The organism is Curvibacter soli (assembly GCF_029211125.1).
In the GTDB taxonomy this organism is placed as follows: Bacteria; Pseudomonadota; Gammaproteobacteria; order Burkholderiales; family Burkholderiaceae_C; genus Curvibacter_A; species Curvibacter_A soli.
This window is the reverse complement of sequence record NZ_JARGEN010000029.1, coordinates 1-81,270: the sequence shown is the minus strand read 5'-3', so window position 1 is coordinate 81,270 and position 81,270 is coordinate 1. Positions and strand designations below refer to the sequence as shown.

Below are 81,270 nucleotides of genomic sequence, written 5' to 3'. Positions count from 1 at the left end.
ATATTCACCCCCGAAAAGGAATATGGCCAAATGGTATCACTAATTAATCTAACTAAACAGTATTGGGCTCATACCCGAATTGGAAAAGACTAACTCTTGCGTACGACCGAGGGGGTATGGTTGCGTTCGCATTTCCAACCTGTTTGGTTCCGGCTCTGCCGGCTTGGGATGAATCCCGAGGGCGCCAGGAGAGGCCGGCTGCCGAAATAAAGCCCTCAATTACCCCCCACTTTTAGAGAGAAAGCCTGTGTTTGCGCTGGTTCACGACCCCTGGCCAGGGCGATTCCAGTCGCGCCGCAGAAGGAAGACACACAGGCTTACGATGCTGCCTTCGCCCAGGCCGCACGGGTGCTGCGCGCGGGCGACCTGCTGGCCATCTTCCCAGAGGGTGGCATCACCCGCGACGGCCAGTTGCAGCCCTTCAAGGGCGGCGTGATGAAGATCCTGGAGCAGGCGCGTGCCGATGGGCTGGAGGTGCCCGTGGTGCCGATGGCGCTCGCCGGCCTGTGGGGCTCGTTCTTCAGCCGCATCGAGCGGGGGGCCGCCATGGCGCGGCCCTTGCGGCGTGGCATGTTCAGCCGCGTGGGGCTCAGCGTGGGCCCGGGCCTGCCGGCCGCGCAGGTGTCGCCCGAGGCACTGCAGGCCCAGGTGGGCGCGCTGCTGGCGCAGGGGGGGGGCCAGTCTGGAGGCTGTCATGGAGCCATAGCTTTCCTGTGTTAAACACGGGCCGGCGGCCCGCGTGCCGCGACCTCATGAGCGACATGCTGCAAATCATCCCCCTGACCGTACTGACCGCAATCCTGGTTTTCATCGCCAGAGAAGTCCTGGAAACCATGCGCCGCCACAAGGGCGAAGTGCGAGAACGGCAGGCCCTGCGCTCGCTGCTGGCGCGCGAGTGCGAACTCAACCACGGCACGATCAAGGCCATCCGCCACATCGTGCGCACGATCCACGAGGATTCGGCGAGCGACCCGCGGGTGGAGTTCTCGTTCGAGTTCCTGCGCGGCGGCAGGACGATGTTTCGCGTGCAGGCCAGCGGCACCGACATCAAGACCGGCTCCGTGCTGCCGCCCACCCACCGCAGCCTGATGACCTCGTACCTGCTGCGCGTGGCGACCATCGACCGCGAACTGTACGCCGTGCTGCAACCCGCCTACGACGCGCTGGCCGATCTGGAGCACGTGCGCGAGAACCTCATCTACTACGTGGCGCCCGAGGATGAGCAGGACGCCATGCATCTCGATGGTTTCCTGCGCTTCGCCGATGAGGAACTGAACCGCATCCACGGCCTGCTGGGGCGGCTGTACCAGGCCTGCGCGGGCCAGCCGCTGAGCACGCACCGGCTGCGCTGAGCGTGGGCTGAAAGCATCCGTTGCCAGCATCCGTGGCGCCGCCGGATTCGCACGGTGTTTTAAGCCTCTGCCGCAGGTACTGCCTGCGGTGGCAGCTATCAATTCAATAGTAGAGGAGGTGCGGTGATGAACAAGGGCTTGCGTCTTTCCGAGCAATGGTTTCGCCGTGGCCTGTGGCTGGTGGCGTTCGCGTTCGCATGGTTCCTCTCGGGGTTGGGCAGCACCATCGTGGGCGACCTGCCGCGCGTGGAGCAGCGCCAGACGCTCGACGACTTCATGGCGCCGCAGGCCGCCGCCCAGGCGCGCGCGGCCATCGCCGGCGCGCGCCGGGCCGAGCAGAACGCCCAGGCCGCGCTGGAGCAGGCGCGGCTGAAGGCCCGCGCGGCGCAGGCCGAGCAGCGCTCCGCCCGCGAGACCTTCGACAACTGGCTGGCCGCGCGCCGCGCCACCGGCAGCGTGGGCGAGAACGCCGAGCTGCAGGCGCGCTTGCAGGCGCTCGACGGCCTGCAGGCCGCCGCCCGCCAGGCCCAGGCGCGCGCCGAGGCGCAGGAGCAGGCTGCGCTCGACGCCCGCCAGGCCGCAGCACGCGCCCAGGACATGCTGGCGCAACTGGAGCAGGGCGCCCAGGAACAACTGGAGCAGGCCCGGCGCCGCCAGGAACTGCGCGTGTTCGGCTACCGCCTGGCGCTCACGCTGCCGCTGCTGGCGGTGGCGGGCTGGCTGTTCGCGAAGAAGCGCAAGAGCACCTACTGGCCGTTCGTGTGGGGCTTCATCTTCTTCGCGCTGTTCGCGTTCTTCGTCGAGCTGGTGCCCTACCTGCCGAGCTACGGCGGCTACGTGCGCTACGCCGTGGGCATCGTGGTCACGGCGCTGGTGGGGCGCTACGCCATCGTGGCGCTGAACCGCTACCTGGAGCGCCAGAAAGAAGCCGAGGCCCTGCCCGATGCCGAGCGCCGCAAGGACCTGGACTACGACGTGGCCCTGGCGCGGCTGGCCAAGGGCGTGTGCCCCGGCTGTGAGCGCGCGGTGGACCTGAAGGACGGCAAGACCGACTTCTGCCCGCACTGCGGCATCGGCCTGTTCGCCAGGTCCGGCGCCTGCGGCACGCGCAGGAGCGCGTTCGCCCGCTACTGCCAGGCGTGCGGCGCCGCCGCTACGCCTGCGCCGTGACCACGGGCCGACCGAAGAATGGATAGTTCGGGTCGTTGTAGCCCGGCGTGGAAGGGTGGCCCGGCGCGACCAGGCCGTCGATGAAGGCTTCGTCGTCCGGGCCGATGGCAACGTCGAGCGCGGGGAAGTAGTCCTCCCACTGCGCCAGCGTGCGCGGGCCGGCGATCACGGCGCTCACGATCGGGTTGGCCAGCACCCAGGCCACGGCGAACTGGCTCGGGCGCACGGCGCGGGCGGCGCAGTGCTCGCCGATCTTCTGCGCGATCAGGAGCGACTCCTGGCGGAACTCGGTTTCGAGGATGCGCTTGTCGCCGCGCCCGGCGCGCGTGTCCGGCCCCGGCGGGCGGCCCGGCGCGTACTTGCCCGTCAGCACGCCGCGCGCGATCGGGCTGTAGGGCACCACGCCCAGGCCGTAGTGGGCGCAGGCGGGCAGGATCTCCACCTCCGGCTGGCGGTTGAGCAGGTTGTAGTACGGCTGGCACACCACGGGCTGCGGCACGCCGGCCTGCCGGCACAGGCGGATGATCTCGGCGATGCGCCAGCCGCGGAAGTTGGAGACGCCGAAGTAGCGCAGCTTGCCCGCGCGGATCAGGTCGCCCAGCGCGCGCACTGCCTCCTCCAGGTTCTCGCCCGCGTAGTCGCGGTGCAGGTACAGGATGTCGATGTAGTCGGTGCCCAGCCGCGCCAGGCTCTGTTCCACGCCCTGGATGAGCCAGGGGCGTGAATAGTGCGAATGGTTGGGCGCTCCGTCCGTGGGGCTGCCAATCTTAGTGGCCAGTACCCAGTCGGGGCGTGCGCCGCGCAGCAGCGGCGCCAGGGTTTCTTCCGAGCGGCCCTGGTTGTAGACGTTGGCGGTGTCGATGAAGTTGACGCCGTGCTCGCGCGCGGAGGCGACGATGCGCGCGGCTTCCTCCTGCGGCGTCTGCTGGCCGAACATCATCGTGCCCAGGCACAGGGCCGAGACGCGCAGGTTGCTGGTTCCGAGGCGGCGGTAGTCCATGGGAGTGTCTCCGATAAGGGGTGGTTATAAGGGGGCGGTTAATCGGGCGCGCGCCGGCGCCTGAAAGAGAGTAGCAGCAGCACGATGCCCACGCATACGGCAACGATGCCCAGCGCCGGGAACACCGGCACGCCGAACCATACAGGGCTCATGGCCATCAGGTGCGGCGCCAGGCCCAGGATGGCCGCGGCGGTCACCACCGCGATCGCCAGCCGCGTGGCCGAGCGCTCCAGCGCCCCGGCCAGCCAGCCGATGTGGTGGATCTCGATGTCGGCGCCGATGCGCCCCTGCCGCAGCCGGTACATCAGCAGCCGCAGCGTCTGCGGCGCCTCGTCGGCCAGGTCGTACAGATCGGCCAGCACGGCCTCGCGCTGGCGCCGCAGCCGGCGCAGCGAATAGCGTGCGCCGAGCTGCTCGCGCACGATGGGCGCGGCCACCTCCACCACGTCGAACGTGGCGTCGAGCTGGCGCAGCATGCCCTCGGCGGTGACGAAGGACTTGAACAGCAGCGCCAGGTCGGGCGGCAGCAGGATGGAGGTCTCGCGTGCGATGCCCATGAAGTCCTGCAGCGCCTGCGCCAGCGACAGCGGCTGGCTGCCGTGGCGGGCGACGAAGTTCTCCACCGTCGCCTCCAGCCGCCCCAGGTCGTGCGCCGCGCCGCTCGACCACGCCAGCAGCACCATGGTCACGCCCTGCGCGCTGCCCTCCACGATGGCGCGCAGCAGCACCACGAGCTGCCCGCGCCGCCGCTCCGACAGCCGGCCCACCAGTCCGAAGTCGATGAAGCCCACGCGGTTGCCCGCCAGCGCCAGCAGGTTGCCGGGGTGCGGGTCGGCGTGGAACAGGCCGTCCCTCAGCGCCATCTGCAAAAAAGCGCGCGCCCCGCGCCGCGCCAGCACCGCGCCGTCCAGGCCCGGCGTGGTGGCCACGGCGGCGCCCTCCACGCCATCCAGGTAGTCCTGCACCAGCAGGCGCGTCGAGGTGCATTCCCACGCGATGCGGGGCAGCACGATGTCGTCCTGACCCGCGAAGTGCGCCGCGATGGCCTCGCAGCTCTGCGCCTCCTTGGTGAAGTCCATCTCGTCGCGCACTGCGGTGGCCAGTTGGCGCGCCACCACGCGCGGCTGGTAGCGCGCCAGCGCCGGCCACTGGTCTTCCAGCAGGCCGGCCAGGTGGGTCAGCAGGCGCAGGTCGGCCTCGATGCGCGCGCTAAGGCCGGGGCGCTGGGCCTTCACCACCACCGCGCGACCGCCGGGCGTGCCGTCGGCCAGCACCGCCCGGTAGACCTGCGCGATGGAGGCCGAGGCCAGCGGCGTTTCCTCGAACGCCATGAACACCTGGGCGATGGGCGCACCCAGGTCGGCCTCGATCTGCGGGCCGATCTCGCTCCACGGCACGGGCGTGACGTGGCTGTGCAGCTTCTCCAGCTCCTGCGTCCACTCGGGGCCCAGCAGGTCGGCGCGCGTGGCCAGCAACTGGCCGATCTTCACGAAGGTCGGGCCCAATTGCTCCAGCGCGCGGCGCACGCGCTCGGGCCGGGTGGCAGTGGCGATGCCAGCCTCCGTGCCGCCCGAGTCCGCAGGCGTGTGGCGCTTCAGGCCCAGTTCGCCCACCAGGTCGTCTAGCCCGAAGCGCAGCAGCACGGCGACGATTTCCTGCAAGCGGGCGCGGTCGCGCACGGCGACGACTGCGGTCTGGAGCATGGCGGTGGTTTCCTTGGGGCGGATGGCGATGCTGCACATTGTGCAGGCCCGCCGCAGGGGCCGATGGGCGAGCGGATTGCCGGGCTTGCCCGCATGGACCTGGAAACAGCAGTTGACCGCTTTGCATCCCTTGCCAGGCCGCAGGAAATCGAGCGTTGCCGGCTTCGATGGGGTTCACCTCGTGGGTGAGAGCGCCATGCGGCATTGCTCCTCCTTGCGGGCAACCAGCCCGCCGCGTCGTCGCGTCTTGCCCGGCACCCCGATCACGGCACTGGCAGGCGCATCCAACCGCCGTTTCCAGGATCATGGAGTGCGGTGCTGTATCGCGGAAGATCGAAGACGGAAAAAGGCTACCAGGCCAGTTGCAGCGCGCGCCCGCGCGTCGGGAACTCGAACGGCTGGCGCTCGGCGGGCAGGTCGTCGCTGGGGCCGTGCTCCGCCGGGTCGAGGAAGTCGCTCAGCACGTCGTCGCGGATACGGATGAAAGCCGGGTCGCTGCGGTTGCGCGGGTGCGGCAGCGGCACCGGCACGATGCGGTGGATGCGCCCGGGGTGCGGCTGCATCACCACGATCTGGTCGCCCAGGAACACGGCCTCTTCCACGTCGTGCGTGACCAGCAGCATGGTGATGCGCTCTCGCTGCCAGATGCGCTGCAGCTCGCCCTGCAGGCGCGAGCGGGTCAGCGCGTCGAGTGCGCCGAACGGCTCGTCGAGCAGCAGCAGGCGCGGGCGATTGACCAGCCCGCGCGCAATGGCCACGCGCTGCGCCATGCCGCCCGAGATTTGGTGCGGGTACGAGCGCTCGAAGCCTTGCAGCCCGACCAGCGCCACATGGGCGGCGATCAGGGCGCGCTTTTCCTGCGCGCTCAACGGCGCGTTGCGCAGGCCCACGCCGATGTTCTGCTCCACCGTGAGCCAGGGGAACAGGCGGTGGTCCTGGAACACGATGCCGCGCTCCAGGCCCGGCCCGTGCAGCGTCGCGCCGCCCAGGGCGATCTGGCCTTCGTAGGCGGCGTCTAGGCCCAGGATGAGCCGCAGCAGCGTGGACTTGCCGCAGCCGCTGGCACCCACGATGCTGACGAACTGGCCGCCCGGCACGTGCAGGTTGATGTTCTGCAGCACCTGCAGCACGCCGCCCTGGGCCTGGGTGCTGGCGTAGCGTTTGCCGAGGTTGCGGATGTCGAGTTGGTTCTGGTCGATGGTGGTCATGGGATGTGTATCGAAAAAATCAGGCGCGCCCGCCCCAGCGCGCCAGCCGGCGCTCCAGCAGCCGCGCGCTGGCATTGGCGAGCCAGCCCACCAGGCCAATGACCACCATGCCGAAGATCACCAGGTCCATCTGGAAGTGTTCACTGCCTTCGATCAGCAGGTTGCCCACGCCGTGCCCGGCCACCAGCAGATATTCGGCGCCGATGGTGGCCAGCCACGAATAGATCAGCGCCAGGTAGATGCCGGTGAAGATCGACGCGATGGACGCCGGCAGCACCACCTGCGTGACGGTCTGCCAGCGCGTGTAGCCATAGACCTGTGCCACCTCCAGCAGCGGCGCGGGCACGTTGCGGATGCCGCCCGCGGTGTTGACTACCACCGGCACCAGCGCCGCCAGCGAGAGGAACACCACCTTGGCCATGTCGCCCAGGCCGAACCAGACCGAGATGAGCGGTATCCACGCGAACAGCGAAATCTGCTTGAAGGTGTTGAAGCTCGGCCCCACCAGCCGGTTGAAGCGTGGCCACAGCCCCAGCAGCGCACCCAGCACCAGCCCGAGCGCGGTGCCGATGAAAAAACCCGTGAACTCACGCGCCAGGCTGGCCGCGAGCGCGCGCCACAGGCTCCCGCTGGCAATCAGATCCCAGCCGGTGATGGCCACATTATCTGGCGACACCAGCAGCGCGGAGTTGACGATGTCCAGCCGTGCGGCCAGCCACCACAGCGCAATGGACGCCAGCGGCAGCACCAGCCCGCGCCAACGGCCCGCGCCGCGCGGAGCCAGCGGGGCGGTGGTGGCCAGCTCGGCGGAATCGAGCGTGTGCGTCGTGGAAGCCATCAGTGCGCCCCGCCGATGAAGCGCCGTTCGGCCAGGTCCAGCAGCCGATCGATGACATAGCCGATGGCGCCCACCACGATCACGGCAGCCATCACCAGATCGAGCTGGAACAACTGCCGCCCGTAAACGATCAGGTAGCCCAGCCCTTCGCTGGAGGCCACCAGTTCCACCACCACCAGCGACAGCCAGGCCTTGGTAAAGCCCAGCCGCAGGCCGGTGAACAAGGTGGGCAAGGCGCTGGGCAGCACGATTTCCAGCACCTGCTGGCGCCGCGTGTAGCCATACACCGCACCCACCTCGCGCAGTGCCTGCGGCGCCTGGCGGAAACCCTGCAAGGTGTTCAGCGCCACCGGCACCAGCGCGGCCTTGGCAATCAGGATGTACTTCAGCGGCTCGCCGATGCCCACCAGCAGCAGCACGAACGGCAGCCAGGCCAATACCGGAATCTGCACCAGCGCGTTGAAGCTGGGCAGCGCATAGGCTTCCACGCTGCGCGACAGGCCCATGACCGTGCCCAGCAGCAACCCGAGCACGCTGCCGGCGGCAAAGCCCACCAACACGCGCTGCAGGCTGGCGCCGGTGTGGAGCCACAGGTCGCCGCTGGTCGCCAACTCGCGCAGCGTGTCCGCCACGAATTGCGGCGAGGGCAGCACCTGCGGCGGTATCCAGCCCCGGTCGGCGCCGGCCCACCACAGCGCCAGCAGGGCCAGCGGCAGCAGGAAGGGCTCCAGCCAGCCGCCCGCGCCGCGCAGGGCATGCCAGAAAAGGGCTGCGCCATGAGCCGTGGGCGTTGGCGTTGCCGCGGGCGAGGCGGCGAGGGCGCTGGCGGCTTCTGTCATGGTTCAGCGGACGGTGGCCACAAAAGCCGATCCGGGCAGCGGGCGGCCCTTGGCGTCGAACGCGGGCCAGCGTTTTTCCAGCCCCTGCTTCTTCAGCGCGGCCTGGAGATAGCGGGTGTCGAACCAATCGTCCACGCTGACCTCGCGGCGGATCAGCTTGAGCTTGAGCGCGTCCTGCACCACGGCCTTGTAGCGGGCGATGATGAAGGCATCGACCAGCGGCGAATTGCGCACGGCCAGGTCCTGTTGATCGAACTCCGCCGCCCACGATGCGACGGGCGTGCCGCTGCGGGCCCAGATGTCGAACAACGCGCTGCGGTTCTTCTCGTCGGAGGACCAATCGGCCGCCTTGACGAACACGTCCACCACGCGCTGCACCTCGGCCGAATGCTCTTTCGCGAACTCCTCGCGCACCAGCAGCGCGGCCTGGCGCGTCAAGGCCGGGTCCTGCCCCTGGGTGGTGTAGATCACCTTGGCCAGGCCCTGGTCGCGCAGCTTGAACCACTCGTAGCCGCCGAAGGCCGCGTCGACGCCGTTGGACACCAGCGCGGCCTGTGCGCTGCCGGCGTCGAGGTTCACCACCTTCAGGTCGCGCTCGGTCAGGCCGTTGGCGGCCAGCGCCTTGATGGCGACCAGGTGCCCGTTGGTGCCACGGAAGATCGAGACCTTGCGGTCTTTCAGATCCTGGATGCCCTTGATGTCGGAGTGGGGCGGCGTCACCACGTAGAGGTTGTTGCGCGCGCCGCAGGGCAGCAGCAGCTTGGTCTTCAGGCCGTTGGCGCGGCCCACGACCTGCGGCAGGTCGCCCTGGTAGGCGAAGTCGATCTGCCGGTTCGACAGCGCCTCGTTCACCGCCGGACCCGCGCCCTTGAAGAACAGCCATTCGACCTGGATGCCGCTGGCCTTGAATTCGTCTTCGAGCAGGTGGTTGACGCGCACCACGCCGCCCGGCGAGCCGCCCCAGGTGAGGGGATCGCCCCCGCCCGCGGTGGCCACGCCGATGCGGATGGCTTGTGGTGGAGCCGCCAGCGCCAGGGCGGGCAGGCAAGCCAATGCCAGCGCAGCCAGAAATGCGAGCGCGCGCCGGCGCGGTGATGTCGGTGGGGTGTGCATGGTGTCAGGCCCCGTGCGTGGAGGTGGAAAGCTTGCGTTGCACGTCGGTGCCGGCGAAGAAGTGCGGATTGGCCTCGGTGTAGAAGCGGTACGGGTTGCCGAACACGAAGGCCTTGAAGTCGGCGGGCGAAAGCACGCCCTGTTCCACCAGGTCCCAGCTTTCGGCCAGTGGCTCGGTCAGGTCGGGCACGTCCCAGTGGCCGACGTCGGACGACCAGATGGCGTTGACCTTGGCGCCCAGCGGGTTGGCGCGCGTGTTGAAGGCCGCGCCCACGGTGCGGTCGTCGGCCTCGGAGCCGAAGTAGAAGCTGTCGAGCCAGCGCGTGCGGATGTCCTCCACGCGCTCGATGCCGGCGGCGGCGAAGTCGTCCAACTCCGCGCCTTCGGGCTCGCGGCTGTGCGGCAGCGCCGAAATCCCCAGGCTGTCGCGCAGCAGCGTCTCGCGGTTCAGCGGCCGGCCCTTGGTCAACTCGCTGCCGTAGCGCTCGAACAGCGATGCCAGCAGGTCGAGGTCGGCGTGCGCGGGGTTGTAGTTCTGCACCGCATTGCGGTTGCGCTTCTCCCAGCGGTCCACCAGATGGATGTAAACATGCGCGCCCCAGTCGGCCCCGCCTTCGAGCAGGCCCAGGCGCAGACCCGGGAAGCGCCTGGTGACGCCGCCGAAGAACAACGCCTTGGCGAATGCCTGCGAGCCGTCGGCAAAGTGGCCGATGTGGTTGAACATGTAGTTGCTGATGGAGGAACGCCCCGTCCACCCCTGGCTGCCATAGTGCGTGGTGATGGGCACGCCCAGCTCCACTACCTTGGCCCAGAACGGGTCGTAGTCATAGGGGCTGTCGATGCCGTAGAAGTCGGTGTAGCTGGCGCGGCGCGCCACCTCGGGGTGTTGGGCCCTGGGGTATTTTTCGGCCAGGGCCGCGATGGGCCGGCGCACGCCGCCGGCGATGTTGATGACCTTCAGCCCCAGCGTCTTGACGGCAAATTCCAACTCCTCGATGCCTTCTTGCGGCGTGTTCAATGGAATGCCGGCCACGGGCGTCAGGCGATGCGCATGCTTGCGGTACAGGTCGGCGTGGAAGTGGTTGATGGCGCGGTGCAGCGGCTGGCGGAATTCGTCGCCCGCGGCGGCGGGCGCCAGCACGTCGTTGGGGAACAGCACGGAATAGTCGGCGCCCTGTTCCTCCAGCCGCTCGGCCAGCAGGTCGGGCAGGGTGTAGGTGGCCAGATCCAGCGTGTTGCGCGTCACCCGCGCCCACCAGGGTGCGCGCAGGGTGCGGTTGTGCTGACGCTCGGCGGGGGTCTGCTGGTACCAGTCGCGGCCGGCGCCGTCGCGCGTGGCAAAACGCCCGCCCAATGCCTTGCGCAGCGCATCGACCAGGGCCGCGCCGCCGTAGTGCTGCACGTAGTCCTCCAGCGCGGGGGCGAAGTCGTTGACGTGCACGTCCGTGTCGATCACGGGATAGTCAAGCCGTGCCTTGACGGCGACGGAGCGGGATGCGTGGGCGGGGCGCAGGCGGTCATTCATGGCGAGTTCTCCAGGGAATAGTGAGAGGCCTGAGCGTAGGCAGTGCGTTGCACCCTGAGAACGAACGATTCCGCATAATCTCGCGCGCCAAATACATATGGGAATTGCCTATGGCGGGGCCCTGGGACTTGCCCTGGGTGGTGCATGGCATGTCCACGCTGGTGCGCGGGCAGTGCCTCGCACAGGTTTGCCATGCACGGGCTGCTGCTGGTTTTTGGATGCCGCCAGAGAGAAAACGAACGGTTTTCGCGCTCACGCCTGCAAGTTGGGTGGCTTTGGCATATGTCTTGCTAATCTTGGATACAAGGTTGAATGCAAATTAGCAAAACATGCAAAAACATTCCACGCATATGCCGCCCATGGCACAGCAAGGTGGCGATGGCGGCCAGTCCGATGCCGCATGGATCCAGCGCCTGGAACCCAGCTTGCGCGGCAACGCACAAGGCCCGCTGGCGGGCCTGCGCTTTGCCGTCAAGGACAACATCGACGTGGCGGGCGTGCCCACCACTGCCGCCTGCCCCGCATTTGCGCACACGCCCGTTGTGCATGCGGCGAGCGTGCAGCGGCTGCTCGACGCGGGCGCGGAGCTGCTGGGCAAGACCAATCTGGATCAGTTCGCCTGCGGCCTCAACGGCAGCCGCTCCCCTTATGGCGCGGTGCCCAATGCATTCGATGCGCGGTACGTCAGTGGCGGCTCGAGCTCGGGTTCGGCTTATGTGGTCGCCACGGGCCAGGCCGACTTTGCACTTGGTACCGATACTGCGGGCTCGGGCCGCGTGCCCGCTGGGCTGAACAACATCGTGGGTCTGAAGCCGAGCAAGGGGCTGGTGTCCGCGCGTGGCGTGCTGCCTGCGGCGCAGAGCGTGGATTGTGTGTCCATCCTCGCGCCTACCGTCGCCATGGCGGTGCGTGTTCTTGAATGCCTGGCGGGTTATGACCCTGCAGACCCTTATTCGCGGCCACTGCCGATGCATACCGAGCCGCTGTCTGCGGCGTTTCGTTTCGGCGTGCCATCGCAGCTGGAGTTCTTCGGCGACCAGCAGGCCGCCGCGGCCTTTGCCCAGGCCGTCGCGGGGCTGGAGGCGCTGGGCGGCCAGCCTGTGCCCATCGACTATGCGCCGCTCGCCGATGCCGCGGCGCTGCTGTACGAGAGCGCGCTCGTCGCCGAGCGTTACGCGGCGGTGCGCGGGTTTTTCGACGCCGAGCCCGGCGCGGTGATCGAGCCCGTGCGCTCCATCCTGGCGGCGGGCCAGCAGTACGGGGCTGCCGACGTGTTCGACGCCCAACATCGGTTACAGGCGCTGACGCAGCAGGCCAGCGCGATGTGGCGGGGGAAACAGGGCATAGACGTGCTGTGCGTGCCGACGGCGCCTACGCACTGCACGCTGGCTGCCATGCGCGAACAGCCCGTGGAGCGCAACCGCGAGCTGGGCTATTACACCAACTTCGTCAACCTGATGGACTATGCCGCACTCGCCGTGCCCGCCGCGCTGCGGCCGGACGGCCTGCCTTTTGGCATCACGCTGATTGGCCCTGCAGGCGGCGACTGGCAACTGGCGGAACTGGGCCAACGCTTCCACCACGCCACCGCCTTGCCACAAGGTGCCATGGGCCAGCCGTTGCCGGCCCCGCTGTCCATTCCGGCGCTGCGGCCCACGCCGGCCACCCACCTCGAATTGGTTGTGGTCGGTGCGCACCTGAGCGGCATGCCGTTGAACGGCCAGCTCATCGAGCGCCAGGCGCGCCTGACCCAAACCACGGCCACCGCGCCGCATTACCGCCTGTATGCCTTGTCTGGCACCACGCCGCCCAAGCCGGGCCTGGCCCGCGTGGAAGCAGGCGGTGCCGCCATTGCCGTCGAAATCTGGCAGGTGCCGCTGCATGCCGTGGGGAGCTTTCTCGCATTGGTGCCGCCACCGCTGGCGCTGGGCAGCGTGGAACTGGCCGATGGCCGTTGGGTGCATGGCTTCGTCTGCGAAGGCCATGCGCTGCTGCATGCCGAAGACGTGACGCACCATGGCGGCTGGAAGGCGTATCGCGCCCAAGCGAACTAGTGCAGTGTTCTTGTCTTTACTTTCAACGGAGGTACAACACATGAGTTCATTCATTCACCCGGCAATGGCCGCCAGGCAACCGGGCCGGCGCATCGTTCTCCAGGTCGGTGCCGCCATGGCCAGCGCGCTGGCTGCGCCGACCTTGGTGCGCGCGCAGGCCGCGCCCAAGATCCGCATCGGTTTCTGGCCCGTGGCTGCGGGTCTGCCGTTCTTCGCAGCGGTCGAGAAGGGGTATTTCAAAGAGGCGGGCCTGGACGTGGAGCCACAGAAGTTCGCCGGTGCCCAGCAGGTGATGGAGGCCATGCTTGCGGGCCGAAGCGACGGCAGCGCCAACGGCACGGGCGCCGCCAATCTGGCGATCGGCGACATCGCGCAGCCGGGCCTGTTCAAGATTTTCTGTACCAACCCCAGCAATGCCAAGAACGTACTGGAGGAATTCCTTGTCGCCAAGGACAGCTCTGCCAAGACAGTGGCCGACCTCAAGGGCAAGAAAGTGGCATCGGGCCCCGGTATCCAGAACGTGACATTGGCCAAGACCATGCTGGAGCGTGCGGGTGCCAGCGGTGCCTCGGTGGTCGAGTTGCCCATTGGTCAGCATGTGGCGGCCATTGCCACGGGCCAGGTCGATGCCTGCTACACGCTGGAGCCCACCGGCACCGTGGGGCGCCTGAACGGCAGTACGCGCGTGCTCGAGGCCGGTGTGGTGGCGCACTACATCCTGGGCGACCCGCTGGCCCCGTGGCATGGCGGTGCGGCCAGCCTGACGAGCGAATTCATCAAGCAACACCCGCAGGCTGCAGCCCAGTTCGTTGCGGCCTACAGGCGCGGCGTGCAACTGGTGCGCGAGAGGCCGGACGAGGCGCGCCAGTACATGAAGGGCTATACCGCTATCGAGGGCCCTTTGACCAACGAAGTGCCGCTGGCGGCCTACATGCTGCACGATGAGTTCAAGCCCAGCGACGTGGCTTACTTCCAGAAGTTCTATGACTTGTTCACCGAGAAGGGCATCTTCTCGCGCAAAGTCGATGTCGCCCCGCTGATCTACAAGGTGTGATTGCCATGACAACCAAGGCCGTCACACACCCTGTGCCTGCCGCTGGCGCCGCCGGATGGCAACCGCCGGCATCATCCGATGCCGCGCAGCGCACCCCCATCACCGACCGGGTACTGCCTTTCGTGGGGCCTGTGGCGCTGTTCATCATCTGGGACCTGGTGGTGCGCGCGGGGCTCATCAAGGCGATCCTGCTGCCAAGTCCGGCGGACACCCTCGTGGCGCTGGCTGCGGGGCTGGCCGGCGGGCCGCTGCTCACCGACTTTCTCGTGACCGTGAAGCGCACACTGGAGGCCTTCGTCATTGCCGCCGCCGTGGGCATGCCGCTTGGTGTACTGCTGGGCAGCAACGAACGCGCATACCGCAGCGTTGAGTTCCTGATCGACTTTTTTCGCTCGACGCCCTCGTCGGCATTGATCCCGCTATTCCTGCTGATCTTTGGCGTATCGGATATCAACAAGGTGGCGATCGCAGCCTTTGGCGCCTTCCTCATCGTGGTATTCAACAGCGCCTATGGCGTCATCAACGCGCGCAAGCAGCGCGTGATGGCGGCCAAGGTCATGGGGGCCTCGCGCTGGCGCATCTTCAAGGACGTGCTGCTGTGGGAAAGCCTGCAACCCAGCTTCGTGGGCCTGCGTTCGGCCGTGTCGATGGCGCTGGTCATCGTGATCGTGGCCGAAATGTTCATCGGCTCCGAGAACGGCCTGGGCCACGCCATCATCGATGCCCAGCAGGTACTCAATGTGAAGACCATGTATGCGGCCATCCTCGCCGCCGGCGCGCTGGGCTACGTGCTCAATATCGCGTTCTTGGTGCTGGAGCGCCGTATCGTCCACTGGAGCGGCAGGTAAACCACCATGAATGCCACCATCAACGCCCCTGTCTACGCCGATGTGCCTCGGCCGCGCTTCACGCCCGGCCCGGCGGGCACGCACATCACCATCCGTGGGTTGACCAAGTATTTCGCCGGCTGGCCGCTGTACGAGAATTTTGATCTGGACATTCCCAAGGCCAAGATCGTCTCGGTCTTCGGGCCCAACGGCTGCGGGAAAAGTACGCTGATCAACATGATCGCGGGCCTGGTGCCGATCGACCAGGGCGAAATCCTGTTCGACGGCAAACAGCTCTCCGACACCAAGATCGGCTATGTGTTCCAGAACTACCGCGAAGCGTTGTTCCCGTGGATGCGCACCATCGACAACATCGCCTATCCGCTGCTGCTTGAAGGCAAGAACAAAGCCGAGGTAGACCGCCGCATGGAAGAGCTGGTGGCCTCGTTCGACGTGAAGTTCGACCTCAGGCGTTATCCCTACGAGCTGTCGGGCGGCCAACAGCAGACGGCATCGATCATGCGTGCGCTGGCATCGCGGCCCGAAGTGCTGTTCCTCGACGAGCCGTTTTCCGCGCTTGACTTCGAGATGACGCTGTTCATCCGCGAGAAGCTGCAAGAGGTGTTCATGCAGACTGGCACCACCATGCTGCTGGTTTCGCATGACCTGGAGGAGGCCGTGTACCTGGCCGATGAGATCCTGTTGCTGACCAAGCGGCCCACGAAGGTCGCCGAAATCCTGCACTACGAAGACCCGCGGCCGCGCACGGTGGATACGTTGTCGCAGCCGAGTTTTGTTGCCGCCAAGAAGCGCAGCCTGGAAATCTTCCAGCGCGAAGTGCGGCGTTGATGTGAAACGCGCTCGCCAGGCTTGCCCACTGCGTGTGGCCGCGAACCCCCTTGCCGGGGGCGATACCGGCGGCCCGGCAAAGCCGGTTGCGCGGTATCCCTGGCATTGGGCGGCGCCAGTTTCATGCGTCGCGGGTGGCGCGCGAGCGCCATGGATAACTGACATGAAAGGTAGGGCATGAACCCCGAAACCCAGGAACAGTTCGTGGACGCCGCCGCCGCAATGCTGGAGCTGCCGCTGCACGCAGAGCACCGCCCCGGCGTGCTGCGTTATTTCGCCTTGGCGGCGAAGTTTGCCGTGCAGCTCGATGCCGTGCCGCTAGCGGCGCATGACGACAGCGCTGCTGCCTTCGTGCCCGTGGTGCCAAGCGGGGTGCAGCGATGACGCCCGCCGAGTGGCTGCGCCAAGACGCTGCGGCGATGGCCGCTGGCGTGCGCGCTGGCAGTGTGAGCGCCACGGCGCTGGCGCAGGCCGCCTTGACGCGCATCGCGGCGACGGATGGTCGCGTGAATGCCTTCACCGAGATCGCGCAGGAGCGTGCCCTGCAAAACGCGGCGCAGATCGATGTTGCGCTGACCGGTGCGCAGGCTGCGCGCACGCGCAGCCTGCCGTTGCTGGGCGTTCCCTTTGCAGTCAAGAATCTTTTCGACATTGCCGGCGTACCTACGTTGGCTGGCGCGAAGATCGAGCGCGACAGCGCACCGGCCCAGGCCGACGCACTGCTGGTGCAGCGGTTGGAGCGCGCGGGCGCGGTGCTGGTCGGCGCGCTCAATATGGACGAATACGCCTACGGCTTCACTACCGAGAACACGCACTACGGCCCTACTTGCAACCCGCACGACCTGACGCGCATCGCGGGCGGCTCCTCCGGCGGTTCGGCCGCGGCCGTGGCGGCGGGGCAAGTGCCGATCACCCTGGGCTCCGATACCAATGGCTCCATCCGCGTGCCCGCATCGCTCAACGGTATCTATGGCCTCAAACCCACCTTTGGGCGCTTGCCGCGCACGGGAACCTACCCTTTCGTTTCCAGCCTGGACCATCTCGGGCCGTTCGCCCGTTCGGTGCGTGACCTGGCGCTTGCCTATGACGCCATGCAGGGCCCCGAAGAAGATGCCGCCGACCCCGGCTGCGCCCAGCGCCCCGTGGACGCCGTATTGCCGCAACTGGCGCAGGGCGCGCGCGGCCTGCGGGTCGGGGTGCTGGGTGGCTGGTTGCGGCAGCAGGCGCTGCCAGAGGCACTGGCTGCGGCCGATACCGTGGCCATGGCGCTGGGGGCGCAACAATTCGTTGACCTACCGCTGGTGGAGGCGGGCCGCGCTGCGGCGTTTCTTATCACCAACTCTGAGGGGGCGGCCCTGCACCTGCCGGACTTGCGCCAGCGCCCGCAGGATTTCGAGCCGCTGTCGCGTGACCGGTTTTTGGCCGGAACCTTGTTGCCCGCTGCCTGGGTGGCGCGGGCACAGCGCGTGCGGCGCCTTTATGCGGAGCAGGCGGCGCGCGTGTTCGAACGCCTCGACGTCCTCGTCGCTCCCGCCACGCCCTGCGCGGCCACACCCATCGGGCAGGAGTTCTTCGAGTTGAACGGCCAGCGCCTGCCCGTGCGCCCCAACATGGGCCTGCTGACGCAGCCGATCTCTTGCATCGGCCTGCCGGTCTGCGCTGTGCCGGTGTGGGGTGCGCACGAGCGCTTGCCCATCGGCGTGCAATTGATCGCCGCGCCTTGGCGCGAAGACGCCGTATTGCGCGTGGCCGCAGAGCTGGAAGCCACGGGGGTCACGCGGGCGCCCATTGCTGCCCTCGCCTGAGCACCATGCACACTGCCAACGCAATCAATCTGTCGGAAATCGTTGGGGAAGTGCGCGCAGCTTTCGACCGGTACGAAGACGCGCTGGTCCACAACAAGGTGGAAGTGCTCGATGAACTGTTCTGGAACAGTCCGCACACGCTGCGCTATGGCGCAACCGAAAACTTGTACGGGCATGACGCGATCGCAGCCTTCCGCGCCGCAAGGCCATCGCAGGGCCTGATGCGCCAGTTGCTGCGCGTGGTGATTACCACCTATGGACGTGACTTCGCTACCGCCAACTGCGAATTCCAGCGCCAGGGCAGCACTAAAACAGGGCGACAAAGCCAGACCTGGATGCGCACTGCACAAGGCTGGCGCGTCGTGGCCGCGCATGTGAGCCTGTTGGACTGAAATCCGTCGCTGGCGGACGTTTTTTCGTTGGTATGTTTTGTGCATACAAACTTGTATCCTAGTGCAGTGTTCAACGCTAAGCAGCACATGAAACCGCGCCTTTTGACGCATGGCGGCGTTGCAAATCCTCGCGATAGCTACGGCTATCGCTGTGGTTTGCGCCTTGCCCTGCGCCAAAACGCATCGCTTTCATTTGTGCCGCCAAGCATCGAACACTGCACTAGACGATCCTGCGATTTTCCTGTGATTTAGATACCACCTCACCAATGGAGCGCCCCATGAGCCAGTTCAATCGCCGCGAATCCCTCAAATCCTTGGCCGTGCTTGGCGCTGCTGGCACGCTGGGTGTGCTCAGTCCGCTGGCGCGGGCGCAGAAGCCGTTGACGGTGGGGGTGATCTACGTCGGCCCGCGCGACGACTACGGCTACAACCAGGCGCAGGCCCAGGCGGCGGCGGAACTCAAGAAGATGCCCGGCGTGAAGGTGGTCGAGGAAGAAAACGTGCCTGAAACCGTGGCCGTGCAAAAGACCATGACCGGCATGATCGCGCAGGACGGCGCTTCGCTGCTGTTTCCTACCTCGTTCGGCTATTTCGACCCGCATGTCCTGGCGCTGGCGCCCAAGTATCCCGACGTGCGCTTTTCGCACTGTGGCGGCCTGTGGACCGAAGGCATGCCCAAGAACGTGGGCAGCTTCTTCGGCTACATCGAAGAATGCCAGTACCTGAATGGCGTGGTCGCGGGCCACATGACCAAGAGCAACAAGATCGCCTTTGTGGCCGCCAAGCCGATCCCGCAGGTTCTGCGCAACATCAACGCCTTCACCATGGGCGCACGCTCGGTCAAGCCGGGCATCACTTGCAGCGTGATCTTCACCGGCGACTGGTCCATGGCCGTGAAGGAGGCCGAGGCCACCAACAGCCTGGCCGACCAGGGCTGCGACGTGTTCACCATGCACGTCGACGGCCCCAAGGTCATTGTCGAAACCGCGGCCAAACGCGGCAAGATGGTCTGCGGCTACCACGCAAGCCAGGCCAAGCTGGCTCCGCAGGCCTACCTCACAGGAGCGGAATGGAATTGGCTTACGGCCTACAAGACGGTTGTCGAGGCGGCCCAGGCCGGCAAGCCCCATCCGAACTTCCTGCGCGGGGGCCTGAAGGCGGGCTACGTGAAAACCTCCGCTTATGGCCCAGCGGTCAGCGACGCGGCCAAGAAGAATGCCGACGACATCAAGGCCAAGATGCTTGCAGGCGGCTTCGACATCTTCAAGGGCCCGCTCAAGGACAACAAGGGCAAGGAAGTCATCGCTGCGGGCAAGGTGCACAAGCAGACCGACCTGGAGCTGGAAAAGATGAACTACCTGGTCGAGGGCGTGCAAGGCTCGATCGGCTGATTGCCCGGCTGGCCCAGTTTGCGCCGCCATGCGCGCCGTATTCCGCGCAGCCCTGCTGCCCATGCTTGCCATCGCCGCGGCGTTGCTGCTATTCGGCGTGTTTGTCTACGTGGCTGCGGGCGTCAACCCGATCGACGCCTGGACGGTATTGTTCAAAGGCGCGTTCGGTGACTGGTTCTCCTGGCAGAACACATTGCAACGCGCGGCACCGCTGATGCTGACGGCGCTGTGCGTGGCCATACCGGCGCGTGCGGGCCTCATCATCATTGGCGGAGAAGGCGCGCTGGTGCTGGGCGGTCTGGCCTGCGCCGCGCTGCCTTACGTGCTGCCGCTGCCCGCCAATGCCGCTGGTGCCGCGGCCATCTGCGCCGCGGGTGCCGTGGCCGGTGCGTTGTGGGTCATGCTGGCCGGCTGGCTGCGCCAGTACCGCGGCATCAACGAAACCATCAGCAGCCTGCTGCTGGCCTACGTGGCTATCGGGTTGTTCAAGTTCTGGGTGGAGGGCGCGTTGCGCGACCCGGCCAGCCTGAACAAACCCTCCACCCGCACGCTGGCCGCCGGGCTGCAGATCGGCGGCATCGCGGGTTCCGACGTGCACTGGGGGCTGGTGCTCGGCGTCCTGGTCTGCCTGGGGCTTGGGCTCTGGCTGCAATGGACGGCATCGGGCTTTGCCGTGCGTGTCGTGGGCGGCAACCCGCGCACCGCGCAACTGGTGGGGCTGCCTGCGTCGCGGCTGGTGCTGCTGGCCTGCGGGTTGGGCGGTGCCTGTGCCGGGCTGGCGGGTGCGGTGGAGGTGGCGGCGGTACAGACCAACGCCAATGCATCGCTGATCGCGGGCTATGGCTATGCGGGCATCCTGGTGGCGTTCATTGCCAGGCAAAACCCGTTTGCGGTCATTCCGGTGGCCATTTTGTTCGGCGGCTTTGGTGCGGCGGGCAGCCTGCTGCAACGCCGGCTGGGCCTGCCGGATGCGTCGGTGCAGGTGCTGCAAGGCATCGCGTTCGTGCTGATCCTGGCAAGCGAGGCCTTGCGCACGGTGGACTGGAAAGCCGTGCGTGCCAGGCTGCGGGCCGTGTCAGCGCCCGTGCGGCAACAGGCGCAGGAGGGAACGCCATGAGCGCCGACCAGTGGATTGCCTTCGCCGCCGCCATCGTCGGCGGAGCGCTGCGTGTGGGAACCCCTTTCCTGTTCGTGAGTCTGGGCGAATGCCTGACGGAAAAGTCGGGCCGCATCAACCTGGGGCTGGAGGGCGTATTGGTGCTGTCGGCCATGGCCGCGTTCGGTGGCGCTTACTGGAGCGGCTCGGCCTGGGTCGGCGTGCTGGCGGGCGCGTTGGCTGGCGCATTGCTGGCCGCGCTGCACGGCGTGCTGTGTTCGCTGCCGCGCGTCAACGACGTGGCCACGGGCATCGCGCTCATGCTGCTGGGCACGGGCCTGGCGTTCTATCTGGGCAAGCCGCTGATCCAGCCGCAGGCCCCGCAGTTGCCGTCCATCGCGCTGGCCGACTGGAGCAGCAATGCCGCCGTGCGCGCGGCCTTGCAGGTGAACGTGCTGGTGCCCATCGGCCTGATGCTGGCGCTGGCGCTGTGGTGGGGTTTTGCGCGTACCCGCGCAGGCTTGCTGGTGCGCCTGGCCGGGGATTCTGCAGACGCCACCCGTGCGCTGGGGTATTCGGTGGCGGGCATCCGCATCGCGGCCACGACGGCGGGCGGCGCCATCGCGGGGCTGGGTGGGGCATCGCTCACGCTGTTCTACCCCGGAAGCTGGAACGAAGGTATCTCCAGCGGCCAGGGGCTGATCGCCGTGGCGCTGGTGATCTTCGCGCGCTGGAGCCCCTTGCGCTGCATGGGCGCGGCGCTGCTGTTTGGCGGCGCGGGGGCGGTGGGGCCGGCGTTGCAGAGCATTGGCATTGCCTGGGGCTACCACCTGTTCAACACGGTGCCGTATGTGCTGACGCTGCTGATCCTGGTGCTGACCTGTAGGCCGGGCAAGGTGGCCGTGGGCAGCCCGGGCGAGCTTTCTTCGACAAGGAGTTGATCCCATGCATTTCGTTTCCTTGGAGGTCCGCCCATGAGCGGTCTCGGCGGACTCAACAAATCGGCGCAGGGCGTCGTCATCGGCCTGGTGCAGTTGCAACTGCCCAGCGTGAAGACACCTGCCGACCTCGCGGCGCAGACCGCGCGCATCTGCGAACTGGTCGGCAAGGCGCGCCGCAACCAGTCGACCATGGATCTCGTGGTGTTTCCCGAGTACGCGCTGCACGGCCTCTCGATGGACACGAATCCCGAGATCATGTGCACGCTCGACGGGCCCGAGGTGGCGGCCTTCAAGGCGGCCTGCGTCGCGCACCGCATCTGGGGCTGCTTCTCCATCATGGAGGCCAACCCTGGCGGCAACCCCTACAACAGCGGCCTGATCATCGACGACCAGGGCGCCGTCAGGCTGTATTACCGCAAGCTGCATCCGTGGGTGCCGGTCGAGCCCTGGGAGCCCGGCAACCTTGGCGTGCCGGTGTGCGACGGCCCCAACGGCAGCCGGCTCTCGCTCATCATCTGCCACGATGGCATGTTCCCCGAGATGGCGCGCGAGGCGGCATACAAGGGCGCCGAGATCATCCTGCGTACCGCCGGCTACACCGCACCGATACGCCATGCCTGGAAGATCACCAACCAGGCCAACGCCTTCTGCAACCTCGCGTACACCGCGAGCGTGTGCATGTGCGGCAGCGATGGCAGCTTCGACTCGATGGGCGAGGGCATGTTCTGCAACTTCGACGGTACGCTGCTGGTGGAGGGGGGCGGGCGCGTGGACGAGATCATCACCGCCGAGCTGCGGCCCGACCTGGTGCGCGAGGCGCGCACCGGCTGGGGCGTGGAAAACAACATCTACCAGCTCTACCACCGCGGCTATGTGGCGGTGAAGGGCGGCGCACAGGACTGCCCCTACACCTACATGCACGACATGGCGGCCGGCCGCTACCGGCTGCCGTGGAGCGACGACGTGAAGGTGAAGGATGGCACCGGCTGCGGCTTCGCGCCGCCCGAACGCGACTACGCAGGATGAGCCGCGCCATGACCGCCAACACCGCTGAACGCCACGTCGCCGCCAATCCCTATTCATGGCCTTACAACGGCGCGCTGCGTCCCGACAACACCGCGCTGATCGTGATCGACATGCAGACCGACTTCTGTGGCAAAGGCGGCTATGTGGACGTGATGGGTTACGACCTGTCGCTCACGCAGGCGCCCATTGCGCCGATTGGCCGCCTGCTGACCCTGCTGCGCCGGCTGGGCTACGCCATCATCCATACCCGCGAGGGCCACAGGCCAGACCTGTCGGATCTGCCGGCCAACAAGCGCTGGCGTTCAAGGCAGATAGGCAAGCACGGACTGGGCATTGGCGACGCTGGCCCCTGCGGGCGCATCCTGGTGCGCGGCGAGCCCGGCTGGGAAATCATCCCCGAGCTGGCCCCGCTGCCTGGCGAAGTGGTCATCGACAAGCCCGGCAAGGGCTCGTTCTATGCCACCGACCTGGAGATGGTGCTGCGCCTGCGCGGGATAGAAAACATCGTGCTCGCCGGCATCACCACCGACGTATGCGTGCACACCACCATGCGCGACGCCAACGACCGTGGTTTCGAGTGCCTGCTGCTGTCGGACTGCACCGCGGCCACCGATCCCGGCAACCACCTGGCGGCGCTGAAGATGATCACCATGCAGGGCGGCGTGTTCGGCGCGCATGCGCCCTCCACGGCGCTGATCGAGGCCCTGGCCTGAGAGGCTGAAAGGAGCGTGCGCCCATGATTGCCCCCGTCACCCCGCCGTCGTCCGCCACGGGCGCCCTGGCGCTCGACACCTACGCGCTGACCAAGCGCTTCGGCGGCTTCACCGCCCTGGACCATGTGAGCATGCACGTAGAGCCAGGAACGGTGCATGCATTGCTGGGCGAAAACGGCGCCGGCAAAAGCACGCTGGTGAAGTGCGTGGCGGGTTTTCAGCGCCCGGAGGAGGGCAGCATCCTGATCGACGGGCGTGAACGGGACATCGACAACCCCGTCGTGGCGCGGCAGCTAGGCATCGGCATGGTTTACCAGCACTTCACGCTGGCGCCTGGGATGACGGTGGCTGAAAACCTGCTGCTGGCGGGCGGTAAAACGCCCGCGCTGATCGACTGGAAGGCGCAGCGCGCCGGCCTCAAGCGCTTCCTGGCCACCACGCCGTTCAGCCTCGACCTCGATGCAACGCCATCGGCGCTGGCGGCGGGCGAGAAGCAGAAGCTCGAACTGCTCAAACAGCTCTACCTGAGGCCGCGCCTATTGATTCTTGACGAGCCGACCTCGGTGCTGACGCCCCAGGAGGCCGACGAGGTGCTGGGCCATGTACGCGACTTCGCCCGCAGCGGCCACTGCACCGTGCTCATCATCACCCACAAGTTCCGCGAAGTGATGGCCTATGCCGACAGCGTGACGGTATTGCGCCGCGGCAGGGCCGTGCACCATGCCCATGTGGCCGATACCGACCCGCAGCGGCTGGCGCGCGCCATGATGGGCGAAGACTCAAAGCAAAATCAGGCGCAAGCGCACGTAAAACCTTGGCATGCAGCTATCGATGACATAGCGGACGGCGCGGCCGCCGTACTCGACGTGCGGGGGTTGAGCGCGCCGGGCGACCGCGGCACGCTGGCCGTGCAGGGCCTCAGCCTGTCCGTGCGCCCCGGCGAAATACTGGGCGTGGCCGGCGTGTCGGGCAACGGCCAGCGCGAACTGGTGGAGTCCCTGGTGGGCCAGCGCCCGCGCGCTGCCGGGCAGGTGCGTGTGATGGGCCGGCCCTATGCGGCGCGGCGCGCCGAAAACCGCACGCTGCGGGTGCGCAGCTTGCCTGAAGAGCCACTGCGCAATGCCTGCGTGGGCGACCTGAGCGTGGCCGAGAACATGGCGCTGCGCGACTTCGACCAGCCGCCGCTCGCATCGTGGGGGCTGCTGCACTTTGGCCAGTGGCGCAGCCGCGCGCGTCGCTGGATTGCCGAGTACGGCATCAAGACCCAGGGCGAGGACGCGCCCATCCGCAGCCTGTCCGGGGGCAACGTGCAGCGTGCGGTGCTGGCACGCGAGCTGGCTGGCGACATCAACGTGCTGATCGCCGCCAATCCCGTGTTCGGGCTGGATTTCGCCGCTGTGGCCGAAATCCACACGCGCATCGTGCAGGTGCGCGACAAGGGTGGAGCGGTACTGCTGGTCAGCGAAGACCTGGACGAACTGCTGGAGCTGTCGGACCGCATCATCGTGATGAGCGAAGGCCGCGTGGTGTACGAAACCGCCGCCGCGTCCGCAGACCGGCAGGTGCTGGGCGCCCACATGGGCGGCGGGCAGCATTGACACCGCAACCAACGAGAAACACCATGCAGATGGATGCCAACCCCTTCCCCTATGTGTTCGATACGGCACACACGGCGCTGGTGCTGATCGACATGCAACGCGACTTCATCGAGCCCGGCGGTTTTGGCGCGGCGCTGGGCAACGACGTGCGCCTGCTCGAGGCCATCGTGCCAGCCATGCAGGCCGTGCTGGCCGCATGGCGCCAGGTGGGCGGCGCGGTGGTGCACACGCGCGAGGCGCACCAGCCCGACCTGTCGGACTGCCCGCCCGCCAAGCGCAACCGTGGCAACCCCAGCCTGCGCATCGGCGACGTCGGGCCGATGGGGCGCATCCTTGTCGCGGGCGAGCCGGGCAACCAGATCATCGACGCGCTGGCGCCCATGCCGGGCGAGCGGGTGATCGACAAACCCGGCAAGGGCGCCTTCTACGCCACGGGCTTGCACGAATGGCTGCAGGCGCGTCGCATCACGCATCTGCTGTTGGGCGGGGTGACCACCGAAGTCTGCGTGCAGACCTCCATGCGCGAGGCCAACGACCGTGGCTACGAATGCCTGCTGCTGGAGGATTGCACCGAGAGCTACTTTCCAGCCTTCAAGGCCAGTACGCTGGAGATGGTGCGCGCACAGGGCGGCATCGTGGGTTGGACGGCACCATCGGCGGCCTTGCTGCGGGCATTGGCGGGTTTGCCGGGGCGCAACACGCTCTAATATCGGAGACCGTGACCAAATCCATGCCTTCTGTTGTTTCCCCGCCGCCTGCCGCCGCGCCGCCCGCCGCGCGCCGCTCCCGCGCCGAGGGCGTGTACGAACTGCTCAAGCGGGACATCGCCGACTTCCGCCTCGTGCCCGGAGATCGCTTCACCGAGGGCGAGATCTGTGAGCGGCTGTCTGTATCGCGCACACCCGTGCGCCAGGCGCTCTACCGGCTTCAGCAGGAGGGTTTCGTCGAGGTGCTCTACCGCAGCGGCTGGCGCGTGCTGCCATTCGACTTCGACCAGTTCGACCAGCTCTACGACCTGCGCACGGTGCTTGAAACCGAGGCCGTGCGGCGGCTGTGCGCGCCCGCGCCGGGCGTTGACCGTGCGGCGCTCGACGGCCTGTCGTCCATCTGGTTGATTGATGAGAGCGAGCGCAGCCAGGATATGGTGCAGGTGGGCGCTTGGGATGAAGAGTTCCACTGCACGCTGGTGGTTGCCGCAGGCAACGCCGAAATGGCGCGCGTGCACCGCGATGTGACCGAGCGCATCCGCATCATCCGCCGGCTTGACTTCACCAAGCGCCCGCGTGTGGACGCAACCTACGAGGAGCATGCCCGCATCCTGCGCGCGGTGCTGGCAAAACGCGGCGACGAAGCCTGCCGGCTGTTGACTGCGCACATCGGCGGCAGCAAGGCCGAGGTGCGCAAGATCACGCTGCACGAGGTGTATCTGGCACGGCACAGCCATGACGCGCCCGGCGTAGCGCTGGAGAACTGAAAATCGGCTTGCTCAGACCCCGCGTGCCCGGTCGGTCTTGAACTGCTGACGGAATTCGCCGAACCGGCCTGCATCCAGCGCCTCGCGCACCTCGCGCATCAGGTTCAGGTAGTAGTGCAGGTTGTGCACGGTGGTGAGCATGGGGCCCAGCATCTCGCCGCAGCGGTCCAGGTGGTGCAGGTAGGCGCGGGAAAAGCCCTCGCGACCGCCCTCGGCCCACGGCACGCCGGACGCACCGGCGCAGGCGTGGCAGGTGCAGGTGGCGTCCAGCGGCTGCGGGTCGGCCTTGTGGCGCGCGTTGCGCAGCTTCAGCTCGCCATGGCGCGTGAAGATGGTGCCGTTGCGCGCATTGCGCGTGGGCATCACGCAGTCGAACATGTCCACGCCGCAGGCCACGCCTTCCACCAGGTCTTCGGGCGTGCCCACGCCCATCAGGTAGCGTGGCTTGTGGGCCGGCAGCCGGTGCGGTGTGTGGGCCATGATGCGCAGCATCTCGTCCTTGGGTTCGCCCACGCTCACGCCGCCGACGGCGTAGCCGGGGAAGTCCATCGCCACCAGCGCCTCCAATGATTCCTGCCGCAGGTGCTCGAACATGCCGCCCTGCACGATGCCGAACAGCGCGTTGGGGTTGGCCAGGCGCGCAAACTCGTCCTGGCTGCGGCGGGCCCAGCGCAGGCTCATCTCCATGGATTTGCGCGCCTCGGCCTCGGTGGTGACGTGGCCGTCGGTCTCGAACGGCGTGCACTCGTCGAGCTGCATCGCGATGTCGGAATCGAGCACCGTCTGGATCTGCATGCTGACCTCGGGCGACATGAACAGCTTGTCGCCGTTCACGGGGCTGGCGAAGTGCACGCCCTCCTCGGTGATCCTGCGCATCGCGCCGAGCGACCAGACCTGGAAGCCGCCGCTGTCGGTGAGGATGGGCTTGCCCCACTGCTCGAAGGCGTGCAGGCCGCCGAAGCCTTGCATCACGTCCAGCCCGGGCCGCATCCACAGGTGGAAGGTGTTGCCCAGGATGATTTGGGCCCCCATTTCTTCCAGCGAGCGCGGCATCACGCCCTTGACGGTGCCGTAGGTACCCACGGGCATGAAGATGGGCGTCTGCACCACGCCATGGTTGAGCGTGAGCGCGCCGCGGCGGGCGTGGCTGGCGGGGTCGGTGGCGAGGATGTCGAACTGGAGCATCGGCGGGCGGCGTCAGAGCGGCTTGTGCGCCTCGACAATGAACCCTTTGACCGGCTGGCCCTTTTCCAGCCGCAGATCCGTGGCCTCTATCAACACGTCGTCGAAACCCGCAGCCTTGCACAGCGCCTGCACATGGCTGGCCTTGTGCGCGTAGCGCATGTTGTCGGCATGAAGCACGTAGTCCGCTTCGTCGTCCGTCGCGGCTTCACACGAAAACATCAACCGGCCACCGGGGACGAGAATCCGGCAGGCGTTCGGGATGGCTTGACTGAGGTCGCCGACGTAGATGAACACGTCCGCGGCGGTGATGACTTCGTACAGGCTGTCAGGGGTCGCCTGCAGTGCATCCAGCAGGTTTACGTTGTGGAAGCGGTCGTAAACCCCATGCCGTGCCGCCTGCTCGATCATCTTCATGGACAAATCCACGCCAACCAGTGCGCCATCGATACGGCCAAGGCACACGCCCAGCAATCCCGTCCCGCAGCCAAGGTCCAGCACATTGAGTTTCAGACCTGGATAGCGCACCTTGATGCGCTCGGCGATGACGCGCGGCATCTGGTATTGGAGCCCGCGGACAAGGTGCTGGTCGAATTTTTCGGCGAACTGGTCGAACAGCGCCGTTACATCGCCCGCAATCTGGGTCGCGGGTGTCTTGCCTTGTGCGATCTGCTGCCAGAATTTGTATTCTTCATTGTCGGGCGCAAGCGCCACAAGCCGGCGCGCTAGCGTTTGCGATACGCGTTTCTTCTGCAAAGAGATGGCGGCCTTGGTCGCGTCGAGCAGGATATCGGCGTTCTCGGGGTGCGCCTCATGCAGGGCGGTCAGTGCGTCCAATGCCTGGGCCCGCTGGCCCGTTGCGGCAAGGTCTTGCGCAATGAGATGCTGGATCCTGAGATTGCCCGGTACCAGTGCGTCGGCGCGGCGCAGCCACTGCAGTGCCTGCTCCGGATGTTGCGCGCGGTGTGCGATGTCCACGCCATGCATCAGCATATTGGGGTCGTTGGGGGCGAGGTCCACGGCGCGGTGGGCCTGTTCCAGCGCTTCCTTGAACTGGTTCTGGCGTGCCAGCAGCAGCGCCAGCTCGATCACGGCCACACTCCACCGGGGGGCGGCGGCCACGGCGCGGCGCGCGATCTCCTGCGCACCCTTGGCGTTGCCGCTCTTCTCCGCCATGAGCGTGCCCAGGATGAAGAGGCGTGGGTCGCCTGGCGATACCTTCTGCGCCTCGTTGAGTGCCTGGGCCGCAGCGGGCAGTTCCCCACGCGCGATTTGGTCGCGGATGCTGAAAAGCCGTTGGATGAAGGGGTCCGTCGGGGTCGCGGTATTGTTCATGGAAGTAAGGCCGATGTGGAACGTGGGCCGCGCGCATGGCCGTTACAGAAGGCCGTGGGCATTGGAAACGAGCGATTATCCTGCATCACCCCAGGGCCGCCGCGCCAGCAACATCGCGTCGCCATAGCTGAAAAACCGGTACCGTTGCGCGATCGCATGCCGGTACAGCGCCATCACGCGCGCATGCCCCGCGAAGGCGCAGACCAGCAGCATCAGCGTGCTTTTGGGCAGGTGGAAGTTGGTGACCAGCAGGTCCGCCACGCGAAAGCCGAAGCCCGGCGTGATGAAGATCGCCGTGTCGCCGTGCGCCACGCCGCTGGCGGCCCAGGATTCCAGCGTGCGCACGGTGGTCGTGCCCACGGCCACCACGCGGGCGCCGCGCGCGCGGGTGTCGGCAATGGCTTGCTGCGTTGCGGCAGGCACGTCGTAGCGCTCGCTGTGCATGCGGTGCTCGGCGATGTTCTCGGTCTTCACCGGCTGGAAGGTGCCCGCGCCCACGTGCAGGGTGACGCTGGCGCGCCGCACGCCGCGCGCCTCCAGCGCGGCCAGCACGGCGGCGTCGAAGTGCAGCGCGGCGGTGGGCGCGGCCACGGCGCCGGGCTGGCGGGCGAACACGGTCTGGTAGCGGCGCGCGTCCTCCTCGCCATCGGCATGCGTGATGTAGGGCGGCAGCGGCACATGGCCGTGCGCCTCCATCAGCGCGTAGGCGTCGGCGCTGAAGGCGAAGCGAAACAGCGGCCCGTCGGCGTCGGGCCAGCGGCCCAGCAGCGTGGCGGTGAAGCCGCCGTCCATGGCCAGCACCGTGCCCGCGGGCGGTTTCTTGCTGACCTTCATGTGTGCCGCGACCTCCCGGCCCTGCAGCACCCGCTCGATGAGCAGCTCGACCTTGCCGCCGGTGGGCTTTTCGCCATACAGCCGGGCCTTCACCACCTTGGTGTCGTTGAACACCAGCAGGTCGCCCGGCGCCAGCAGCGCGGGCAGGTCGCGGAAGATGCGGTCCACCGGCGGCGCGCCGGTGCCGTCGAGCAGCCGCGAGGCGCTGCGTTCGGGCGCCGGGTGCTGGGCGATGCGTTCGGGGGGGAGGGCGAAGTCGAAGTCGGACAGCGTGAAACGGCGGGCGGCCTCGGGCAAGGGCAGGCGCAGGGCCTCGGGGGCGGAAGAATGCATGGGGCTTGAGGACGGGACGCGTCCGTACCAAGAAAAGAGGTGGAGGGGCAGGGTGGGCCGCGCGGGCGAGGCCCGGGGCTGCCAACGAAGGCAGAATTCTCCCATGTCCGCCGCCGCGCCCGCGAAGACCGCCCTGTCCCCCGCCCGCCGGGCCCTGCTCAAGATGGGGCTGGCGCGCGACATCGACCTGGCGCTGCACCTGCCGCTGCGCTACGAGGACGAAACCCGCATCCGCCGCATCGCCGACACGCGCGACGGCGAGGCGGTGCAGGTCGAGGGCACCGTGCTGCACAGCGAGATCATGCCCGGCGCGCGGCGGCAACTGCGCGTGCTGCTCGACGACGGCAGCGACACGCTGGAGCTGCGCTTCTTCACCTTCTACCCCTCGCACCTGAAGGCGCTGGCCGAGGGCGCGCAGGTGCGCGTGCGCGGCGAGATGCGCAGCGGCTTGGCGGGCCGGCAGATGCTGCACCCCGCCTTCCAGCCCGCCGGCGGCCCGCTGCCCGAGGCGCTCACGCCCGTCTATCCCACGGTGGCGCAACTGCCGCAGGCCTACCTGCGCCGCGCGGTGCAGAGCGGGCTGGAGCACGCCGACCTCGCCGAAACCCTGCCGTCGGACGCGCCGCCCCCTACGGTTCTTCATGGTCAAAACGGCCTCCAGCGCTTATGGAGCCTGCGGGATGCGCTATATTTTTTGCACCACCCCGCGCCCGACGTGGCGCTGGCCGCGCTGGAGGATCGCAGCCACCCGGCCTGGCAGCGCCTGAAGGCCGAGGAACTGCTGGCGCAGCAGCTCTCGCAACTGCAGTCCAAGCGCGAGCGCGCCCGGCTGCGCGCGCCGCCCTTGCAGGCACAGGCGGGCCGCGGCGCGCAGGCGCTGCACGAGCAGTTGCTGGCGGCGCTGCCGTTCGCGCTGACTGCCGCGCAGCGCCGCGTGGGCGAGGAGATCGCCCGCGACCTGGCGCGCCCCGTGCCCATGCACCGCCTGCTGCAGGGCGACGTGGGCGCGGGCAAGACCGTGGTGGCGGCGCTGGCCGCAACGCTGTGCATCGACGCGGGCTGGCAGTGCGCGCTGATGGCGCCCACCGAGATCCTGGCCCAGCAGCATTTCGGCAAGCTCACGGGCTGGCTGGAGCCGCTGCTGGCGCGGCGCGGGCAGCGCGTGGCCTGGCTGGCAGGGGGGCAGAAAAAGAAGGAGCGCGCCGAAATGCTGGCGCTGGTGGAAAGCGGCGAGGCCGCACTGGTGGTCGGCACGCACGCCGTCATCGAGCAGCAGGTGCGCTTTCGCCGGCTGGCGCTGGCCGTCATCGACGAGCAGCACCGCTTCGGCGTGGCGCAGCGGCTGGCCTTGCGCGCCAAGATGCGCGAAGGCCTCGCCGCCGGACCGCCCCAAGGCGATGCAGCTCCCTCGGGGGGCAGCGACCCGCGTGGCGGCCGAGCGTGGGGGGCGTCCGTTTCCGAGCCGCACCTGCTGATGATGAGCGCCACCCCCATCCCGCGCACGCTGGCGATGAGCTACTACGCCGACCTCGACGTCTCCACCCTCGACGAGCTGCCCCCGGGCCGCACGCCCGTGGTCACCAGGCTGGTGGCCGACAGCCGGCGCGACGAGGTGGTGGCGCGCATCGCCGGGCAGTTGGCGCAGGGCCGGCAGGTCTACTGGGTCTGCCCGCTGATCGAGGAGAGCGAGGCGGTCGACCTGGTCAACGCCACCGCCACCCATGCCGCGTTGGCCGAGGCATTGCCGGGCGTGACGGTCGGCCTGCTGCATTCGCGCATGCCGGCCGCCGAGAAGAAGGCCGTGATGGCGCAGTTCACCGAGGGGCGCATGGGCGTGCTGGTCAGCACCACGGTCATCGAGGTGGGCGTGGACGTGCCCAACGCCTCGCTGATGGTCATCGAGCATGCCGAGCGCTTCGGCCTCAGCCAGTTGCACCAGTTGCGCGGGCGCGTGGGGCGCGGCGCGGCGGCCTCGGCCTGCGTGCTGCTGTATTCCACGGGCGACGCGGGCCGGCTGGGCGAGACCGCGCGCGAGCGCCTGAGGGCCATGGCCGAGACCGGCGACGGCTTCGAGATCGCCCGGCGCGACCTGGCCATCCGCGGCCCCGGCGAATTCCTCGGCGCGCGCCAGTCGGGCGCGCCGCTGCTGCGCTTCGCCGACCTGGCGACCGACACCGCCCTGCTGGAATGGGCGCGCGCGCTGGCCCCGCGCATGCTCGACGCCCACCCCGAGCTGGCGCGCCGCCACGTGGAGCGCTGGCTGGGTGGAAAATCGGAATACCTGAAAGCCTGAGAGCATGAACGTAAACACGTTCTGACCGCATGACCCTCACCGAACTCAAATACATCGTCGCCGTCGCGCGCGAGAAGCACTTTGGCCGCGCGGCGGACGCCTGCTACGTCTCGCAGCCCACGCTGTCGGTGGCGGTCAAGAAGCTGGAGGACGAGCTGGAGGTCAAGCTGTTCGAGCGCAGCGCCGGCGAGGTGGCCGTCACCGCGCTGGGCGGGGAGATCGTGCGCCAGGCCCAGAGCGTGCTGGAGCAGGCCGCCGGCATCCGCGAGATCGCCAAGCGCGGCAAGGACCCGCTCTCGGGCCCGCTCACGCTCGGCGTCATCTACACCATCGGCCCCTACCTGCTGCCCGACCTGGTGCGCCAGACCATTGCCCGCACGCCGCAGATGCCGCTGATGCTGCAGGAGAACTTCACCGTCAAGCTGCTGGAGATGCTGCGCACCGGCGAGATCGACTGCGCCATCATGGCCGAGCCCTTTCCCGACGCCGGCCTGGCCGTGGCGCCGCTGTACGACGAGCCCTTCATGGTCGCCGCGCCCCGCCAGCACCCGCTGGCCGCGCGCAAGGCCATCAGCGCCGAAGAGCTGAAAAGCGAGACCATGCTGCTGCTGGGCACCGGCCACTGCTTTCGCGACCACGTGCTGGACGTCTGCCCCGAGTTCGCGCGCTTTTCCAGCAACGCCGAGGGCATCCGCAAGAGCTTCGAGGGCTCGTCGCTGGAGACCATCAAGCACATGGTGGCCGCCGGCATGGGCGTGACCGTGGTGCCGCGCCTGTCGGTGCCGCACGGGGCGCTGGAGCCCCGCCCGCGCCGCACCGCAAGGCACGACGACGGCGCCTTCGTCAAGTACCTGCCGTTCGAGGGCGAGCCGCCCACGCGCCGCGTGGTGCTGGCCTGGCGGCGCAGCTTCACGCGCTACGAGGCCATCGCCGCGCTGCGCAACGCCATCTATGCGTGCGAATTGCCCGGCGTCGAGCGCCTGTCGTGACGCCTGTGCGCGGGCCCGCTACCATGGGGCCATGGCCGCCGGGCCGCCGGGCCGCCGGCGTACCGTTTTTCCACACCACCGAGCCGCGCAACGCGCAACGCGCAAGGAGAGAAGCACCATGACCAAGACCACCGCAGCCCCATCCATCAACATCGGCATCGGCGAGAAAGACCGCGCCGCCATCGCCAAAGGACTGTCGCACCTGCTGGCCGACACCTACACGCTCTACCTCACCACCCACAACTTCCACTGGAACGTGACGGGTCCGATGTTCAACACGCTGCACACCATGTTCATGGCGCAGTACACCGAGCTGTGGAACGCGGTGGACCCGATCGCCGAGCGCATCCGCTCGCTGGGCCACTTCGCGCCGGGCTCCTATGCCGACTTCGGCAAGCTCGCCAGCGTACCCGACGTGCCGGGCCACCCGCCCAAGGCGCTGGAGATGGTGCGCATCCTCGTCAAGGGCCACGAGGCCGTGGCGCGCACGGCGCGCGAGCTGTTTTCCCAGGCCGACAAGGCCGGCGACGAGCCCACGGCCGACCTGCTGACGCAGCGCCTGACGGTACACGAGCAGACGGCCTGGATGCTGCGCTCGCTGCTGGAAGAGTGAGGCGCCGATCGAGCGGCGGCCACGCGCGGTGGGCCGGCGCGGGGGGCAGGCTCGCGCTCTACCTCGACCTGGTGCGCTGGAGCCGCCCCGCGGGCTGGCTGGTGCTGCTGTGGCCCACGCTGGCGGCGCTGTGGGTGGCGGCGGGCGGGTTTCCGGGCTGGCACCTGCTGGCGGTGTTCGTGGCCGGCACCATCCTCATGCGCAGCGCGGGCTGCTGCGTGAACGACGTTGCCGACCGCGATTTCGACCGCCACGTGAAGCGCACCGCCCAGCGTCCCGTGACGACCGGCGCGGTGCCGGTGCGGGAGGCGCTGGCCGTGGGCGCGGCGCTGGCGCTGGCGGCCTTCGCGCTGGTGCTCACCACCAACCTGCCCACCATCCTCTGGTCGCTGCCCGCGCTGGCCGTCGCCATCCTCTATCCGTTCGCCAAGCGCTTTCTCGCCATGCCGCAGGCAGTGCTGGGCGTGGCCTTCAGCATGGGCATTCCAATGGCATTCACGGCGGTGCGCGGCGAGGTGCCGTGGCCGGCGCCGTGGCTGGTGCTGGGCAACCTGTTCTGGGTGCTGGCCTACGACACCGAGTACGCCATGGTGGACCGCGACGACGACCTGCTGATCGGCATCCGGACCTCGGCCATCACGCTGGGCCGTTTCGACGTGGCGGCCATCCTGTGCTTCTACCTGCTGTTCCTCGGCATCTGGGCCGCGGCGCTGGCGGGGCAGGCGCTGGGCGCTGCTTTCTGGCTGGCCATCGCGGCGGCGCTGGCGCAGGTGGCGTGGCATTGGCGGCTGATCCGCACGCGCACGCGGGAGGGCTGCTTCACCGCCTTTGCGCAGAACCACTGGCTGGGCGCCACGGTTTTCGCCGGCATCGTGCTGGGGTATGCAATGCGCTGATACTCCTGGGGAGTATGCATGTGCGCCGCCCGGATTTATTGCGGTGGCTGATATGATGGGGGGGAGTATATGGAAATCCCCCCGCCGCATCCGCCTTCAGTCGGCCCCGAACTCCTGCCCCAGCTCTTGCGCGCGGCGCTCGGCGGCGCGGATGGCGGCCACGAACTGCTGCTTGACCTGGGCCGCTTCGAGCGCGGTGATGGCGGCATGGGTGGTGCCGCCCTTGGAGGTGACGCGCTGGCGCAGCACGGCGGGCGGCTCGTCGGACGCCGCGGCCAGGGCCGACGCGCCCACGAACGTGCCCACGGCCAGCCGGTGCGCCTGCTGCGGCGCCAGGCCCATGTCCACGCCGGCCTGCGCCAGCGCCTCGATCACGTAGAACACATAGGCCGGGCCCGAGCCCGACAGCGCCGTCACCGCGTCCAGCAGGCGCTCCTCATCCACCCACAGCAGCGCGCCCGTGGGGCCGAGCAGGCGCTCCACCAGCGCGCGGTCGGCGGCGTCGGCGCCGGCGCGGGCGAACAGGCCGGTCATGCCCTGGCCCACCAGCGCGGGCGTGTTGGGCATGGCGCGCACGATGCGCTCGGTGCCGAGCCAGCGCGCGATGCTGCCGCTCGGTATGCCCGCGGCCACGCTCAGGTGCAGCGCCCGCGCCACGTGCGGCGCGGCGGCGGTGGCGGCTTCGTGGAAGGTCTGGGGCTTGACGGCCCAGACGGCCACGGCGCAGCCGCCGAGCGCCGTGCCGGCCGCGTCGGCGCACGCATGGGCCGCGATGCCGAACTGCTGCGCCAGCCGTGCGCGCGCCTCGTCCGAGGGCTCGACCACCACGATGCGCGCGGCGGGCAGGCCCTGGCCGGCGAGCCCGCCGATGATGGCGCTGGCCATGTTGCCGCCGCCGATGAAGGCGATGGAGATGTCGGCGGGAAGGGCGGGTGTCGTGCGCATGGCGGTGGCAAACGGGTGGAGTGTCGAAAGAAGGCGCGGGGTCAGTCCGCGAGCGCGAAGGCCGCGATCTGCGTGACCTGGCCGAGGTTGAAATTGTCGTCGCTCACGGCCAGCAGCGTGCGGCGCCCGTCGGGCAGCGGCGGGCCCCAGCACAGGCCCTCGGTGTTGTCGATCTGCGGCAGGCCGAGCGTGGCGAAGTCGGCCACCAGCGTCTTGGCGGCGGGCCGGTGGTTGCCGGGGGCGAGCGCATCCACGCCCAGCACGTCGCCCGCCTCGCGCGTGTCGATGCGGTAGAGCCGCAGCGACACGCCGCGCCCGAGCGCGTAGGAGCGCTCCAGCACCAGCATGGCGTGCGCGTCTAGCATCAGCACCTCGCTGATGCCGTTGTCGGCCATGCCGCCGGGCAGCACGGGCGCGTGCGGCACGGCGTCGGGCATGTAGGCGATCTGGCGCAGCGCGCGGCCGCTCTGCAGGTCCACGCAGGTCAGCCGGCAGGGGCCGCCGGGCACGCCCACGGCGGGCAGCGGGCCGTCCTGCACCAGCGCGCCTTCCATCGCCAGCCAGGCATGGCGGCCATCGGGCGTGAGCGCCAGGCCCTCGAAGCCCTTGTTGTCGCGCGGCCCGCGCCGGCCCGCCCGGTCGGGCGCGAACATCGCGGGCAGGCCGAAGGTGCGCAGCAGCGTGCCGTCGGGCGCCGATTCGCGCAGCGCCGGGCCGAAGCCGCGCGCGAAGTCGCCCTCGGTGGTCCACAGCAGCACCGGGCCGCGCGGCGTGGCGCGCCAGCGCACGGCCTCGGGGTCCAGCACCTCGTCGCCGGCGCCGGCAGCCCTGGCCGATGCCCCGGGCTGGCCGTCGCCGCGCAGCAGGGGGATGGCCGATTGCAGCTCCACCGACACGGCGCCGCCGGCGGCGTCGATGCCGATGCGCGCGGTATAGATGCGCGCGGGCCCGTGCTCGGAGCGGTCGTCGCTGACCAGCGCATAGAGCCCCGTGGCCGGGTCGTAGTCGATGCCCGACAGCCCGCCGACCGTGGTGCCCGCGAACCGCAGGCCGTGGCGCAGCGTGGCCGTGCCGAGCAAGCGCGGGGCGGGCGCCGCTGCCGTGCCGGGCAGGCGCGCCGCGCAGCCCGCGAGCAGCGCGGCGCAGCCGGCGGCGAGCATGCCGCGGCGGCGTGGGAGGAATGCGGTGGGGTCTGCCATGCGCGCCGAGTCTATGTGCCTTTGCGTGTCCTGCGTATTTCCACGGCCCGCTCGCCCGCGCGGGTTGCGCTACGCTCGGCGGCCATGAGATACCTGCTGGCCCTGGACCAGGGCACCACGAGTTCGCGCGCCATCCTGTTCGACCACGCGGGGCAGGTCTGCGCCCGGGCGCAGCAGGAGTTCACGCAGATCTTCCCGCAGCCCGGCTGGGTGGAGCACGACGCGCGCGAGATCTGGGCCGCGCAGCGCGACGTGGCGCGCCAGTGCCTGGAGCGGGTCGGCATGGTGCGCACCGACCCGTGCCGCATGGGCCACGAGCTGGCGGCCATCGGCATCGCCAACCAGCGCGAGACGGTGGTGCTGTGGGAGCGGGCCACCGGCCAGCCCGTGGCCAACGCCATCGTCTGGCAGGACCGCCGCACCGCCGGGCGCTGCGACGAGCTGCGCGCGCAGGGCAAGGCCGGCTTCATCCAGCAGCGCACGGGGCTGGTGCTCGACGCGTATTTCTCGGGCACCAAGCTGCAGTGGCTGCTCGACCACGTGCCCGGCGCGCGCGCACGGGCCGGGCGCGGCGAGCTGGCTTTCGGCACGGTGGACAGTTGGCTGGTCTGGAACCTCACGGGCGGGCGCGCCCACGTCACGGATGCCAGCAACGCCTCGCGCACGCTGCTCTACAACATCCACACCGGGCGCTGGGACGACGCGCTGCTGCGGCTCTTCGGCATCCCGCGCAGCCTGCTGCCGCGCATCGTGCCCTCCAGCGGCGTGGTGGCGCGGTGCGACCCGGCGCTGTTCGGCGTGCCCGTGCCCATCGCCGGCATCGCGGGCGACCAGCAGGCCGCCACCTTCGGGCAGGCCTGCTTCGCGCCCGGCATGGCCAAGAACACCTACGGCACGGGCTGCTTCATGCTCATGAACACCGGCACCGCCGCCGTGCCCAGCCGCAACCGGCTGCTCACCACCGTGGGCTGGCAGGGGCCCGAGGGCGCGCCCCGGCGCACCGCCTATTGCCTCGAAGGCGGCGTGTTCATGGCCGGCGCCACCATCCAGTGGCTGCGCGACGGGCTGCAGATGATCCGCGCCGCGCCGGAGGTGGAGGCGCTGGCCGCCCTGGTGCCCGACACCGGCGACGTGTACCTGGTGCCCGCCTTCGCCGGCCTGGGCGCGCCCGACTGGGACGGCCACGCCCGCGCCATCCTGCTGGGCATGACGCGCGGCACCACGCGCGCCCACATCGCCCGCGCGGCGCTCGAAGCCATCGCGCTGCAGGTGGCCGACGTGTTCGCGGCGATGGAGAAGGACGCCGGCATCGCCCTGCGCGAACTGCGCGTGGACGGCGGCGCCAGCGCCAACGACCTGCTGATGCAGTTGCAGGCCGACTTCCTTGGCGTGCCCGTGGTGCGCCCGCGCATGGCCGAGACCACGGCGCTCGGCGCGGCCTACCTGGCCGGGCTGGCGACGGGCTTCTGGGCCAGCGCGCAGGAGATCAGCGCCCAGTGGGCCGTCGGCCGGCGCTTCGAGCCCGCCATCGGCGCTGCCGCGCGGGCGGCCAAGCGGGCGCGCTGGCGCCAGGCGGTGGAGCGCGCCCGCGGCTGGGCGGCGCATTGAGCATGGAGCGCGCAGCGGGTGGAGGCAGGGGGGACAATGGCGGCCCTATGCGTTGCGCCAGCTCCATCCCATCCCCCCTGCCCACCGATCGGGCCGCGCTGCTGGAGCGCCTGGCTGCCCCGCAGCAGTACGACCTGGCCGTCATCGGCGGCGGCGCCACGGGGCTGGGCGTGGCGCTCGACGCCGCGGCGCGCGGCTTCTCGGTGGTGCTGGTGGAGGCGCTGGATTTTGCCAAGGGCACGTCCTCGCGCGCCACCAAGCTGGCCCACGGCGGCGTGCGCTACCTGGCCCAGGGCAACATCGCGCTGGTGCGCGAGGCGCTGCACGAGCGCACGAACATGCTGCGCAACGCGCCGCATCTGGCGCAGCCGCTGCCGTTCGTCATGCCCGCCTACCACTGCTGGGAAACGCCGTTCTACGGCGCAGGCCTGAAGATGTACGACCTGCTGGCCGGCAAGGCCGGCCTGGGCGCGACCGAGTTCCTGGGCCGCGCGGGCGCGCTGCGCCACCTGCCGACGCTGCGGCCCGACGGCCTGAAGGGCGGCGTGAGGTACTGGGACGGCCAGTTCGACGATGCCCGGCTGGCGCTGGCGCTGGCGCGCACGGCGGCCAGTCGCGGCGCGCTGCTGGTCAACTACTGCGCCGCCCGCACGCTGGCTTACGAGGGCGGCAAGGTCGCGGGGCTGGTCTGCGCCGATGCCGAGACGGGATGGGAATTCACGCTGCGCGCGCGCGCCGTGGTCAACGCCACCGGCGTCTGGGTCGATGCCCTGCGGGAGCAGGACGGCGCGCAGGCGGGCCGCTCCGTGCGCCCCATCGTGGCGCCGAGCCAGGGCGTGCATCTGGTGGTGGACCGCGAATTCCTGCCCTGCGACCACGCGCTGCTGGTGCCCAAGACCTCCGACGGCCGCGTGCTGTTCGCCGTGCCCTGGCTGGGCAAGGTGGTGCTGGGCACCACGGACACGCCGCGCCATGACCTGGCGCGCGAGCCCGCGCCGTTTCCCGAAGAGGTTGCCTTCGTCCTCGGCGAGGCGGGCCGCTACCTGCGCCGTGCGCCGCAGGCGGCGGACGTGCGCAGCAGTTGGGTGGGCCTGCGCCCGCTGGTCAGGCCCGCCGAGGACGCGGGCGCGCAGACGCGCAAGATCAGCCGCGAGCACACGGTGCTCGTGAGCCCCACGGGCCTGGTGACGGTGACCGGCGGCAAGTGGACCACCTACCGCGCCATGGCCGAGGACGTGCTGGACCACTGCTTCGGCGGCGGCCTGCTCGATGCCCGCCCCGGCGGGGTGACGGCGGATCTGCCCCTGGTCGGCGCGCAGGCGCCGGTGCGCCACCGCATCAGCGATGCGCCGGGCCCGCACCTGTATGGCGCCGAGCAGGCGTTCGTACAGCAGTTGCCCGGTGCCGGCCATATGCTGGGCGCGGGGCTGACCGAGGCCATGGTGCGCTTCGCCGCCCGCCATGAGTACGCGCGCACGGTCGAGGATGTGCTCGCGCGCCGCTGGCGCCTGCTGTTCCTCGACGCCCGCCTGGCGGCGGAACTGGCGCCCGCCGCCGCCGCCCTGCTGTGGCAGGAGACGGGCGCCGACCCCGGCCTGGCGGCGTTCCTGGAACTGGCAAACCGCTACGCCACGTTGCCGTTGCAACACAGCGCTTGACGTCCGGTTTCGGCTTTGCCATAATCACTGGCTCCGCCTTCATGAGGCGTTGAATATCTGCCCAAGAGGAAGCGCCGCGAATGGTTTGCGGCGTGGACGACGGGCCCAAGACTGACCTGTGATGTGCCTGCTGCGGTGCAAGCCGCGCGGGCAGTCTTTTCAGGTGCAAGTTGGGAATACTGAAATGATCCAGACTGAATCTCGGTTAGAGGTAGCCGACAATACCGGCGCCAAGTCCGTCCTGTGCATCAAGGTGCTCGGCGGCTCCAAGCGCCGCTATGCCAGCGTGGGCGACATCATCAAGGTGAGCATCAAGGAAGCTGCTCCGCGCGGCCGCGTCAAGAAGGGCGAGGTCTACAGCGCCGTGGTGGTGCGTACCGCCAAGGGCATCCGCCGCGGCGACGGCTCGCTCGTCAAGTTCGACGGCAACGCCGCCGTGCTGCTCAACGCCAAGCTGGAGCCCATCGGCACCCGCATCTTCGGGCCCGTGACGCGTGAACTGCGTACCGAGAAGTTCATGAAGATCGTGTCCCTGGCTCCCGAAGTTCTTTAATCCATCAGCAGGACGCGACATGAACAAGATTCGCAAGGGCGACGAAGTCATCGTGCTGGCCGGGCGCGACAAGGGCAAGCGCGGCAAGGTGGCGCTGCGCAAGGACGACTCCTATCTGGTCGTCGACGGCATCAATCTGGTCAAGAAGCACACCAAGCCGAACCCCCTGAAGGGCACGGCCGGCGGCATCGTGGAAAAGTCCATGCCCATCCATCAGTCCAACGTGGCCATCGTCAACCCCGCCAGCGGCAAGGCTGACCGCGTGGGCATCAAGCTGCAGGCCGACGGCACGCGCGTTCGCGTGTTCAAGTCCAGCGGCGAAGAAATCAAGGTTGCCTGAGGGTAAGAACATGGCAAGACTCCAACAACACTACCGCGAGAAAGTCGCTCCGCAACTGACGGAGAAGTTTGGCTACACCTCTCCGATGCAGGTGCCCCGCATCACCAAGATCACGCTCAACATGGGTGTGAGCGAGGCGGTGGCCGACAAGAAGGTCATGGACCACGCCGTGGGCGACCTGACCAAGATCGCGGGCCAGAAGCCCGTGGTCACCAAGGCCAAGAAGGCCATCGCCGGCTTCAAGATCCGCGAAGGCCAGGCCATCGGCTGCATGGTGACGCTGCGCGGCGTGCGCATGTATGAATTCCTCGACCGCTTCGTCACCGTGGCCCTGCCGCGCGTGCGCGACTTCCGCGGCATCTCGGGGCGTGCGTTCGACGGCCGTGGCAACTACAACATTGGCGTCAAAGAGCAGATCATTTTCCCTGAGATCGAGTACGACAAGGTCGATGCCTTGCGCGGTCTCAATATCAGCATCACCACGACGGCCAAGACCGACGAAGAGTGCAAGGCACTCCTCGCGGCTTTCCGTTTCCCGTTCAAGAACTGAGGTGGCGTGTGGCTAAAGTAGCTTTGATCCAGCGCGAACTGAAGCGCGAAAAACTGGCGGCCAAGTACGCGACGAAGTACGCCGAACTGAAGGCCATCGCGGGCGATGCCAAGCGCAGCGATGAAGAGCGCTACGCGGCCCGCCTGGGCCTGCAGAAGCTCCCGCGCAACGCCAATCCCACGCGCCAGCGCAACCGTTGCGAGATCACGGGCCGCCCCCGCGGCACGTTCCGCCAATTCGGCCTGGGCCGCGCCAAGATCCGTGAACTGGCTTTCGCTGGCGACATCCCCGGTGTCACCAAGGCGAGCTGGTAAGCACAGCAGGAGAGATTCGATATGAGCATGAGTGATCCCATCGCCGACCTGCTGACCCGCATCCGCAATGCGCAGATGGTGGCCAAGGCTTCCGTGTCCGTTCCGTCTTCCAAGGTGAAGGTCGCAATCGCACAGGTGCTGAAGGACGAGGGCTACATCGACGGCTTCGAAGTGAAGACCGAAGGCAACAAGTCCGAGCTTGAAATCGCGCTGAAGTACTACGCCGGCCGCCCCGTGATCGAGCGCATCGAGCGTGTGAGCCGTCCCGGCCTGCGCGTCTACAAGGGGCGCGACGCCATTCCGCACGTCATGAACGGGCTGGGCGTTGCCATCGTGACCACGCCCAAGGGCGTGATGACGGACCGCAAGGCGCGCGCTGCCGGTATCGGCGGCGAAGTGCTGTGCTACGTCGCCTGACTTGAGGAGAAACTGAAATGTCTCGAGTAGGAAAAATGCCGGTCGCCATCCCCACGGGTGTGGATGTGGCGATCAAGGAAGACCAGATCAGCGTCAAGGGCTCCGGCGGTTCGCTGTCGGTGTCCACCCATGCGCTGGTCAAGGTGACGAGCGCCGATGGCAAGCTGAGCTTCGTGCCGGCCAACGAGTCCCGCGAAGCCAATGCCATGAGCGGCACGCTGCGCCAGTTGGTCAACAACATGGTGCTGGGTGTCAGCAAGGGCTTCGAGAAGAAGCTGAGCCTGGTGGGCGTGGGCTACAAAGCCCAGGCGCAAGGCGCCAAGCTGAACCTGTCGGTGGGCTACTCCCACCCGGTGAACAAGGACATGCCAGAGGGCATTACCGTCGCCACGCCGACCCCGACCGAAGTCGTGATCAAGGGCGCCGACCGTCAGCGCGTGGGCCAGGTGGCCGCCGAGATCCGGGCGATTCGTCCGCCCGAGCCCTACAAGGGCAAGGGTATCCGCTATGCGGACGAGAAGATCGTGATCAAAGAGACCAAGAAGAAGTAAGGAGCTGCAACATGTTGACCAAGAAAGAGCAGCGTCTTCGTCGTTCGCGCCAGACCCGCGTGCGCATCGCCCAGCAGGGCATTGCACGCCTGACGGTGAACCGCACCAATCTGCACATCTATGCCAGCGTCATTTCCGGCGACGGCACCAAGGTGCTGGCGAGCGCTTCCACGGTGGAAGCCGATGTGCGCAAGTCGCTGGGCGGCGCAGGCAAGGGCGGCAACGCCGCTGCCGCACAGATCATCGGCAAGCGCATCGCCGAGAAGGCCAAGGCCGTCGGCGTCGACAAGGTGGCCTTCGATCGCGCAGGGTTTGCCTACCATGGCCGCGTCAAGGCGCTGGCCGACGCCGCCCGCGAAGCGGGCCTGCAGTTCTAAGCGGAGCGGAAACCAAAATGGCTAAATTTCAACCCAAGGTGCAAGACGAAGGCCGCGACGACGGCATGCGCGAGAAGATGATCGCGGTCAATCGCGTAACCAAGGTCGTGAAGGGCGGTCGTATCCTCGGCTTCGCTGCGCTGACCGTGGTTGGCGACGGCGATGGCCGCGTCGGCATGGGCAAGGGCAAATCCAAGGAGGTCCCCGCCGCCGTGCAGAAGGCAATGGAAGAGGCGCGCCGCAACCTGGTCAAGGTGTCGCTGAAGAACGGCACCATCCACCACAACGTCACGGGACACCACGGTGCCGCCGTCGTCATGATGGCGCCGGCCCCCAAGGGCACGGGCATCATCGCCGGCGGGCCGATGCGCGCCGTGTTCGAGGTGATGGGTGTGACCGACATCGTGGCCAAGAGCCACGGCTCGTCCAACCCCTACAACATGGTCCGCGCCACGTTCGACGCGCTCGTCAAGTCCACCACCCCGGCGGAAGTGGCAGCCAAGCGCGGCAAGACGGTCGAAGAAATCTTCGCCTGATACGGAGCTGAGCAATGACTACGCAACAAACCGTCAAGATTCAATTGGTGCGCAGCCCTATCGGCACCAAGGAATCGCACCGCGCCACCGTCCGCGGCCTGGGCCTGCGCAAGCTGAACAGCATCAGCGAACTGCAGGACACGCCCGCGGTCCGCGGCATGATCAACAAGATCAGCTATCTGGTCAAAGTTCTTTGAGAGATTCGTGATGGAACTCAACAGCATCAAGCCCGCAGCAGGTGCCAAGCATGCCAAGCGCCGTGTCGGCCGCGGCATTGGCTCCGGTCTGGGCAAGACGGCGGGCCGCGGCCACAAAGGGCAGAAGTCCCGTGCCGGCGGCTACCACAAGGTGGGCTTCGAAGGCGGCCAGATGCCGCTGCAGCGCCGTTTGCCCAAGCGCGGCTTCAAGTCGCACCTGCTGAAGTTCAACGCCGAGGTCACGCTGACGGCACTGGGTCAACTCGGCCTGGCCGAGGTGGACATGCTTGCACTGCGCCAGGCTGGTCTCGTGGGTGAATTGGCCAAGGTGGTGAAGATCATCAAGAGCGGCACGATCAATACCGCTGTGAAGCTCACCGGCATCGGCGCTACGGCGGGTGCGAAGGCGGCCATCGAAGCTGCTGGCGGCAGCCTGGCCTGATGCCGGGGGCGAAGGACGATCGTGGCAACTAGCGCGGCAAATCTGGCCAAGACGGGAAAGTTCGGCGACCTGCGTCGCCGGCTCGTATTCCTGTTGCTGGCGCTGGTCGTGTACCGCGTCGGCGCGCACATTCCCGTGCCCGGCATCGATCCCGAGCAGCTGCGCCAGTTGTTCAGCAGCCAGCAGGGCGGCATCCTGAACCTGTTCAACATGTTCTCGGGGGGGGCGCTGTCGCGCTTCACGGTGTTCGCGCTGGGGATCATGCCGTACATTTCGGCATCGATCATCATGCAGCTCATGACATACGTCGTGCCGACCTTCGAGCAGATGAAGAAGGAAGGCGAGGCGGGCCGGCGCAAGATCACGCAGTACACGCGCTATGGCACGCTCGGGCTCGCGCTTTTCCAGTCCCTGGGCATTGCCATGGCGCTGGAAGGTTCGGCGGGTCTGGTGCTCAGTCCGGGTTTCGGCTTCCGCGTGACCGCCGTCGTGAGCCTCACCGCCGGGACCATGTTCCTGATGTGGCTGGGCGAGCAAATCACTGAGCGCGGCCTGGGCAACGGCATATCGATCCTGATCTTTTCCGGCATCGCCGCGGGCCTTCCGGGGTCCATCGGCGGCTTGCTGGAACTGGTGCGTACGGGCGCGATGAGCATCGTTGCCTCCATCTTCATCGTCGCGGTGGTCATCCTGGTCACCTACTTCGTCGTATTCGTCGAACGCGGGCAGCGCAAGATCCTTGTCAACTATGCGCGCCGCCAGGTGGGCAACAAGGTGTATGGCGGCCAGTCGTCGCATCTGCCGCTCAAGCTCAACATGGCCGGTGTCATCCCGCCGATATTTGCGTCGTCGATCATCCTGCTGCCGGCCACCGTGGTGAACTGGTTCAGCAGCAGTGAGTCCATGCGCTGGCTCAAGGATATTGCCGGGGCATTGACGCCGGGGCAGCCGATCTATGTGCTGCTTTATGCCACTGCCATCGTATTTTTCTGCTTCTTCTACACGGCGCTGGTGTTCAACAGCCGTGAGACGGCGGACAACCTGAAGAAGAGCGGCGCATTCATTCCGGGTATCCGCCCAGGGGATCAGACGGCGCGGTACATCGACAAGATTCTGGTGCGTTTGACATTGGCGGGCGCCATCTACATCACGTTCGTGTGCCTGCTGCCCGAATTTCTGATCTTGAAATACAACGTGCCGTTCTACTTCGGTGGAACCTCGCTGCTGATCATCGTGGTGGTGACCATGGACTTCATGGCCCAGGTGCAGAACTACATGATGTCGCAGCAGTATGAATCGTTACTGAAAAAGGCGAGTTTCAAGACTTCTCTCAATGGTTGAGTTGACGTGGCCAAGGACGATGTCATTCAGATGCAAGGGGAAGTTGTGGAAAACCTGCCGAACGCGACTTTCCGCGTGAAGCTGGAGAATGGCCACGTCGTGTTGGGTCACATATCCGGAAAGATGCGCATGCACTACATCCGCATTCTTCCCGGCGACAAGGTGACCGTTGAGTTGACGCCCTACGATTTATCGCGGGCCCGGATTGTGTTCCGTGCGAAGTAAGCCGGGACGGGATAAAAGTTTTAGGAGAATGAAATGAGAGTTTCGGCTTCGGTCAAGAAAATTTGCCGCAACTGCAAGATCATCCGCCGCAAAGGTGTGGTGCGTGTGATCTGCACTGACCCGCGCCATAAGCAGCGCCAGGGTTGAAGAGTTTTTAGAGGACGCACATGGCACGTATTGCTGGTATCAACATTCCGCCGCATCAGCATGCGGAAATCGGTCTGACCGCCATCTTCGGCATTGGCCGCACGCGCGCTCGCAAGATATGCGAAGCATGCGGCATCGCCTATGCCAAGAAGATCAAGGACCTGACAGACGGCGATCTGGAAAAGATCCGCGACCAGATCGCTCAGTTCACGATCGAAGGCGACCTGCGCCGCGAAACCACGATGAACATCAAGCGCTTGATGGACATCGGCTGCTACCGCGGTTTCCGCCATCGCCGTGGCTTGCCGATGCGCGGTCAGCGCACCCGCACCAATGCCCGTACCCGCAAGGGTCCGCGCAAGGCTGCCGCGGCACTGAAAAAATAAACGGATTGAGAGAGCATCATGGCCAAGTCTCCTGCCAACAACGCCGCACAGCGTGTCCGCAAGAAGGTTCGCAAGAACGTTTCCGACGGCATCGCCCACGTGCACGCGTCGTTCAACAACACCATCATCACCATCACCGACCGCCAGGGCAACGCACTGTCGTGGGCGTCCTCGGGCGGCCAGGGCTTCAAGGGTTCGCGCAAGTCCACCCCGTTCGCCGCGCAGGTCGCCTCCGAAGTCGCAGGCCGTGCAGCCATCGACCAAGGCATCAAGAATCTCGACGTCGAGATCAAGGGTCCTGGTCCTGGCCGCGAATCGTCGGTGCGTGCGCTGGGTGCCCTGGGCATCCGCATCACGTCCATTTCCGACGTAACGCCGATGCCGCATAACGGCTGCCGCCCGCAAAAGCGTCGTCGCATCTAACTGTCCGGTTCGCCCGTTCACTATTCACAAGCCCACCGCCGTTTGCCATAGGCAAGCGGCTCCCGCAGCCAGGTGCTGCGGCAGATGACACAAGGAAATTCAAGTGGCACGTTATCTCGGCCCCAAGGCCAAGCTCTCCCGCCGTGAAGGCACCGACCTGTTCCTGAAGAGCGCCCGCCGCTCCATTGCGGACAAGGCCAAGTTTGACTCCAAGCCCGGCCAGCATGGCCGCACGTCCGGCCAGCGCACTTCCGACTTTGGCCTGCAACTGCGCGAGAAGCAGAAGGTCAAGCGCATGTATGGCGTGCTGGAAAAGCAATTCCGCCGCTACTTTGAAGAAGCCGAGCGTCGCCGCGGCAATACCGGCGCCAACCTGCTGTCGCTGCTGGAATCGCGTCTCGACAATGTGGTCTACCGCATGGGTTTCGGCTCCACGCGCGCCGAAGCGCGCCAGCTCGTATCGCACAAGGCGATCACGGTCAATGGACAGCAGGTGAACATTCCTTCCTACCTCGTCAAGGTGGGTGACGTGGTCGCCGTGCGCGAAAAGTCAAAGAAGCAGAACCGTGTCCTGGAGGCTCTGCAACTCGCGCAGCAGGTTGGTCTGCCGGCCTGGGTGGAAGTGAATGCGGACAAGTCCGAAGGTGTCTTCAAGAAGACCCCGGACCGCGACGAGTTCGGCGCCGACATCAACGAATCCCTCATCGTCGAGTTGTATTCGCGTTGATGCCTTCGCGCCTTTGCGCTTTTTTTCCAAGAAAACCGTTCCTGAACCGCGAGGCATCGCGGTTCAGGTGCTTCACCAGCCTTACCGGTGTAACGAGCCGGGGGTATTGAGAGGAAGTCTGCATGCAAACCACTTTGCTGAAACCCAAGACGATCAACGTCGAGCAACTGGGCCACAATCGCGCCAAGGTCGCGCTTGAACCGTTCGAGCGTGGCTATGGTCACACGCTGGGCAACGCGATCCGGCGTGTACTGCTCTCGTCGATGGTCGGGTATGCGGCGACCGAAGTGACTATCGCGGGCGTTCTGCACGAGTACTCGTCGATCGACGGTATCCAGGAGGACGTGGTTGACATCCTCCTGAATCTGAAGGGCGTTGTCTTCAAGCTCCACAACCGCGACGAAGTGACGCTCTCGCTGCGCAAGGATGGCGAAGGTGCCGTCACGGCGCGCGACATCCAGACGCCGCACGACGTGGAGATCATCAACCCCGACCACGTCATCACCACCTTGTCGCAGGGCGGCAAGCTGGACATGCAGATCAAGGTCGAAAAGGGCCGCGGCTATGTGCCTGGCAACTTGCGCCGCTATGCCGACGAGGCCACGAAGTCCATCGGCCGCATCGTGCTCGATGCTTCGTTCTCGCCCGTCAAGCGCGTGAGCTACACCGTGGAAAGCGCGCGCGTCGAGCAGCGCACCGATCTGGACAAGCTGGTACTGGAGATCGAAACCAACGGCGCGATCACCGCCGAAGACGCGGTGCGCGCGTCCGCCAAAATTCTGGTTGAGCAACTCGCAGTGTTCGCGCAGCTCGAAGGCGGCGAACTGGCTGCATTCGATGCACCGACCCCGCGCGGCAACATGTCGTTCGATCCGATCCTGTTGCGTCCGGTGGACGAGCTCGAACTCACGGTACGTTCCGCCAACTGCCTGAAGGCCGAGAACATCTACTACATCGGCGACCTGATCCAGCGCACGGAAAACGAGCTGCTCAAGACACCGAACCTGGGCCGCAAGTCGCTCAACGAAATCAAGGAAGTCCTGGCTTCCCGCGGCCTGACACTGGGCATGAAGCTGGAAAGCTGGCCGCCCGCAGGCATGGACAAGCGCTGAGTTAGAATCCATACCCCCTCAAAAGCGGGGAAGTGCCTCGGACAGTACCTGATACGGCTGTCCGATTTTTAATAGAGAAGGAAAGCACTATGCGACACGGACACGGACTCCGTAAACTGAACCGCACCAGCGAGCACCGCCTCGCCATGCTGCGCAACATGATGAATTCGCTCATCGAGCACGAGGTCATCAAGACCACCTTGCCCAAGGCCAAGGAACTGCGCCGCGTGGTGGAGCCCATGATCACCCTGGCCAAGGAAGCCACGCTGGCCAACCGCCGCCTCGCGTTCGACCGCCTGCGCGACCGTGACAGCGTGACCAAGCTGTTCAACGTGCTCGGCCCGCGCTTCAAGGCGCGCCCGGGCGGCTACACCCGCATCCTGAAGATGGGCTTCCGCGTTGGCGACAACGCACCGATGGCCCTGGTTGAGTTGCTGGACCGCCCTGAAGTCGAAGAAGTCACGGCTTCCGACGCAGAGGCTGCAAATTAAGCTATAATCTAAATCTTGCCGCGCGGTGGAGCAGCCTGGTAGCTCGTTGGGCTCATAACCCAAAGGTCGCAAGTTCAAATCTTGCCCGCGCAACCACTAGATGAGACCGGTCCCCGCCCAGCGGCTACGAGTAGTAGCTGCTGGGCGGGGCTCTTCATTCTGGCCCAGGTGTCGCCTGGGGGCTGCACAAGTTCGACACTTCCTGAATGTAATTGTTTGATCCCAAGCCGGCAGAGCCGGAACCAAACAGGTTGGAAATGCGAACGCAACCTTACCCCCTCGGTCGTACGCAAGAGTTTTGGTACGTTCCACCGATTCGCGCCCACTTGCACCTGTTCCTGGCAAGGCCAGGAAATGTTGTAACCCATTGGGTCGTAAGGCAATGTGCCTATCGCGTCATCGACGCGAAATGTACTTTCGTACATCGGGAATCTTCGCACAATCTGTCAAGACTTGGCCGCTTAGGTTAACAGGGGTTCTGAACCTGCCGCCTTCCCCTGCCAAGGAAGAAGTGGCAGGCCGTGCAGGGTTGGCAGACCGGAACAAGGAACCGACACCCCCTTGCGGGAGTCCCCACACGGCCCGCCGAAAAGCGTGCGTGTGCTGCGCAAATTAAAAAGCCGCGAACCAATGACCCTGGAAACGGCAGGTGCATAGCGCTCTCACCCACGAGGTGAACGCGATCAAAGCCGGCAACGCTCGATTTCATGCGGCCTGCAAGGGATACAAAGCGGTCAACTGCCGTTTCCAGGTGACAGCAGGGAGGATGGAAATCACTCGCTGCGTGCCACCTCCACCAGGCAGTCGTAGAACGTCGGCGCGCGGCCCAGGTCGGTCAGGGCCTGGCTGGTCAGTTCGTTGACGTTGGTGCCGTTCGCGCCGAACTTGCGCCACCAGATGCCCAGGCCGTGCACCACGCCCGCGCGGGCGCGCGGCGATACCGCCGCGCGGCAGCGGTAAACGCCCCGTGCGTTGAACACCCGCACCATGTCGCCGTCGCCGATGCCGCGCGCCTGGGCGTCGGCGGCATGGATCTCGAGCAGTGGCTCGCCCTCGGCATCGCGCAGGCTCTTCACGTTCACGAAGCTGGAGTTGAGGAAATTGCGCGCCGGCGGCGAGATCATGGCCAGCGGGTAGTCCGCCGAACTGCCGGGCGCTTCGAAGTTGGGCAGGTAGCCGGGCAAACCGTCCAGGCCCTGGGCCGCCAGCCGCGCGCTGTAGAACTCGCAGCGGCCCGAGGGCGTGGCGAAGCCGCCCTCGGCGAACGGCGCTGCGGGCAGCGCCAGCGTGGCGAAGCCGTGGTCGAGCAGGTGCTGGAAGTCCACCGCGCTGCCATACGCCTGGCGGCACAGCGCCTCGTCGTCGTCCTGGAAGCATGGCTCGTCGAAGCCCATGCGCGCGGCCAGCGCGCGGAAGATCGCCGCGTTGGAGCGCGCCTGCCCCACGGGCGCGATGGCCGGGCGGTTCAGCAGCACGTCGGTGTGGCCGTAGGCGGCGTGCACGTCCCAGTGCTCGAGCTGCGTTGTCGCGGGCAGCACGTAGTCGGCATAGTCGGCGGTGTCGGTCATGAAGTGCTCGAGGACGACGGTGAACAGGTCCTCGCGTGCCAGCCCGCGCGCCACCTTGGCCGACTCGGGCGCCACGGCCAGCGGGTTGCTGTTGTAGACCACCAGCGCCTCGATGCGCGGGCCGGCCTCCACCGACGCCTCGTGCAGCAACGCGTCGCCGATGGTGCTCATGTTGACGGTGCGCGGCCTGCGGTCCGCCAGCAGGTCGGGGCGCTGCAATGCGGTCCGCTGCACCGGGAACGCGCCCGAGGCGCTGAGCAGCAGGCCGCCCGCGCGGTGCCGCCAGGCGCCCGTGAGCGCGGGCAGGCAGGCGATGGCGCGCACCGCGTTGCCGCCGCCGCGCGTGCGTTGCACGCCGTAGTTCAGGCGGATGGCGGCGGGCCGCGTCGTGCCCCAGTCGCGCGCCAGGCGGCGTATCTGCTGCGCGTCGATGCCGCAGATGGCTGCGGCACGCTCCGGGCTCCACTGCAGCGCGCGTTCGCGCAGAGCCTCCCAGCCCAGGGTATACCGGGCGATGTAATCGTGGTCCAGCCAGTCGTGCACGATCAGTTCGTGCATCAGCGCCAGCGCCAGCGCGGCGTCGGTGCCGGGCAGCAGGGCGATGTGCTCGTGGCATTTCTCCGCCGTCTCGCTGCGGCGCGGGTCGATGCAGACCAGCCGCGCGCCGTCGCGCTTGGCCTGCAGCGCGTGGCGCCAGAAATGCAGGTTGCTGCCGATGGAGTTGCTGCCCCAGATGAGGATGAGCTTGGCCTCGCAGAAGAACTCCACGCGCATGCCGAGCTTGCCGCCCAGCGTCTGCGTGAGCGCTTCGCCGCCCGCAGACGAACAGATCGTGCGGTCCAGCAGCGACGCACCCAGGCGGTGGAAGAAGCGCCGGTCCATGCTCTCGCCCTGCACCAGCCCCATGGTGCCGGCGTAGCTGTAGGGCTGGATGGCCTGCGCATCGCGCGCCGCAATGGCGCCCAGGCGGCGCGCGATGTCGTCGAGTGCCTCGTCCCACGCCACGGGCTCGAACCGGCCCGCACCTTTGGGGCCCACGCGGCGCAGGGGCTGCAGCACGCGCTCGGGGTGGTAGGTGCGCTCGGTGTAGCGCGACACTTTCGCGCACAGCACGCCCGCCGTATGGGCATGGTCGGGGTTGCCCTGCACCTTCACGGCCACGCCGTTGTCCACGGTGGTCAGCAGGGCGCAGGTATCGGGGCAGTCGTGCGGGCAGGCGCCGCGCACCTGCGTGGCGGCATGGGGGTTGGCGGCGGGCTGTTGCATGGCGAATTTGTGACAATGGGGCGCGGAACGCCCGTAAACTCATCGGCTGACGCGCAAAACCGCCGGTATGGACCTGGCGGATGCCCTGCGGCAACCAAGACGAGGATTTGACCATGGATGCGAAGGGAACGAGCCGGCGGCGCTTTGTCGCCCGTGCGGGAGGGGCTGCGCTGGTGGCCGGCTTTGGGCTGGCGCATGCGCAGAGCGAGAAGATCGTGCTGGGCCAGTCCGCGGCCTTCACGGGGCCTTCCGCGCAACTGGGCCTGCAGTTCAACGCGGGGGCCAGGCTCTACTTCGACCAGCTCAACGCCCAGGGCGGCGTGGGCCGCCGGCTGATCGAGATCGCCCGCCTCGACGACGGCTACGAGCCCGACCGCTGCGCCGAGAACACGCGCAAGTTCATCGCCGACGACGTGTTCGCGCTGTTCGGCTACATCGGCACCCCCACCACGCTGGCGGCGCTGCCGCTGCTCACGCAGGCGCGCATCCCGCTGCTGGCGCCGTTCACCGGCGCCATGGCGCTGCGCGAGCCGTTCAACCGCAACGTGTTCCACGTGCGCGCCTCGTACAACGACGAGACCGCGCTCATCGTCAGGCAACTCACCGGCCTGGGCATCACGCGCATCGGCGTGTTCCACCAGAACGACTCCTACGGCAAGGCCGGGCTCGACGGCGTGACGCTGGCGCTGGCGGCGCAGAACCTCAAGCCCGCGGGCCAGGCCACGGTGGAGCGCAACAGCAACGACGTGGCCGCTGCCGTCAAGACGCTGGTGGCCGCGCAGCTGCAGGCCATCGTGCTGGTCAGCACCTACGGCTCCTGCGCGGCGTTCATCCGGGCGGCGCGTGCCGCGGGCTATGGCGGCACGTTCTACAACGTCTCCTTCGTCGGCACGCAGGCGCTGGCAGACGCGCTGGGCAAGGACGGCGCGGGCGTGGTGGTGTCGCAGGTCGTGCCATCGCCCTACCAGCCGTCCAAGCCGATCACGCGCGAGTTCCTCGACGCCATCCGGAAAGGCGGCGGCGCGGTGCAGCCCAACTATTCGAGCCTGGAGGGCTACATCGCCGCCCGCGTGTGCGCCGAAGGGCTGCGCCAGGCCGGCGACAAGCCCACGCGCGAGGGCTTCGTGCGCGGGCTGGAGGCGATCAGCCCGCAGCACCTGCCGGGCTTTCCCATCACCTACGGCAGCGCCAACCACGCGGGCTCGAAGTTCGTGGAAATCTCGATGCTGACCGGCGACGGCGGCGTGCGCACCTGACTATTGCAGCCGCTCGCTCGCGGCCAGCCCGCGCAGGAACGCCTCGCAGCGCGCGAGCTGCTCCAGGCTCACGTACTCGTCGGGCTGGTGGGCCTGGGCGATGCTGCCGGGGCCGCAGACCACGGTGGGGATGCCCGCGCTCTTGAACAGGCCGGCCTCGGTGCCGAAGGCCACGAGCGTGGTGCGCCGTGCGTGCTCGTGCTGGCCCGCCAGGCGTTGCGCCAGGCGCGTCACGGCGTCGTCGGCGGAGCCCAGGAAGGCCGGCACCTCGCAGATCGTCTCGAACGTGAATCCGGCCTCTGGCGCTACTTTTTTCATAGCTGCTGCCGCAATATCTGCGTGCGCTAGCACCTCTTTTTGCATGGAAATCGCATCCGCCGTGGGCAGGTTGCGGAATTCGTAGCGGAACACCGCGTCGCGCGGCACCACGTTGTCGGCGATGCCGCCGTGGAACTGGCCCACGCTGGCGGTTGAGAATGGCACGTCGAAGCCGGCGTAGCGCGGCTCGTCGCGCTCGAAGCCCTCGGCCATGTCGCGCAGCTTGCAGACCATGCGGGCGGCCATCTCGATGGCGTTGACCGACTGTGGCGTGAGCGACGAATGCGCCTCCCTGCCGCGCACGCAGCACTGGTAGCGGTACACGCCCTTGTGCGCGATGGCCGGCACCATGCCGGTCGGCTCGCCCACGATGCAGGCCAGCGGCGCGATGCCCGCGTCGTGCAGGTCGGCGATCAGCTCGCGCACGCCGAAGCAGCCCACCTCCTCGTCGTAGCTGAAGGCCAGGTGCACCGCGAACGGCGCGCGGCTGTCCAGGAAATCCTGCGCATGGGCCAGCGCCAGCGCGATGAAGCTCTTCATGTCGGCGCTGCCGCGCCCGTAGAGGCTCGGGCCCTCGGGGCCGTCGCGCACTTCGGGCGCCAGCGGGTCGCTGCTCCAGGCCTGGCCGTCCCAGGGCACGGTGTCGGTGTGGCCGGAAAGGATCACGCCTGCCGGCTTGCCTTCGCCGAGCGTGGCGAACAGATTGGCCTTGGCGCGGTCGGCGCTGAAGGTGATGCGACTGGCCACGCCCAGGCGCTGCAGTTCGTCGCGCACGAAGTGGATCAGCTCCAGGTTGGAGCGGCTGCTGACGGTGTTCATGCGCACCAGGGTCTGGGCGAGTTCGAGCGAGCGTGTGGAAACCATGCCCCGCATTGTGGGCGATGCGCGCGGCAGTCAGTCAGTCTAGACTGGCAAGCCAAGGAATGCCGCCATGAAGCTCATCGACTCCATCGTCACCCAGGCCGCCGGCATCGCCGCGCTGCGCCGGGACATCCACGCGCACCCGGAACTCTCCTTCGAGGAGGCGCGCACCGCCAACCTCGTGGCCGCGCGGCTCGGCGCATGGGGCATCCCCGTGCACCGCGGCATGGGCACCACCGGCGTGGTCGGGATCGTGAAGGGCAACGGCACCAGCTCCCGCGAAGCCGGGCAAAACGGCGCGCGACCGCGCGCCATCGGTCTGCGCGCCGACATGGACGCGCTGCCCATGCAGGAGTCCAACGCCTTCGCCCACGCCAGCCGCCACGCGGGCAAGATGCACGCCTGCGGCCACGACGGCCACACGGCCATGCTGCTGGCCGCGGCCCAGCACCTGGCGCGGCACCGCGATTTCGACGGCACGGTCTACCTGATCTTCCAGCCGGCGGAGGAGGGCGGGGGCGGCGCGCGCGAGATGATCCGCGACGGCCTGTTCGAGCAGTTCCCCATGGAGGCCGTGTTCGGCATGCACAACTGGCCCGGCCTGCCCGCCGGCAGTTTCGCCGTGTCGCCGGGGCCGGTCATGGCCTCCACGAGCGAGTTCAAGATCACCGTCCGCGGCAGGGGCGGCCACGCGGCCATGCCGCACCTGGCGCTGGACCCGGTGCCCGTGGCCTGCCAGATGGTGCAGGCGTTCCAGACCATCATCAGCCGCAGCAAGAAGCCCATCGACGCGGGCGTCATCTCCGTCACCATGGTCCACGCGGGCGAGGCTACCAACGTGGTGCCCGACACCTGCGAGCTGCAGGGCACGGTGCGCACCTTCAGCGTCGAAGTGCTCGACCTGATCGAGCGACGCATGCGCGAGATCGCCGAGCACACCTGCGCCGCGTTCGGCATGGGCTGCGATTTCGCGTTCGAGCGCAACTACCCGCCCACCGTCAACACCCCGGACGAGGCGGAGTTCGCGCGCCGCGTCATGGCCTCCATCGTGGGCGAGGAGCGGGTGCTGGCGCAGGAGCCCTCGATGGGCGCGGAGGACTTCGCCTACATGCTGCAAGCCAAGCCCGGCGCCTACTGCTTCATCGCCAACGGCGACGGCGGCCACCGCGGCATGGGCCACGGCGCCGGCCCCTGCACGCTGCACAACCCGAGCTACGATTTCAACGACGACCTGATTCCGCTGGGCGCCACCTACTGGGTGCGGCTGGCGCAGCAATGGCTGGGCCAGCCCCGGCCCTGAACACAACGAGGAGCCAACCCCCATGTCCGACCTGAACGTCGCCTTCGAGGCCGCCGTCGCCAATTCCAAGCTGCTCGACGAGCGCCCCGACAACCCCACGCTGCTGAAGATCTACGCGCTCTACAAGCAGGCCGTGCAGGGCGATGTGCAGGGCGAGCGCCCCGGCTTCACCGACGTGGTGGGTCGCGCCAAGTGGGATGCCTGGAACAAGCTCAAGGGCACGGCGGGCGACGCGGCCCGGCAGCAGTACATCGACCTCATCGAGTCGCTGCGCTAATGCAGTGTTCAACGCCAAGCAGCACATAAAACCGCGCCTTTTGCCGCATGGCGGCGCTGCAAATCCTCGCGATAGCGACGGCTATCGCTGTGGTTTGCGCCTTGCCCTGCGCCAAAACGCATCGCTTTTATCCTGGAAACGGCAGTTGGATGCGCCTGCCGGTGCCGTGATCGGGGTGCCAGGCAAGGCGCGACGACGCGGCGGGCTACTGCCCGCAAGGAGGAGCAACGCCGCATGGCGCGCCGAGCGCGGTGCTGGCAGGTGCATAGCGCTCTCACCCACGAGGCGAACCCCATCGAAGCCGTCAACGCTCGATTTCATGCGGCCTGGCAAGGGATGCGAAGCGGTCAACTGCCGTTTCTAGGTTTATTGGTGCCGCCAAGCATCGAACACTGCACTAGCCGGCGGCGGCGCCATGAGCGCATCGAGCGCCGCGTGGCGTTCGTCCCTGGGCTGCCTGGCCAGCGCGCGCACCGCCGCGTAGAAGCGCGGCCAGTCCGAGCCTTCCCGCGCGAACAGCGCCTCGAACGCGGGCACCAGGTCGTCGTAGGCGGCCAGCGCGCCGAAGGCCGCGTTGTTGGCGCGCGCCACCCAGGTGTCGTAGCCCGCCAGCGCCGCGGCGTCCGCGCCGCCCTGCATGCCGGGCTCGGTCAGCCAGCGCTCGCGCAGGGCTGCGTAGCGCTCGCGGAACGTCTGCATTGCTTCGTTTTTCATAGCTGCTACCGCAGGTATATCAAGCGCTGGAGCCGTTTTTTGTTCATAAATATGCACCAGCCGCACGCGCGTCTCGCGCGTCAGCGCACGGAACGCGGCGCGGCGCGTCTGCGCCCGCGCCGACGCCTCGCGCGCCGTCGCGCTGGCCTGCGTGTCCAGCCAGCGCTGCCCGCCGATGCGCTCCACCGCCGTGGCGAACGATTCGTTGAACACCGTATCGCCGCTGGCATACACCACCTGGTGCGCCATCTCGTGGAACAACAGGCGCACGAAATCGCCCTCGGGATAGCCGACGAAGGTGTTGAGCAGCGGGTCGCCGCCGGCCCAGTTCATCCAGCCCAGCGTGGAATAGGCGGGCACGCCGTAGACGCTGGTCTCCAGCCCCTGCGCGGCCAGGCTTGCGGCCTCGGCGCGGGCGCCGTCCTCGTCGAAGTAGCCGCGATAGCCGATGCAGCCCGTGACCGGGAAGCACCAGGTGTGCAGCGTGAGCGACAGCGGTGGGGCGGCCACCACGTTCCACACGGCGGCGCGGCGGCCCAGGTCGGCGTAGCGGTGGTAGCTGGCGTTGTCGGGCAGGCCCAACTCGGCCACGGCGAAGGCCCGGGCACGCTGCGCCAGCTCCAGCCGCGCGCGCAGCGCCGCGGGGGTGTCGGGGCGGGCGATCCAGTCCTCCACGGGCCGCGCCGCGCCCATCAGTTGCAGGTGGCCGCGCACCGACTGCGCGTAGTAGCCCAGGTCGGCGCAGCCCGGCAGTGCAACGGCGGCGGCCAGCAGGGCCAGGGCGCGCAGCAGCCGGGGAGGGTTGCGGTGGGTCATGCAGAAAACTACGTACCGGTGTAAGGTTCGGCCTTGGATTCTGGCGGCCCCCCATGGTTCATGGCCGCCAGCACGACGAGGAAAGCATGCAATGTCGATGATGCAGGAAAGAATCGCGCAGCGCCTGGCCGAGCTACCGGTTCCCGTGGTGCTGCAACTGCCTTCGGGCGAACGGGTGGGGCCTGCCAACGCGGCGGTGGCCCTGATCTTCAAGGACGCGATGGCCCTGGCCACGCTGGCCACCGGGCAGATAGGCGCCCTGGGCGAAGCCATCGTCGAAGGCCGCGTGCGGTTCGAGGGCCGCATCCGCGACCTCATGGCCGCGGCCGTCGGCCTGCTGCCGGGCGACCCGGTGCAGACGCAGAGCAATACCGGCTGGTGGGCGCGCACGCTGCGCCGTGCCAGGTCGCTGGCCACGCATACCATCGAGCGCGACGCGAAGCAGATCCAGTTCCACTACGACGTCTCCGACGCCTTCTACGCCCTGTGGTTGGACCCGCGCCGCGTGTATTCGTGCGCCTACTACCGCGAGCCGGGCATGACGCTCGCGCAGGCGCAGGAGGCCAAGCTCGACCACATCTGCAGGAAGCTCATGCTCCAGCCCGGCGAGCGCTTCCTCGACATCGGCTCGGGCTGGGGCGGCCTGCTGCTGTGGGCCGCCGAGCACTACGGCGTGGATGCCACGGGCATCACGCTGTCGAAGAACCAGCACGCCCATGTGCAGCGGCTCATCGAGGAGCGCGGCCTGACGGGGCGGGTGCGCGTGGAGCTGCGCGACTACCGGCAGCTCGAAGTGCCCGAGCCGTTCGACAAGGTGGCCTCGGTGGGCATGTTCGAGCACGTGGGGCGCGCCAACATGGTGGCCTACTTCAAGACCGTGCGGCATCTGCTGCGCCCCGGCGGGCTGGTGATGAACCACGGCATCACCTCGGGCGGGCTCGACAACGCCCAGCTCGGTGCCGGCATGGGCGATTTCATCGAGAAGTACATCTTCCCCGGCGGCGAGCTGGAGCATGTGAGCACCGTGCTGCACGACATGAGCGCCGCGGGCCTGGAGATGGTGGACGCCGAGAACCTGCGCCCGCACTACGCCCGCACGCTCTGGGCCTGGTCCGACACGCTGGAGGCGCGGCTCGACGAGGCGCGCGCCGTGCTGTCCGCCAATGGCGGGCCCGAGCGCGCCGAGCGCGTGCTGCAGGCCTACCGCCTGTACCTGGCGGGCTGCGCCATGAGCTTCGAGCGCGGCTGGATATCGCTGCACCAACTGCTGGCCACCCGCCCCGACGGCAGCATGGAAAGCGGCGGCCTGCGCGGCGCACAATCGGTGTACCCGTTCAACCGCGGCTACATCTACGACAAGCAGGAGGCATGAACATGCTGTTCAAGTTCAAATCCCAGGCCGTTGCCGACGTCATCATGCTCGACGCCGATGGCCGCGAGATGCTGAAGATCATCGGCAAGGAGCCCAGCCCCACGGGCATCGTCACCGTGGCGCAGGTGCCCGCGGCCATCGCGGCCATCGAGGCCGCCGTGGTGCGCGACGAGGCCCGCCCGCCCGACGCGGACGACGACGCGCAGGGCGAGGAAGACGACGAGCGCTCCAACGGCATCCGCCTGCGCCAGCGCGCCGTGCCTTTCATCGACCTGCTGCGCCGCAGCGCGGCGGCGGGCAAAGACGTGGTCTGGGGCGTCTGATCACGCTGAAAACCGCAGTTGCGCCAACCGGAAAACTGAAGAAGCCGCAATATCCATGCGGGTTTCCCAAGACTGCAGAGCCGTTCCAAATGGGCGAGTCTGGAAGGCATGGGAACTCAATGCGTGACAGGCACTTGCTCGAATTTTGGGGATGCAACTGCCGTTTTCAGTGAAAAAAGGGGCGCAAAAAAGCCGCCCGGCCCGCAGGCGAGGCGGCTTGCGCGGGGGCGATGCGGCAGTCAGTCGGCGTACACGCCTGCGGCCTTGATGACCGGGCCCCACTTGGCGATCTCGGCCTCGACGAAGGCCTTGTGCTCCGCGGGCTCGATGCGCTTGTCGCTGGCCACCACGGCTCCCAGGTCTTCCTCGCGCTTGATGAAGGCCGGGTCCTTGAGCGCGGCCTTGAGCGCGTTGTTGAGCTTGTGCAGCACGTCGGGCGGCGTGCCCTTGGGCGCGTACAGGCCGTGCCAGATCGTCACTTCGAAGCCCTTGAGGCCCGCTTCGTCGAGCGTGGGCAGGTCCGACAGGCCCGGCGTGGTCAGGCGCTTGCGCGTGGTCACGCCAAAGGCCTTGACCTTCTTGCCGTCGATCTGCGCCTTGGTGTTGGTGGTCTGGTCGCACAGCAGGTCGATCTGGCCGCCGATCAGGTCGGTGATGGCCGGCGCCGTGCCCTTGTACGGCACGGTCTGCATCTCGGTCTTGAGCGCGCTCTGGAACAGCAGGCCGCACAGGTGCGAGGCGGCGCCCAGGCCGGCGTTGCCGAGGTTGACCTTGCCCTTGTTGGCGTCGATCCAGGCCGCCAGTTCCTTGTAGTTGTTGGCGGGCAGGCTGGGTTTGCCGATCAGCGTCATGGGCACGTCGTTGATGATGCCCAGGTATTCGAAGTCGGTCTCGATCTTGAACGGCAGCTTGCGGTACAGCGCGGGCATGGTGGCCATGCCGATGTGGTTGACCAGCAGCGTATAGCCGTCGGGCGCGGCGCGCGCCACCTTGGCGGTGCCGATGGAGCTGCCCGCGCCCGCAGCGTTGTCGATGATGACGCTCTGGCCCAGCGGCTTTTCGAGCGCCTGGGCCAGGTCGCGCGCCACCTTGTCGGTGGGGCCGCCGGCGGCGAAGGGCACGACGATGGTGATGGGCTTTTCCTTGGGGAAGTCGGCGGCATGCGCGCCGAGCGCGGCCAGGGCGGCGGCAGCGGCTATCAGTAGTTTCTTCATTGCGATGGCTCCTCTTGGGGTGAAGGGACGATGCTAGTGGCGGCCAGGGCCGTCGGCATCAAGGTAACTATCTAGTATTCAACGCGAAGCAGCCCATAAAACCGCGCCTTTTGCCGCATGGCGGCGTTGCAAATCCTCGCGATAGCGACGGCTATCGAACACTGCGCTAGCGATAGCTGCGCACGTCCTCGATCACCTTGCCGTCGTTGGGCAGGCTGCCCGGCGGCAGCAGTTCCACCTCGCAGCGCAGCTTGGTCACCTCGCGCACGGCATCGGCGATGCGGGCGGCCAGGCCCTCCTGCGGGTCGGCTTCCACGCGCAGCGCCATGCGGTCGTCGGCCATTTCGCCGCTGACGACCAGGCGTGCACGCTGCACCTGCGGGAAGCGCTTGACCACGCTGGCGATCTGGCCGGGGTGCACGAACATGCCGCGCACCTTGGTGGTCTGGTCGGCGCGCCCCATCCAGCCCTTGATGCGGGTGTTGGTGCGGCCCGTGGGGCACTGGCCGGGCAGCACGGCAGAGAGGTCGCCGGTGCCAAAACGGATCAGCGGGTAGTCCGGGTTGAGCGTGGTCACCACCAGTTCGCCCACTTCGCCTTCGGGCAGCGGGTCGCCGGTGCCGGGGCGCACGATTTCGACGATCACGCCTTCGTCGAGCACCAGGCCTTCGCGGGCCGTGGTTTCATAGCCGATCAGGCCCAGGTCGGCCGTGCCGTAGCACTGGTAGCCCTGCACGCCGCGCGCGGCCAGCCAGTCGCGCAGCGACGGCGGAAAGGCCTCGCCCGACACCAGCGCCTTGGTGACGCTGGGCAGGGCAATGCCTTGTTCATGGGCCTTGTCCAGGATGATCTTGAGAAAGCTGGGGGTGCCGATGTAGCCGGCCGGGCGCAGCTCGGCCATGGCCTGCACCTGCTGCTCGGTCTGGCCGGTGCCGCCGGGAAACACCGTGCAGCCCAGCGCATGGGCACCCGTTTCCATCATGGAGCCGGCAGGCACGAAGTGGTAGCTGAAGCTGTTGTGGGCCAGCTCGCCGGCGCGAAAGCCGGCGGCGTACAAGGCGCGCGCCATGCGCCAGTAGTCGCGGCGCGGGCCCTCGGGCTCGTAGAGGGGGCCGGGGCTGCAGAACACGCGCGGCATGGCGGCGCCGAAGCCGATGGTGGCAAAACCGCCAAACACGTTGTCGGCGCGCCCGGCCTGCTGGCGCTCCAGCAGCTCGTGCTTGCGCGTGACGGGCAGGCGCGCCAGCGCGGCGCGGCTGGTGATGGTGGCGGCGTCCACGCCTGCCAGAATGCCCGCGAAGGCGGGGCTGGCCTGCTGGGCGTGGGCGATCTGCCGGGGCAGGGCCGCCATCAGGGCGGCTTCGCGCTCGGCGGGGGCGCGGGTTTCCAGGGCGTCGTAGAACATGCTCATGCCTGGGGCTCCTGTGGGTTTGGGTTTAGGGGTAAAAATGGCTGATAGCGCAGAAGGTATAAGCGCTTGCAGCTATTAAAATAGTAGCAATCAGGCCAGCCAGCGCTTGCGCCGCTTGTAGCTCTTGACGTCCTTGAAGCTCTTGCGCTCGCCGCCGCCGACGCCCAGGTAGAACTCCTTGACGTCCTCGTTGTTGGCGAGATCGGCAGCGGCGCCGTCCATCACCACGCGGCCGCTTTCCATGATGTAGCCGTAGTCGGCGTATTTCAGGGCCATGTTGGTGTTCTGCTCGGCCAGCAGGAAGGTGGTGCCTTCCTTGGCGTTGAGGTCCTTGACGATGTTGAACACCTCTTCGACGATCTGCGGCGCCAGGCCCATCGAGGGCTCGTCGAGCAGGATGATGCTGGGGTTGGCCATGAGTGCGCGGCCGATGGCGCACATCTGCTGCTCGCCGCCCGAGGTGTAGGCCGCCTGGCTGGTGCGGCGCGTCTTCAGGCGCGGAAAATAGTTGTAGACCTTGTCCAGGTTGGCGGCCACCTCGCCTTTGTCCTTGCGGGTGTAGGCGCCGGTGAGCAGGTTTTCTTCGATGGTCAGGTGGGCAAAGCAGTGGCGGCCTTCCATGACCTGCACCACGCCGCGCTTGACCATGTCGGACGGCGTGAGGTTCTGGATGGGCTCGCCGCGCAGCACGATGCTGCCCTTGGTGACCTCGCCGCGCTCGCCCTTGAGCAGGTTGGAGATGGCGCGCAGCGTGGTGGTCTTGCCCGCGCCGTTGCCGCCCAGCAGGGCGACGATGCCCTTTTCGTGCAGCTGCAGCGACACGCCCTTGAGCACCAGAATCACATGGTTGTAGATGACTTCGATGCCGTTGACCACGAGCACGGGCGGGGCGGAGTTGGGGGCGGTTCGGGTGTCGGTCATGGTTTCACCGTTGGTCATCAAAAATAATAGCTGCCCGCGCAGAACCCATAAGGGTTTGAGCCGTATTTGGCATGGATTCAACGCGGGGATTCCCGGGGGCGGGTCAGTTGCAGGAGCGAACCTTGATGTTCTTTTCCTTGGCGTATTTCTCGGCGTATTCCTTGACCAGCGGGTCGATCAGCGACTTGTCGCCCTGGTACCAGTCGGAGACGACGTTCCACTTGGTTCCGTCCCACTGCGCAATGCGTGCCCAGTCGGTGCCCATGTGGTTCCCGCAACTGGTCTTGACGGGGCGCAGCATCTTGCCGAAGCCCAGCTCGTTCAGGCGCTCTTGCGTGAGGTCGAGGTTTTCCAGGCCCCAGCGCACCTGCTCGGGTGTCATGGGCTTGCCCTTGCCAAATTTTTCCTGCGCGGCGCGGATGCTCTCGACCTGCAGCATGGAGATCACCATGCCGCGCGTGTGGGCCAGGGCGCCCAGCTCCTTGGCGTCGCTGGCAGCGCCCTGGCCCTTGTCGTAGAGCAGGGCCTTGACTTCGTCGTGCACCTTGTCGTGCTCGGCGGTGTTGTGGATGGTGACGGTGTTGTAGCCCTTGGCGCCGCTGATGCCCGTCACGTCATGGTCGGAGCCGCCCCACCAGATGGCGTACATCTTCTCGCGCGGAAAACCGGTGGCCTGCGCCTCGCGGATGGCGGTGGGCGTCATCACGCCGGCGGACCACAGGATCACGTAGTCGGGGCGGTTCTGGCGCACCTGCAGCCAGGTGGCCTTCTGCTCCACCCCAGGCGCGGTGACGGGCAGCAGCGACAGCGCAAAGCCTTCTTTTTCGGCACGCTTTTGCAGCAGCGGAATGGGTTCCTTGCCGTAGGGCGAGTCGTGATAGACCAGCGTGATCTTCTTGCCCTTGAGGCTGCCTTTTTCCTTCTTCAGGATGTCCTGGACGATGGAGTCGGCCGCCGTCCAGTAGGTGCCCAGCAGCGGGAAGTTCCACTCGAACACCTTGCCATCGACCGACTGCGACAGGCCGTAGCCCGGTGTGACGACGGGGATTTTGTCGATGGGCGCTTTTTCTGACACGGCAAAGGTGATGCCCGTGGACTGGGGGTCAAAGCCCACGGCACCGACGCCCTTGCCCTTGAGGCGCTCGTAGCATTCCACCCCGCGGCTGGTTTCGTAGGCGGTTTCGCATTCCTCATAGACCAGCTTGACGCCGTTGATGCCGCCCTTGGCGTTGACCAGCTTGAGGTAGTCCAGCTTGCCGTCCGCCCATGGAATGCCCAGCGGGGCAAACTGGCCGGTGCGGTAGGACAGCAGCGGAATGAATTGCTCCGGGGCTTGCGCGGATGCACTGCCGGCAAAGCCCATGCCCGCAAAGGCGAGGGCGGCGGCTACGGTCATGCGGTTGAGCTTCATGCTTGTCTCCTTGTAGTGGCGTGGAAGTGGAATACAGCGGGGATACAGCGGGGCACATGACCCGCGCGGTGCTGCGCGCAGGCCATGTCTTTTTTGCTTACTTGCAGTCGGTGCGGCGGGCAAGCTTCTTGTCGGCCAGGTACTTGTCGCCATGCTCCTTGATGAGGGGGTCCAGCACCGCCTTGTCGGCCTGGTACCAGTCGGAGGTGTATTTCCAGTTCTTGCCGTCCCAGGCATACACGCGCCCGCTGCTGGAGCCCATGTGGTTGGCGCAACTGGTGGCAAAGGGCTGCATCACGCCCTCAAAGCCCAGCTCCTTGAGGCGCTTGGCGTCGAGCTTGAGGTTTTCCATGCCCCAGCGCACCTGCTCGCCGGTCATGACCTTGCCCTTGCCGAACTTTTCCTGCGCGGTGCGCACGGCCTCGACGGCCAGCATCTGGGTGATGACGCCATGCATGTAGAGCACGTCGCCCACTTCGTCCCGCGGGCCGGTGCCTTGCTTGGCGTCGTGCACCAGCGTGAGGATGTCCTGCATCACCTTGGATTGGGTGCCGGGTGTGTACAGCGACAGCCCGTTGAAGCCCTTGGCGCTGTCGCCCAGGTCACGCACGGCCGGCTCGCTGCCGCCCCACCAGATGCTGTACATCTTCTCGCGCGGGAAGCCGGTGGCATGCGCCTCCTTCAGCGCGGCGCTGTTCATCACGCCCCAGCCCCACAGCAGCAGGTAGTCGGGGCGGCTCTGGCGCACTTGCAGCCAGGTGGACTTTTGCTCCACGCCGGGCGCCGTCACGGGCATCAGCTGCAGGGTAAAGCCGTGCATCTGCGCGCGCTTTTCCAGCAGCGGAATGGCGTCCTTGCCGTAGGGGCTGTCGTGATAGACGTAGGCAATCTTCTTGCCCTTGAGCTTGTCCAGGCCGCCCGCCTGCTTGCCCAGGTGCTGGATCAGGATGTCCGCGCCCATCCAGTAGGTGCCCAGGAAGGGGAAGTTCCACGGAAAGGCGTTGCCGTCCTGCGAGATCGACAGTCCATAGCCCTGCGTCATCAGCGGGATTTTGTCCACGGCGGTTTTTTCGGTCAGCGCGAAGGTGATGCCGGTGGCCAGCGGGTCCACCACGGCCACACCGGGACGGTTTTTCAGGCGCTCGTAGCACTCCACGCCGCGGTCGGTGGCGTAGGCGGTTTCGCATTCCTCGTAGGTGAGCTTGACGCCGTTGATGCCGCCGTCGCGCGCGTTGATGAGCTTGATGTAGTCCACCTTGCCGTTGGACCATGGAATGCCGTATGCGGAATAGGCGCCCGTGCGGTAGGTCAGCTGCGGAAAGAACTGCTCGCTGGCCTGCGCGCTGGCGCTGGACACAAAGCCCGCGCCCGCGGCAGCCATTGCGGCGGCAAGCGCCAGATGGGTGATCTTCTTCATGGGAGTCTCCTTGGTTCCAAACAAACAAAATGGGGCTGAGTCCAGTTGGCCTTTGGCCCCTGCAAATAAAGCGTTTGAAGCTATTGTTGTGATAGCAAAATGGTGGCTGACAGGATCAGTGCGGGAAGGGCCACACGCGCATCTTCTGCTTGCCGGTGGACCACAGCTTGGCAATGCCGTGCGGCTCGACGATCAGAAACCACACGATCAGCACGCCGAAGACGATCAACTCGGCATGCGAGATGCCCGCGGTGGAAATATGCATGCCGAACATGCCGGCGATGGCGGGCAGCAGCAGGTTCAGCACGATGGGCAGCACCACGATGAAGGCCGCGCCAAAGAAGCTGCCCATGATGGAGCCCAGCCCGCCGATGATGACCATGAACAGCAGCTTGAACGAGATGTCCGACGAGAACGCCGCCGGCTCCCAGGCGCCCAGGTGCACGAAGCCCCACAGCGCGCCGGCCACGCCGACGATGAACGAGCTGACGGCAAACGCCGAGAGCTTGGCGTACATGGGGCGGATGCCGATCACGCTGGCGGCCACGTCCATGTCGCGGATCGCCATCCACTCGCGGCCGATGGCGCTGCGCACCAGGTTCTTGGCCAGGATGGCGATGATCACCAGCAAGGTCAGGCAAAACAGGTACTTGGACTGCGGCGACTGGATTGGCATGCCGAACACCGCCAGGTCGCTCACCGACACCGAGCCCGAGGGCGAGTCGTTGGTGAACCACTTGATGCGCAGGAACATCCAGTCGCTGAAGAACTGCGCCGCCAGCGTGGCCATGGCCAGGTACAGGCCCTTGACGCGCAGGCTGGGCAGGCCGAACAAAATGCCGAACAAGGTGGCGCACAGGCCGCCCAGGATCAGCGCGGCAATCAGGGGCATGCCCGGCACGCGCGCCACGAAGTTGTAGGCGCCATAGGCACCCACCGCCATGAAGGCGCCCGAGCCCAGCGAGATCTGGCCGCAGTAGCCCACCAGGATGTTCATCCCCAGCGCGGCCAGCGACATGATGACCAGCGGCGTCAGGATGGCCAGGTAGAAATAGTCGGTGGCCAGCAGGGGCACCACGATGAAGGCCGCCGCAATCAGCAGCCAGATGGCCACCTTGTCCTGCAGGATGGGAAAGACCTGCTGGTCGGCACGGTAGCTGGTCTTGAACTGACCGTTTTCTCTGTAAAACATGGTGCTTTCTCTCTTTTACACGCGGTCAATGATCTTTTGGCTTCGGACACTGCGTGCCCTGCGCCGAAAAATCATTCTTTGCCTGGGCAAAATGCCCTCCGGGCAGATCGCGTTACACGCGATCAATGATTTTTTCTCCAAACAACCCCTGCGGCCTGAACAGCAGGAACGCCAGGGCCAGCACGTAGGCAAACCAGATTTCGATGCCGCCGCCCACGAAGGGGCCCAGGTACACCTCGGAGAGCTTCTCGCCCACGCCGATGATCAGGCCGCCGATGATGGCGCCGGGCACCGAAGTCAAACCGCCCAGAATGACCACCGGCAGGGCGCGCAGTGCTACGGTGGTGAGAGTGAACTGCACCCCCAGCTTGGAGCCCCAGATCATCCCGGCCACCAGGGCCACCACACCGGCCACGCACCATACGATCACCCAGATGCGGCTGAGCGGAATGCCGATGGACTGGGCCGCCTGGTGGTCGTCGGCCACGGCGCGCAGGGCCCGGCCGGTGCTGGTCTTCTGGAAGAACACCGACAGCGCAGCCACCAGCGCGGCGGCGATCAGGGCGGCAATCACGTCTTCCTGGTTGACCATCACGCCGCCCTCGAATACAGATTCGAGCACGAACACCGGGTCTTTGGGCATGCCCACGTCGATCTTGTAGATGTCGCTGCCAAACAGGGTCTGGCCCACGCCTTCGAGAAAATAGGTGATGCCCAGCGTGGCCATCAAGAGCGTGGTCGCGTCCTGGTTGACCAGGTGGCGCAGCACCAGCCGCTCGATGAACCAGGCGCAGATGAACATCACGCCCGCCGCCAGCACAAAGGCGGCGACGTTGGCGGCGATCTTGTTGTCTATGCCCGTCCACTGCGGAACCCATTCGGCAAAGCGGGCCATCGCCAGGGCGGCGAAAAGCACCATCGCCCCCTGGGCAAAATTGAAGACGCCCGAGGCCTTGAAAATCAGCACGAAACCCAGTGCCACCAGCGCGTAGAGCATGCCGGCCATCAGGCCGCCAAGCAGTGTTTCCAGAAAGAATGCCATCGAGAGTCTCCGGTGTTGCGTGGTGTGTCAGTGGCTGGTGCCCAGATAGGCGCGGACCACGTCTTCGTTGTTGCGCACCTCTTCAGGCTCGCCGTCGCCGATCTTCTTGCCGTAGTCGAGCACCACGACGCGGTCGCTGATGTCCATCACCACGCCCATGTCGTGCTCGATCAGCACGATGGTGCTGCCGAACTCGTCGTTCACGTCCAGGATGAAGCGGCACATGTCCTGCTTTTCCTCGACGTTCATGCCGGCCATGGGCTCGTCGAGCAGCAGCACCTGCGGCTCCATGGCCAGAGCCCGTCCCAGGTCCACGCGCTTTTGCAGGCCGTAGGGCAACTGGCCCACGGGGGTCTTGCGAAAGGCCTGGATTTCCAGAAAGTCGATGATGTGCTCGACGAATTCGCGGTGCGCAATCTCTTCGCGCTCGGCCGGGCCCCAGCGCAGCGCCTGCAGCAGCAGGTTGCTTTTGATCTTGAGGTTGCGCCCGGTCATGATGTTGTCGATCACGCTCATGCCCTTGAACAGCGCCAGGTTCTGGAAGGTGCGTGCCACGCCCATCTCGGCCACCTGACGGCTGTTCATGTGGCCAAAGGTCTGGCCGCGGAAGGTGATCGAGCCCTCTGACGGCGTGTACACGCCGTTGATGCAGTTGAGCATGGAGCTCTTGCCGGCGCCGTTGGGGCCGATGATGGAGCGGATCTCGTGCTCGCGCACGTTGAACGAGATGTCGGTCAGCGCATTGACGCCGCCAAAGCGCAGGCTGATGTTCCTGATGTCCAAAATGACATCGCCGATCTTTTTCTGTGTCATGGCTGTGCGTCCCGGTCAGGCTTTGGCAGGATAGGTTTTGGCGTCCACGATGGTCAGCGTGGCGCTGACGCTGCCGGTGCGGCCGTCCTCGAACTTGACCTGGGTCTCGATGAACTGCTCCTTCTTGTCCGAGTACAGCGCATCCACCAGCACGCCGTACTTTTGCGCGATGAAGCCGCGGCGCACCTTGCGGGTGCGGGTCAGTTCGTCGTCGTCGGGGTCCAGCTCCTTGTGCAGCACCAGAAAGCGCGCCACCTGGGTGCCCGCCATGCCGGGCTCGCCCGCCAGGTCGGCGTTGACCTGTGCAATGCAGTCGGCAATCAGCTCCAGCACCCTGGGCTTGGAGGCCAGGTCCACGTAGCCAGCGTAGGGCATGTTCTGGCGCTCGGCCCAGTTGCCCACGGCCTCGAAGTCGATGTTGATGAAAGCGCAGACCTTGTCGCGGTCGTGGCCGAAGCACACGGCCTCTTTGATGTACGGGAAGAACTTGAGCTTGTTCTCGATGTAGTTGGGCGCGAATATGGCGCCCGACAGGGTCTTGCCCACATCCTTGGCGCGGTCGATGATGCGCAGCTGGCCCGCGGCGTCGATCACGCCGGCGTCGCCGGTGTGAAACCAGCCCTCGGCGTCGATCACCTCGGCCGTGGCGTCGGGGCGCTTGTAATACTCCTTGAGCACCGGCGCGCCCTTGACCAGCACCTCGCCGTTGTCGGCAATCTTGAGCTGGATGCCGGGCGCTGCCTGGCCCACCGTGTTCAGGTTGACCTGGCCGTCGCGCTGCAGGCAGACGTAGGCGCAGGTTTCGGTCTGGCCGTAGAACTGCTTGAGGTTGATGCCGATGGAGCGGAAGAAGCGAAACAGGTCCGGCCCGATGGCCGCGCCTGCCGTGTAGGCCACGCGGATGCGCGACAGACCCATGGCGTTGCGCAGCGGGGCGTAGATCATGAAGTCGCCCAGCTGGTAGAGCAGGCGATCGAGCAGCCCGACCGGCTTGCCGTCCAGGATGTCGGAGCCCACGCGGCGCGCCAGCGCCATGCATTTTTCAAACAGCCAGCGCTTGGGCCGTGCGGCGTCTTCCATGCGGATCTGGATGGAAGTGAGCATGCCCTCGAATACGCGCGGCGGCGCAAAGTAATAGGTGGGCCCGATCTCGCGCATGTCGATGCTCACCGTGCTGGCCGATTCCGGGCAGTTGATGGTGTAGCCCGCCACCAGCCACTGGGCCAGCGAGAACAGGTGGTCGCCCACCCAGGCCGGCGGCAGGTAAGAGATGATGCAGTCGGTGGGGCCGAGCTTGTCCACCTCGGTGGCGCCCCGGGCGGCGCTGATGAAGCTGGCGTGCGTCTGGCACACGCCCTTGGGCTTGCCGGTGGTGCCCGAGGTGTAGAGGATGACCGACACATCGCCCGGCTGGTTCTGTCCGACCAGCGCCTGCCAGGCGCCGGGATGCGCCTTGTCCCACTCGGCGCCCTGCGCCAGCAGCTGGTCCATGCTGATCAGCCCCGGCTGGCTGTAGTGGCGCAACCCGCGCGGATCATCGTAAATGATGTGCGCGATGCCGGGCAGGGTTTCACGCACTTCGAGCAGCTTGTCCACCTGCTCCTGGTTTTCGGCGAACACGAACCGGACTTCGGCATCCTCCAGCACGAAGGCCATCTCGGATGCCACGGCATCCTGGTACAGCGGAACCGGAACGCCGCCGAGGCTTTGTGCCGCAATGAAGCCCATGTAGAGATGGGGGCGGTTGTCGCCGACCAGCGCGAGATTCTGGCCCCGCTGAAAACCCAGTGCCGCCAGACCGCAGGCCATGGCCCGCACCTCGTCGGCGGCGCGGCGCCAGTCCCAGGTCTGCCAGATGCCGTATTCCTTCTCGCGCAGCGCCGGCGCCGTGGGGCGCTCGGCGGCGTGCTTGAGCAGCAGTTGCGGGAATGTTGTCTCCATCACGGTTCCTTGGTGGTGGCGTCGTCGTTGACGCGACTTGCCCTGCATCGTAGGATGTACCTTTGACGTCATGTTGTCTTTGTGGCGACATTCCTAGGGATAGTCCTGATAGGAGCTGCCCGGATGCGGGCACTGGGTTTCCCGCAATGGAGCGCGCGCGCCGTTGGCTGAACAATGCGCGGCCGGAGCCATCCGTTCATGACCACCAGCACCCGATGACCCCCGACATTCCCCTGCACCAGCGCCGCCGCCCGCCCACGGCGGACGAACTGCGCGGCATCCCGTGGCTGGCGCTGCTGCAAGGCGCCGAGCGCCAGCGTGCCGAGGAGAGCCTGCGCGTGAGCGACGCGCGCCCGGGCGACTACGTGTGTCGCATCGGCCGCGCGCCCACCTACTGGTTCGGCGTGGTCGCGGGCCTGCTCAAGATGAGCAACGACAACCCCGATGGCCCGGCCATGACCTTCACCGGCGTGCCGCCCGGGGGCTGGTTCGGCGAGGGCACGGCGCTCAAGCGCGAACCCTACCGCTACAACATCCAGGCCCTGCGCGCCAGCGTGGTGGCGGGCCTGCCCATCGACACCTTCCACTGGCTGCTGGGCCACTCCATCGGCTTCAACCGCTTCGTGATGGACCAGCTCAACGAGCGGCTGGCGCAGTTCATCGCCGCGCGCGAGATCGACCGCCTGACCAGCCCCGACGCGCGCGTGGCCCGCAGCCTGGCAGCGCTGTTCAACCCGGTGCTCTACCCCGGCGTGGGCGCACTGCTGCGCATCACCCAGCAGGAGCTGGCCTACCTCGTCGGCCTGTCGCGCCAGCGCGTCAACGAGGCGCTGCGCGCGCTGGCCGCCCAAGGCGTCATCCGCATCGAGTACGGCGGCTTGCGCGTGCTCGATCTGGCGGCCCTGCGCTCGCGGGAATCCTTCAAGTAAAAAGTGCCTCCAGCGCTTTATCTACAAGCGCTTTCAGCTATTTATTCAATAGCAATCGCATTCGCAAAGGTGCACGCGGACGCATCCCCGGGCATTTACGCTTTCTTTACGGCGCCGCCCACACTCCATTCCCCGTTTTGATGCCCGCGCGCGCAGACTCTCGCTGGCTTGACAACAGGAGTTTCCATCATGGATATCGTTTGGATTGCCGCCCTGGCCGCGCTGTGGGTCGCGGTGGCGGAACTGGTGCGGGGGCTGCACGCCCTCGGACGGCGCGGCGCGGAGAACCGTCATGGACAGTAGCGCGTTCTATGGCCTCGCCGCCTTGGTGGCATTGGGCCTGATGGCCTACCTGCTGCATGCGCTGCTGCGGGCCGAGGAGTTTTAGCCATGGCACTCTCCGCATGGGCCCTGCCGGCCTTGTTCCTCGCCGTCCTGGGGCTGCTGGCATGGCCGCTCGGGCGCTACCTGGCCGCCCTCTGCGACGGCCGCCTGCCGCGCTGGATGCAGCGGGTGGAGGCACCGCTGTTCCGGCTGGCCGCCGTGCAGCCCGACGTTTCGATGAACTGGCGCAGCTACGCACTGGCCTTGCTCGCCTTCAACGCGCTCGGCGCGCTGGCGCTCTATGGCCTGCAACGCCTGCAGGGCCTGCTGCCGCTCAATCCGGCGGGCATGGGCGCCGTCGCGCCGGATTCCGCCTTCAACACCGCTGTCAGCTTCGTCAGCAACACCAACTGGCAGGGCTATGCAGGTGAGAGCACCATGAGCTACCTCACCCAGATGCTGGGCCTGACGGTGCAGAACTTCCTTTCCGCGGCCACCGGCATTGCCGTGGCCTTCGCCCTGGCGCGCGGGTTCGCGGCACGCGGTGCGGGCGGGGTCGGCAATTTCTGGACCGACGCGCTGCGCGCCACGCTCTGGCTGCTGCTGCCGCTGTCGCTCGTGCTGGCGGTGTTCTTCGCCGGCCAGGGCGTGATCCAGAATTTCGACGCCTACAAGAGCGTGGCGACGCTGGAGGCCACGGCCTACCAGCAGCCCCGGCTGGACGCCGCCGGCCTGCCGGTGAAGGACTCCGCCGGCAACCCGGTGCTGGAAGACGTGGCGAGCGCCACCCAGACCCTGGCGATGGGTCCGGTCGCCTCGCAGGAAGCCATCAAGATGCTGGGCACCAACGGCGGCGGCTTCTTCAACGCCAATTCGGCGCACCCGTATGAAAACCCCACCGCGCTGACCAATTTCGTGCAGATGCTGGCCATCTTCCTCATCCCCGCCGCGCTGTGCCTTGCCTTCGGTCGCGTGGTGGGTGACCCGCGCCAGGGCTGGGCGCTGCTGGCCGCGATGGCGGTGCTGTTCGCGCTGGCCGTGGCGGCCGTGGTTCCGGCCGAGCAGGCCGGCAATCCGCAGTTCGCGGCGCTGGGGGTGGACCAGGGCGCCAGCGCATGGCAGTCCGGCGGCAACATGGAAGGCAAGGAGGTGCGCTTCGGCATCACCGCCTCGGCGCTGTTCGCGGCCATCACCACGGCGGCCTCCTGCGGCGCCGTCAACGCCATGCACGACTCGTTCACGCCGCTGGGCGGCATGGTGCCGATGGTGCTCATGCAGTTGGGGGAAGTGGTGTTCGGCGGCGTGGGTGCTGGCCTGTACGGCATGCTGGTGTTCGCCATCCTGGCGGTGTTCATCGCCGGGCTGATGATCGGCCGCACGCCCGAGTACCTGGGCAAGAAGATCGGGGTGTACGAGATGAAGCTGGTCTCCATCGCCATTCTCGTCACCCCCGTGCTGGTGTTGCTCGGCACCGCTGTGGCCGTGATGGCCGAGGCGGGGCGCGTGGGCGTCGCCAACCCCGGCGCGCACGGTTTTTCCGAAATCCTCTACGCGCTGACCTCGGCGGCCAACAACAACGGCAGCGCCTTCGCGGGCCTGTCGGCCAACACGCCGTTCTACAACGCGCTGCTGGCTGCGGCCATGTGGCTGGGGCGCTTTGCCGTCATCGTGCCGGTATTGGCCATCGCGGGCGCGCTGGCGGGCCAGCAGCGGCTGCCCGTCACCGCGGGCACCCTGCCTACCCACGGCCCGCTGTTCGTGGCGCTGCTGATCGGCACGGTGCTGCTGGTCGGCCTGCTCAACTATGTGCCGGCGCTGGCCCTGGGGCCGGCGGTCGAGCACCTGATGCTCTGGAAGTGAGGCGTACCACCATGCAAACCTCTTCAACGCTGTCCCTGTTCGACGCCGCCCTGCTGCGGCCCGCGCTGCGCGCCGCCTGCGCCAAGCTGGACCCACGCGTGCAATGGCGCAATCCGGTGATGTTCGTGGTGTACATCGGCTCCATCCTCACCACGCTGCTGGGGCTGCGCGCGCTGGGCGGGCCTGGCGGCGGCAATTCCGCCGCCTTCGCGCTGGCAGTGTCGGCATGGCTGTGGTTCACGGTGCTGTTCGCCAACTTCGCCGAGGCCCTGGCCGAGGGGCGCGGCAAGGCGCAGGCCGCGGCGCTGCGCGGCCTGCGCAAGGACACATGGGCCAAGAAGCTGGTCGCGCCCCGCCATGGCGCCCAGTGGCTGCCCGAGCAGGGCACCAACCTGCGGCGCGGCGACGTGGTGCTGGTCGATGCGGGCGACGTGATTCCGCTCGACGGCGAGGTGATCGAGGGCGTGGCCTCGGTGGACGAGAGCGCCATCACCGGCGAGTCCGCCCCCGTGGTGCGCGAATCGGGCGGGGACTTCTCCGCTGTGACGGGCGGCACGCGCGTGCTGTCGGACTGGCTGGTGGTGCGCATCGCGGTCAACCCCGGGGAATCGTTCCTGGACCGCATGATCGGCATGGTCGAGGCGGCCCGGCGCCAGAAGACGCCCAACGAGATCGCGCTGACGATCCTGCTGGTGGCGCTGACTATCGTGTTCCTGGTGGTCACGGCCACGCTGCTGCCGTTCTCCCTCTTCAGCGTGAATGCGGCGCAGGCCGGCACCGCGGTGTCGCTGACGGCACTGGTGGCGCTGCTGGTGTGCCTGATCCCCACCACCATCGGCGGCCTGCTGTCGGCCATCGGCGTGGCGGGCATGGGCCGGATGATGCAGGCCAACGTGATCGCCACCTCGGGCCGCGCGGTGGAGGCCGCAGGTGACATCGACGTGCTGCTGCTCGACAAGACCGGCACCATCACCCACGGCAACCGCCAGGCCCACGTCTTCCTGCCGGCCGCGGGGGTGGACCTACAGCGCCTGGCGAGCGCCGCGCTGCTGGCTTCGTGGGCCGACGAAACGCCCGAGGGCCGCAGCGTCGTGGAGCTGGCGCGCCGCGTGGGCGCCGATGTGCGTCCACCCGAAGGCGCACAGTTCGTGGCCTTCACGGCGCAGACGCGCATGAGCGGCGTGGACCTGCCGGCCCAGGGCGCCCTTCTGGACGCCGCAGCGCAGCGCGTGGTGCGCAAGGGCGCTGTGGACGCGGTGCGCCGGCATGTCGAGGCGCTGGGCGGCAGCCTGCCGCCCGAGGCCGCGCATGCGGCTGACGCGGTGGCGCGGCGCGGCAGCACGCCGCTGGCGGTGGCCGAGGGCGGCCGTGTGCTGGGTATCGTTGAGCTCAAGGACATCGTGAAGGCCGGCATCCGGGAGCGTTTCGGCGAACTGCGCCGCATGGGCATCAAGACCGTAATGGTCACCGGCGACAACAAGCTCACCGCCGCCGCCATCGCGGGCGAGGCCGGGGTGGACGACTTCCTGGCCGAGGCCGCGCCCGAGGACAAGCTGGCGCTGATCCGTCGCTACCAGGCCGAGGGCCGGCTGGTGGCCATGACCGGCGACGGCACCAACGACGCTCCCGCGCTGGCCCAGGCCGACGTGGCGGTGGCCATGGGCAGCGGCACCCAGGCGGCCAAGGAGGCCGGCAACATGGTGGACCTGGATTCCGACCCCACCAAGCTGCTCGAAGTGGTGGAGACCGGCAAGGCGCTGCTGATGACGCGCGGTGCGCTCACCACCTTCAGCATCGCCAACGACGTGGCCAAGTACTTCGCCATCATCCCGGCGATCTTCGTCTCCACCTACCCGCAACTGGGCGCGCTCAACATCATGCGGCTGGCCAGCCCGTCGTCGGCCATCCTGAGCGCGGTGATCTTCAACGCGCTGGTGATCGTGTTCCTGATCCCGCTGGCGCTTCAGGGCGTGCGCTACCGGCCCGTGGGCGCCGCGGCGCTGCTGCGGCGCAACCTGGCGGTCTACGGCCTGGGCGGGCTCGCCGTGCCGTTCATCGGCATCAAGCTCATCGACGGGCTGCTGGTACTGCTCGGACTCGTTTGAAAGACGGAAGGAAGACCATGAAAGACATTCTTCGCCCCGCGCTCGTGCTGTTCGTGCTGCTGAGCGCCATCACCGGGCTGCTCTATCCCGCCGTCGTCATCGGCGCGGCGCAGGCGTTGTTCCCGGCGCAGGCGGCCGGCAGCCTGGTGCTGCGCGGCGGCCAGCCCGTGGGGTCGGCGCTGATCGGTCAGAGCTTTTCCAACCCCGGCCATTTCTGGGGCCGGCCTTCGGCCACCGCGCCCATGCCCTACAACGCGGCGGCGTCCGGCGGCTCCAACCTGGGGCCGCTGAACCCGGCGCTGGCCGATGCGGTCAAGGCCCGCGTCGATGCGCTGCGCGCGGCCGACCCCGACAATGCCGCCGCCGTGCCGGTGGACCTGGTCACCGCGTCGGCCAGCGGCCTGGACCCGCACACCAGCCTGGCGGCGGCGCGCTACCAGGCCGCGCGCGTGGCGCGGGTGCGCGGCCTGCCGCGGGCCGCGGTGGATGCGCTGGTCGAACGGCACGCCGAACTGCCGCTGTGGGGCTTGCTGGGCGAGCCACGCGTCAACGTGCTGGCACTCAACATGGCGCTGGACGCTCTGCCGGGCGCCAAGGCGCTACCCTGACGACCTGTGACGCCCGACCACCGCCCCGATCCCGACCAGCTGCTGGCCCGGCTGCGCGCGGACGGGCAGCGCGCGCGGCACGGCAGGCTGCGCATCTACTTCGGCGCCAGCGCGGGCGTGGGCAAGACCTGGTCCATGCTGAGCGCCGCGCAGCGCGAACACGCGGCGGGGCGTGACGTGGTGGCGGGCGTGGTGGAAACGCATGGGAGGGCAGAGACCGCAGCGCTGCTGGAAGGGCTGCCGCAACTGCCGCCGCGCGCGCTGCCGTACCGCGGGCGCACTCTGGCAGAGTTCGACCTGGACGGCGCGCTGGCCCGCCGGCCCGACGTGCTGCTGGTGGACGAGCTGGCGCATTCCAACGCCCCGGGCTCGCGCCACGCCAAGCGCTGGCAGGACGTGGAGGAACTGCTGGACGCCGGCATCGAGGTGTGGACAGCGCTGAACGTGCAGCACCTGGAAAGCCTCAATGGCACGGTGGGCGCCATCACTGGCGTGCGGGTGCACGAGACGGTGCCCGATTCGGTGCTCGACGGGGCCGACGAGGTGGTCCTGGTAGACGCTACGCCCGACGAGCTGACGGCGCGGCTCGCTGCTGGCAAGGTGTACCTGCCGCGGCAGGCCGAGCGCGCGGCGCGCAACTTCTTCCGCAAGGGCAACCTGATCGCGCTGCGCGAAATCGCCCTGCGCCGCACCGCCGAGCACGTGGAGGACGACGTGCGCGGCTGGCGCATCGAGCAGTCCGCAGCGGGCCCGGCGGCGGATGCTGCACCGCCCTGGAACACCTCGGGTGCCTTGCTGGCCTGCGTCGGGCCGGGCGACGGCGCCGACCAGACCGTGCGCGCCGCCGCCCGGCTGGCCGGGCAACTCAACGTGCGCTGGCATGCCGCCTACGTGGAAACGCCGCGCCTGCAGCGCCTGCCCGCCGCCCGGCGCGACCAGGTGCTGGCCGTGCTGAAGCTGGCCGCGGATCTGGGCGCGCAGCCGGAGGTGTTGACCGGCGGCGACGTGGCGCTGGCGCTGGCGCTGCAGGCGCGGCGGCTCAACTGCGCCACGCTGGTGATGGGCCGCGCGCAAAACGCGCGCTGCTGGCTGCGGCGGGACATGGCGCGCAGCATCGCCCGGCAGGCCCCGGCGTTGGATGTCGTGCTGGTAGCGCGCGCCGGTCGCGTCCGGCGCTTGGCCCAGGCCGTGCCCGGCACCGTTCCGCAGCCGGGCGAGGACGCGCGGCACCATCCGGCCCGCCGGGCGGGCTATGCTTGGGCGGCGGCGGCCAGCGTGGCGCTGACGCTGCTGGCCGGCCCCCTGGCCGGCGTGCTCGACCTCACCAACATCGTGATGCTGTTCCTACTGGGGGTGGTGGGCGTGGCGATCCGGTTCGGGCGCGGCCCGGCGGCGCTGGCGGCGCTGCTCAACGTGGCGGCGTTCGACTTCTTCTTCGTGCCGCCGCGCCTGTCGCTGGGCGTGAGCGACGTGCAGTACGTCGTCACCTTCGCCGTCATGCTCGGCATGGGGCTGCTGGTGGGGCAGCTCATGGCTGGGCTGCGCTTCGCCGCCGGGGTGTCGGACAGCCGCGCGCAGCGCGTGCTGGCGCTGTTCGACCTGGCGCGCGAACTGTCGGCGGCGCTGGAGGCGCAGCAAGTGGCGGCCATCGGCGAGCGCTCGGTGCGCGGCCAGTTCGGCGGGCAGGCGCTGGTGCTGCGGGCCGATGCGGATGACCAGCTAGTGCTGCCCGCCCACGCGCCGCCCGGCTTCGATGCCGAGGTTGCCGCCTGGGCATTCCGGCAGGGCCAGCCGGCAGGCCTGGGCACCGCCACGCTGGCCGCCCAGACCTGGCACTACCTGCCGCTGGCCGCGCCGATGCGGGTGCGCGGGGTGCTGGCATTGGAGCCCGCCCACCCGCGCTGGCTGCTGATCCCGGAGCAGGCGCGCCAGCTCGACACGCTGGCGCGGCAGATCGCCATCGCCCTGGAGCGCGTGCATTACGTGGAGGTGGCGCGCCAGGCGGAGGTGGAGATGGCGTCGGAGCGGCTGCGCAACGCGCTGCTGGGTGCGCTGTCGCACGACGTGCGCACGCCGCTGACGGCGCTGATCGCGTTGGCCGAGTCGCTGCAGGCGGCCCAACCGCCGCTGCCACCCGCGCAGGCCGAGGCGGCGCACGCGCTGGCGGCGCAGGCGCGCGAGATCGGCGCGCTGGTGGGCAACCTGCTCGACATGGCGCGCATCGAAAGCAGCGGCGCGGTGGCCTTGCGACGGGAATGGCAATCGGTGGAGGAAGCGGTGGGCGCGGCCATCCGCGCGGCGCGGCCGGCATTGGGCGGCAAGGCGGTGCAGACCGCGCTGCAGCCGGATCTGCCGCTGGTGGAGTTCGACGCGGTGCTGATCGAACGCGTGCTGGTCAACCTGCTGGAGAACGCGGCCAAGTACGGTGCCCCGCCGATCGTGGTGCGCGCCCACGCCACGCCCGACGCGCTGGTGCTGACCGTGCGCGACCACGGCCCGGGCCTGCCGTCCGCGTTGCAGGGCCACACGGATGCGCTGTTCGACAAGTTCACGCGCGGCGAGGCCGAATCGGCCACGCCGGGCGTGGGGCTGGGCCTGGCGATCTGCCGCGCCATCGTGGAGGCGCACCACGGCCGCATCGGCGCGGCCAACGCTGTGCCCGACGCGCTGGGCGCGGGAGCAGAATTCACCGTGACGCTTCCGCGCCGCCCGCCCCCCGCCATGCCCGACTAGCCATGCCCAGCCCTGTCGCCATCGTCATCGAGGACGAACCGCACATCCGCCGCTTCGTGCGCCAGGCGCTGGAGGACGAGGGCTGGCAGGTGCATGAGGCCGACACCCTGCGCCGCGGCCTCGTCGAGGCCGGCACGCGCAAGCCCGACCTATTGGTGCTGGACCTGGGTCTGCCCGACGGCGACGGCATCGACTTGATCCGCGACGTGCGCAGTTGGTCGGCGGTGCCGGTCATCGTGCTGTCGGCGCGGATCGATGAAGCCGACAAGATAGCCGCGCTGGACGCAGGGGCTGACGACTACCTCACCAAGCCCTTCGGCACCGGCGAGTTGCTGGCGCGCGTGCGTGCCAGCCTGCGGCGCCCGCGCGCGCAGGCCGACGAGGCCGAGCCGGTGTTTCGCTTCGGCGACGTGGAACTGGACCGTCGCGCCCATCTGGTGCGCCGCGCCGGGCAGGAGGTGCATCTCACCCCCATCGAGTACCGGCTGCTGGTGGAGCTGGCGGCGCATGCCGGGCGGGTGCTCACGCACCGCCAGTTGCTGCGCGAGGTATGGGGGCCGGCGCACACGCAGCAGAGCCATTACTTGCGGGTGCACATGGGCCACCTGCGCCAGAAGCTCGAAGCCGACGCGGCGCAGCCGCGCCACCTGCTGACCGAGACGGCGGTGGGTTACCGGCTGGTGGTCTGAACGCGCTAGGCCGCGCCTACAATGCCCGGCCCATGAATGCCCCGCCTCCTCCAGCGCGTTTCCAGCGCGCGCCCGCGCCCGTGCGGGCCTCCGCCGCCGACGGCCCGGTGCGCCTGAACAAGCGCATGGCCGACCTGGGCCTGTGTTCGCGTCGCGAGGCCGACGCATGGATCGAACAGGGCTGGGTGCAAGTCAACGGCCAGGTCGCCGAAATGGGCGTGAAGGTGCTGCCCGCCGACCGCATCACCGTCAGCAGGCAGGCCCAGGGCCAACAGGCGCAGCAGGTCACCATCCTGCTGCACAAGCCCGTGGGCTACGTGAGCGGACAGGCCGAGGACGGGCACCAGCCCGCCGCCACACTGGTGCAGGCGCGCACGCACTGGGCCGGCGACGCGTCGCGCACGCGGTTTTCGCCGCAGCACCTGCGCGGGCTGGCGCCGGCGGGGCGGCTGGACATCGATTCGGTGGGCTTGCTCGTGCTCACGCAGGATGGCCGCGTGGCGCGCCAGTTGATCGGCGAGGACGCGGCCACCGAGAAGGAATACCTGGTGCGCGTGCAGTACGGCGACACCGCGCAGAACGTGCAGACCGCCTTCCCGCCCGCGCAACTGGCGCGGCTGCGCCACGGCCTGAGCCTCGACGGCCAGCCGCTGAAGCCCGCGCAGGTCGATTGGCAGAACCCCGAGCAACTGCGCTTCGTGCTGACCGAGGGCAAGAAGCGCCAGATACGCCGCATGTGCGAACAGGTGGGCCTGAAGGTGGTGGGCCTGAAGCGCATCCGCATCGGCCGCGTGGTGCTCGGCAACCTGCCCGCGGGGCAGTGGCGCTACCTGGGGCCGGGCGAGCGGTTCTGAAGTAAACACTCCCCCAGGCTTGCCCACTGCGTGTGGCCGCCAACCCCCTCGCCGGGGGCGATACCGGCGGCCCGGCAAAGCCGGTTCCGCGGTATCCCTGGCATTCGGTTGCGCCGGTTTCATGCGCTGCGGGTGGTGCGCGAGCACCTTGGGTACCTGAGATGCTATGGTATTAATAGCTATCAGCGCTTTATTTACAGGCGCTGGCGGCCATTTCTGGTATGAACCTGGAAACGGCAGTTGACCGCTTTGCATCCCTTGCCAGGCCGCAGGAAATTGAGCGTTGCCGGCTTCGATGACGTTCACCTCGTGGGTGAGAGCGCTATGCACCTGCCAGCAGCACCGCGCTCGGGGCGCCATGCGGCGTTGCTCCTCCTTGCGGGCACCAGCCCGCCGCGTCGTCGCGGCTTGCCTGGCACCCCCGATCACGGCACTGGCAGGCGCATCCAACTGCCGTTTCCAGGTTGAAATGCCTGCCCGAGATGGGCCCGAGTGCATAGGTGCCCGTGACCACGGTCAGCCCGAAGGCCAGCGCCACGCCGAGGAAGCCGATGCCCGTTTGCGGGAACGCTGCCGCCGAAGGTCGGCCAGAACGTGCCGACGAACTCGGCGGCCCATTTTTCGTAACTGTCGTGGTGCATGACCGAACGCTGAACGCCTTTCTTTCCGGAAGGAATCGGGACGGCCAGTCTTTTCCAATTCAGGTATGAGCCTGGAGCGACCTGAGATCGGCGACGCGAAGCGAGTCGATCC

The 81,270-nt window shown here is 67.7% G+C and carries 78 protein-coding genes, 1 tRNA gene and 2 pseudogenes; 56 read left to right on the top strand and 25 right to left on the bottom strand.

Annotated features, from left to right (window positions below):
- Positions 1 to 270: 270 nt before the first annotated feature.
- The 3 genes and pseudogenes from PY257_RS07315 to PY257_RS07305 form a co-directional block, all read left to right on the top strand.
- A pseudogene (locus PY257_RS07315) lies at positions 271 to 720 on the top strand (lysophospholipid acyltransferase family protein); the annotation flags it as partial.
- A 41-nt stretch (positions 721 to 761) separates the two neighbouring features.
- Positions 762 to 1,352, top strand: coding sequence for a hypothetical protein (locus PY257_RS07310; protein ID WP_275740465.1), 591 nt, complete (start codon positions 762 to 764; stop codon positions 1,350 to 1,352).
- A gap of 126 nt (positions 1,353 to 1,478) precedes the next feature.
- Positions 1,479 to 2,522, top strand: coding sequence for a zinc ribbon domain-containing protein (locus tag PY257_RS07305; RefSeq protein ID WP_275740463.1), 1,044 nt, complete (start codon positions 1,479 to 1,481; stop codon positions 2,520 to 2,522).
- Here the strand turns inward: PY257_RS07305 and PY257_RS07300 are convergent.
- From PY257_RS07300 to PY257_RS07270, 7 genes are all read right to left on the bottom strand, one after another.
- Complete coding sequence (locus tag PY257_RS07300; RefSeq protein WP_275740461.1) at positions 2,506 to 3,522, bottom strand: aldo/keto reductase; 1,017 nt, start codon at positions 3,520 to 3,522, stop codon at positions 2,506 to 2,508. The genes PY257_RS07305 and PY257_RS07300 overlap by 17 nt on opposite strands.
- Before the next feature lie 38 nt (positions 3,523 to 3,560).
- Positions 3,561 to 5,225: an ABC1 kinase family protein gene (locus PY257_RS07295; protein WP_275740459.1), complete on the bottom strand. Its 1,665-nt coding sequence runs from the start codon at positions 5,223 to 5,225 to the stop codon at positions 3,561 to 3,563.
- Positions 5,226 to 5,575: 350 nt separating this feature from the next.
- Positions 5,576 to 6,433 carry an ABC transporter ATP-binding protein gene (locus PY257_RS07290; RefSeq protein ID WP_275740457.1) on the bottom strand — a complete coding sequence of 286 codons (858 nt, stop codon included), beginning with the start codon at positions 6,431 to 6,433 and terminating at the stop codon, positions 5,576 to 5,578.
- 19 nt (positions 6,434 to 6,452) lie between these two features.
- Complete coding sequence (locus PY257_RS07285; protein WP_275740455.1) at positions 6,453 to 7,271, bottom strand: ABC transporter permease; 819 nt, start codon at positions 7,269 to 7,271, stop codon at positions 6,453 to 6,455.
- On the bottom strand, positions 7,271 to 8,110 hold the full coding sequence (locus tag PY257_RS07280) for an ABC transporter permease (RefSeq protein ID WP_275740453.1): 840 nt from the start codon (positions 8,108 to 8,110) through the stop codon (positions 7,271 to 7,273). The genes PY257_RS07285 and PY257_RS07280 overlap by 1 nt, the downstream gene beginning before the upstream one ends.
- A 3-nt stretch (positions 8,111 to 8,113) precedes the next feature.
- Positions 8,114 to 9,223: an ABC transporter substrate-binding protein gene (locus tag PY257_RS07275; RefSeq protein ID WP_275740451.1), complete on the bottom strand. Its 1,110-nt coding sequence runs from the start codon at positions 9,221 to 9,223 to the stop codon at positions 8,114 to 8,116.
- Between the two features lie 4 nt (positions 9,224 to 9,227).
- Complete coding sequence (locus PY257_RS07270) at positions 9,228 to 10,748, bottom strand: amidohydrolase family protein (protein WP_275740449.1); 1,521 nt, start codon at positions 10,746 to 10,748, stop codon at positions 9,228 to 9,230.
- Between the two features lie 359 nt (positions 10,749 to 11,107).
- Here PY257_RS07270 and atzF point away from each other — a divergent pair, with 359 nt between their 5' ends.
- From atzF to PY257_RS07195, 15 genes are all read left to right on the top strand, one after another.
- On the top strand, positions 11,108 to 12,802 hold the full coding sequence (gene atzF, locus PY257_RS07265) for an allophanate hydrolase (RefSeq protein WP_275740447.1): 1,695 nt from the start codon (positions 11,108 to 11,110) through the stop codon (positions 12,800 to 12,802).
- A 115-nt stretch (positions 12,803 to 12,917) separates the two neighbouring features.
- Positions 12,918 to 13,856: an ABC transporter substrate-binding protein gene (locus PY257_RS07260; RefSeq protein WP_419095670.1), complete on the top strand. Its 939-nt coding sequence runs from the start codon at positions 12,918 to 12,920 to the stop codon at positions 13,854 to 13,856.
- 5 nt (positions 13,857 to 13,861) lie between these two features.
- Positions 13,862 to 14,704 (top strand): ABC transporter permease, encoded by an 843-nt coding sequence (locus tag PY257_RS07255; protein WP_275740443.1) that lies wholly within the window; start codon positions 13,862 to 13,864, stop codon positions 14,702 to 14,704.
- Between the two features lie 6 nt (positions 14,705 to 14,710).
- Complete coding sequence (locus PY257_RS07250; RefSeq protein ID WP_275740441.1) at positions 14,711 to 15,532, top strand: ABC transporter ATP-binding protein; 822 nt, start codon at positions 14,711 to 14,713, stop codon at positions 15,530 to 15,532.
- 177 nt (positions 15,533 to 15,709) lie between these two features.
- The gene (locus PY257_RS07245; RefSeq protein WP_275740439.1) at positions 15,710 to 15,916 is read left to right on the top strand and encodes a DUF4089 domain-containing protein; all 207 of its coding nucleotides are present in this window, start codon (positions 15,710 to 15,712) and stop codon (positions 15,914 to 15,916) included.
- Positions 15,913 to 17,337, top strand: a complete 1,425-nt coding sequence (locus tag PY257_RS07240; protein WP_275740437.1) for an AtzE family amidohydrolase — start codon at positions 15,913 to 15,915, stop codon at positions 17,335 to 17,337. The genes PY257_RS07245 and PY257_RS07240 overlap by 4 nt, the downstream gene beginning before the upstream one ends.
- Before the next feature lie 5 nt (positions 17,338 to 17,342).
- Positions 17,343 to 17,729, top strand: a complete 387-nt coding sequence (gene hpxZ / locus PY257_RS07235; protein ID WP_275740435.1) for an oxalurate catabolism protein HpxZ — start codon at positions 17,343 to 17,345, stop codon at positions 17,727 to 17,729.
- A 278-nt stretch (positions 17,730 to 18,007) separates the two neighbouring features.
- Complete coding sequence (locus tag PY257_RS07230; RefSeq protein ID WP_275740433.1) at positions 18,008 to 19,120, top strand: BMP family ABC transporter substrate-binding protein; 1,113 nt, start codon at positions 18,008 to 18,010, stop codon at positions 19,118 to 19,120.
- Between the two features lie 28 nt (positions 19,121 to 19,148).
- On the top strand, positions 19,149 to 20,237 hold the full coding sequence (locus PY257_RS07225) for an ABC transporter permease (protein WP_275740430.1): 1,089 nt from the start codon (positions 19,149 to 19,151) through the stop codon (positions 20,235 to 20,237).
- Positions 20,234 to 21,157 (top strand): ABC transporter permease, encoded by a 924-nt coding sequence (locus PY257_RS07220; RefSeq protein ID WP_275740428.1) that lies wholly within the window; start codon positions 20,234 to 20,236, stop codon positions 21,155 to 21,157. Before PY257_RS07225 ends, PY257_RS07220 begins: the two co-directional genes overlap by 4 nt.
- 33 nt (positions 21,158 to 21,190) lie before the next feature.
- Complete coding sequence (locus tag PY257_RS07215) at positions 21,191 to 22,183, top strand: formamidase (protein ID WP_275740426.1); 993 nt, start codon at positions 21,191 to 21,193, stop codon at positions 22,181 to 22,183.
- An 8-nt stretch (positions 22,184 to 22,191) separates the two neighbouring features.
- Positions 22,192 to 22,896, top strand: a complete 705-nt coding sequence (gene biuH, locus PY257_RS07210) for a biuret amidohydrolase (protein ID WP_419095669.1) — start codon at positions 22,192 to 22,194, stop codon at positions 22,894 to 22,896.
- 23 nt (positions 22,897 to 22,919) lie between these two features.
- Complete coding sequence (locus PY257_RS07205) at positions 22,920 to 24,494, top strand: ABC transporter ATP-binding protein (protein WP_275740422.1); 1,575 nt, start codon at positions 22,920 to 22,922, stop codon at positions 24,492 to 24,494.
- 23 nt (positions 24,495 to 24,517) lie between these two features.
- Positions 24,518 to 25,201, top strand: coding sequence for a cysteine hydrolase family protein (locus PY257_RS07200; RefSeq protein ID WP_275740420.1), 684 nt, complete (start codon positions 24,518 to 24,520; stop codon positions 25,199 to 25,201).
- A gap of 23 nt (positions 25,202 to 25,224) precedes the next feature.
- The gene (locus PY257_RS07195) at positions 25,225 to 25,968 is read left to right on the top strand and encodes a GntR family transcriptional regulator (protein ID WP_275740418.1); all 744 of its coding nucleotides are present in this window, start codon (positions 25,225 to 25,227) and stop codon (positions 25,966 to 25,968) included.
- Positions 25,969 to 25,980: 12 nt separating this feature from the next.
- Here the strand turns inward: PY257_RS07195 and tgt are convergent, their stop codons facing one another.
- From tgt to queA, 3 genes are all read right to left on the bottom strand, one after another.
- Positions 25,981 to 27,153: a tRNA guanosine(34) transglycosylase Tgt gene (gene tgt / locus PY257_RS07190; protein ID WP_275740416.1), complete on the bottom strand. Its 1,173-nt coding sequence runs from the start codon at positions 27,151 to 27,153 to the stop codon at positions 25,981 to 25,983.
- 12 nt (positions 27,154 to 27,165) lie between these two features.
- On the bottom strand, positions 27,166 to 28,485 hold the full coding sequence (locus PY257_RS07185; protein ID WP_275740414.1) for a methyltransferase domain-containing protein: 1,320 nt from the start codon (positions 28,483 to 28,485) through the stop codon (positions 27,166 to 27,168).
- Positions 28,486 to 28,560: 75 nt separating this feature from the next.
- Positions 28,561 to 29,652, bottom strand: a complete 1,092-nt coding sequence (gene queA / locus PY257_RS07180; protein ID WP_275740412.1) for a tRNA preQ1(34) S-adenosylmethionine ribosyltransferase-isomerase QueA — start codon at positions 29,650 to 29,652, stop codon at positions 28,561 to 28,563.
- A gap of 103 nt (positions 29,653 to 29,755) precedes the next feature.
- Here queA and recG point away from each other — a divergent pair, with 103 nt between their 5' ends.
- The 4 genes from recG to ubiA all read left to right on the top strand — a co-directional run bounded on the left by recG (position 29,756) and on the right by ubiA (position 34,443).
- On the top strand, positions 29,756 to 31,945 hold the full coding sequence (gene recG / locus PY257_RS07175; RefSeq protein WP_275740410.1) for an ATP-dependent DNA helicase RecG: 2,190 nt from the start codon (positions 29,756 to 29,758) through the stop codon (positions 31,943 to 31,945).
- Between the two features lie 29 nt (positions 31,946 to 31,974).
- Positions 31,975 to 32,934, top strand: a complete 960-nt coding sequence (locus PY257_RS07170; protein ID WP_275740408.1) for a LysR substrate-binding domain-containing protein — start codon at positions 31,975 to 31,977, stop codon at positions 32,932 to 32,934.
- 118 nt (positions 32,935 to 33,052) lie between these two features.
- Positions 33,053 to 33,547, top strand: a complete 495-nt coding sequence (locus PY257_RS07165; protein ID WP_275740406.1) for a Dps family protein — start codon at positions 33,053 to 33,055, stop codon at positions 33,545 to 33,547.
- Positions 33,544 to 34,443, top strand: coding sequence for a 4-hydroxybenzoate octaprenyltransferase (gene ubiA, locus PY257_RS07160; protein WP_275740404.1), 900 nt, complete (start codon positions 33,544 to 33,546; stop codon positions 34,441 to 34,443). Before PY257_RS07165 ends, ubiA begins: the two co-directional genes overlap by 4 nt.
- Positions 34,444 to 34,539: 96 nt before the next feature.
- Here the strand turns inward: ubiA and proC are convergent, their stop codons facing one another.
- Positions 34,540 to 35,388, bottom strand: coding sequence for a pyrroline-5-carboxylate reductase (gene proC, locus PY257_RS07155; protein ID WP_275740402.1), 849 nt, complete (start codon positions 35,386 to 35,388; stop codon positions 34,540 to 34,542).
- A gap of 41 nt (positions 35,389 to 35,429) precedes the next feature.
- A complete protein-coding gene (locus tag PY257_RS07150) occupies positions 35,430 to 36,587 on the bottom strand; it encodes an esterase-like activity of phytase family protein (RefSeq protein WP_275740400.1) in 1,158 nt (385 codons plus the stop codon).
- Between the two features lie 84 nt (positions 36,588 to 36,671).
- On the opposite strand from PY257_RS07150, the gene glpK reads away from it, so the two are divergent.
- The 21 genes from glpK (at position 36,672) to PY257_RS07045 (ending at position 49,078) form a co-directional block, all read left to right on the top strand.
- Positions 36,672 to 38,195 (top strand): glycerol kinase GlpK, encoded by a 1,524-nt coding sequence (gene glpK / locus PY257_RS07145; RefSeq protein WP_275740398.1) that lies wholly within the window; start codon positions 36,672 to 36,674, stop codon positions 38,193 to 38,195.
- A gap of 47 nt (positions 38,196 to 38,242) precedes the next feature.
- Positions 38,243 to 39,853, top strand: coding sequence for a glycerol-3-phosphate dehydrogenase/oxidase (locus PY257_RS07140; RefSeq protein ID WP_275740396.1), 1,611 nt, complete (start codon positions 38,243 to 38,245; stop codon positions 39,851 to 39,853).
- Between the two features lie 184 nt (positions 39,854 to 40,037).
- Entirely contained in the window at positions 40,038 to 40,406 is a 369-nt protein-coding gene (gene rplN, locus PY257_RS07135; protein WP_007861702.1) for a 50S ribosomal protein L14, read from the top strand.
- Between the two features lie 19 nt (positions 40,407 to 40,425).
- Complete coding sequence (gene rplX, locus PY257_RS07130) at positions 40,426 to 40,746, top strand: 50S ribosomal protein L24 (protein WP_275740363.1); 321 nt, start codon at positions 40,426 to 40,428, stop codon at positions 40,744 to 40,746.
- A 10-nt stretch (positions 40,747 to 40,756) separates the two neighbouring features.
- Positions 40,757 to 41,296, top strand: coding sequence for a 50S ribosomal protein L5 (rplE, locus tag PY257_RS07125; RefSeq protein ID WP_275740362.1), 540 nt, complete (start codon positions 40,757 to 40,759; stop codon positions 41,294 to 41,296).
- Positions 41,297 to 41,304: 8 nt separating this feature from the next.
- Positions 41,305 to 41,610, top strand: a complete 306-nt coding sequence (gene rpsN / locus PY257_RS07120) for a 30S ribosomal protein S14 (protein ID WP_275740360.1) — start codon at positions 41,305 to 41,307, stop codon at positions 41,608 to 41,610.
- A gap of 21 nt (positions 41,611 to 41,631) precedes the next feature.
- On the top strand, positions 41,632 to 42,027 hold the full coding sequence (gene rpsH, locus PY257_RS07115; protein WP_275740358.1) for a 30S ribosomal protein S8: 396 nt from the start codon (positions 41,632 to 41,634) through the stop codon (positions 42,025 to 42,027).
- Positions 42,028 to 42,044: 17 nt separating this feature from the next.
- Positions 42,045 to 42,578, top strand: coding sequence for a 50S ribosomal protein L6 (gene rplF / locus PY257_RS07110; RefSeq protein WP_275740356.1), 534 nt, complete (start codon positions 42,045 to 42,047; stop codon positions 42,576 to 42,578).
- Positions 42,579 to 42,589: 11 nt separating this feature from the next.
- Positions 42,590 to 42,955 (top strand): 50S ribosomal protein L18, encoded by a 366-nt coding sequence (rplR, locus tag PY257_RS07105; RefSeq protein ID WP_275740354.1) that lies wholly within the window; start codon positions 42,590 to 42,592, stop codon positions 42,953 to 42,955.
- Positions 42,956 to 42,972: 17 nt separating this feature from the next.
- Entirely contained in the window at positions 42,973 to 43,491 is a 519-nt protein-coding gene (gene rpsE, locus PY257_RS07100) for a 30S ribosomal protein S5 (RefSeq protein ID WP_275740352.1), read from the top strand.
- A gap of 14 nt (positions 43,492 to 43,505) precedes the next feature.
- Positions 43,506 to 43,688 (top strand): 50S ribosomal protein L30, encoded by a 183-nt coding sequence (rpmD, locus tag PY257_RS07095; RefSeq protein WP_275740350.1) that lies wholly within the window; start codon positions 43,506 to 43,508, stop codon positions 43,686 to 43,688.
- A 10-nt stretch (positions 43,689 to 43,698) separates the two neighbouring features.
- Positions 43,699 to 44,130, top strand: a complete 432-nt coding sequence (gene rplO / locus PY257_RS07090) for a 50S ribosomal protein L15 (protein ID WP_275740348.1) — start codon at positions 43,699 to 43,701, stop codon at positions 44,128 to 44,130.
- Between the two features lie 21 nt (positions 44,131 to 44,151).
- Positions 44,152 to 45,471, top strand: a complete 1,320-nt coding sequence (gene secY, locus PY257_RS07085) for a preprotein translocase subunit SecY (RefSeq protein WP_275740346.1) — start codon at positions 44,152 to 44,154, stop codon at positions 45,469 to 45,471.
- A 6-nt stretch (positions 45,472 to 45,477) separates the two neighbouring features.
- The gene (gene infA, locus PY257_RS07080) at positions 45,478 to 45,696 is read left to right on the top strand and encodes a translation initiation factor IF-1 (protein WP_012734373.1); all 219 of its coding nucleotides are present in this window, start codon (positions 45,478 to 45,480) and stop codon (positions 45,694 to 45,696) included.
- A 33-nt stretch (positions 45,697 to 45,729) separates the two neighbouring features.
- Entirely contained in the window at positions 45,730 to 45,843 is a 114-nt protein-coding gene (gene rpmJ, locus PY257_RS07075) for a 50S ribosomal protein L36 (protein WP_011481465.1), read from the top strand.
- A 20-nt stretch (positions 45,844 to 45,863) separates the two neighbouring features.
- Positions 45,864 to 46,229: a 30S ribosomal protein S13 gene (rpsM, locus tag PY257_RS07070; protein ID WP_275740344.1), complete on the top strand. Its 366-nt coding sequence runs from the start codon at positions 45,864 to 45,866 to the stop codon at positions 46,227 to 46,229.
- 18 nt (positions 46,230 to 46,247) lie between these two features.
- Complete coding sequence (rpsK, locus tag PY257_RS07065) at positions 46,248 to 46,652, top strand: 30S ribosomal protein S11 (RefSeq protein WP_275740342.1); 405 nt, start codon at positions 46,248 to 46,250, stop codon at positions 46,650 to 46,652.
- Positions 46,653 to 46,755: 103 nt separating this feature from the next.
- Positions 46,756 to 47,379 (top strand): 30S ribosomal protein S4, encoded by a 624-nt coding sequence (gene rpsD / locus PY257_RS07060; RefSeq protein ID WP_275740340.1) that lies wholly within the window; start codon positions 46,756 to 46,758, stop codon positions 47,377 to 47,379.
- A gap of 122 nt (positions 47,380 to 47,501) precedes the next feature.
- Complete coding sequence (locus PY257_RS07055) at positions 47,502 to 48,491, top strand: DNA-directed RNA polymerase subunit alpha (RefSeq protein WP_275740338.1); 990 nt, start codon at positions 47,502 to 47,504, stop codon at positions 48,489 to 48,491.
- Positions 48,492 to 48,580: 89 nt separating this feature from the next.
- Positions 48,581 to 48,982, top strand: coding sequence for a 50S ribosomal protein L17 (rplQ, locus tag PY257_RS07050; protein ID WP_275740336.1), 402 nt, complete (start codon positions 48,581 to 48,583; stop codon positions 48,980 to 48,982).
- Positions 48,983 to 49,001: 19 nt separating this feature from the next.
- Positions 49,002 to 49,078: transfer RNA gene (locus tag PY257_RS07045), tRNA-Met, on the top strand.
- Between the two features lie 677 nt (positions 49,079 to 49,755).
- Here the strand turns inward: PY257_RS07045 and PY257_RS07040 are convergent.
- Entirely contained in the window at positions 49,756 to 51,816 is a 2,061-nt protein-coding gene (locus tag PY257_RS07040; protein ID WP_275740334.1) for a molybdopterin-containing oxidoreductase family protein, read from the bottom strand.
- Between the two features lie 113 nt (positions 51,817 to 51,929).
- On the opposite strand from PY257_RS07040, the gene PY257_RS07035 reads away from it, so the two are divergent.
- Complete coding sequence (locus tag PY257_RS07035) at positions 51,930 to 53,072, top strand: ABC transporter substrate-binding protein (protein WP_275740333.1); 1,143 nt, start codon at positions 51,930 to 51,932, stop codon at positions 53,070 to 53,072.
- Here PY257_RS07035 and argE read toward each other — a convergent pair whose 3' ends face one another.
- On the bottom strand, positions 53,073 to 54,254 hold the full coding sequence (argE, locus tag PY257_RS07030; protein WP_275740332.1) for an acetylornithine deacetylase: 1,182 nt from the start codon (positions 54,252 to 54,254) through the stop codon (positions 53,073 to 53,075).
- A gap of 67 nt (positions 54,255 to 54,321) precedes the next feature.
- Between argE and PY257_RS07025 the strand changes: the two genes are divergently transcribed.
- On the top strand, positions 54,322 to 55,551 hold the full coding sequence (locus PY257_RS07025) for a M20 aminoacylase family protein (RefSeq protein ID WP_275740330.1): 1,230 nt from the start codon (positions 54,322 to 54,324) through the stop codon (positions 55,549 to 55,551).
- A gap of 22 nt (positions 55,552 to 55,573) precedes the next feature.
- Positions 55,574 to 55,828, top strand: a complete 255-nt coding sequence (locus PY257_RS07020; RefSeq protein WP_275740328.1) for an acyl-CoA-binding protein — start codon at positions 55,574 to 55,576, stop codon at positions 55,826 to 55,828.
- 366 nt (positions 55,829 to 56,194) lie between these two features.
- Here PY257_RS07020 and PY257_RS07015 read toward each other — a convergent pair whose 3' ends face one another.
- Positions 56,195 to 57,358 (bottom strand): aminopeptidase, encoded by a 1,164-nt coding sequence (locus tag PY257_RS07015; protein WP_275740326.1) that lies wholly within the window; start codon positions 57,356 to 57,358, stop codon positions 56,195 to 56,197.
- 91 nt (positions 57,359 to 57,449) lie between these two features.
- Between PY257_RS07015 and PY257_RS07010 the strand changes: the two genes are divergently transcribed.
- The gene (locus tag PY257_RS07010) at positions 57,450 to 58,730 is read left to right on the top strand and encodes an SAM-dependent methyltransferase (protein ID WP_275740323.1); all 1,281 of its coding nucleotides are present in this window, start codon (positions 57,450 to 57,452) and stop codon (positions 58,728 to 58,730) included.
- Positions 58,731 to 58,732: 2 nt separating this feature from the next.
- Entirely contained in the window at positions 58,733 to 59,053 is a 321-nt protein-coding gene (locus PY257_RS07005) for a DUF1840 domain-containing protein (protein ID WP_275740321.1), read from the top strand.
- Positions 59,054 to 59,292: 239 nt separating this feature from the next.
- On the opposite strand, the gene PY257_RS07000 is transcribed toward PY257_RS07005, so the two are convergent.
- The 9 genes from PY257_RS07000 to PY257_RS06960 all read right to left on the bottom strand — a co-directional run bounded on the left by PY257_RS07000 (position 59,293) and on the right by PY257_RS06960 (position 70,415).
- Positions 59,293 to 60,267 (bottom strand): tripartite tricarboxylate transporter substrate-binding protein, encoded by a 975-nt coding sequence (locus PY257_RS07000; RefSeq protein WP_275740318.1) that lies wholly within the window; start codon positions 60,265 to 60,267, stop codon positions 59,293 to 59,295.
- A 166-nt stretch (positions 60,268 to 60,433) separates the two neighbouring features.
- Positions 60,434 to 61,678, bottom strand: a complete 1,245-nt coding sequence (locus tag PY257_RS06995) for a phenylacetate--CoA ligase family protein (protein ID WP_275740315.1) — start codon at positions 61,676 to 61,678, stop codon at positions 60,434 to 60,436.
- A 90-nt stretch (positions 61,679 to 61,768) separates the two neighbouring features.
- Positions 61,769 to 62,599 (bottom strand): ABC transporter ATP-binding protein, encoded by an 831-nt coding sequence (locus tag PY257_RS06990; RefSeq protein ID WP_275740313.1) that lies wholly within the window; start codon positions 62,597 to 62,599, stop codon positions 61,769 to 61,771.
- A 103-nt stretch (positions 62,600 to 62,702) separates the two neighbouring features.
- Entirely contained in the window at positions 62,703 to 64,010 is a 1,308-nt protein-coding gene (locus PY257_RS06985; RefSeq protein ID WP_275740311.1) for an ABC transporter substrate-binding protein, read from the bottom strand.
- A 97-nt stretch (positions 64,011 to 64,107) separates the two neighbouring features.
- Complete coding sequence (locus PY257_RS06980; RefSeq protein ID WP_275740309.1) at positions 64,108 to 65,427, bottom strand: ABC transporter substrate-binding protein; 1,320 nt, start codon at positions 65,425 to 65,427, stop codon at positions 64,108 to 64,110.
- A gap of 115 nt (positions 65,428 to 65,542) precedes the next feature.
- On the bottom strand, positions 65,543 to 66,619 hold the full coding sequence (locus PY257_RS06975; RefSeq protein WP_275740307.1) for a branched-chain amino acid ABC transporter permease: 1,077 nt from the start codon (positions 66,617 to 66,619) through the stop codon (positions 65,543 to 65,545).
- A gap of 112 nt (positions 66,620 to 66,731) precedes the next feature.
- A complete protein-coding gene (locus PY257_RS06970) occupies positions 66,732 to 67,661 on the bottom strand; it encodes a branched-chain amino acid ABC transporter permease (protein WP_275740305.1) in 930 nt (309 codons plus the stop codon).
- Positions 67,662 to 67,688: 27 nt separating this feature from the next.
- Positions 67,689 to 68,474: an ABC transporter ATP-binding protein gene (locus tag PY257_RS06965; RefSeq protein ID WP_275740303.1), complete on the bottom strand. Its 786-nt coding sequence runs from the start codon at positions 68,472 to 68,474 to the stop codon at positions 67,689 to 67,691.
- Positions 68,475 to 68,489: 15 nt separating this feature from the next.
- Positions 68,490 to 70,415 carry an AMP-dependent synthetase/ligase gene (locus tag PY257_RS06960; RefSeq protein ID WP_275740301.1) on the bottom strand — a complete coding sequence of 642 codons (1,926 nt, stop codon included), beginning with the start codon at positions 70,413 to 70,415 and terminating at the stop codon, positions 68,490 to 68,492.
- 215 nt (positions 70,416 to 70,630) lie between these two features.
- Between PY257_RS06960 and PY257_RS06955 the strand changes: the two genes are divergently transcribed.
- The 8 genes from PY257_RS06955 to PY257_RS06920 all read left to right on the top strand — a co-directional run bounded on the left by PY257_RS06955 (position 70,631) and on the right by PY257_RS06920 (position 80,517).
- Positions 70,631 to 71,344 carry a Crp/Fnr family transcriptional regulator gene (locus tag PY257_RS06955; protein WP_275740299.1) on the top strand — a complete coding sequence of 238 codons (714 nt, stop codon included), beginning with the start codon at positions 70,631 to 70,633 and terminating at the stop codon, positions 71,342 to 71,344.
- A 292-nt stretch (positions 71,345 to 71,636) separates the two neighbouring features.
- On the top strand, positions 71,637 to 71,732 hold the full coding sequence (gene kdpF / locus PY257_RS06950; RefSeq protein WP_275740297.1) for a K(+)-transporting ATPase subunit F: 96 nt from the start codon (positions 71,637 to 71,639) through the stop codon (positions 71,730 to 71,732).
- Between the two features lie 2 nt (positions 71,733 to 71,734).
- Positions 71,735 to 73,528: a potassium-transporting ATPase subunit KdpA gene (gene kdpA / locus PY257_RS06945; protein WP_275740295.1), complete on the top strand. Its 1,794-nt coding sequence runs from the start codon at positions 71,735 to 71,737 to the stop codon at positions 73,526 to 73,528.
- Positions 73,529 to 73,539: 11 nt separating this feature from the next.
- Positions 73,540 to 75,633 (top strand): potassium-transporting ATPase subunit KdpB, encoded by a 2,094-nt coding sequence (kdpB, locus tag PY257_RS06940; protein ID WP_275740293.1) that lies wholly within the window; start codon positions 73,540 to 73,542, stop codon positions 75,631 to 75,633.
- Positions 75,634 to 75,650: 17 nt separating this feature from the next.
- Entirely contained in the window at positions 75,651 to 76,241 is a 591-nt protein-coding gene (gene kdpC / locus PY257_RS06935; protein ID WP_275740291.1) for a potassium-transporting ATPase subunit KdpC, read from the top strand.
- A gap of 6 nt (positions 76,242 to 76,247) precedes the next feature.
- A complete protein-coding gene (locus PY257_RS06930) occupies positions 76,248 to 78,974 on the top strand; it encodes a DUF4118 domain-containing protein (protein WP_275740289.1) in 2,727 nt (908 codons plus the stop codon).
- 2 nt (positions 78,975 to 78,976) lie between these two features.
- The gene (gene kdpE, locus PY257_RS06925; RefSeq protein WP_275740287.1) at positions 78,977 to 79,663 is read left to right on the top strand and encodes a two-component system response regulator KdpE; all 687 of its coding nucleotides are present in this window, start codon (positions 78,977 to 78,979) and stop codon (positions 79,661 to 79,663) included.
- Positions 79,664 to 79,695: 32 nt separating this feature from the next.
- On the top strand, positions 79,696 to 80,517 hold the full coding sequence (locus PY257_RS06920; RefSeq protein WP_275740285.1) for a pseudouridine synthase: 822 nt from the start codon (positions 79,696 to 79,698) through the stop codon (positions 80,515 to 80,517).
- Positions 80,518 to 80,956: 439 nt separating this feature from the next.
- On the opposite strand, the pseudogene PY257_RS06915 reads toward PY257_RS06920, so the two are convergent.
- A pseudogene (locus PY257_RS06915) lies at positions 80,957 to 81,158 on the bottom strand (aquaporin); the annotation flags it as partial.
- Positions 81,159 to 81,270 lie beyond the last annotated feature (112 nt).

Excerpts from the sequence above, each read along its gene's own strand:
- biuH (WP_419095669.1), top strand. The coding sequence starts at position 22,192 with ATGACCGCCAACACCGCTGAACGCCACGTCGCCGCCAATCCCTATTCA.
- PY257_RS07185 (WP_275740414.1), bottom strand. The coding sequence starts at position 28,485 with ATGAACAATACCGCGACCCCGACGGACCCCTTCATCCAACGGCTTTTC.
- PY257_RS06920 (WP_275740285.1), top strand. The coding sequence starts at position 79,696 with ATGAATGCCCCGCCTCCTCCAGCGCGTTTCCAGCGCGCGCCCGCGCCC.
- rplR (WP_275740354.1), top strand. The coding sequence starts at position 42,590 with ATGTTGACCAAGAAAGAGCAGCGTCTTCGTCGTTCGCGCCAGACCCGC.
- PY257_RS07020 (WP_275740328.1), top strand. The coding sequence starts at position 55,574 with ATGTCCGACCTGAACGTCGCCTTCGAGGCCGCCGTCGCCAATTCCAAG.
- PY257_RS07280 (WP_275740453.1), bottom strand. The coding sequence starts at position 8,110 with ATGACAGAAGCCGCCAGCGCCCTCGCCGCCTCGCCCGCGGCAACGCCA.
- PY257_RS07220 (WP_275740428.1), top strand. The coding sequence starts at position 20,234 with ATGAGCGCCGACCAGTGGATTGCCTTCGCCGCCGCCATCGTCGGCGGA.
- PY257_RS06970 (WP_275740305.1), bottom strand. The coding sequence starts at position 67,661 with ATGGCATTCTTTCTGGAAACACTGCTTGGCGGCCTGATGGCCGGCATG.
- PY257_RS07240 (WP_275740437.1), top strand. The coding sequence starts at position 15,913 with ATGACGCCCGCCGAGTGGCTGCGCCAAGACGCTGCGGCGATGGCCGCT.
- proC (WP_275740402.1), bottom strand. The coding sequence starts at position 35,388 with ATGCGCACGACACCCGCCCTTCCCGCCGACATCTCCATCGCCTTCATC.
- PY257_RS07305 (WP_275740463.1), top strand. The coding sequence starts at position 1,479 with ATGAACAAGGGCTTGCGTCTTTCCGAGCAATGGTTTCGCCGTGGCCTG.
- glpK (WP_275740398.1), top strand. The coding sequence starts at position 36,672 with ATGAGATACCTGCTGGCCCTGGACCAGGGCACCACGAGTTCGCGCGCC.
- PY257_RS06975 (WP_275740307.1), bottom strand. The coding sequence starts at position 66,619 with ATGTTTTACAGAGAAAACGGTCAGTTCAAGACCAGCTACCGTGCCGAC.
- tgt (WP_275740416.1), bottom strand. The coding sequence starts at position 27,153 with ATGCTCCAGTTCGACATCCTCGCCACCGACCCCGCCAGCCACGCCCGC.
- kdpC (WP_275740291.1), top strand. The coding sequence starts at position 75,651 with ATGAAAGACATTCTTCGCCCCGCGCTCGTGCTGTTCGTGCTGCTGAGC.
- PY257_RS06995 (WP_275740315.1), bottom strand. The coding sequence starts at position 61,678 with ATGAGCATGTTCTACGACGCCCTGGAAACCCGCGCCCCCGCCGAGCGC.
- PY257_RS07025 (WP_275740330.1), top strand. The coding sequence starts at position 54,322 with ATGAAGCTCATCGACTCCATCGTCACCCAGGCCGCCGGCATCGCCGCG.
- rpmD (WP_275740350.1), top strand. The coding sequence starts at position 43,506 with ATGACTACGCAACAAACCGTCAAGATTCAATTGGTGCGCAGCCCTATC.
- PY257_RS07170 (WP_275740408.1), top strand. The coding sequence starts at position 31,975 with ATGACCCTCACCGAACTCAAATACATCGTCGCCGTCGCGCGCGAGAAG.
- rpsK (WP_275740342.1), top strand. The coding sequence starts at position 46,248 with ATGGCCAAGTCTCCTGCCAACAACGCCGCACAGCGTGTCCGCAAGAAG.
- atzF (WP_275740447.1), top strand. The coding sequence starts at position 11,108 with ATGGCACAGCAAGGTGGCGATGGCGGCCAGTCCGATGCCGCATGGATC.
- rpsM (WP_275740344.1), top strand. The coding sequence starts at position 45,864 with ATGGCACGTATTGCTGGTATCAACATTCCGCCGCATCAGCATGCGGAA.
- argE (WP_275740332.1), bottom strand. The coding sequence starts at position 54,254 with ATGGTTTCCACACGCTCGCTCGAACTCGCCCAGACCCTGGTGCGCATG.
- rplN (WP_007861702.1), top strand. The coding sequence starts at position 40,038 with ATGATCCAGACTGAATCTCGGTTAGAGGTAGCCGACAATACCGGCGCC.
- PY257_RS07270 (WP_275740449.1), bottom strand. The coding sequence starts at position 10,748 with ATGAATGACCGCCTGCGCCCCGCCCACGCATCCCGCTCCGTCGCCGTC.
- rplF (WP_275740356.1), top strand. The coding sequence starts at position 42,045 with ATGTCTCGAGTAGGAAAAATGCCGGTCGCCATCCCCACGGGTGTGGAT.
- PY257_RS07035 (WP_275740333.1), top strand. The coding sequence starts at position 51,930 with ATGGATGCGAAGGGAACGAGCCGGCGGCGCTTTGTCGCCCGTGCGGGA.
- PY257_RS06960 (WP_275740301.1), bottom strand. The coding sequence starts at position 70,415 with ATGGAGACAACATTCCCGCAACTGCTGCTCAAGCACGCCGCCGAGCGC.
- PY257_RS07300 (WP_275740461.1), bottom strand. The coding sequence starts at position 3,522 with ATGGACTACCGCCGCCTCGGAACCAGCAACCTGCGCGTCTCGGCCCTG.
- PY257_RS07255 (WP_275740443.1), top strand. The coding sequence starts at position 13,862 with ATGACAACCAAGGCCGTCACACACCCTGTGCCTGCCGCTGGCGCCGCC.
- PY257_RS07290 (WP_275740457.1), bottom strand. The coding sequence starts at position 6,433 with ATGACCACCATCGACCAGAACCAACTCGACATCCGCAACCTCGGCAAA.
- recG (WP_275740410.1), top strand. The coding sequence starts at position 29,756 with ATGTCCGCCGCCGCGCCCGCGAAGACCGCCCTGTCCCCCGCCCGCCGG.
- rpsH (WP_275740358.1), top strand. The coding sequence starts at position 41,632 with ATGAGCATGAGTGATCCCATCGCCGACCTGCTGACCCGCATCCGCAAT.
- kdpF (WP_275740297.1), top strand. The coding sequence starts at position 71,637 with ATGGACAGTAGCGCGTTCTATGGCCTCGCCGCCTTGGTGGCATTGGGC.
- PY257_RS07310 (WP_275740465.1), top strand. The coding sequence starts at position 762 with ATGCTGCAAATCATCCCCCTGACCGTACTGACCGCAATCCTGGTTTTC.
- PY257_RS07005 (WP_275740321.1), top strand. The coding sequence starts at position 58,733 with ATGCTGTTCAAGTTCAAATCCCAGGCCGTTGCCGACGTCATCATGCTC.
- PY257_RS07150 (WP_275740400.1), bottom strand. The coding sequence starts at position 36,587 with ATGGCAGACCCCACCGCATTCCTCCCACGCCGCCGCGGCATGCTCGCC.
- PY257_RS07040 (WP_275740334.1), bottom strand. The coding sequence starts at position 51,816 with ATGCAACAGCCCGCCGCCAACCCCCATGCCGCCACGCAGGTGCGCGGC.
- PY257_RS07230 (WP_275740433.1), top strand. The coding sequence starts at position 18,008 with ATGAGCCAGTTCAATCGCCGCGAATCCCTCAAATCCTTGGCCGTGCTT.
- rplQ (WP_275740336.1), top strand. The coding sequence starts at position 48,581 with ATGCGACACGGACACGGACTCCGTAAACTGAACCGCACCAGCGAGCAC.
- PY257_RS07200 (WP_275740420.1), top strand. The coding sequence starts at position 24,518 with ATGCAGATGGATGCCAACCCCTTCCCCTATGTGTTCGATACGGCACAC.
- rpsE (WP_275740352.1), top strand. The coding sequence starts at position 42,973 with ATGGCTAAATTTCAACCCAAGGTGCAAGACGAAGGCCGCGACGACGGC.
- hpxZ (WP_275740435.1), top strand. The coding sequence starts at position 17,343 with ATGCACACTGCCAACGCAATCAATCTGTCGGAAATCGTTGGGGAAGTG.
- kdpB (WP_275740293.1), top strand. The coding sequence starts at position 73,540 with ATGCAAACCTCTTCAACGCTGTCCCTGTTCGACGCCGCCCTGCTGCGG.
- queA (WP_275740412.1), bottom strand. The coding sequence starts at position 29,652 with ATGCATTCTTCCGCCCCCGAGGCCCTGCGCCTGCCCTTGCCCGAGGCC.
- PY257_RS06990 (WP_275740313.1), bottom strand. The coding sequence starts at position 62,599 with ATGACCGACACCCGAACCGCCCCCAACTCCGCCCCGCCCGTGCTCGTG.
- PY257_RS06985 (WP_275740311.1), bottom strand. The coding sequence starts at position 64,010 with ATGAAGCTCAACCGCATGACCGTAGCCGCCGCCCTCGCCTTTGCGGGC.
- PY257_RS07295 (WP_275740459.1), bottom strand. The coding sequence starts at position 5,225 with ATGCTCCAGACCGCAGTCGTCGCCGTGCGCGACCGCGCCCGCTTGCAG.
- PY257_RS07055 (WP_275740338.1), top strand. The coding sequence starts at position 47,502 with ATGCAAACCACTTTGCTGAAACCCAAGACGATCAACGTCGAGCAACTG.
- kdpA (WP_275740295.1), top strand. The coding sequence starts at position 71,735 with ATGGCACTCTCCGCATGGGCCCTGCCGGCCTTGTTCCTCGCCGTCCTG.
- PY257_RS07275 (WP_275740451.1), bottom strand. The coding sequence starts at position 9,223 with ATGCACACCCCACCGACATCACCGCGCCGGCGCGCGCTCGCATTTCTG.
- PY257_RS07140 (WP_275740396.1), top strand. The coding sequence starts at position 38,243 with ATGCGTTGCGCCAGCTCCATCCCATCCCCCCTGCCCACCGATCGGGCC.
- PY257_RS07000 (WP_275740318.1), bottom strand. The coding sequence starts at position 60,267 with ATGAAGAAACTACTGATAGCCGCTGCCGCCGCCCTGGCCGCGCTCGGC.
- PY257_RS07260 (WP_419095670.1), top strand. The coding sequence starts at position 12,918 with ATGGCCAGCGCGCTGGCTGCGCCGACCTTGGTGCGCGCGCAGGCCGCG.
- PY257_RS07245 (WP_275740439.1), top strand. The coding sequence starts at position 15,710 with ATGAACCCCGAAACCCAGGAACAGTTCGTGGACGCCGCCGCCGCAATG.
- PY257_RS07250 (WP_275740441.1), top strand. The coding sequence starts at position 14,711 with ATGAATGCCACCATCAACGCCCCTGTCTACGCCGATGTGCCTCGGCCG.
- rplE (WP_275740362.1), top strand. The coding sequence starts at position 40,757 with ATGGCAAGACTCCAACAACACTACCGCGAGAAAGTCGCTCCGCAACTG.
- PY257_RS07215 (WP_275740426.1), top strand. The coding sequence starts at position 21,191 with ATGAGCGGTCTCGGCGGACTCAACAAATCGGCGCAGGGCGTCGTCATC.
- PY257_RS06955 (WP_275740299.1), top strand. The coding sequence starts at position 70,631 with ATGACCCCCGACATTCCCCTGCACCAGCGCCGCCGCCCGCCCACGGCG.
- kdpE (WP_275740287.1), top strand. The coding sequence starts at position 78,977 with ATGCCCAGCCCTGTCGCCATCGTCATCGAGGACGAACCGCACATCCGC.
- PY257_RS06980 (WP_275740309.1), bottom strand. The coding sequence starts at position 65,427 with ATGAAGAAGATCACCCATCTGGCGCTTGCCGCCGCAATGGCTGCCGCG.
- PY257_RS07010 (WP_275740323.1), top strand. The coding sequence starts at position 57,450 with ATGTCGATGATGCAGGAAAGAATCGCGCAGCGCCTGGCCGAGCTACCG.
- PY257_RS07165 (WP_275740406.1), top strand. The coding sequence starts at position 33,053 with ATGACCAAGACCACCGCAGCCCCATCCATCAACATCGGCATCGGCGAG.
- PY257_RS06965 (WP_275740303.1), bottom strand. The coding sequence starts at position 68,474 with ATGACACAGAAAAAGATCGGCGATGTCATTTTGGACATCAGGAACATC.
- rplX (WP_275740363.1), top strand. The coding sequence starts at position 40,426 with ATGAACAAGATTCGCAAGGGCGACGAAGTCATCGTGCTGGCCGGGCGC.
- PY257_RS07015 (WP_275740326.1), bottom strand. The coding sequence starts at position 57,358 with ATGACCCACCGCAACCCTCCCCGGCTGCTGCGCGCCCTGGCCCTGCTG.
- PY257_RS07285 (WP_275740455.1), bottom strand. The coding sequence starts at position 7,271 with ATGGCTTCCACGACGCACACGCTCGATTCCGCCGAGCTGGCCACCACC.
- PY257_RS07225 (WP_275740430.1), top strand. The coding sequence starts at position 19,149 with ATGCGCGCCGTATTCCGCGCAGCCCTGCTGCCCATGCTTGCCATCGCC.
- rplO (WP_275740348.1), top strand. The coding sequence starts at position 43,699 with ATGGAACTCAACAGCATCAAGCCCGCAGCAGGTGCCAAGCATGCCAAG.
- PY257_RS07205 (WP_275740422.1), top strand. The coding sequence starts at position 22,920 with ATGATTGCCCCCGTCACCCCGCCGTCGTCCGCCACGGGCGCCCTGGCG.
- rpmJ (WP_011481465.1), top strand. The coding sequence starts at position 45,730 with ATGAGAGTTTCGGCTTCGGTCAAGAAAATTTGCCGCAACTGCAAGATC.
- PY257_RS07195 (WP_275740418.1), top strand. The coding sequence starts at position 25,225 with ATGCCTTCTGTTGTTTCCCCGCCGCCTGCCGCCGCGCCGCCCGCCGCG.